The sequence below is a fragment of the Lysobacter korlensis genome (assembly GCF_042434515.1).
The window spans coordinates 389734-498108 of the sequence record NZ_JBHLTG010000002.1 but is presented as its reverse complement, the minus strand read 5'-3'; the positions used below and the strand labels follow the sequence as shown (position 1 = coordinate 498108).

General features: G+C 69.9%; 126 protein-coding genes, 2 tRNA genes, 1 pseudogene and 1 riboswitch (2 of these 130 cut by a window edge). Of the genes and pseudogenes, 62 read left to right on the top strand and 67 right to left on the bottom strand.

All coding sequences use genetic code 11. The features are described from left to right. From ACFFGH_RS11795 to ACFFGH_RS11770, 6 genes are all read right to left on the bottom strand, one after another. Nucleotides 1–1164: the 5' portion of a winged helix DNA-binding domain-containing protein gene (locus ACFFGH_RS11795; protein WP_386668454.1), read on the bottom strand. It extends 27 nt beyond the left edge of the window; the window shows 1164 of its 1191 coding nt (coding positions 1–1164); its start codon is at nucleotides 1162–1164; its stop codon lies off the left edge, out of view. A 67-nt stretch (nucleotides 1165–1231) separates the two neighbouring features. Then, entirely contained in the window at nucleotides 1232–1654 is a 423-nt protein-coding gene (locus ACFFGH_RS11790) for a VOC family protein (RefSeq protein ID WP_386668452.1), read from the bottom strand. A gap of 58 nt (nucleotides 1655–1712) precedes the next feature. Beyond that, the gene (locus ACFFGH_RS11785; RefSeq protein ID WP_386668450.1) at nucleotides 1713–2081 is read right to left on the bottom strand and encodes a VOC family protein; all 369 of its coding nucleotides are present in this window, start codon (nucleotides 2079–2081) and stop codon (nucleotides 1713–1715) included. Between the two features lie 108 nt (nucleotides 2082–2189). After that, the gene (locus ACFFGH_RS11780; RefSeq protein WP_386668448.1) at nucleotides 2190–2981 is read right to left on the bottom strand and encodes an ABC transporter permease; all 792 of its coding nucleotides are present in this window, start codon (nucleotides 2979–2981) and stop codon (nucleotides 2190–2192) included. A gap of 49 nt (nucleotides 2982–3030) precedes the next feature. Then, a complete protein-coding gene (locus tag ACFFGH_RS11775) occupies nucleotides 3031–4065 on the bottom strand; it encodes an ATP-binding cassette domain-containing protein (RefSeq protein WP_386668446.1) in 1035 nt (344 codons plus the stop codon). Nucleotides 4066–4146: 81 nt separating this feature from the next. Then, nucleotides 4147–4380, bottom strand: a complete 234-nt coding sequence (locus ACFFGH_RS11770; RefSeq protein WP_386668444.1) for a hypothetical protein — start codon at nucleotides 4378–4380, stop codon at nucleotides 4147–4149. Between ACFFGH_RS11770 and ACFFGH_RS11765 the strand changes: the two genes are divergently transcribed. The 5 genes from ACFFGH_RS11765 to ACFFGH_RS11745 all read left to right on the top strand — a co-directional run bounded on the left by ACFFGH_RS11765 (nucleotide 4360) and on the right by ACFFGH_RS11745 (nucleotide 8401). Next, a complete protein-coding gene (locus ACFFGH_RS11765) occupies nucleotides 4360–4944 on the top strand; it encodes a GNAT family N-acetyltransferase (protein ID WP_386668442.1) in 585 nt (194 codons plus the stop codon). The two genes, ACFFGH_RS11770 and ACFFGH_RS11765, sit on opposite strands and share 21 nt — an antisense overlap. Then, nucleotides 4941–5882 carry a hypothetical protein gene (locus tag ACFFGH_RS11760; RefSeq protein WP_386668441.1) on the top strand — a complete coding sequence of 314 codons (942 nt, stop codon included), beginning with the start codon at nucleotides 4941–4943 and terminating at the stop codon, nucleotides 5880–5882. Before ACFFGH_RS11765 ends, ACFFGH_RS11760 begins: the two co-directional genes overlap by 4 nt. 108 nt (nucleotides 5883–5990) lie before the next feature. After that, nucleotides 5991–6290, top strand: a complete 300-nt coding sequence (locus ACFFGH_RS11755) for a Dabb family protein (protein WP_386668439.1) — start codon at nucleotides 5991–5993, stop codon at nucleotides 6288–6290. Between the two features lie 111 nt (nucleotides 6291–6401). Beyond that, the gene (locus ACFFGH_RS11750) at nucleotides 6402–7379 is read left to right on the top strand and encodes a helix-turn-helix transcriptional regulator (RefSeq protein ID WP_386668438.1); all 978 of its coding nucleotides are present in this window, start codon (nucleotides 6402–6404) and stop codon (nucleotides 7377–7379) included. 50 nt (nucleotides 7380–7429) lie between these two features. Continuing rightward, entirely contained in the window at nucleotides 7430–8401 is a 972-nt protein-coding gene (locus ACFFGH_RS11745; protein WP_386668436.1) for a serine hydrolase domain-containing protein, read from the top strand. A 48-nt stretch (nucleotides 8402–8449) separates the two neighbouring features. On the opposite strand, the gene ACFFGH_RS11740 is transcribed toward ACFFGH_RS11745, so the two are convergent. After that, entirely contained in the window at nucleotides 8450–8971 is a 522-nt protein-coding gene (locus tag ACFFGH_RS11740) for a VOC family protein (protein WP_386668434.1), read from the bottom strand. A 68-nt stretch (nucleotides 8972–9039) separates the two neighbouring features. Here ACFFGH_RS11740 and ACFFGH_RS11735 point away from each other — a divergent pair, with 68 nt between their 5' ends. Continuing rightward, complete coding sequence (locus ACFFGH_RS11735; protein ID WP_386668432.1) at nucleotides 9040–10491, top strand: glycosyltransferase; 1452 nt, start codon at nucleotides 9040–9042, stop codon at nucleotides 10489–10491. Nucleotides 10492–10531: 40 nt separating this feature from the next. Here ACFFGH_RS11735 and ACFFGH_RS11730 read toward each other — a convergent pair whose 3' ends face one another. Continuing rightward, nucleotides 10532–11860: a hypothetical protein gene (locus ACFFGH_RS11730; protein ID WP_386668429.1), complete on the bottom strand. Its 1329-nt coding sequence runs from the start codon at nucleotides 11858–11860 to the stop codon at nucleotides 10532–10534. Between the two features lie 131 nt (nucleotides 11861–11991). Between ACFFGH_RS11730 and ACFFGH_RS11725 the strand changes: the two genes are divergently transcribed. Beyond that, a complete protein-coding gene (locus tag ACFFGH_RS11725) occupies nucleotides 11992–12381 on the top strand; it encodes a DUF1801 domain-containing protein (RefSeq protein ID WP_386668427.1) in 390 nt (129 codons plus the stop codon). 52 nt (nucleotides 12382–12433) lie between these two features. Here the strand turns inward: ACFFGH_RS11725 and ACFFGH_RS11720 are convergent, their stop codons facing one another. Together ACFFGH_RS11720 and ACFFGH_RS11715 are read right to left on the bottom strand one after the other, a co-directional pair. Beyond that, nucleotides 12434–12955: an SRPBCC family protein gene (locus ACFFGH_RS11720; RefSeq protein WP_386668425.1), complete on the bottom strand. Its 522-nt coding sequence runs from the start codon at nucleotides 12953–12955 to the stop codon at nucleotides 12434–12436. Beyond that, the gene (locus ACFFGH_RS11715) at nucleotides 12952–13290 is read right to left on the bottom strand and encodes an ArsR/SmtB family transcription factor (RefSeq protein ID WP_386668423.1); all 339 of its coding nucleotides are present in this window, start codon (nucleotides 13288–13290) and stop codon (nucleotides 12952–12954) included. The genes ACFFGH_RS11720 and ACFFGH_RS11715 overlap by 4 nt, the downstream gene beginning before the upstream one ends. A 77-nt stretch (nucleotides 13291–13367) precedes the next feature. Next, a riboswitch (guanidine-III (ykkC-III) riboswitch) is annotated at nucleotides 13368–13431 on the top strand. A 13-nt stretch (nucleotides 13432–13444) separates the two neighbouring features. On the opposite strand from ACFFGH_RS11715, the gene ACFFGH_RS11710 reads away from it, so the two are divergent. Beyond that, a complete protein-coding gene (locus tag ACFFGH_RS11710; protein ID WP_386668421.1) occupies nucleotides 13445–13768 on the top strand; it encodes a DMT family transporter in 324 nt (107 codons plus the stop codon). Here ACFFGH_RS11710 and erm read toward each other — a convergent pair. Further along, nucleotides 13743–14565: pseudogene (gene erm / locus ACFFGH_RS11705) on the bottom strand (23S ribosomal RNA methyltransferase Erm). The gene ACFFGH_RS11710 and the pseudogene erm sit on opposite strands and share 26 nt — an antisense overlap. Before the next feature lie 223 nt (nucleotides 14566–14788). Between erm and ACFFGH_RS11700 the strand changes: the two are divergent. From ACFFGH_RS11700 to ACFFGH_RS11690, 3 genes are read left to right on the top strand one after another with little or no spacing between them, the layout of a single operon-like run. Next, nucleotides 14789–15709, top strand: a complete 921-nt coding sequence (locus ACFFGH_RS11700) for a PLP-dependent cysteine synthase family protein (RefSeq protein WP_386668419.1) — start codon at nucleotides 14789–14791, stop codon at nucleotides 15707–15709. Then, nucleotides 15710–16498 carry a putative protein N(5)-glutamine methyltransferase gene (locus ACFFGH_RS11695; protein WP_386668417.1) on the top strand — a complete coding sequence of 263 codons (789 nt, stop codon included), beginning with the start codon at nucleotides 15710–15712 and terminating at the stop codon, nucleotides 16496–16498. Nucleotides 16499–16528: 30 nt separating this feature from the next. Further along, complete coding sequence (locus ACFFGH_RS11690) at nucleotides 16529–17014, top strand: DUF6157 family protein (protein ID WP_386668415.1); 486 nt, start codon at nucleotides 16529–16531, stop codon at nucleotides 17012–17014. Nucleotides 17015–17045: 31 nt separating this feature from the next. On the opposite strand, the gene ACFFGH_RS11685 is transcribed toward ACFFGH_RS11690, so the two are convergent. Next, nucleotides 17046–17828, bottom strand: a complete 783-nt coding sequence (locus ACFFGH_RS11685) for an alpha/beta fold hydrolase (RefSeq protein WP_386668413.1) — start codon at nucleotides 17826–17828, stop codon at nucleotides 17046–17048. 37 nt (nucleotides 17829–17865) lie between these two features. On the opposite strand from ACFFGH_RS11685, the gene ACFFGH_RS11680 reads away from it, so the two are divergent. From ACFFGH_RS11680 to ACFFGH_RS11665, 4 genes are all read left to right on the top strand, one after another. Further along, a complete protein-coding gene (locus tag ACFFGH_RS11680; RefSeq protein WP_386668411.1) occupies nucleotides 17866–18189 on the top strand; it encodes a putative quinol monooxygenase in 324 nt (107 codons plus the stop codon). Nucleotides 18190–18274: 85 nt separating this feature from the next. Continuing rightward, the gene (locus ACFFGH_RS11675; RefSeq protein ID WP_386668409.1) at nucleotides 18275–19126 is read left to right on the top strand and encodes an endonuclease/exonuclease/phosphatase family protein; all 852 of its coding nucleotides are present in this window, start codon (nucleotides 18275–18277) and stop codon (nucleotides 19124–19126) included. A gap of 44 nt (nucleotides 19127–19170) precedes the next feature. After that, complete coding sequence (locus ACFFGH_RS11670; protein ID WP_386668407.1) at nucleotides 19171–20181, top strand: nitrilase family protein; 1011 nt, start codon at nucleotides 19171–19173, stop codon at nucleotides 20179–20181. Continuing rightward, nucleotides 20178–20726 carry a GrpB family protein gene (locus ACFFGH_RS11665; RefSeq protein WP_386668405.1) on the top strand — a complete coding sequence of 183 codons (549 nt, stop codon included), beginning with the start codon at nucleotides 20178–20180 and terminating at the stop codon, nucleotides 20724–20726. Before ACFFGH_RS11670 ends, ACFFGH_RS11665 begins: the two co-directional genes overlap by 4 nt. A 50-nt stretch (nucleotides 20727–20776) precedes the next feature. Here the strand turns inward: ACFFGH_RS11665 and ACFFGH_RS11660 are convergent, their stop codons facing one another. Next, a complete protein-coding gene (locus ACFFGH_RS11660) occupies nucleotides 20777–22249 on the bottom strand; it encodes a beta-N-acetylhexosaminidase (RefSeq protein ID WP_386668403.1) in 1473 nt (490 codons plus the stop codon). 114 nt (nucleotides 22250–22363) lie between these two features. Continuing rightward, nucleotides 22364–22765, bottom strand: a complete 402-nt coding sequence (locus tag ACFFGH_RS11655) for a YchJ family protein (RefSeq protein ID WP_386668401.1) — start codon at nucleotides 22763–22765, stop codon at nucleotides 22364–22366. 84 nt (nucleotides 22766–22849) lie between these two features. Between ACFFGH_RS11655 and ACFFGH_RS11650 the strand changes: the two genes are divergently transcribed. Together ACFFGH_RS11650 and ACFFGH_RS11645 are read left to right on the top strand one after the other, a co-directional pair. Continuing rightward, the gene (locus ACFFGH_RS11650; RefSeq protein WP_386668399.1) at nucleotides 22850–23197 is read left to right on the top strand and encodes a PadR family transcriptional regulator; all 348 of its coding nucleotides are present in this window, start codon (nucleotides 22850–22852) and stop codon (nucleotides 23195–23197) included. After that, the gene (locus ACFFGH_RS11645; RefSeq protein WP_386668397.1) at nucleotides 23194–24147 is read left to right on the top strand and encodes a permease prefix domain 1-containing protein; all 954 of its coding nucleotides are present in this window, start codon (nucleotides 23194–23196) and stop codon (nucleotides 24145–24147) included. The genes ACFFGH_RS11650 and ACFFGH_RS11645 overlap by 4 nt, the downstream gene beginning before the upstream one ends. 3 nt (nucleotides 24148–24150) lie before the next feature. Here ACFFGH_RS11645 and ACFFGH_RS11640 read toward each other — a convergent pair whose 3' ends face one another. The 6 genes from ACFFGH_RS11640 to ACFFGH_RS11615 form a co-directional block, all read right to left on the bottom strand. Beyond that, entirely contained in the window at nucleotides 24151–25497 is a 1347-nt protein-coding gene (locus tag ACFFGH_RS11640; RefSeq protein WP_386668395.1) for an MFS transporter, read from the bottom strand. A 605-nt stretch (nucleotides 25498–26102) separates the two neighbouring features. Beyond that, nucleotides 26103–26933, bottom strand: a complete 831-nt coding sequence (locus ACFFGH_RS11635; protein WP_386668393.1) for a class II glutamine amidotransferase — start codon at nucleotides 26931–26933, stop codon at nucleotides 26103–26105. Nucleotides 26934–27024: 91 nt separating this feature from the next. Beyond that, a complete protein-coding gene (locus tag ACFFGH_RS11630) occupies nucleotides 27025–27402 on the bottom strand; it encodes a DUF8129 domain-containing protein (protein WP_386668391.1) in 378 nt (125 codons plus the stop codon). Between the two features lie 201 nt (nucleotides 27403–27603). Next, complete coding sequence (locus ACFFGH_RS11625) at nucleotides 27604–28839, bottom strand: RNA polymerase sigma factor (RefSeq protein WP_386668389.1); 1236 nt, start codon at nucleotides 28837–28839, stop codon at nucleotides 27604–27606. A gap of 10 nt (nucleotides 28840–28849) precedes the next feature. After that, on the bottom strand, nucleotides 28850–29209 hold the full coding sequence (locus ACFFGH_RS11620; RefSeq protein WP_386668387.1) for a YciI family protein: 360 nt from the start codon (nucleotides 29207–29209) through the stop codon (nucleotides 28850–28852). A 160-nt stretch (nucleotides 29210–29369) separates the two neighbouring features. After that, complete coding sequence (locus ACFFGH_RS11615; protein WP_386668385.1) at nucleotides 29370–30098, bottom strand: NAD(P)H-hydrate epimerase; 729 nt, start codon at nucleotides 30096–30098, stop codon at nucleotides 29370–29372. Nucleotides 30099–30166: 68 nt separating this feature from the next. Between ACFFGH_RS11615 and ACFFGH_RS11610 the strand changes: the two genes are divergently transcribed. Next, a complete protein-coding gene (locus ACFFGH_RS11610) occupies nucleotides 30167–30688 on the top strand; it encodes a hypothetical protein (RefSeq protein WP_386668383.1) in 522 nt (173 codons plus the stop codon). Between the two features lie 243 nt (nucleotides 30689–30931). Beyond that, complete coding sequence (locus ACFFGH_RS11605; protein ID WP_386668381.1) at nucleotides 30932–32680, top strand: CASTOR/POLLUX-related putative ion channel; 1749 nt, start codon at nucleotides 30932–30934, stop codon at nucleotides 32678–32680. 1 nt (nucleotide 32681) lies between these two features. Here ACFFGH_RS11605 and msuE read toward each other — a convergent pair whose 3' ends face one another. After that, a complete protein-coding gene (gene msuE, locus ACFFGH_RS11600; protein ID WP_386668956.1) occupies nucleotides 32682–33254 on the bottom strand; it encodes an FMN reductase in 573 nt (190 codons plus the stop codon). Nucleotides 33255–33383: 129 nt separating this feature from the next. Between msuE and ACFFGH_RS11595 the strand changes: the two genes are divergently transcribed. From ACFFGH_RS11595 to ACFFGH_RS11575, 5 genes are all read left to right on the top strand, one after another. Next, on the top strand, nucleotides 33384–34772 hold the full coding sequence (locus ACFFGH_RS11595) for an LLM class flavin-dependent oxidoreductase (RefSeq protein WP_386668379.1): 1389 nt from the start codon (nucleotides 33384–33386) through the stop codon (nucleotides 34770–34772). A gap of 152 nt (nucleotides 34773–34924) precedes the next feature. Continuing rightward, entirely contained in the window at nucleotides 34925–35440 is a 516-nt protein-coding gene (locus tag ACFFGH_RS11590; RefSeq protein ID WP_386668378.1) for a class I SAM-dependent methyltransferase, read from the top strand. Nucleotides 35441–35628: 188 nt separating this feature from the next. Continuing rightward, nucleotides 35629–37326, top strand: a complete 1698-nt coding sequence (locus ACFFGH_RS11585) for a choice-of-anchor I family protein (RefSeq protein ID WP_386668377.1) — start codon at nucleotides 35629–35631, stop codon at nucleotides 37324–37326. A 71-nt stretch (nucleotides 37327–37397) separates the two neighbouring features. Further along, a complete protein-coding gene (ddaH, locus tag ACFFGH_RS11580) occupies nucleotides 37398–38183 on the top strand; it encodes a dimethylargininase (protein ID WP_386668375.1) in 786 nt (261 codons plus the stop codon). A gap of 118 nt (nucleotides 38184–38301) precedes the next feature. Beyond that, nucleotides 38302–38976, top strand: coding sequence for a VOC family protein (locus ACFFGH_RS11575; protein ID WP_386668373.1), 675 nt, complete (start codon nucleotides 38302–38304; stop codon nucleotides 38974–38976). An 86-nt stretch (nucleotides 38977–39062) separates the two neighbouring features. On the opposite strand, the gene ACFFGH_RS11570 is transcribed toward ACFFGH_RS11575, so the two are convergent. Continuing rightward, on the bottom strand, nucleotides 39063–39731 hold the full coding sequence (locus tag ACFFGH_RS11570; protein WP_386668371.1) for a response regulator transcription factor: 669 nt from the start codon (nucleotides 39729–39731) through the stop codon (nucleotides 39063–39065). A gap of 413 nt (nucleotides 39732–40144) precedes the next feature. Here ACFFGH_RS11570 and ACFFGH_RS11565 point away from each other — a divergent pair, with 413 nt between their 5' ends. Next, the gene (locus tag ACFFGH_RS11565) at nucleotides 40145–41686 is read left to right on the top strand and encodes a fibronectin type III domain-containing protein (protein WP_386668369.1); all 1542 of its coding nucleotides are present in this window, start codon (nucleotides 40145–40147) and stop codon (nucleotides 41684–41686) included. Between the two features lie 9 nt (nucleotides 41687–41695). Here the strand turns inward: ACFFGH_RS11565 and ACFFGH_RS11560 are convergent, their stop codons facing one another. The 5 genes from ACFFGH_RS11560 to ACFFGH_RS11540 form a co-directional block, all read right to left on the bottom strand. Then, a complete protein-coding gene (locus tag ACFFGH_RS11560) occupies nucleotides 41696–42139 on the bottom strand; it encodes an SRPBCC family protein (RefSeq protein ID WP_386668367.1) in 444 nt (147 codons plus the stop codon). A gap of 322 nt (nucleotides 42140–42461) precedes the next feature. After that, a complete protein-coding gene (locus ACFFGH_RS11555; protein ID WP_386668365.1) occupies nucleotides 42462–43382 on the bottom strand; it encodes an RNA polymerase sigma-70 factor in 921 nt (306 codons plus the stop codon). Beyond that, nucleotides 43357–43929, bottom strand: coding sequence for a carboxymuconolactone decarboxylase family protein (locus ACFFGH_RS11550; protein ID WP_386668363.1), 573 nt, complete (start codon nucleotides 43927–43929; stop codon nucleotides 43357–43359). Before ACFFGH_RS11550 ends, ACFFGH_RS11555 begins: the two co-directional genes overlap by 26 nt. Before the next feature lie 190 nt (nucleotides 43930–44119). Then, nucleotides 44120–44509: an ACT domain-containing protein gene (locus tag ACFFGH_RS11545; protein WP_386668361.1), complete on the bottom strand. Its 390-nt coding sequence runs from the start codon at nucleotides 44507–44509 to the stop codon at nucleotides 44120–44122. A 30-nt stretch (nucleotides 44510–44539) separates the two neighbouring features. Continuing rightward, nucleotides 44540–46177, bottom strand: coding sequence for a hypothetical protein (locus ACFFGH_RS11540; protein WP_386668359.1), 1638 nt, complete (start codon nucleotides 46175–46177; stop codon nucleotides 44540–44542). 99 nt (nucleotides 46178–46276) lie between these two features. On the opposite strand from ACFFGH_RS11540, the gene ACFFGH_RS11535 reads away from it, so the two are divergent. The 3 genes from ACFFGH_RS11535 (at nucleotide 46277) to ACFFGH_RS11525 (ending at nucleotide 48075) form a co-directional block, all read left to right on the top strand. Further along, nucleotides 46277–46465 (top strand): PspC domain-containing protein, encoded by a 189-nt coding sequence (locus ACFFGH_RS11535; protein WP_386668357.1) that lies wholly within the window; start codon nucleotides 46277–46279, stop codon nucleotides 46463–46465. Nucleotides 46466–46527: 62 nt separating this feature from the next. Continuing rightward, nucleotides 46528–46701 carry a hypothetical protein gene (locus tag ACFFGH_RS11530; RefSeq protein ID WP_386668355.1) on the top strand — a complete coding sequence of 58 codons (174 nt, stop codon included), beginning with the start codon at nucleotides 46528–46530 and terminating at the stop codon, nucleotides 46699–46701. A gap of 18 nt (nucleotides 46702–46719) precedes the next feature. Beyond that, nucleotides 46720–48075 carry an MFS transporter gene (locus ACFFGH_RS11525; protein WP_386668353.1) on the top strand — a complete coding sequence of 452 codons (1356 nt, stop codon included), beginning with the start codon at nucleotides 46720–46722 and terminating at the stop codon, nucleotides 48073–48075. Here the strand turns inward: ACFFGH_RS11525 and ACFFGH_RS11520 are convergent, their stop codons facing one another. Together ACFFGH_RS11520 and ACFFGH_RS11515 are read right to left on the bottom strand one after the other, a co-directional pair. After that, nucleotides 48076–48567 (bottom strand): FBP domain-containing protein, encoded by a 492-nt coding sequence (locus tag ACFFGH_RS11520; RefSeq protein ID WP_386668351.1) that lies wholly within the window; start codon nucleotides 48565–48567, stop codon nucleotides 48076–48078. A 56-nt stretch (nucleotides 48568–48623) separates the two neighbouring features. Continuing rightward, the gene (locus ACFFGH_RS11515; protein WP_386668349.1) at nucleotides 48624–48917 is read right to left on the bottom strand and encodes a hypothetical protein; all 294 of its coding nucleotides are present in this window, start codon (nucleotides 48915–48917) and stop codon (nucleotides 48624–48626) included. A 57-nt stretch (nucleotides 48918–48974) separates the two neighbouring features. On the opposite strand from ACFFGH_RS11515, the gene ACFFGH_RS11510 reads away from it, so the two are divergent. Both ACFFGH_RS11510 and ACFFGH_RS11505 read left to right on the top strand, forming a co-directional pair. Beyond that, on the top strand, nucleotides 48975–50492 hold the full coding sequence (locus ACFFGH_RS11510) for a DUF7059 domain-containing protein (protein ID WP_386668347.1): 1518 nt from the start codon (nucleotides 48975–48977) through the stop codon (nucleotides 50490–50492). Nucleotides 50493–50534: 42 nt separating this feature from the next. Next, complete coding sequence (locus ACFFGH_RS11505) at nucleotides 50535–51224, top strand: DedA family protein (RefSeq protein ID WP_386668345.1); 690 nt, start codon at nucleotides 50535–50537, stop codon at nucleotides 51222–51224. Here ACFFGH_RS11505 and ACFFGH_RS11500 read toward each other — a convergent pair. Continuing rightward, nucleotides 51215–51745, bottom strand: coding sequence for a 2'-5' RNA ligase family protein (locus ACFFGH_RS11500; RefSeq protein WP_386668343.1), 531 nt, complete (start codon nucleotides 51743–51745; stop codon nucleotides 51215–51217). The genes ACFFGH_RS11505 and ACFFGH_RS11500 overlap by 10 nt on opposite strands. Nucleotides 51746–51848: 103 nt before the next feature. Here ACFFGH_RS11500 and ACFFGH_RS11495 point away from each other — a divergent pair, with 103 nt between their 5' ends. Both ACFFGH_RS11495 and ACFFGH_RS11490 read left to right on the top strand, forming a co-directional pair. Beyond that, nucleotides 51849–53051, top strand: coding sequence for an AI-2E family transporter (locus tag ACFFGH_RS11495; RefSeq protein ID WP_386668341.1), 1203 nt, complete (start codon nucleotides 51849–51851; stop codon nucleotides 53049–53051). A 9-nt stretch (nucleotides 53052–53060) separates the two neighbouring features. Further along, on the top strand, nucleotides 53061–53288 hold the full coding sequence (locus ACFFGH_RS11490) for a DUF3072 domain-containing protein (RefSeq protein WP_386668339.1): 228 nt from the start codon (nucleotides 53061–53063) through the stop codon (nucleotides 53286–53288). Between the two features lie 3 nt (nucleotides 53289–53291). Here ACFFGH_RS11490 and ACFFGH_RS11485 read toward each other — a convergent pair whose 3' ends face one another. The 3 genes from ACFFGH_RS11485 to ACFFGH_RS11475 are packed head-to-tail and all read right to left on the bottom strand — an operon-like array spanning nucleotide 53292 to nucleotide 54574. Beyond that, complete coding sequence (locus ACFFGH_RS11485; protein ID WP_386668337.1) at nucleotides 53292–53789, bottom strand: metallophosphoesterase family protein; 498 nt, start codon at nucleotides 53787–53789, stop codon at nucleotides 53292–53294. 7 nt (nucleotides 53790–53796) lie between these two features. Next, entirely contained in the window at nucleotides 53797–54006 is a 210-nt protein-coding gene (locus tag ACFFGH_RS11480) for a hypervirulence associated TUDOR domain-containing protein (RefSeq protein WP_386668335.1), read from the bottom strand. Nucleotides 54007–54022: 16 nt separating this feature from the next. Continuing rightward, complete coding sequence (locus ACFFGH_RS11475) at nucleotides 54023–54574, bottom strand: iron transporter (RefSeq protein ID WP_386668333.1); 552 nt, start codon at nucleotides 54572–54574, stop codon at nucleotides 54023–54025. A 139-nt stretch (nucleotides 54575–54713) separates the two neighbouring features. Here ACFFGH_RS11475 and ACFFGH_RS11470 point away from each other — a divergent pair, with 139 nt between their 5' ends. Both ACFFGH_RS11470 and ACFFGH_RS11465 read left to right on the top strand, forming a co-directional pair. Further along, nucleotides 54714–56165 carry a phytoene desaturase family protein gene (locus ACFFGH_RS11470; RefSeq protein ID WP_386668331.1) on the top strand — a complete coding sequence of 484 codons (1452 nt, stop codon included), beginning with the start codon at nucleotides 54714–54716 and terminating at the stop codon, nucleotides 56163–56165. A 141-nt stretch (nucleotides 56166–56306) separates the two neighbouring features. Next, nucleotides 56307–57581, top strand: a complete 1275-nt coding sequence (locus ACFFGH_RS11465; protein ID WP_386668329.1) for a serine/threonine-protein kinase — start codon at nucleotides 56307–56309, stop codon at nucleotides 57579–57581. A 28-nt stretch (nucleotides 57582–57609) separates the two neighbouring features. Here the strand turns inward: ACFFGH_RS11465 and ACFFGH_RS11460 are convergent, their stop codons facing one another. Genes ACFFGH_RS11460 through glgX form a run of 5 tightly spaced genes read right to left on the bottom strand, consistent with a single transcriptional unit; the run spans nucleotide 57610 to nucleotide 65215 of the window. Next, on the bottom strand, nucleotides 57610–57849 hold the full coding sequence (locus ACFFGH_RS11460) for a hypothetical protein (RefSeq protein WP_386668327.1): 240 nt from the start codon (nucleotides 57847–57849) through the stop codon (nucleotides 57610–57612). A 28-nt stretch (nucleotides 57850–57877) separates the two neighbouring features. Continuing rightward, entirely contained in the window at nucleotides 57878–58846 is a 969-nt protein-coding gene (locus tag ACFFGH_RS11455; RefSeq protein WP_386668325.1) for a TIGR03557 family F420-dependent LLM class oxidoreductase, read from the bottom strand. Nucleotides 58847–58895: 49 nt separating this feature from the next. Further along, nucleotides 58896–60662, bottom strand: a complete 1767-nt coding sequence (treZ, locus tag ACFFGH_RS11450; RefSeq protein WP_386668323.1) for a malto-oligosyltrehalose trehalohydrolase — start codon at nucleotides 60660–60662, stop codon at nucleotides 58896–58898. A gap of 21 nt (nucleotides 60663–60683) precedes the next feature. Further along, nucleotides 60684–62975 (bottom strand): malto-oligosyltrehalose synthase, encoded by a 2292-nt coding sequence (treY, locus tag ACFFGH_RS11445; RefSeq protein ID WP_386668321.1) that lies wholly within the window; start codon nucleotides 62973–62975, stop codon nucleotides 60684–60686. Further along, nucleotides 62972–65215: a glycogen debranching protein GlgX gene (gene glgX / locus ACFFGH_RS11440; protein ID WP_386668319.1), complete on the bottom strand. Its 2244-nt coding sequence runs from the start codon at nucleotides 65213–65215 to the stop codon at nucleotides 62972–62974. Before glgX ends, treY begins: the two co-directional genes overlap by 4 nt. Before the next feature lie 188 nt (nucleotides 65216–65403). Here glgX and ACFFGH_RS11435 point away from each other — a divergent pair, with 188 nt between their 5' ends. The 3 genes from ACFFGH_RS11435 to ACFFGH_RS11425 all read left to right on the top strand — a co-directional run bounded on the left by ACFFGH_RS11435 (nucleotide 65404) and on the right by ACFFGH_RS11425 (nucleotide 68343). Then, complete coding sequence (locus ACFFGH_RS11435; protein WP_386668317.1) at nucleotides 65404–66261, top strand: DUF3097 family protein; 858 nt, start codon at nucleotides 65404–65406, stop codon at nucleotides 66259–66261. A gap of 91 nt (nucleotides 66262–66352) precedes the next feature. Next, entirely contained in the window at nucleotides 66353–67420 is a 1068-nt protein-coding gene (locus ACFFGH_RS11430) for a VIT1/CCC1 transporter family protein (protein WP_386668315.1), read from the top strand. Between the two features lie 269 nt (nucleotides 67421–67689). Further along, nucleotides 67690–68343 (top strand): M23 family metallopeptidase, encoded by a 654-nt coding sequence (locus ACFFGH_RS11425; protein WP_386668313.1) that lies wholly within the window; start codon nucleotides 67690–67692, stop codon nucleotides 68341–68343. A gap of 36 nt (nucleotides 68344–68379) precedes the next feature. Here ACFFGH_RS11425 and ACFFGH_RS11420 read toward each other — a convergent pair whose 3' ends face one another. Together ACFFGH_RS11420 and ACFFGH_RS11415 are read right to left on the bottom strand one after the other, a co-directional pair. Beyond that, nucleotides 68380–68751 carry a hypothetical protein gene (locus tag ACFFGH_RS11420; RefSeq protein WP_386668311.1) on the bottom strand — a complete coding sequence of 124 codons (372 nt, stop codon included), beginning with the start codon at nucleotides 68749–68751 and terminating at the stop codon, nucleotides 68380–68382. 73 nt (nucleotides 68752–68824) lie between these two features. Next, nucleotides 68825–69142, bottom strand: coding sequence for a DUF7882 family protein (locus ACFFGH_RS11415; protein ID WP_386668309.1), 318 nt, complete (start codon nucleotides 69140–69142; stop codon nucleotides 68825–68827). Nucleotides 69143–69233: 91 nt separating this feature from the next. Between ACFFGH_RS11415 and ACFFGH_RS11410 the strand changes: the two genes are divergently transcribed. Continuing rightward, nucleotides 69234–69722: a GNAT family N-acetyltransferase gene (locus tag ACFFGH_RS11410; RefSeq protein WP_386668307.1), complete on the top strand. Its 489-nt coding sequence runs from the start codon at nucleotides 69234–69236 to the stop codon at nucleotides 69720–69722. Nucleotides 69723–69736: 14 nt separating this feature from the next. Here the strand turns inward: ACFFGH_RS11410 and ACFFGH_RS11405 are convergent, their stop codons facing one another. Together ACFFGH_RS11405 and ACFFGH_RS11400 are read right to left on the bottom strand one after the other, a co-directional pair. Continuing rightward, nucleotides 69737–71380, bottom strand: coding sequence for a glutamate--tRNA ligase (locus ACFFGH_RS11405; RefSeq protein ID WP_386668305.1), 1644 nt, complete (start codon nucleotides 71378–71380; stop codon nucleotides 69737–69739). Nucleotides 71381–71446: 66 nt separating this feature from the next. Continuing rightward, nucleotides 71447–72382, bottom strand: coding sequence for an LLM class F420-dependent oxidoreductase (locus tag ACFFGH_RS11400; protein ID WP_386668303.1), 936 nt, complete (start codon nucleotides 72380–72382; stop codon nucleotides 71447–71449). Nucleotides 72383–72583: 201 nt separating this feature from the next. Here ACFFGH_RS11400 and ACFFGH_RS11395 point away from each other — a divergent pair, with 201 nt between their 5' ends. From ACFFGH_RS11395 to ACFFGH_RS11380, 4 genes are read left to right on the top strand one after another with little or no spacing between them, the layout of a single operon-like run. Continuing rightward, nucleotides 72584–73207, top strand: coding sequence for an ECF transporter S component (locus ACFFGH_RS11395; RefSeq protein ID WP_386668301.1), 624 nt, complete (start codon nucleotides 72584–72586; stop codon nucleotides 73205–73207). Then, entirely contained in the window at nucleotides 73204–74670 is a 1467-nt protein-coding gene (locus ACFFGH_RS11390) for an ABC transporter ATP-binding protein (protein ID WP_386668300.1), read from the top strand. The genes ACFFGH_RS11395 and ACFFGH_RS11390 overlap by 4 nt, the downstream gene beginning before the upstream one ends. Continuing rightward, the gene (locus ACFFGH_RS11385) at nucleotides 74667–75419 is read left to right on the top strand and encodes an energy-coupling factor transporter transmembrane component T family protein (RefSeq protein ID WP_386668298.1); all 753 of its coding nucleotides are present in this window, start codon (nucleotides 74667–74669) and stop codon (nucleotides 75417–75419) included. Before ACFFGH_RS11390 ends, ACFFGH_RS11385 begins: the two co-directional genes overlap by 4 nt. After that, the gene (locus ACFFGH_RS11380) at nucleotides 75412–75945 is read left to right on the top strand and encodes a nucleoside/nucleotide kinase family protein (RefSeq protein WP_386668296.1); all 534 of its coding nucleotides are present in this window, start codon (nucleotides 75412–75414) and stop codon (nucleotides 75943–75945) included. Before ACFFGH_RS11385 ends, ACFFGH_RS11380 begins: the two co-directional genes overlap by 8 nt. A gap of 32 nt (nucleotides 75946–75977) precedes the next feature. Here ACFFGH_RS11380 and ACFFGH_RS11375 read toward each other — a convergent pair whose 3' ends face one another. Continuing rightward, nucleotides 75978–77231 (bottom strand): D-alanyl-D-alanine carboxypeptidase family protein, encoded by a 1254-nt coding sequence (locus ACFFGH_RS11375; protein WP_386668295.1) that lies wholly within the window; start codon nucleotides 77229–77231, stop codon nucleotides 75978–75980. Between the two features lie 66 nt (nucleotides 77232–77297). After that, nucleotides 77298–78029, bottom strand: a complete 732-nt coding sequence (locus tag ACFFGH_RS11370) for an HNH endonuclease signature motif containing protein (protein WP_386668293.1) — start codon at nucleotides 78027–78029, stop codon at nucleotides 77298–77300. Between the two features lie 14 nt (nucleotides 78030–78043). On the opposite strand from ACFFGH_RS11370, the gene ACFFGH_RS11365 reads away from it, so the two are divergent. Further along, the gene (locus ACFFGH_RS11365) at nucleotides 78044–78265 is read left to right on the top strand and encodes a hypothetical protein (RefSeq protein ID WP_386668291.1); all 222 of its coding nucleotides are present in this window, start codon (nucleotides 78044–78046) and stop codon (nucleotides 78263–78265) included. A gap of 297 nt (nucleotides 78266–78562) precedes the next feature. On the opposite strand, the gene ACFFGH_RS11360 is transcribed toward ACFFGH_RS11365, so the two are convergent. From ACFFGH_RS11360 to clpS, 3 genes are read right to left on the bottom strand one after another with little or no spacing between them, the layout of a single operon-like run. Continuing rightward, complete coding sequence (locus ACFFGH_RS11360; protein WP_386668289.1) at nucleotides 78563–78916, bottom strand: metallopeptidase family protein; 354 nt, start codon at nucleotides 78914–78916, stop codon at nucleotides 78563–78565. Continuing rightward, on the bottom strand, nucleotides 78913–79377 hold the full coding sequence (locus ACFFGH_RS11355; RefSeq protein WP_386668287.1) for a DUF2017 family protein: 465 nt from the start codon (nucleotides 79375–79377) through the stop codon (nucleotides 78913–78915). The genes ACFFGH_RS11360 and ACFFGH_RS11355 overlap by 4 nt, the downstream gene beginning before the upstream one ends. Beyond that, nucleotides 79374–79670, bottom strand: coding sequence for an ATP-dependent Clp protease adapter ClpS (gene clpS / locus ACFFGH_RS11350; RefSeq protein ID WP_386668285.1), 297 nt, complete (start codon nucleotides 79668–79670; stop codon nucleotides 79374–79376). Before clpS ends, ACFFGH_RS11355 begins: the two co-directional genes overlap by 4 nt. A 96-nt stretch (nucleotides 79671–79766) precedes the next feature. On the opposite strand from clpS, the gene ACFFGH_RS11345 reads away from it, so the two are divergent. Continuing rightward, complete coding sequence (locus ACFFGH_RS11345; protein ID WP_386668283.1) at nucleotides 79767–80129, top strand: VOC family protein; 363 nt, start codon at nucleotides 79767–79769, stop codon at nucleotides 80127–80129. On the opposite strand, the gene ACFFGH_RS11340 is transcribed toward ACFFGH_RS11345, so the two are convergent. Beyond that, nucleotides 80104–80763: a class I SAM-dependent methyltransferase gene (locus tag ACFFGH_RS11340; protein WP_386668281.1), complete on the bottom strand. Its 660-nt coding sequence runs from the start codon at nucleotides 80761–80763 to the stop codon at nucleotides 80104–80106. The two genes, ACFFGH_RS11345 and ACFFGH_RS11340, sit on opposite strands and share 26 nt — an antisense overlap. A gap of 144 nt (nucleotides 80764–80907) precedes the next feature. On the opposite strand from ACFFGH_RS11340, the gene ACFFGH_RS11335 reads away from it, so the two are divergent. Next, nucleotides 80908–81396, top strand: a complete 489-nt coding sequence (locus tag ACFFGH_RS11335; protein WP_386668279.1) for a hypothetical protein — start codon at nucleotides 80908–80910, stop codon at nucleotides 81394–81396. Nucleotides 81397–81543: 147 nt separating this feature from the next. Then, nucleotides 81544–82653, top strand: coding sequence for an AI-2E family transporter (locus ACFFGH_RS11330; protein ID WP_386668277.1), 1110 nt, complete (start codon nucleotides 81544–81546; stop codon nucleotides 82651–82653). Here ACFFGH_RS11330 and ACFFGH_RS11325 read toward each other — a convergent pair. The 5 genes from ACFFGH_RS11325 to orn form a co-directional block, all read right to left on the bottom strand. Next, complete coding sequence (locus ACFFGH_RS11325) at nucleotides 82650–83138, bottom strand: hypothetical protein (protein ID WP_386668275.1); 489 nt, start codon at nucleotides 83136–83138, stop codon at nucleotides 82650–82652. The genes ACFFGH_RS11330 and ACFFGH_RS11325 overlap by 4 nt on opposite strands. Before the next feature lie 78 nt (nucleotides 83139–83216). Then, nucleotides 83217–83621 carry a PRC-barrel domain-containing protein gene (locus ACFFGH_RS11320; protein ID WP_386668273.1) on the bottom strand — a complete coding sequence of 135 codons (405 nt, stop codon included), beginning with the start codon at nucleotides 83619–83621 and terminating at the stop codon, nucleotides 83217–83219. Between the two features lie 194 nt (nucleotides 83622–83815). Continuing rightward, nucleotides 83816–84100, bottom strand: a complete 285-nt coding sequence (locus tag ACFFGH_RS11315; protein WP_386668272.1) for a hypothetical protein — start codon at nucleotides 84098–84100, stop codon at nucleotides 83816–83818. A gap of 42 nt (nucleotides 84101–84142) precedes the next feature. Continuing rightward, nucleotides 84143–84218, bottom strand: a tRNA-His gene (locus tag ACFFGH_RS11310). Between the two features lie 37 nt (nucleotides 84219–84255). Then, nucleotides 84256–84906, bottom strand: coding sequence for an oligoribonuclease (gene orn, locus ACFFGH_RS11305; RefSeq protein ID WP_386668270.1), 651 nt, complete (start codon nucleotides 84904–84906; stop codon nucleotides 84256–84258). A 96-nt stretch (nucleotides 84907–85002) separates the two neighbouring features. Here orn and ACFFGH_RS11300 point away from each other — a divergent pair, with 96 nt between their 5' ends. The 5 genes from ACFFGH_RS11300 to ACFFGH_RS11280 all read left to right on the top strand — a co-directional run bounded on the left by ACFFGH_RS11300 (nucleotide 85003) and on the right by ACFFGH_RS11280 (nucleotide 86552). Further along, nucleotides 85003–85284, top strand: a complete 282-nt coding sequence (locus tag ACFFGH_RS11300) for a hypothetical protein (protein ID WP_386668269.1) — start codon at nucleotides 85003–85005, stop codon at nucleotides 85282–85284. Nucleotides 85285–85348: 64 nt separating this feature from the next. Then, nucleotides 85349–85564: a thioredoxin domain-containing protein gene (locus ACFFGH_RS11295; protein WP_386668267.1), complete on the top strand. Its 216-nt coding sequence runs from the start codon at nucleotides 85349–85351 to the stop codon at nucleotides 85562–85564. A 41-nt stretch (nucleotides 85565–85605) separates the two neighbouring features. Continuing rightward, nucleotides 85606–85678: transfer RNA gene (locus ACFFGH_RS11290), tRNA-Arg, on the top strand. 99 nt (nucleotides 85679–85777) lie between these two features. Further along, nucleotides 85778–86140 carry a hypothetical protein gene (locus tag ACFFGH_RS11285; protein ID WP_386668265.1) on the top strand — a complete coding sequence of 121 codons (363 nt, stop codon included), beginning with the start codon at nucleotides 85778–85780 and terminating at the stop codon, nucleotides 86138–86140. Between the two features lie 70 nt (nucleotides 86141–86210). After that, nucleotides 86211–86552 carry a DUF7882 family protein gene (locus ACFFGH_RS11280; protein ID WP_386668263.1) on the top strand — a complete coding sequence of 114 codons (342 nt, stop codon included), beginning with the start codon at nucleotides 86211–86213 and terminating at the stop codon, nucleotides 86550–86552. Here the strand turns inward: ACFFGH_RS11280 and ACFFGH_RS11275 are convergent. The 5 genes from ACFFGH_RS11275 to ACFFGH_RS11255 form a co-directional block, all read right to left on the bottom strand. After that, a complete protein-coding gene (locus ACFFGH_RS11275; RefSeq protein ID WP_386668261.1) occupies nucleotides 86545–87009 on the bottom strand; it encodes an NUDIX hydrolase in 465 nt (154 codons plus the stop codon). The genes ACFFGH_RS11280 and ACFFGH_RS11275 overlap by 8 nt on opposite strands. A gap of 12 nt (nucleotides 87010–87021) precedes the next feature. Continuing rightward, entirely contained in the window at nucleotides 87022–87732 is a 711-nt protein-coding gene (locus tag ACFFGH_RS11270) for a hypothetical protein (RefSeq protein WP_386668259.1), read from the bottom strand. Between the two features lie 102 nt (nucleotides 87733–87834). Then, nucleotides 87835–88110, bottom strand: a complete 276-nt coding sequence (locus ACFFGH_RS11265; protein WP_386668257.1) for a hypothetical protein — start codon at nucleotides 88108–88110, stop codon at nucleotides 87835–87837. Between the two features lie 47 nt (nucleotides 88111–88157). Continuing rightward, the gene (locus ACFFGH_RS11260; RefSeq protein ID WP_386668255.1) at nucleotides 88158–89135 is read right to left on the bottom strand and encodes a DMT family transporter; all 978 of its coding nucleotides are present in this window, start codon (nucleotides 89133–89135) and stop codon (nucleotides 88158–88160) included. Nucleotides 89136–89142: 7 nt separating this feature from the next. Further along, nucleotides 89143–90150: an aldo/keto reductase gene (locus ACFFGH_RS11255; RefSeq protein WP_386668253.1), complete on the bottom strand. Its 1008-nt coding sequence runs from the start codon at nucleotides 90148–90150 to the stop codon at nucleotides 89143–89145. A gap of 90 nt (nucleotides 90151–90240) precedes the next feature. On the opposite strand from ACFFGH_RS11255, the gene msrA reads away from it, so the two are divergent. The 6 genes from msrA to ACFFGH_RS11225 all read left to right on the top strand — a co-directional run bounded on the left by msrA (nucleotide 90241) and on the right by ACFFGH_RS11225 (nucleotide 94662). Beyond that, nucleotides 90241–90768, top strand: coding sequence for a peptide-methionine (S)-S-oxide reductase MsrA (gene msrA, locus ACFFGH_RS11250; protein WP_386668251.1), 528 nt, complete (start codon nucleotides 90241–90243; stop codon nucleotides 90766–90768). 69 nt (nucleotides 90769–90837) lie between these two features. Continuing rightward, the gene (locus tag ACFFGH_RS11245) at nucleotides 90838–91065 is read left to right on the top strand and encodes a hypothetical protein (protein WP_386668249.1); all 228 of its coding nucleotides are present in this window, start codon (nucleotides 90838–90840) and stop codon (nucleotides 91063–91065) included. Nucleotides 91066–91318: 253 nt separating this feature from the next. Beyond that, nucleotides 91319–91831: a single-stranded DNA-binding protein gene (locus ACFFGH_RS11240; protein ID WP_386668247.1), complete on the top strand. Its 513-nt coding sequence runs from the start codon at nucleotides 91319–91321 to the stop codon at nucleotides 91829–91831. Between the two features lie 122 nt (nucleotides 91832–91953). Next, on the top strand, nucleotides 91954–92439 hold the full coding sequence (locus ACFFGH_RS11235) for a DUF6993 domain-containing protein (protein WP_386668245.1): 486 nt from the start codon (nucleotides 91954–91956) through the stop codon (nucleotides 92437–92439). A 62-nt stretch (nucleotides 92440–92501) separates the two neighbouring features. Beyond that, nucleotides 92502–94184, top strand: coding sequence for an energy-dependent translational throttle protein EttA (gene ettA / locus ACFFGH_RS11230; RefSeq protein ID WP_386668243.1), 1683 nt, complete (start codon nucleotides 92502–92504; stop codon nucleotides 94182–94184). A gap of 1 nt (nucleotide 94185) precedes the next feature. Then, nucleotides 94186–94662 (top strand): acyl-CoA thioesterase, encoded by a 477-nt coding sequence (locus ACFFGH_RS11225; RefSeq protein WP_386668241.1) that lies wholly within the window; start codon nucleotides 94186–94188, stop codon nucleotides 94660–94662. Between the two features lie 49 nt (nucleotides 94663–94711). Here the strand turns inward: ACFFGH_RS11225 and ACFFGH_RS11220 are convergent, their stop codons facing one another. The 3 genes from ACFFGH_RS11220 to ACFFGH_RS11210 are packed head-to-tail and all read right to left on the bottom strand — an operon-like array spanning nucleotide 94712 to nucleotide 96615. Continuing rightward, on the bottom strand, nucleotides 94712–95218 hold the full coding sequence (locus ACFFGH_RS11220) for a DUF2231 domain-containing protein (protein ID WP_386668239.1): 507 nt from the start codon (nucleotides 95216–95218) through the stop codon (nucleotides 94712–94714). Then, nucleotides 95218–95667, bottom strand: coding sequence for a Rieske (2Fe-2S) protein (locus ACFFGH_RS11215; RefSeq protein WP_386668237.1), 450 nt, complete (start codon nucleotides 95665–95667; stop codon nucleotides 95218–95220). Before ACFFGH_RS11215 ends, ACFFGH_RS11220 begins: the two co-directional genes overlap by 1 nt. 60 nt (nucleotides 95668–95727) lie before the next feature. After that, on the bottom strand, nucleotides 95728–96615 hold the full coding sequence (locus ACFFGH_RS11210) for an acyl-CoA thioesterase (protein ID WP_386668235.1): 888 nt from the start codon (nucleotides 96613–96615) through the stop codon (nucleotides 95728–95730). Nucleotides 96616–96636: 21 nt separating this feature from the next. Here ACFFGH_RS11210 and ACFFGH_RS11205 point away from each other — a divergent pair, with 21 nt between their 5' ends. Beyond that, the gene (locus tag ACFFGH_RS11205; RefSeq protein ID WP_386668233.1) at nucleotides 96637–97311 is read left to right on the top strand and encodes a DUF8185 domain-containing protein; all 675 of its coding nucleotides are present in this window, start codon (nucleotides 96637–96639) and stop codon (nucleotides 97309–97311) included. On the opposite strand, the gene ACFFGH_RS11200 is transcribed toward ACFFGH_RS11205, so the two are convergent. The 6 genes from ACFFGH_RS11200 to ACFFGH_RS11175 all read right to left on the bottom strand — a co-directional run bounded on the left by ACFFGH_RS11200 (nucleotide 97312) and on the right by ACFFGH_RS11175 (nucleotide 105263). Then, entirely contained in the window at nucleotides 97312–98604 is a 1293-nt protein-coding gene (locus ACFFGH_RS11200) for an MFS transporter (RefSeq protein ID WP_386668231.1), read from the bottom strand. 132 nt (nucleotides 98605–98736) lie between these two features. Next, nucleotides 98737–100389 (bottom strand): FAD-binding dehydrogenase, encoded by a 1653-nt coding sequence (locus tag ACFFGH_RS11195; RefSeq protein WP_386668229.1) that lies wholly within the window; start codon nucleotides 100387–100389, stop codon nucleotides 98737–98739. Nucleotides 100390–100465: 76 nt separating this feature from the next. Beyond that, nucleotides 100466–100888 carry a globin gene (locus tag ACFFGH_RS11190; protein WP_386668227.1) on the bottom strand — a complete coding sequence of 141 codons (423 nt, stop codon included), beginning with the start codon at nucleotides 100886–100888 and terminating at the stop codon, nucleotides 100466–100468. Then, complete coding sequence (locus ACFFGH_RS11185) at nucleotides 100885–101889, bottom strand: mechanosensitive ion channel family protein (RefSeq protein ID WP_386668226.1); 1005 nt, start codon at nucleotides 101887–101889, stop codon at nucleotides 100885–100887. The genes ACFFGH_RS11190 and ACFFGH_RS11185 overlap by 4 nt, the downstream gene beginning before the upstream one ends. A gap of 29 nt (nucleotides 101890–101918) precedes the next feature. After that, nucleotides 101919–104465, bottom strand: a complete 2547-nt coding sequence (gene pepN, locus ACFFGH_RS11180; RefSeq protein ID WP_386668224.1) for an aminopeptidase N — start codon at nucleotides 104463–104465, stop codon at nucleotides 101919–101921. A gap of 99 nt (nucleotides 104466–104564) precedes the next feature. Beyond that, nucleotides 104565–105263 carry a hypothetical protein gene (locus ACFFGH_RS11175; RefSeq protein ID WP_386668223.1) on the bottom strand — a complete coding sequence of 233 codons (699 nt, stop codon included), beginning with the start codon at nucleotides 105261–105263 and terminating at the stop codon, nucleotides 104565–104567. Between the two features lie 102 nt (nucleotides 105264–105365). On the opposite strand from ACFFGH_RS11175, the gene ACFFGH_RS11170 reads away from it, so the two are divergent. The 4 genes in view from ACFFGH_RS11170 to ACFFGH_RS11155 are tightly spaced (at most 3 nt apart) and all read left to right on the top strand, a layout consistent with a single transcriptional unit that may run on beyond the window. Next, nucleotides 105366–105851, top strand: coding sequence for a ribose-5-phosphate isomerase (locus ACFFGH_RS11170; protein WP_386668221.1), 486 nt, complete (start codon nucleotides 105366–105368; stop codon nucleotides 105849–105851). 3 nt (nucleotides 105852–105854) lie between these two features. Further along, a complete protein-coding gene (locus ACFFGH_RS11165) occupies nucleotides 105855–106814 on the top strand; it encodes an Fpg/Nei family DNA glycosylase (RefSeq protein ID WP_386668219.1) in 960 nt (319 codons plus the stop codon). 1 nt (nucleotide 106815) lies between these two features. Continuing rightward, nucleotides 106816–107439 (top strand): FMN-binding negative transcriptional regulator, encoded by a 624-nt coding sequence (locus tag ACFFGH_RS11160; RefSeq protein ID WP_386668217.1) that lies wholly within the window; start codon nucleotides 106816–106818, stop codon nucleotides 107437–107439. Continuing rightward, a protein-coding gene (locus ACFFGH_RS11155; protein WP_386668215.1) for an amidohydrolase crosses the window boundary here: on the top strand, nucleotides 107426–108375 show its 5' portion. It continues 490 nt past the right edge of the window; only the first 950 of its 1440 coding nucleotides appear in the window; the start codon lies at nucleotides 107426–107428; the stop codon falls past the right edge of the window. The genes ACFFGH_RS11160 and ACFFGH_RS11155 overlap by 14 nt, the downstream gene beginning before the upstream one ends.

The window sequence follows — 108375 nt, the reverse complement described above, 5'->3', positions numbered from 1 at the left end:
GGCCGCGAACAGCGGAGCCGGGTACCGCATCAGCACCCGCGTTCCGCCGAGCCACGCAGCAAGCCTCGCGGCCTCATCGTCCAGGGCACGGCGCGCATCCGACCCGACGTCCTCAAGCAGCTGCAGCACCACCTCGCCGTCCTCGCCCTGCCGCCAGCCGCCGACGATGCGGCCGTCCCACCAGACGGTGGGTCCGGCGTTGCCGGCCGTGTCGAACAGCTGCGACTTGTAAGGCCCGAGGTACCAGGAACGGTCGATCCAGCCCATCGTGGTCGGATCGAGCGCGGGGAGCAGCGCGGCCCAGGGCTCGACGGGGTCGGTCGTCTCCAGATCGTCGGGCAGGAGGTGGCCGGTCCGCCCGTCGAGGTCGACCTCGATCGCCCCGACCTCCGCCAGCGCGCGCCGCACCGCGGTGAGCGTCGATCCGAGCCACCACTTGAGGTCGGCCTCCGTGCCCGGGCCGAACGCGCGGAGCCACTGCCGCACCAGCTCGGCGGTTCCCGCCGCGTCGGAGAGCGGCTGCAGCGGCTCGCCGATCCAGGCTTCCGTCGTCGACCAGCGCGGCCGGGACGTCGACCAGCTTCCGTCGTTCCTCGCGCGCAGGATGCGGCCCGACGTCGACAGCACGGTCAGCACGCGCGGCGCGACCGCCGCCCGGCCGCCCCAGCGTTTGCCGACCCCGAACTCGATGGAGCCCTCGAGCAGCGGGATTTCCTTGCGCAGCTGCGCCATCGTGGCCTCGCGACCGTCGGAGAGGATCTCCAGAACCGCCGCCGACGCGTCGTCGAGCCATCGGGACCCGTCGCTGTGCAGGCCGGCGGCCTCGACGTCGCGGATCAGCCGGGGACGCTCCGCGACGGCCACGCGTTCGCTGGCGCCCGCCTGCGCGAAGGGAAGCGTCTCGCGCGGGAAGGCGAAGAGAGTGCGGCGCATCGCCAGGTGCTTCACCAGCGTCCGGTCCTCGTACAGCGCCCGCTCCATGTCCGCCATGGCGAAGCCGTCGACCCGCGCCCACGCCGACAGGTACACCGTCACCGGCTCGGTCGCGTGCAGGCACACCATGCTGCGAGTCGCCTCGAGCACGTCTCCGGCGCGGGCCGCGGGTGCGAGGCGGTGCCGGCGGGCGAGGCGGGCGCGCCGCTCCTCGACTCCGATCCTCAGCATCGCGCTGGCCCGGTGTCGCTGCCGGATGCCGTTCGCGGGTCCGAGCGGAGCGCGCGGGCACCCACCGTCATGCGTCGCGGAGGTGCATCGCGAAGGTCCACAGATGGCCCTCCGGATCGGCCGCCCGATACACCCGATCGCCGTACGGCTCGTCCGTCGGCTCCGCGACGATGACGGCGCCGGCCGCCCGGGCGCGCTCGCAATGCGCATCCAGGTCCTCGGTGAGCAGCACGTGCACCGTCTGCGTGTTCACACCCTCGACGGATGCGGGGCTGCGAACCGTTGCGTTCCACTCGCCGCCGGCCATGACCCGGCCCCGCCCGCCGACCCCCAGCTCGTAATGGCTCATCGTCTGGTTCCCGCCGGGGCCGTCGATCGCCTCCGTGATCTCGAAGCCGAACGCCCGCTCCAGCCAGGCGACGGCCGCCTTCGGCTCTTGGTAGTGCACCGCCGGGGTGAACGTCGGGTCGGTGCTGGATGTGTCGGTCATGGCGACTCCTTCGCGACGGTCCGGGGATCCGTGCCGCCAGGCTAGCCCGCACGGTATCTCAGGAGTAGGCCGGCAGCTGCTGCAGCGCCCAGCCGTTGCCGTCCGGGTCGGAGAAGTACACGAAGCGGCCCCACTGCTGCTCGTCGACGTCGCTCGCCTGCACGCCCTTCGCGCGAAGGTCGGCGAGCGCCGCGTCCGCGTCGGCGACGACGCACTGGATGCCCTGCAGGCTCCCCGGCTTCATCTCCGTGAAGTTGTAGTCGAGCACGATCGAGCAGGCGGAGCCGGGCGGGGTGAGCTGCACGAAGCGGATGTTCTCATCGACCCGGTGGTCGTGGTCCGCGGAAAAGCCGATGCGCGTGTAGAAGTCCTTCGCGCGGTCGATGTCGGAGACGGGGACGGCGAGGAGTTCGATCTTCATGTCCATTTGGAGTGGTCCTTTCTGGTCTTGGTCCCTTCGACGGGCTCAGGGACCGTGGATTCGGTGAGTGGTTTCGAGACGGCCGCGGGCGGCCTCCTCAACCACCGGGTGGGGTTATGCGCTCCTGCGGATCATCCGGATGCCGACCACCAGGCCGAGGAGGGCGAGCAGCGCGGCGCTGAGAACGCCCCAGCCGATGGCCGCGTTGGCGAAGTCGCCGGCGAAGAGCGCACGCTCTGCCTGCACCACGTGGTTGATCGGGTTCACGGTCGCGACGGCGCGCATCCAGTCGGGTGCTGCGTCGAGGGGGAGCAGCATGCCGCTGAGGATCATCAGCGGGAAGATCAGTGTCTGCTGCACGCCCCAGAACAGCCAGTCCCGGTTGCGGCTTGCGAGCGCCAGCGCGTAGCTGAGTGAGCCGAGCCCGACACCGAAGATCGCCAGCAGGATCAGGCCGGCGACCATCCCCATCCAGTTGACGCGGAAGCCGAACGGGATGGTCACGAGGGTGATGATCGTCGCCTGCACGATGATCGGCGCCATCTCCTTCAGCGCCCGGCCGATCAGCAGCGACGACCGGGCGATCGGCGCGACGAGGGTGCGCTCGTGGGATCCGGTCTGCATCTCCCACAGCAGGTTCGCGCCGGTCGAGCCGGTGCCGAACAGCACGATCATCACCAGGATGCCGGGCACGAACCAGGTCAGCGTCTCGCTCACCGGGGCTCCGGAGTTGCCGACCAGGAGCGGACCGAACAGGCCGAGGAAGACCAGCGGCTGCAGGAGGCTGAAGATCAGGGAGAACGGGTCGCGGAGCACCGGGCGGAGTTCGCGGACGAAGACGTTGACGCTGTCGCGGGCGACATTGGGGCGGGCGGGGAGCTTTGCGGATGCCGTGGTGGCGGTCATTTCTGGAGTCCTTCGGATGTGTGGGCTTGTCGCAGGGACCGGGGTTGGGTCAGCGGGTGGCGGGCGCTCCGGCAGGCTCAGCGACCGCCGATTCCTCCTCGTCGGAGGCTGGGGCGTCGCCGGCGTCGCGGAGGGAGCGGCCGGTGAGGGCGAGGAACACGTCGTCGAGGGTGGGCTGGCGGAGGGTCGCAGAGGAGACCGGGATGCCGGCCGCATCCAGCGCGCGGAGGAGCGCCGGGAGGATCAGCTCGCCGCGGTCCACCGTGAGCTCGATGCCTGCGGGCGACGGGGAGACCAGGGACGGCCGCGCCACCTCGTCGATCACCGTCCGGGCCCGCTCCTCGTCCGTCTGATCGCGGACGCCGATCCCGATCACGTCGCCGGCGAGGTTCGACTTCAGGGCGGGTGCGGTGTCGTCCGCGATGACGCGGCCCTTGTCCATCACCAGCACCCGCTCTGCGTGCCGGTCGGCCTCCTCGAGATAGTGGGTGGTGACGAAGATCGTGGTGCCGTGCGTCTGCCGCAGCTCGTGGATGTGCTTCCACAGGTTCGCGCGGCTCTGCGGGTCGAGCCCGGTGGACGGCTCGTCGAGGAACAGCAGCTCGGGGGAGTGGATCAGGCCCAACGCGATGTCCAGCCGCCGCTTCTGCCCGCCGGAGAGCTTCAGGATGGTGCGGGTCGCGAGCCCCGCGAGGTCGAGGGATTCGAGCAGCTCATCCGTCCGCTTCACCGTGGCGGCCCGGCTCATCCCGTAGAACGCGCCCTGCGTGAGCATCTCGTCGCGCACCCGCTGCGAGTGCCCGCCGCTCGTCCCCTGCCCGATGTAGCCGATTCGCCGGCGGACCGCGGCGGGATCCTTGCGGATGTCGAAGCCGACCACCGTGGCGGTGCCGGAGGTCGGAGGCAGGAGGGTGGTGAGCATGCGCAGGCTGGTCGACTTGCCGGCGCCGTTCGGTCCGAGGAAGGCGACCAGCTCGCCGCGGCCGACGTCGAGATTGAGGTCGACGACCGCGTGCACGGGCGACTTCTTGACGGTGAAGGTCTTGCTGAGGCCGCGAGAGGAGAGGATCGGTTCTGCTGTCATGCGAGCACGGTAGAACCGGATGCGGACAGGTACTGTCCTCATCCGGAAACCGGCTCGATGGACGTGTGCTTGAAGCCCTACTCAGTCATCGGCGCCGGTCGACTGTCGCCGACGCCGGACTGTGCTCCGCACCAGGGTCACGGCGAGGAAGACGAACGCCATCAGGATGGCCAGGGTGACGATCCACCACAGATTCAGCAGGAGCCACCACACGACGTAGTCCACGCGGTCAGCATGGCACGCCTTCCGGTATGCGCCGTTGTGGCTGTCGGGGGTGACGGACAGGATGAAGGCATGGCGGAGCTCGAAGTGCACCCGGCCATCGGCCGGTTCGACGACGTGGCCGCCATTCTGGCGCCGCGGGGCGTCGATGCACCCGCGTGCTGGTGCCTCAGCTACCGGGTGACCTCGGGTGAGAACAACCGGCTGCGCGGCGCCGAGCGACCCGAGTTCGTGCGGAAGCTGACCGAACGGGAGCCGTCCCCGGGGATGGTGGCGTACGTCGACGGCGAGCCGGCCGGATGGTGCGGCTCCGGTCTCCGCTCCCAGATGGGACGGCTGGTGCGTTCGCGCACGATCCCGATGGTCGATGAGCGGGCGGTGTGGAGCATCGTGTGCTTCGTCGTGAAAACACCCTACCGACGTCAGGGCGTGGCACGGGCGCTGCTCGACGCCACCGTCGAGTACGCCCGCGGGCAGCATGTCGCCGCTGTGGAGGCATATCCGGTCGACACCGAAGGCGACAAGATCAGCAGCACCTTCGCCTACATGGGCACCACATCGTTCTACGAGAAGGCCGGCTTCGAGCGCGTGCTGCGAACCGAAGCCAGAAGCGGCGGCCGTCCGCGATGGATCATGAGAAAGGACCTGTCAGCGTGAACCCGGTGCTGGAGAAGAACGTTCTGGACTGGCTGCTCGACTCGGACCCGTCAATCCGATGGCAGGTGATGCGCGATGTGACCGACGCACCGCCGGATGAGGTTGCGGCCGAGCGCGCTCGCGTCGCCCGCGAGGGCTGGGGCGCCCGGCTGCTCGAGCTGCAGGACGAGAGCGGCACCTGGGCGGGCGACGTGTACAACCCGCCGTACCGCGGCGTCACCTTCACCCTGGATCTGCTGCAGCGACTCGGCATCGACCCGGCCGCGGACGAGACCCGACGAGCGATCGCGAAGGTCCACGACCTCCGCGCGGACGACTGGGGCGGCGACCCGTTCTTCGCCGGGGAGACCGAGCCATGTGTCAACGGGCGGATCCTCGGCGAGGCCGCCTACTTCGGCGAACTGGACTACGCCGACCGGATTCTCGAGCGGCTGCTCGCCGACGAGCTCGGCGACGGCGGCTGGAACTGCGAAGCGCCCGGCAACTCGAACGTCTCCTCCTTCGACACGACCATCTGCGTGCTGGAGGGCTACCTCGACTACGAGAACGCGGTCGGCGCGACGCCTGCGATCACCGAGGCCCGGCGTCGCGGCGAGGAGTACATGCTGGAGCGGCGGCTGTTCCGGCGGAAGTCCACCGGCGAGATCATCGACAAGCAGTTCGTGAACTTCGGATTCCCGCCGCAGTACTTCTACGACGTGCTCCGCGGTCTGGAATACTTCCGCGCGTCCGGCCGCCAGCCGGAGGAGCGGATGCGGGAGGCGATCGACCTCGTACGCGACAAGCGGCAGGAGGACGGCCGGTGGCTGCTCGACACCCGGTACCGCGAATGGGGCGGGCTGTTCTTCACCCTCGACGAGGAGGTGGGGGAGCCGAGCCGGTGGAACACGCTCCGCGCGCTGCGGGTGCTGCGCTGGGCGGAGCGCGGCGGGTTCTGAGGTTGCCGGGCCCTTCGACAAGCTCGAGTGCGGGGCCCTTCGACAGGCTCAGGGACCGGGTTTCCCGGGTGCTCCGATACAGTTCCGGAGGACCCCCGAAGGAGCACCATGATCCGTCACATCGTCGCCTGGAACCTCGTTGCCACCGACCCGGCAGAGCGCACCACCGCCTTCGAGCAGGTGAAGGCCCAGCTCGAGGGGCTCGGCGGGGTGGTGCCGGGCCTGCGCAGCATAAGCGTCTCGCGTGATGTCGGAGCCACCGCCGGCAACTGGGACATCGTGCTCGTCTCCGAGCATGACGACGAGGAAGCCTTGGCGGTCTATCAGCAGCACCCGGACCACGTGGTCGCCGCCGGATTCACACGGTCGGTGACGAAAGACCGGGTCAGCGTCGACGTCGAGGTCTAGTTCGCCGCCCTGGCACCCGTGGGTGATTTCGAGACGGCCGCTTCGCGGGCTCCTCAACCACCGTGGTCATCGCGGACAACAGCTGTCCGCGATGAGGGGCACAATGGCATCATGACCGAGTCCACCACCTCGCGGGTGCTGTCGCTGCTGAACCTGCTGCAGACGCATCGGCACTGGACCGGCACGGAGCTCGCCGACCGGCTTCGCGTCACCACGCGCACGCTCCGCCGTGATGTCGAGCGGCTCCGCGACCTGGGATACCGGGTGGAGTCGCTGCCCGGCGCCGCCGGCGGGTACCGCCTCGAGGCCGGTTCCGCCCTGCCGCCGCTGCTTCTGACCGACGACGAGGCGGTCACCATGGCGATCGGCCTCCGGGTCGCCGCCACGCAGGGTCTCACTCACGGCGCCGACACCACCCTCACCGCGCTCGCGAAGCTCGAGCAGGTGCTGCCGTCAGGCCTCCGCCAGCGGGTCAACGCCCTGGCCGTGACGGTGCAGCCGCTGCGGCCGCTGTACGGATCCCCGAATCCGCCGGTCTCCGCCGAGCTGCTCGGCCAGCTCGCGCTCGCCTGCCGCGACCACGAGCGCATCCGGTTCGGATACGTGTCCGGAAGCGGGGACGAGACCAGGCGGCTCGTCGAGCCCCACGCCCTCGTCTCCTCCGACCGGGCGTGGTTCCTGGTCTGCTGGGACGTGCACCGGAACGACTGGCGCACGTTCCGCGCCGACCGGATGAGCGACCTGTTCCTCACCCGGGCCCACTTCACGCCGCGCGAGCTGCCCGCAGAGGACGCCGCCGAGTTCGTGGCGGCGGCCGCCACCTCTGTGCCGCTACCGCGCAACGCGGAAGTGGTGATGCGGATGCCGATCGGTGAGATGCGTGCCCACTTCGGGCCCTGGGCGCGTGGCGCGGAGCCGGTCGGGACGGACCGGACCCGCTGGCCGATCGGCGGCCGAAGCAACGAGGAGCTGCTCTCTGCGCTGGCCTGGGTGCCGGCCGGCGTGGAGTACGAGGTGCGCGGCGACGAGGAGTTCACCCGGTTCCTGCGCGACACCGCCGATCGGATGGTGCACGCGCTTCCAGCCTGAGCGGGACGACCGCGCCGCTTGCTGACGCCGGTGCCGGTAGCGTGACGGTCGTGACGTTCTCCCCGGATGAGGTGCTGGCCGATGCCCTGAGGAGACGCATCGGGTCGCGCCATCCGGTGGCTGCAGCGGCGACCGTGTCCGCCGGTCGCATCGGCGTCAGCGCTCTCGGTGCCACCCTCGACGCCGACTTCGAGCTTGGGTCCATCTCGAAGGGGATCACCGGCCTGCTCTACGCCGACGCCATCGAACGGGGAGAGGTCCGCCCGGAATCGACACTGGGCGAGCTGCTCCCGCTGCACGGAAGCGCCGCGGCCGGTGTGACGCTCGCTGCGCTGAGCACGCATACCTCGGGTCTGCCCAGCATCCCGCCCGCAGCTCAGCCGCTGCGGCGATCACTCCGGCTCTGGACGCGCGGCAGCAACCCGTACGGCCAGACCCTCGACCAGGTGCTGAAGCAGACACGAACCGTCACGCTGAGCACACCGCGGCCGCGGTACTCGAACCTGGGCTTCCAGCTGCTCGGCCACGCCGTCGCCAGCGCAGCCGGTCGCAGCTACACCGAGCTGCTCCGGGACCGGCTCACCGAGCCGCTCGGGCTGACCACGATGTACGCGCCGTCGCGGCCGGCCGACCTGAGACCTGCGGCGATCCTCGGCCGGGATCGACGCGGCCGGGCCGCTGAGGCGTGGACGGGCGAGGCGCTTGCACCGGCAGGGGGCATCCGTTCGTCCATCGCTGACGCGGCGGGGCTGGCGCGGGCACTGTTGGACGGGTCGGCACCCGGAACGGCTGCACTCGATCCGGTTCGGAACTACACCGGGCCCGCCGTGCGGATCGGCGCCGGCTGGATCACGCTCGAGACGAGAGGCCGGCAGATCACGTGGCACAACGGGGGGACCGGTGGCTTCCGGACGTGGATCGGGCTGGACCGCGCCGCGGCCACGGCCGTAGTGCTGCTGAGCGCCACCGCCGTTTCGGTGGATCGGCATGGGATGGCGATGCTGCGGGAGCTGGGGGAGTAGACACCGGGTTCCCAAGACGGGGGCTTCACCGCTCCGCGACCAGCGATGTCACTCGGGCGGTGGCGGGCTGATGGGCAGCGGGATCGGTCCGGAGCGCTCAGGGCGTTTGCGGCGGGACAGCCGGTGGCGGCCGTGGCGGTCGCCCAGCTCCACGGTGCCATCGTCCCGAATGAGCCAGCCGGGGTTGTGCGCGACCTCCCAGACGATGCCGTTCGGGTCGCGCACGTACGCGTGGTAGACCCCGCCGAACATGCCGATCTCCGGGAGCTTGAGCACGTGGGCTCCGGCTCCCACCAGTCGCAGCAGCGTCGCGTCGACCTCGTCCATGCTGCCGACACTGCATGTCAGCGTCACCCCGCTGATGCCCGCGGTGATGAGCTCACCGTTCAGATCCCGGTCGAACTTCAGCGCATCGAAGAGGCCGAGCACGCGGCCCGGCGCCACCTGGAAATAGAGGATCACGCCGGTGACATCGGCGATCGGCTCCCAGCCGAGACCGCGCTTGTAGAAGTCCCGGGCGGCGTCGAGATCCGCCGTGGCGAAGGTCAGGAAATGCACCTCGGGGTTCATACGACCGTCTCCTCGCTGAGGGTGCCGATTGCGCCATATTCACCGTATCGACCGCCTAGCCTGTCCGCATGTCCGACGCTCGGCTTCCCGAAGGACGGCACTTCGCACTGACCTGGACCGTTCCCGAGACCTACGGCGGGCAGACGAGCTCCATGCTGCACCGGTCCCGCGCCTTCGTGCAGGTCGGCGGCGTGCCGGTCGACGTGCTGACGTTCGACCCGCGCGCCGACTATCCCGCGTTCGGACAGCGGCTCCGCGAGCGCCGGGAGCTCATCGACGGCATGCGCCTGCTCAATGTGTGGGATTGGCTGCGGGACGCGAAGGTGGCGCGGCGTCCCGAGCCGCTCGGCTCGCCGCAGCGGGTGTTCACCCCACTCGGCGCCGACCCGGCATACCGCTCGGAGCGCCGCGACGGCGTCGAGGTGCTCCGCACCCGGTATGCCGCCGACGGGAAGACGGAGCTGCAGGTCGACCACTTCCGGACGGATGGGTCCCTGCTGCTGAGCGACCGCAGGGACGGCCACCAGGAGGGTGTGGTCGGCGGCCGGTCCCTGGTCCTCTGCGACCGCTCTGGCGAGCCGATCCGGTCGTGGGGAAAGAGCTGGTCTCTCTACAGCTGGTGGCTCGACCGGCTGACCAAGGGCGCCGACGCGTTCCTGATCGTGGACAGCCGGCCGATGGCCGAATACCTGCGGACGTACCGCAAGCCGGGCCGCGCAACCGTGCACGTGGTGCACGGCTCGCACCTGTTGCGGGGCAGGGTCGGACCGTGGGGCAGGCTCGTGCCGAGCCGCGCGGCGGTGTTCCGCGACCTGGACGCCTTCGACTCCGTCGTGTTCCTCACGCACCGACAGCGGCGCGATGCTGAGCTGCTGAGCGGGCGGCACAGGAACCTCGCGGTCATCCCGAACAGCCGTCCGCTGCCTCCGCTCGAGAAGCAGCGCACCGATCGCGCACGGAACGCGGGGGCGATGCTCTCCGCCCTCAGCGAGCTGAAGCGCGTGGACCATGGGATCCGCGCGGTGCTGCTCGCCCGCCGGCTCACCGGCACCGACCTGCACCTCGACATCTACGGCGAGGGCCACCTGCGGCGTGCGCTTCAGCGGCAGATCGCCGAAGCGCACGCCGAGGAGTTCATCCGCCTGCACGGCTATCAGCCAGACGCCCGCGACCGGCTTGCCGAGGTCTCGTTCCTCTTGATGACCTCTCGCACCGAAGGGTTCGCGCTCGTGCTGCTCGAGGCGATGGCCGCCGGCTGCATCCCGATCTCCTACGACATCCGGTACGGGCCCGCGGAGCTCATCGAGCACGGCGAGAACGGCTTCCTCGTGAGCAAGGGAGGCGCCGGTGCCCTCGCGCACGCGATCCTCCAGCTGCAGCGGATGCCGCCAGAGCAGGTGGACCGGATGCGCCGAAACGCCCGCCGCACCGCCGAGCGCTACACGGATGAGGCGGTGCTGCCGCTGTGGACTGCGGAGCTGACCGCGGCGCTGGCGCGGAATCGCGCTTCGCTGCCCTAGACACGGCGACGGACACCGCCCGGACCGATTCCGCCAGGCGTCACTTGTCCGACTGGCGCGGCCCACCTTCGTCGTCGGTGTCCGGGAAGAGATCGGCGGCGAACATCCGGCGCGGGATCGAGTAGTCCGCCAGCGCCAAGAAGAGGCCGACGGCCGGAGCCCAGAGCGAACCGTCCTCCTGCAGCCGGACCACCAGCAGCGTGCCGAAGATCCCGATCGCGCCGAGCGCGAGCAGGTGGTACCACCACGGCCGGGTGCAGGTCACGCGCAGCCACCAGACCGTCAGCGCCGGGAGCTTCGCGGGCGGCCTCGACGGCTTCGGCTCGTTCCGCTCGGCAGCGACGTTGCGCACGTCCCGACGGATCGCCTCCCAGACGCCCCGCAGGAAGCCGGCCGGCCGCACCACCTCGGCGCCCGGCAGCGACATCGGATCGAGGTCGTGGTCGAGCAGATCCACCACGACCGCGGGAAGCCCGAGCGCGTCGGCGAATCGCGGGAATGTCTGTTCGTCGCTGTCCGGGCGCCGCAACGCCAAGCGGAGCCGCTGGGCCGAGTCATCGTCGAGGGCGGCGACCTTCGCCCACGGCTCCCACTCGGGCGGCTCCGGGCGGGTCGCCTCCAGCCACTCGGCGACCGTCTTGCCGGTGTGGTCGCGATGCCACGGGTTCGACGGGTCGAGGAACTCCGCCTCGAAGCCCCACGCGTGTCCGTGCTGGTCGCCCCTCCGGAAGGTGGAGGTGCCGCGCTCGTCGCCCTGTCGCCACAGCACGATCACATCCGGCATGCCCCAAACGCTGGACGCCTCCACAGCCCTGGGCTCGCCGAATGGCGAGATGATCATCCAGTCCCCGAACCGGTTGAGCACCACCGGCGCCTTCGCCTCCCGGGCGATCAGATCCGCTGTCACGGATGATTCCCGTGCGCACATGACCATGGCGTCGACGAGGCGCCGTACGCCCGTCGGCGTCGCAGCGAGGGGCTCGGCCGGCTCACGTTCGAGGTCACCCAGCTGCACCGTCACCCCGAGGGAGTCGACGACAGCGTTGACCTCCTCGACCGACATCGGCGCCCATTCCCGCCCAGGAACGCCGCTCCAGCGGAGCAGTTCGCCTCCGCGGCCGAACATGATCCGCGCGTCGATCCGCAGCCAGTCACCGAGTCCGGTGCGCCAGAAGACGGCCGGGATGCCGTGGTTGGTGAAGATCGTCCGGAAGCGCTCGACCGCGTCCTCCCGCGGGTGCTCGAACGAGATGTCGACCCAGCCCTCAGGCTCCTCCGGCTCCAGCTCCTCCTCGCCTGGTTCGCTCTCGACGACCCGTGCCGTGCCCTCGTCCACGCCATCAGCCGATGAGGCCCCCACGCCGTTCATGTGCCGGAGACTATCGGGCACCGCCCGGAGCGGGGGACATGCCGCGCGGCGGAGAAAACGCCGCGGGGTGTCGAAATGCGGCGCCGCCGTTCGTCTGCAAGGTGAGAGCAGAGTCGTGGGGAGGAGACAGCATGACCTATGCGAAGGACGCGAGGGTCGACGCGTACATCGACGCGCTGCCCGACTGGCAGCAGCAGATCTGCCGTCAGGTGCGCGACCTGGTGCACGCCGCGGACCCCGAGGTGGACGAGACGATCAAGCGCACCGTGCAGCCATACTTCGTGCTCCAGGGCAATGTGTGCGCGCTGCTCTCCGCCAAGGACCACGTGACGGTGTTCCTGTACGACGGCGGCATCGTTCCGGACCCGCACGGCATCGTCACGGGAGGTCACGGCAACCGGACCGGCCGGATGATCGCGATCCACAAGGACGAGCCGGTCAATGCCACTGCACTCGTCGACTACTTCCGGCAGATCATCGCGAACAACCGTGCCGGAGGATGGCGGAAGCTCACGCGGTGACGAGCCGTCGTCCCGTCGGGGCGGCGATGCACCGTCGCCCCGGTCGGCAGCATCAGCTGCGCAGTGACCCGAACCGCTTCTCCCAGACGCCCCGAAGCTCGGTGTAGCGGGCGTCCCACGCGATGCCCGCCGTGCGGGACGGGTCGACCTCCGATGACGGCGCCGCGCCGAGGTGCTCGTCCAGCTGCTCGAGATAGCTCTGCCAACCGGGACCGTAGTAGATCGACTGCGCACCCTCGTGGCGCAGCAGCAGGCGGGCGCCGTCGGCGGCCGGCTCGACGCTGATCCGGAGCGTGGTGGGCTGCTCCTCGATCGCGTGCCACGTGGTCACGAAGCTTCGCGGCGGATCGCATTCGGTCACTGTGCCCGTGCAGTAGACCGAACCGTCGTCGAGCAGCGCCTGCCAGGTGCCGCCCAGTCGCAGCTCGCCGGTGTAGACGTTCATCCACCGCGCGAGCCGGTCGGCATCCGTGATCGCCGACCAGAGGTCGTCCACGTCGGTGGCGAGCACCCGCTCGAATTCCAGGTCGTAGCCTGCGCCGACCTTCGCGACGCTGCCGAAGAGTGAGGTCATTGCTCCGCTTCCTTCCGTTCACGCTTGCCGCGCGTGATCTCTGTCTCGAGCGCGTCCAGCCGCTGGGACCAGAGGGCTCGATAGCGCGCCACCTGCTCCTCGAGCTGCTCCACCACCGCGGGCTCGAGCCGGTAGATGCGGCGCGGTCCCTCTGGCCGCACCGCAACGAACCCGGCCTCGCGCAGCACCCGGAGGTGCTTCGCGACGGCGGGCTGGCTGATGCCGAACTCCTGCTCGACGACCCGCGAGACGGCGCCCGCAGGGGCGTCATCGGCGGCGAGCAGCTCCACGAGCCGCCGCCGCACCGGATCGCCCAGAACGTCGAACGCATGCACAAGCCGAGCATATAACCGGGCGGTTATATACACAAGCGTGCCCAGGCGATGGCCACGCGGTCCGGCTAGCGTGATGTGCAGAGCGCGTGGCGCGCTCCCGGACGAGGGACCAGTACCCGGAACGCGACAAGACTGGCCAGCAGGAGTGCTCGTCGTGTTCTGGTTCCTTCTCGTTGTGTCCGGTGTGCTGGAAGCGGTCTGGGCGACCGCGCTCGGCAAGTCGGAGGGCTTCACGAAGATCGGCCCCACCATCGTGTTCGGGATCGCGCTCGTGCTCAGCATGGGCGGGCTCGCCCTGGCGATGCGCGAGATCCCCACCGGGACCGCCTACGCCGTGTGGGTGGGGATCGGCGCGTCGCTGACCGTTCTCTACGCCATGATCTCCGGCAGCGAGCCGGCATCGGTGATCAAGCTGCTGCTGATCCTCGGGATCGTGGCCTGCGTCGTCGGTCTCAAGCTGGTCGACGCCGCGCACTAGCGCCGGGCCGAACGTCTCGAGGCGCCGGCGCGGAGGTCGCGAACGCAGGCCCAGAGGCTCGCCCACTGGTCAGCGTCCAGGTGCTTCGGAAGCGTCGCCGCCGTCACGCCGTTGGCGCGGAGCCAGCTGTCAACCCCTGGCGCCGGCGACGTGCGGCGCAGGATCGCGGGAAGCCCCCGCCCGGGACCGGTGAACACATCGCCGACGAACCGCTGGTACCGGCGTCGCTCGGCGAGGTCCACCAGCGGCTCCGGCCGTCGCGTGATCCGCAGCAGCCCGCCGTCGACGCTCGGCACCGGCCGGAACGCCCGCGCGGGCACGCGCCTCAGCAGGCGGAAGTCGAACCACGGCCATTCCTGCGCGGTGAGCAGCGTGGCGCCGCCCACGCCGGCCCGGCGGCGGGCGACCTCCCACTGCAGCATCAGCACCGCATCCGTCCACTCGCGCTCGGCGAACAGTCGCCGGAGGATGGCTGTGGTCAGGTGGAAGGGCAGGTTGCCGACGACCACGTGCGGCTGGTCGGGGAACGGCGTCCGGAGGACGTCACCCGCGACGACCCGCACGTGTGCGGGCGTCCGGGCATCGAGCCGCTGCGCGCGACGGGCATCGACCTCGAGGGCGAGGATCGGGCGCGACAGCCTGGCGAGCGGGCGGGTGAGCGCACCGTCGCCGGCGCCGATCTCCAGGACCGGCCCACGCGTATGGGCGACCTGCGTCGTGATCTCCGCGATCACCGACGCATCGGAAAGGAAGTTCTGGCCGGTCTCGTGCCGGCCGTGGGTGGAAACCCGTGACATGAAGAAGCTCCGCGGAAGAGGGCGAAGCCGGGCGGTGCAGAAGAAGAGCCGCTCCGGCGATGGGCCAGGAGAGCGGCGGAGCCTGCAGAATCGACAGACCCGCCGCTAGGAGCGGCGAATCCGGATGAAAGCGGCCATGCGGACGAGGCTACCAGCGCATCGTGTGCGCTGTCGATGTGCCGCCGCTTGCGGGCGGACGACGACGGGTGGCACGCTGACCGGCATGGGTGCGCTGGACGGGATCGGGAACACGCCACTGGTCGAGCTCGAGCGGATCCATCCGTCGAACTGCGCGCGCATCGTGGCGAAGCTCGAGTGGGCGAACCCGACCGGCAGCATGAAGGACCGGATGGCTCGCTCAGCCATCCAAGCGGCCGTCACCAGCGGCCGGCTCGAGCCGGGAGGGACCGTCGTCGAATACACGGCGGGCACCACTGGGATCTCGCTCGCGTTCGTGTGCGCTGCGCTCGGCTATCGGCTTCATGTCGTCTTCTCCGACGCGTTCAGCGATGAGAAACGGCGGACGATGCAGGCCTTCGGGGCCACCGTCGAGGATGTGCCGAGTGGCGGCCTCGGCATCACCGAGCAACTCATCAAGGGGATGATCACCCGCGCCGGGGAGGTCGCGGCGGCGCCCGGCTCCTGGTGGTGCGATCAGCTCAACAACGCCGACGCGGTCACCGGGTACCTGCCGATGGGTGAGGAGATCTGGGAGCAGACGGCCGGCCGCGTCGACGCGTTCGTCCACGCCGTCGGCACGGCTCACTCCATCCACGGCGTCGGCCGTGCGCTTCGCGGCCACGGGCCGGATGTCCGGATCGTCGCCGTGGAGCCGGCCGAATCTGCCGTGCTCTCCGGTGGGCCATCGGGCTCCAACCGGATCGAGGGCATCGGCATCGGCTTCGTCCCGCCGCTCTGGGAGCCCGAGCAGGTGGACGCGATCGAGCAGGTCAGCGCGGATGACGCCATTGCGATGGCGCGCCGGCTCGCCCGGGAGGAGGGCCTGTTCGCCGGGACGTCGTCCGGAGCCAACGTCGTTGCGGCCCTGCGGGTCGCCGAGAAGCTCGGTCCTGGTGCCACCGTGGCGACCATCCTGTGCGACTCCGGCCTGCGCTACCTGTCGACCATCTACCGCGGGGTCTGAGTGGCGCAGATCACGCCGCCCAACGCGCCGGTGGAACGGCTCCGTGCCGCCGGATGCGTCTTCGCCGAGGACGAGGCAAGGCTGCTCACCGCCGCGGCCCGCGATGTTGAGCACCTGGAGGTCATGCTCGGGCGGCGGATCGCGGGGGAGCCGCTCGAATACGTCCTGGGCTGGGCGGAGTTCGCGGGGCTCCGCATCGCTGTGTCGCCCGGCGTATTCGTGCCCCGGCCGCGATCCGAGTTCCTGGTGACCGAGGCGGCGGGGCTGCTGCCACCCGCGGTGGTCGTGCTCGACCTGTGCTGCGGGTCCGGTGCGATCGGCGCGGCGCTGCTCACCGCTCGGCCGGGGCTGACGCTGGTCGCCGCGGATGTCGACCCCGCGGCCGTCGAATGCGCGCGACGGAACCTGCCGCCGGGCACGGCGGTGGTCGAGGGCGATCTCTTCGACCCGGTTCCGGCGGAGTTGCGCGGGGGGCTGGCCATGATCATCGCGAACGCACCGTATGTTCCGACCGCGGAGATCCCGCTGCTGCCCGCCGAGGCGCGGATGCACGAGGCGCTCAGGGCGCTGGACGGCGGGACGGACGGGCTGGAGCTGCATCGCCGGATCGCCGCCGAGGCGCGGGCCTGGCTCGCCCCCGGTGGTCGGCTGCTGATCGAGACGAGCGAGCGGCAGGCGCCGATCGCGGCCGCGATCTTCGCCTGTCATGGGCTGACGCCCGAAATCCGCCGGTCGGAGGAGCTGGACGCCACCGTCGTCATCGGCGTGCGCTCCGCGCCGTCCGGCTGACGGGCGCCGTCGATGTCGGCGGCGGGCGCGATGATGGGAAGAGTCGCGGTCCGCGAAGAGGAAGGGAACGTGCACGGAATGGCGAGCCTGCATACGACGAACTACTTCGACACCTTCATCGAGGTGGCCGAGGACTGCACCGCCGCGGAAGGCGCCGTTCCGCCGTCCCGGGCGACGCCGAGCACCGCCGAGCTCACACATCGGATGATCGCTGAGCACCCGTACCGGTACACCTCAGACGATGTGATCTTCACCGTGTGGGCGGACCGGAACGGCGTCGCCGAGGCGGACCGTCCGGCCGCCAGGGCTCAGTTCTTCAGCAAGGGGCAGCCGTGCCTGCGGTCGAGCGACCTCGGCAAGCGGTACGGATGGGGTGTGCACGCGGACGGGGACGGACGGGTCGCGATCTTCCCCGTGGAGTCGGAGGAATACGCGCGTCTGGCCGCGGGCACGGCGCCCGATGGTGGTCCGGTCACCGTCAAGCGCGCGATGCGGTCCACCCGCTCACCGCGCTGACGACGACGGGCAGAGGATCGCCGGGCCGCGGTCAGCGAGCGAGGAACTCGAGCGCCCGGGTCCGGAAGTCTCGGGACGTCGGGGCGTTGAAGTGGTTGCGGCCGGGGATCTCGTAGAACTCGCCGGCCTGACAGGCGGCCGCGAGGGCCTTGGACGCGTCCAGGATGCGGTCCTCGCTCCCGGTCGCGAACAGCAGCGGCTGGGTCGGGGGCTTGGCCGGATCGGGCTGGGCGCCGCCCCGCATCCCCTCCACGAGGCTCACCAGCGCCTCGAGATCGTTGCCGCGGATGCCCGACGCCAGTTTCAGGTACGCCTGGGTCAGCCGGTCATCGACCGGCGTGCCGGATGCCAGGAACGCCCTCGCCTCGTCGACCCTGAAGCGGGTGAGCGGATCGCCGTCCGGGATGGCGCCGAGCACCGCCCGGGTGATGCGGTGCGGCAGCTCCATCGCGGCATGCCAGCCGACGCGAGCACCGAGCGAGTAGCCGACCCAGGTCACTTCGTCGAGCAGGTAGGTCTCGATGACCGCCTCCGCGTCGGCGACGAGCGCCTCCATCGTGTAGGCGCCGGGGTCGTGCGGCTTGTCACTCGCGCCATGCCCGCGCTGGTCGAAGCTGATCACGCGGTAACCGGCCCGGGCGAGCTCGCGGACCCACCCGGTCGCCTGCCAGTTCGCATATGCGCTGGACGAGAACCCATGCACCGCCAGCACCACTGGCGCGTCCGGCTCGGCCGGATGATCGTAGGTGGCGATGCGGTACCCCTCGGCCGACATGACGACGGTCGCGGGCGGCGCTTTCGGCAAGAGAGGCATCGGGGGAACGTTAGCGCAGCCGCTCTAGGCTGGGCGGATGCCAGCAGCCGAACCAGTCGTCGTCACCGCGGTCTTCACTCCCGTCGAGGGGATGCGCGACGAGCTCGTCCGCCGCCTCGAGCCGGCCATCGCGGAGGTGCACCAGGAGGACGGCTGCATCCTGTACGCCATCCACGACGCGCCCGACGGCACAATCGTGATGATCGAGAGGTGGGCCTCGGAGGACCTGCTCGACGCCCACTCCCAGGGTCAGGCGGTCGGACGGCTGAGCGCCGCCATCGCCGACGTGATCGCGTCCCCGGTCGTCGTCACGCGGCTCAGGCCCATCCCGGCGGGCACGCCGGAGCAGGGCGTCCTCTGACGCCCTGACTGTCGCCGGAACCGGCGCACCTGAACAGTTGCGGAACTTCGTTGCGCCGAGAAGATGGCCGTCGGAGGATGGCGTGGTGCGCGCCGACGACGAGCTTCGAGTGATGACCTGGAATGTCTGGTGGCGTTTCGGCGGCAACTGGCGGGAGCGTGAGCCCGGCATCCTGAGCGTGCTGCGAGACGAGGCCCCGGACATCGTCGGCCTGCAGGAGGCCTGGGCCACCGACGAGACGAGCCAGCCGGACGAGTTCGGGCGTGCGCTCGGCATGCACGCGGCGTTCGCGCCCATGTCGCTGCCGCCGGAGCCCGACCCGGTCGAGACGGAGGATCAGCGCGGCGTCCGGATGGGCATCGGCCTGCTCAGCCGCTGGCCGGTCCTGCACGTTGACGCGGTTCCGATGCCGTCGCCCGACACCACCGTCGTCGCGCTGTCGGTCACGGTCGCGCATCCGCTCGGCCCGCTGCACGTCATTGTGGCCGGCACCGATTGGGAACCCGAGCGGCTGCCGATCCGCGCCGCTCAGCTCGCCGAGCTCGGAGAGCTCGCGCTGATGCCGGCGCTCGACGGCCCGCTGCCGGTGCTCGTCGTCGGCGATCTGAACGCCGGGCCAGAGGCGGATGACTTCCGGAAGCTCACGGAGATTCTGACCGACTGCTGGGCGGTCGCCGCCGACCGCGACGACGATGAGCGGACGCTCAGCGACGAGAACCGGTTCGCACCGGCGGAGGCGACCCTGCAGTACAACCGGCGGATCGACCATGTGCTCGCCCGCCCCGGGCATCCAGGTGCCCGGATCGAGGTGCGCCAGGCGCGTATCCTGCGGGATGAGTTCGACGGGATGCCGCCCTCCGACCACTATCCGGTCGTTGTCGACCTAGCCTTGACCGTCGCGGCTGGGGCGCAGGACCCCGACGTGGCGTCCGCTTGAGGCGTCGCCAGGACGGTGCCCGCATGCAGCTGGAGGGAACAGCGGTGTCCGAGGATTCCGACGCGGAGCGGGGCGCGATCCGCGCCTCGGTGATCCAGTTCGAGCCTGTGCCGCAGGATGCGGACACGAACCTGCGGACGGTGCGCCGGCTCGCCGAGCAGGCGGCAGCCGAGGGTGCGCAGCTGGTGGTCTTCCCGGAGATGTGCCTGATCGGGTACTGGTATCTTCGACGTCGCTCGGCGGACGAGCTGCGGGCGCTCTCGGAACCCGCCGGCGGTCCGCACATCGGTGCGGTCCGGGAGCTCGCGCAGCGGCTCGGGGTCGGCATCGGCGTCGGCTTCCTGGAGCAGGACGGTCAACGGCTCTACAACTCGTACGCGGTGTGCCTGCCCGACGGTGCGGTGCACGTGCACCGGAAGCTGCACGCGTTCGAGCACGAGGCGGTCTCCAGCGGCGACACGTACACGGTGTTCGACACCCCGTGGGGCGTGCGGATGGGCGTCCTCATCTGCTGGGACAACAACCTCGTCGAAAACGTTCGCGCGACGGCGCTGCTCGGCGCGACGGTGCTCATCGCGCCGCATCAGACCGGCGGCACCAACTCACGGAGCCCGCACGGCATGAAGCCGATCCCGCTCGACGTCTGGGACCGCCGGGAGAGCGACCCGTCCGCGATCGAGGCGGCGATCCGCGGATCCAGCGGACGCGAGTGGCTGCTGCGCTGGCTGCCGGCGCGCGCGCACGACAACGGCCTGTTCGTGCTGTTCAGCAACGGCATCGGCCGGGACGACGACGAGGTCCGCACCGGCAACTCGATGATCCTCGACCCTTACGGCCGCATCGTGGCGGAGACCTGGGCGGCGGGCGAGGCGATCGTCACCGCAGACCTCGACCTCGAGCTGGTGCCGCTGTCGACCGGTCGCCGCTGGATCCGCGGCCGCCGGCCGGAGCTCTACGGCATCCTCACGAAGCGCATGGGCGACGAGCTAGACCCGCGCGCGGCTCGCTTCTCCGAGGAGCCGGTGAAGCTGGACCGAGCCCCGACGGGCCAGTGAACGAGGGGCGCGGCACCGGGAACGAGCCGGACCAGGCGGTCGCGTCAAGCGTCGTCGTGGAGTACGACCCGCGCTGGGAGAGCGATTTCGCGGTGCTGCACGCGTTCCTCGCCGAGCTGCTCGCGGGGCTGCCGTACCGCATCGAGCACGTCGGCAGCACCGCGGTGCCCGGACTCGCGGCGAAGCCGATCATCGATCTCGACATCGTCGTGCCGGCCGAGCATGGGGTCGCCGGCGTGACGCGCATGCTTGCGATGGCAGGCTTCGAGCCCGAGGGCGACTTGGGAGTCGCGGGTCGCTCGGCGTTCCGGCCAGCGCCAAGCCTGCCCTACCACCACCTGTATGTCGTCGTGGAGGGGAGTCGAGCCCTCCGGGACCACCTCGACTTCCGGGACCTTCTGCGAAGAGACCCGCTGGCCCGCGCCGAATACGCCCGGGTCAAGTTCGAGCTTGCAGGGCTGCTCCGGGACGACCGTCGCGCGTACACCGAGGGAAAGGGGCGGGTGATCGAGCGGCTCCTTCGCCGCTCGCAGGAACCGCGGTAGCGCTCGCCCTCGTCAGAACGTTGTTGCCCGCAGCGAGCGGCGGGGCGGGACTACTCGGTGTCGCCGTCGAGCGGGCGGTACCGGATGCCCGCCTCATGGAGACGCGGCAGGTGCTGCTCGACCCGCTCCAGGAACCCGTCGAGATCCCGGGACTCGCCCTCCTCCAGTCGCGGGCGCCAGGCGACCTCCGCGAACGCCAGGAGCCGGGGGAACGTCATGTACTCGGCGGACTCCGTCGTGGGCACGTACTCGGTCCAGAGGTTCGCCTGGGTGCCGATCACCCGCCCGTCGCCGTCCTGCGCGTCCCCGAGCCCGTCGGGAAGCGGCTCGAACCGGAACACGTCCGCGAGGGTGGTCGGCGCCTCCGGGAAGCTCACCGGCTCCTCCGGGCTCTCCGACTGGCGGAAGTCGAAGTACAGCGGCGGACGCGGCGTGACGACCACGTCGTAGCCCGCGCGCACGGCGTTCACCCCGTGCTGCACACCGCGCCAGGCCATGACCAGCGTGTCCTTCGGGGCGCCGCCGTCGACCACCTCGTCCCAGGCGACCGGGCGGCGTCCGGCGGCGCGAACGTGCTCGCCGACTCGACCGACGAACCATCCGAGCAGCTGCTCGACATCCGGGAGGCCCGCCTCGCTCATCCGCTGCTGCGCCGTGGCGGATTCGCGCCATTCCCGCCGCGGCACCTCGTCGCCGCCGATGTGCACGTACCCGCCAGGGAAGATGTCGAGCACCTCGTCGAGCACCTCGGTCACGAAGTCGAGGGTGTAGTCCTCGAGGTTCAGGATGCGGCTGCTGATACCCCAGCGGGTGCGCACCTCGGTCGGCTCGCCGCTGCCGAGGTGCGGGTACGCGGCGATCGCCGCCTGCGCGTGACCGGGGAGGTCCACCTCTGGCACGACGGTGATGTGGCGCTCGGCCGCGTACCGCACGATGTGCTGCAGCTCCGCGCGGGTGTATGCACCCTCGTGCGGAGTTCCGTCGTATTCGACATCGTCGGTCTGATTGTCGTACCCGACGATCGACTCGCGTCGCTTGGAGCCGACCTCGGTGAGCCGCGGATACCCCGGCACCGGCAGTCGCCAGCCCTGGTCGTCGGTGAGGTGGAGATGCAGCCGGTTGAGCTTCAGTGTCGCGAGCTGGTCGATCACCTTCAGCACGAACCCGGCCGGCAGGAAATGCCGGGCGACGTCGAGCATGAAGCCGCGCCACGGGTACTCGGGCCGATCCTCGATATGCACATGGGGGAGGTCGACGCCCCGCGCGTCGATCGGGTCTAGGGGTCCCGATGCGGTCGGCGGCAGCAGCTGGCGAAGCGTCTGCCGGGCATAGAAGACTCCGGCGTCGTCGCCGCCGGAGATCGCCACACCGTTGCCGTCGATCGTCAGCATGTACTCCTCGGCGCCGAGCTGCGGGTCGATCCCCGACCGGATGTCCGACTCGCCTTCGAAGCGGAAGGTCCCTGGGAAGAGGTGGAGCTGTCGCGGCTGGGGGATGAGCGCGGGCGCGGGCTGGTTCGACATCGAACTCCGAAAGAGAGGGGGCGGAATCGTTGCCACCGTATCCCACCCGGCGGGGTGGTGGCCTGCGGTCGCTGAGGTCGTAGAAGTACCGGCACTCGGCACCCCTCGGTCGGCTCAGCGTTCGAGCACGTCTCCGTCGACGTAGCGCCATCGGCCGTCGACGCGGGCGAAGCGGCTGCGCTCGTGGAGGATCTGGCTGCCCCCGGGGGAGCGGAACGAGGCGCGGAACTCGACGATCCCGGTCTCATCCTCGGCCCTGCCCGCGACGGTGTCGACGATCTGCAGCCGACGCCAGACGATGCCGTCGTCGAGGCCGACCGACGCCGGACGGGTCTCGGGGTGCCAGCTCTCGAGCAGATATGCCGGCAGACCGAGCGCGAAGGCGCTGAACCTGGACCGCATCAACGCCTCCGCCGAGTCCGCCGGCTTTCCGGCGTGGACTGGCGCGCAGCACTCGGTGTACCGCAGCCGACTGCCGCAAGGGCACGGGGCGTCGCGGGCAGCCGGATTCTCCATCGGACCAGTCTTCCGCAGCCGACGCGTCGGCCCACCGTTATAGTGCGCTTGACGATGGTGTGTGTTACACAGTAGCGTGTGGGCGTGCTCGAAAACGACATCGTCGCAACCCACCTGCAAGAGCTCCGCCGCGGAACCGTGGTGCTCGCTTGCCTGGTCACTCTTCGGCGTCCGGGCTACGGCTACGCGCTGCTGGAAACCCTGAACGCGGCGGGCTTCGCGGTCGACGCCAACACGCTCTACCCGCTGCTGCGCAGGCTCGAGAAGCAGGGGCTGCTCGACAGCGCCTGGAACACCGACGAAACGCGGCCGCGCAAGTTCTACCGCACTACAGCCGACGGCGAGCAGCTCGCCGGCGTGCTGCTCGCCGACTGGAACGCCCTCCACTCGTCGATCACCGACCTCGATTCCACCGAAGGAGACCCTCGATGACCACCCTCACCGACCGTTACGTCGCCGCAGTACTGCGCGGTGTGCCCGAGAAGCAGCGCACAGACGTGGAGCAGGAGCTTCGCGCCTCGGTCGCGGACGCGGTCGACGGGATGCTGGAGCAGGGTGCGGAGCCGGCAGCCGCCGAGCGGTCCGTCCTGACCGGACTGGGTGACCCCGACCGGCTCGCCGCGGACTACTCCGATCGCCCCCTGTACCTGATCGGACCGTCGCTGTTCCTGCACTACTGGCGGTTGCTCAAGGTGCTGCTGGCCGTCGTCGTGCCGGTGTCGATGATCGCCGTGGCCCTCGCGCAGACGCTCGCGGGCAGCTCGGTGGGCACGGTCTTCGCGGGTGCATTCACCACCGGGTTCAACCTGGTCGTACACCTCGGCTTCTGGGTCACGGTGGTCTTCGTGATCCTGGAGCGCTCCGGGCCGGAGGCCCGCAAGTCGCTCGGAGACTGGACGCTCGACCGGCTGCCCGAGCTGCCGGCCCGACGCCAGACACTCCTCGACGCCGTCGGCGCCATCACCTGGATTGCGGTGCTGATCGCCCTCCTCTTCGTGCAGCAGTTCTTCGTGTTCGTGGAAGGACGAAGCATGCCGGTGCTGAACCCGGAGCTCTGGTCCTTCTGGTTCCCCGTACTGGTGCTGCTGCTCGCCGCAGAGATCGTGCTGGAGGTCGTGCGCTACCGCGTCGGGCGCTGGACCGTGCCGCTGGCCGTCGTCAACGCCGCGCTGAATGTCGCGGTCGCAGCCATCGTGATCGGGCTGCTCCGAGCCGGGAGCCTGCTCAACGACCGATTCTTCGCCGCGGTCGGCTGGCCCGAGGGCGGCGGGGCGGACGGTGCCATCGCCGTCGTCGGCACCGTCGCGATGGTGGTCGTCGCCGGCTTCAGCATCGTCGACGCGTTCATCCGCGCGTATCGCGGCCGCTCGCAGACCCGGTAGGAATCAGTCGAGCGGGCGGCCCTTCAGCTCCGGGAGCGCGAAGGCAGCGGCGGCCGCGATCAAGAACACCGCGGAGAAGACGGCGAACACCACAGGCGGCCCGCCGAGGGCCACCAGCGGCGGAACCGACAGCGGCGCGATGATCGAAGCAAGACGGCCCACTCCGGCCGCCCAGCCCGCACCGGTGGCGCGCAACGGCGTCGGATACAGTTCCGGGGTGACGGCGTACAACGCGCCCCACGCGCCGAGGTTGAAGAACGACATCAGCGCCCCGAACGCCAGGATCTGCGCTTCGACGCCGCTCACCGCCCCGAAGCCGAAGAAGACCGCGGCGACGGCGGATCCCAGCAGAAACACCGCGAGTGTCACCCGGCGGCCCCACTTCTCCACGAGGTAGGCGGCGGCGGCGTAGCCCGGCAGCTGCGCCAGCGTGATGAGCAGGGTGTACTCGAACGACCGCACCAGCGAATACCCCGCCTCCACCAGCAGGCTCGGCAGCCAGATGAAGGCGCCGTAGTAGGAGAAGTTCACGGTGATCCACACCACCCAGATCGCGACGGTCCTCGGGCGCAGCGTCGGTGCGAACAGATGGCCGAGCCGGGTCTGAGCGGGTGGGGGTCCGGCCGGTGGCGCCACCGCGGAGTAGTTCGCCCGCTCGGTGTCGCCGGCGCTCTCCTCGAATCGCCGCACGATGCGCTCCGCCTCCGCGTGGCGGCCCTTCGACTCCAGGAACCGCACGGATTCGGGCATCCGCCATCGGATGACCACCGCCCAGAGCGCGGGCAGCGCGCCGGCGAGCAGCGCCCACCGCCAGCCGTCGGCGCTTGCAGGAATGACGAGGTAGCCGAGCAGCGCAGCGGCGATCCAGCCGACCGCCCAGAACGCCTCGAGGATCACGACGACGCGTCCCCGGATGCGCTTGGGCGCGAACTCGCTGACCAGCGTCGAGGCGACCGGCAGCTCGGCACCGAGCCCGAGCCCGACGACGAACCTCAGCACGATGAGCACCGCGACCGACCAGGCCAATGCCGACAGCCCGCTCGCCACCCCATAGAGAAGCAGCGTGACGGCGAAGACATTGCGGCGACCGAACCGGTCCGCCAGCAGGCCACCGAGCGCGGCGCCGATGGCCATCCCGGCGAAGCCGGCGGATGCGACCCAGGACAGTGCTGCGGCGTCTGCGCTCCAGGTGATCGAGAGCTGCGCGATGACGAAGGAGATCAGTCCGATTTCCATGGCATCCAGCGCCCAGCCGATGCCCGAGCCGCCGAGCAGGGTCAGATGCCGTCTGGTGAACGGCAGCCGGTCGAGCCGCTCCGCGCGGCTGAGGGAGGTCGTGTTCGACGTCATAGCCCGCCCTTCCGGATCGCGGGCCATTGTTCCGCATCCGGCTGGAGCGCACGTGCAGGGTGTCGTCCCGACGGGGCCCCGCGGGACGCGGGAGTAGCCGGGTGCCGCTGGTTCGGGCCCAGCAGCACCCGGCTGTGTTCACGTCGGCCGGAGCATCCGGCCGACGTGGATCAGACGAGCAAGACGGTCTTCGCGTCCTCCGTCTCGCTCTTGCCGAACACCGACACCGCAGTGCCGTTCGCGGTGAACGGCGCGACCACATCGGCGATCAGCTGATTGCCGCCGAGGACGCCGCAGCGGCCGGCCCTCCAGTCAGCAGCAGACCCAGAAGAAGTCCGCCGAGGAGGACCGGCAGCCCACGCAGAAGGCCGTGGAGTACCCGGAGGTCGTCGGTGGAGACGTCGCATTCGTCCACCGCAATCACCCCCACTACGTCGGCGGGTCAGGGCGCGGAACTCAAGGTCACGGTATGCGGCGGTGCTGCTGAGCGAGCGGAATTCGCACCCTGCCCGAAGCATGACTGCGGCTCACGTTCAGGTTCGCGCCTGTTCCCGTCCGTTCGGAGGCGTGAGCGGCGGGGCGCACAGGCCCTCAGCACTGCCACGTCAGGCGGTCAGCGACTCCGCCGACTCGAGGGCGATGACTTCGAGTTGCAGCGTCCGGAGGTCGACGGTCGTCACACTCTCCTGCGGCAGCTCGTGCCAGCCCGCCATGTCGATGCCGACCGAGCTGAACGCGATCGATCCGTTCGCGGACCGGTAGTAGCCCATCCGGTAGTAGTCGGTCGCATGCTCCAGCGGAAGCTCGTGGTGCGGCAGGCCGCTGTCGGCGAACTCCTCGTGCGGGATCGGCGTGTGCCGGCTGGCGTGCACTGCGATCAGCTGGTCCGCGCTGAGCAGCAGCGCGTTCAAGCTGGCGCTCGGGTACCGGCTGCGGATCTCGGCCACCGCATCCACGGTGGCGCTGCTGAGCGAACCGCCCCTGCGGAGGTTCTGCCGGATGAGGGCGAAATAGAGCTCGCTGTCGGTGTCGCCCTGAACTTCGGCGAGGTACTTCTCGGTGAGGAGGGAGCGCAACGCGGCCGTCGGGATGATGCCGCCGTTGTGCGCGAACCCGAGGTTGCCGGCGAGATACGGGTGAGTGTTCTCCGGCCGGATCGGCATTCCCTTCGATGCCAGCCGCAGGTGTGCCACGCGAGCCCGCGACGGTTGCGAAATCAGGCTGGACCGCAGGTCGACGTCGCTGAGGCCGCTGGCCACGGAGCGCACGGCGGCCACGGTGGGGCTTCCTGGGGTCCTCTCGTCATCGAGCCACATCGTGCCCCAGCCGTCGCGGTGCAGGCGCGACATGTCCTGGAACATGTCGCACTGCTGCTCGCCGATGACGTCACCGATGGATTCGGATGCGAGCGAGGCGAATCCGATCAGACGACACACGAGCTCGGGGCCCTTTCCGGTGCGGGGACAGGCCCACCAGGATACGTCGACGTGGCGGCGTGCGCGCTGAGCCCGCGCGCCACCCACGCCGCTACTGCGGCTGGGAGGGCAGCATCGGGCTGCTCTTCGCGGGCTCCGGCACGTGGTCGCGCGCCGTCGCCTGCGTCACCGGAGATCCGCCCTGGGTGGTTGTCATCTCGGGCATCTCCTTCGGGATGGACCCGGACGGTTCGGCGCCGTTCCGCAGCTGCTCGATTCTGGACTCCAGCACCCGGGTGACCGGCAGACGGTTCCCGTGCGCGCGCTCCCAGCCGAGCAGCTGCGTGAGTGCGCGCTCGTCGAGGGAGTGGATGCGGCTCGGGAGTGTGCCGAGCGGGATGTGATCGAAGTCGGGCAGCGGCAGCTGGTCGCGGTCCTGGGTGCCGCCCTCCGGCACCACGTTCTCGGATCCTGAGGTGTTCGCGCTCATGTCGTCTCTCCCGTCTGGACGTTGGCCCCGCTGCGTCGTTCCGCCGCGTCGCGCGGCGACCGATTCAGGGATCGTTTTCCACGCTAATCCGGTCACTCGTGTGCGGCTCCGTCGCGGACGGCCTGCTGAGCCTCTTGTCAGGCTGCGGCGAGGAAAGGCCAAGCCGCGGCCGGCCGCTGGGGTGGTCGACCGGCGCGCGGATCAGCGGCGCAGTTCCGCCCGCCGGCGTTCCAGATGGCGCCGCTCGGCGGCATTCTCGACCAGGCCGAGCGCCTCGTCGAACGCGGCCACCGCATCGTCGCTCCGTCCGAGCCGGCGGAGGAACTCGGCACGGATGGCGGGGGCGAGGTGCGTGCGGGGAAGCTCCAACTCGTCCAGCAGGGCGAGCGCCGCCTGCGGCCCGCGCAGCTCGCCCACAGCGACCGCCCGGTGCATCGCGGTGACCGGATTCGGGGACACGGCCAGGAGCTGGTCGTACAGCGCGACGATCTGTCGCCAATCAGTGCCGCCCGCTGACCCTGCGTCGGAATGCACCGCCTGGATGGCCGCCTGCAGCTGATACGGGCCCGGCCGGTTCCGGCGGAGGCACGCGCGGACCAGCCGGAGACCCTCATCGATGAGGGTCCGGTCCCACCGGGAGCGGTCCTGGTCGGCGAGCGGCACCAGATCGCCGTGCCGGGTGGTCCGCGCATCCCGCCTCGCCTGGATGAGCAGCATCAGCGCGAGCAGCCCCAGCGCCTCCGGCTCGTCGGGCATCAGCTGTGCGAGAAGCCGGGCGAGGCGGATGGCGTCGCGGCACAGTTCGTCTCGCACCAGCCGGTCGCCGGAGGTCGCGGAGTAGCCCTCGTTGAAGATCAGGTAGAGCACCGCGAGCACGCCACGCACCCGGTCCGGCAGCTCGGACTCATCCGGCACCCGGTACGGGATCCCGGCGTCGCGGATCTTCGCCTTCGCCCGCACGATGCGCTGCGCCATGGTGGGCTCCGGCACCAGGAACGCGTGGGCGATCTCTGCGGTGGTGAGGCCGCCGAGCACCTTCAGGGTCAGGGACACGCGCGCCGGCAGCGCGAGCGCCGGGTGGCAGCAGGTGAAGAGCAGCCGCAGCTGGTCGTCGCGCACGGCGTCCTCCTCGGGTTCGGTGTCGTCCGGCTGCAGCAGCGCCGCCTCCAGGTGCCGATGCTCGCGGGTCGACTCGCGGCGTATCCGGTCGATCGCCCGGTTGCGTGCGGTGGTGAGGATCCAGCCGGCCGGACTCGGCGGGATGCCCTGCGACGGCCAGCGGCGGACCGCCTCGAGGAAGGCGTCCTGCACCGCATCCTCGGCGAGCTCCAGATCCCGGAAGGACCGCACGAGCACGGCGACGGCGCGGCCGTGCTCCTCCCGGAAGATCGCGGCGATCGCGTCGTGCCGCGGTGCGGACGCCTCCCCGGACGTCATCGTGCCCGGCTCAGGCCGGGGTCAGCGAGGTGAACTGGAACGGCAGCACCTCGACCGGCAGCCCGGTCGCCTCGGTGATGCGACGCGCCCAGCCCAGGGCGCCGTCCAGGTCCGCGGTCTGGATGATCCAGAATCCGCCGACGAACTCCTTGCCCTCGGAGTATGGTCCGTCGGTGATGAGCGGCTCGTTCTCGCCGGGCCGCACGACGGTCGCGGTGTCCGGCTGGTGCAGGCCACCGGTGAACACCCACGATCCCGCCGCCTCGATGTCGCGGTTGATCCGCGCCAGGTTCTCCATCACGGGCCCCAGGAACTCGGGGTCGGGAACCTCGCCGACCGGCTGGTACAGGCTGAGCAGGTACTGCTTCATCGTTCTCTCCTCGCATCACGGCCGGCTCCGTGCCAGCCTCTCACCTGCTATACGAACGAGAACAGCGGTTTTCGACACCTCGATCCGGGAACGCATCGAGATCGGTCGCTGAGCCGGTCGAAGCGCTGTGGCAACCTTCTGGTCGGTCCCTTCGACAGGCTCAGGGACCGTGGTCCCGTGTCCGCACCAGCGGCTCGACGCGCTCCAGGTGCGGACCGAGGCCGATGTCGATGACCCGCACCTCACCGGCGAGGCGGCGGGCCGGCTCGAGCAGCAGCCCCGCCTTCACCGCGCCGAAGGTGACCGTCAGGTCGGCGGGCAGCACCACGGGATCCGGCACCGAGCCGTCGTCGGGATCGATGCCGCTCGGCAGGTCGACGGCGACGACGTCGGGGCGGATGGGGTGGTCGAGCACCGGGAGGATCGCGGCGACGAGTTCGCGGGCGCGCCCGCGGAGCGCCGGGTTCTCGGCGCTGGTGCCCGTGCCGAGGATGCCGTCGACCACGATGTCGGCGCCGGACGCGAGGCGGGACACCATGTCCGCATCCGCGTCCGCCTTCAGCCGCGCACCCGCCCGGAGCGCGGCGGCGAGCGATTCCTCATGCATCCGTGAGCCGGTCGGCACGATCGACACCGATGTGCCCCCCGCCGCGAGTTCGGCGCCCGCGAACATGGTGTCGCCGCCGTTGTTCCCTGGACCGACGAGCAGCAGCAGCCGACGCTGGACGGCGCCGTCGACGCGCCGGTGCCTGGTGTTCAGCACGCGCCGGAGCTCCTCGGCGAGTCCCCCGGCAGCCCGCCGCATGAGCGGCTCGCCTGCTGCCAGCAGCGGTGCTTCGGCCGCGCGGACCTGCTCCGCCGAGTAGCCGAGAACCATGACGAACAGCATGCCGCAGCCGCCGGGGGCGCTCAGACGGTATCCAGCAATTGCCAGGCTTCGGTTCTAGCGTGAGGCGCATGAGCGATTCCGATCTCACCCCCTCCTTCGACGAAGTCAGCAAGACGGACGCGGTCACCGGCACCAACGCCGGGAGCGCCCTTGATGGCCCGAGCCGGACGGAGGACAGCCGCGCCGTCGGTGACGCCGACGCCGCCGTCGATCGGGAGATGAGCAACGCCGAGCTGATCAATTCGGATCCGGCCGGCGATGTCGCCGCCGACGACTCGAGCGAGACGGAGGAGGCGGATGACGTCGGAATGTCGGCGGAGGAGTCGCCGGGCGTCGGGGTGAGCGAGGTCGACCTCGACGAGGCGGACGCCCGCGCCGACACGGCCGCGGACGGCAACGACGACGACACCGGGGGCGGTGCGCTCGCCGGTGACCGTGAGGAGATGTTCCGGCTGCAGAACGACGTGGCGACGAACGACGCGGTCGCGGGGGAGACGGTGCTCGGCGAGAGCGCGCCCGTCGACGAGACGCCGTACCAGGGTGGAAACGAGCTCGGCGACGTCGACCTCGGGGAGACCGAGGACCGCTGACCGTCGACGGCCCGGAATCCCGGCCACAACACGCCGCAACGCGCCGCACGCGCAACCGTCAGCGGCGGGCTCGTCCGTCAATAGGATGACCGCCATGCCCGCCGAACGCACCCTGCCGAGAACCAGCGCCCGCGAGAGGGGCCGTTACTGGTTCGACAACGTGATGGCGAAGGGCACCATCGCGCTGATGGGCTGCTCGCCCTGGCGAGCCTGGCGTTCATCTCACTCGTCGCGCTGGCGGTCGTGCTGTTCGGACTGCACCCGCACGCCGAGAACAAGCCGCAGCCGATCGACTTCTGGGAGGCGCTCTGGGGCAACCTGATGCGCACCCTCGACAGCGGGACGATGGGCGGGGACGCCGGACCAGGGTTCCGGGCCGCGATGCTCGTGGTGACGATCGGCGGCGTCATCATCGTCGCCAGCCTGATCGGCATCATCTCTAGTGCCTTCGACAGCAAGGTCGAGGACCTCCGCAAGGGCCGCTCCCGCGTGCTGGAGCAGGACCACACCCTGATCCTGGGCTGGAGCAGCAAGATCTTCGCGATCGTCGCTGAGATCTGCGTGGCCAACGAATCCAGGCGGAAGCCGGCCATCGTCATCCTCGCAGACCGCGACAAGGTCGAGATGGAGGACGACCTGCGCATGCAGGTGCCGAGTCCCGGCAAGACCCGGATCATCGTCCGCAGCGGCGACCCGATGAACCTCGCCGACCTCGAGGTCGGCAACCCGCACGGCGCCCGCAGCATCGTGATCCTCGCGCCTGAAGACAACCCGGATCCCGACTCGGTGGTCATCAAGACCGCGCTGGCCATCACGAACAACCCGCACCGCAAACGAGCCGAGCACCACATCGTCGGGGAGATCGAGGACCCCTCGAACCTGGAGGCGGCACACCTCGTCGGCCGCGGTGAGGCGCATTGGGTGCTTCCGCACGAGACGATCAGCCGGATCACGGTGCAGAGCTGCCGGCAGAGCGGGCTGAGCGTCGTGTACACCGAGCTGCTCGACTTCGGCGGCGACGAGATCTACTTCACCGTTCAGCCGGACCTCGTCGGCAGGACCTATCTGGACGCACAGTTCGCCTTCGCCGACTCCACCGTGATCGGCATCGGCTCCGCTGGGGGCGTTCGGCTGAACCCGTCGGCGGACACCGTGATCGGCACAGGGGATCAGCTCATCGTCATCGCCGAGGACGACAGCACCATCAAGCTCGGCACGCGCGGCGCCGTCGACGAGTCGGCCATCAGCCACCTGGCAGCGGCGCCGTCCCGGCCGGAGCGCACCCTGGTCCTCGGCTTCAACAGCGGTCTGCGGACCATTCTCCGTGAGTTGGACGAGTACGTCGCGCCCGGCTCCACGGTGACCATCGTCGCCGACGTGGAGACGCCGCCGCTTCCGGAATGCGCGAACGCCGAGGTCACGTACCGCCGGGGCGACACGACCAGCCGCGCCGTGCTCGAATCGCTCGACGTGGCGGCCTTCGACCACGTCATCGTGCTGGCGTACACGAACCTCGGCGCGCAACGGGCCGACGCGAAGACCCTCATCACGCTGCTGCACCTCCGTGAGATGGCAGACCGGAAGGGCATCGACCTCAACGTCGTCAGCGAGATGCTCGACGACGGCAATCGGGAGCTCGCCGAGGTCACCCAAGCCGACGACTTCATCGTCAGCGACAAGCTGAGCAGCCTGATGCTCTCCCAGATCTCCGAGAACCGGCAGCTGACGGAGGTGTTCGACATTCTCTTCTCGAGCACCGGCAGCGAGGTGTACCTGCGTCCGTCGGACGAGTACGTGCGCCCGGGCGCGACCGTCGACTTCTACACGGTTGTCGAGGCGGCCCGCCGTCGCGGCGAGACCGCCATCGGCTACCGGATCGCCGCCGACTCGCACAACGGCGAACGGGACTACGGCGTGACCGTGAACCCGCGGAAGGACGATCGCATCGCGTTTGCGCCCGGCGACCGGGTCATCGTGCTCGCGGAGGACTGACTCACCACCACGCGGGACGGGGCACCTCGAGCTCGCGCCCGAGCAGCGGACGGGCGCGCGCGACTGCGAGCCCGATCCGCTCCTGCAGGTCGGTGCTGGAGATCTCGTAGTTCGTGAAGTCGGCGTCGCTGGCGTAGACACCGATCGGCAGGGTGATCGCCTGGAAGAACCCGAACAGCGGCCGGAGCTGGTGCTCCAGCATCAGTGCATGACGGTCGCTTCCGCCGGTCGCGGCGAGGAGCACCGGCGTGTCGATGAGGGCGTACTGACCGACGAAGTCGAAGAGGTGCTTGAAGAGGCCGGTGAAGGACGCGCGGTAGACGGGGCTGGCGACCACCAGGAGGTCAGCCGCCTCGATGGCGCGCAGCTCCCTCTCGGCGCTCGCCGGGAGCTGGTCGCGGCGGAGCGCGCCGGCCAGCTGCGGCCCGAGCTCGTGGAGCTCGACCAGGTGCGTGTCGGTCTCCCGCTCGCGCGCCACCTCGTCGAGGATGCCCTGCACGAGCACGGTCGTCTTCGAAGGGGTCTGGAGGCTCCCGGAGACGCCGACGACGTTCAGGGGGCGGTCGGGTGAGATTGCGGCCATGCCCCGACGGTAGGCGCACATATTCCGGATGGCTCCCGCGGGCGTAAGAAACCGTCATGTATATGACCTCATGTTTCGCTTCGGGATGACGGCTCGCCGGCCTGCCGCGACGATGGGTCCATGCCTCGACAGATCCGCTTCAACGCATTCGACATGAACTGTGTCGCGCACCAGTCCTCGGGACTGTGGCGGCACCCGCAGGACCGCTCCCGCAACTACAAGGACCTCAGCTACTGGACGCACCTCGCCCAGCTCCTCGAGAAGGGCACGTTCGACGGCATCTTCATCGCCGATGTGCTGGGGACGTACGACGTGTACGGCGGCAACAACGAGGCCGCCATCCGCAACGGCGCGCAGGTTCCGGTGAACGACCCGGTGCTGCTCATCTCGGCCATGGCGGCCGTGACTGAGAATCTCGGCTTCGGTGTCACGGCCGGCACGGCGTACGAGCATCCGTACCCGTTCGCGCGCCGGATGTCGACGCTGGACCACCTCACGAAGGGGCGGGTCGGCTGGAACGTCGTCACCGGATACCTGCCGTCGGCCGCCAGGAACATGGGGCATGACGACCAGATGGAGCACGACGACCGGTACGACCACGCCGACGAGTACCTGGAGGTGCTCTACAAGCTGTGGGAGGGCTCCTGGGAGGACGACGCCGTCGTCGTCGACCGCGAGAACGGCATCTTCACCGACCCGAGCAAGGTTCACGAGATCGGCCACAAGGGCAAGCACTTCACGGTGCCCGGCATCCACATCTCCGAGCCGTCCCCGCAGCGCACCCCGGTGATCTACCAGGCCGGCGCCTCACCGCGCGGCATCGCGTTCGCGGCCGGCAACGCGGAGGCGATCTTCGTCGCAGCTCCCACCAAGGAGGTGCTGAAGGGCACCGTTCAGCGCATCCGCGACGCCCTCGAGGCCGCCGGTCGCGACCGGTACTCCGCGAAGATCTATACGCTGCTCACCGTCATCACCGACGAGACCCCGGAGAAGGCGCAGGCGAAGTACGAGGACTACCTCTCCTACGCCAGCGAGGAGGGCGCCCTCGTGTTCATGTCCGGCTGGATGGGCGTGGATCTGTCGCAGTACGACCTCGACGAGCCGGTCGGCAACGTGAAGAGCAACGCCATCCAGTCCGCCGTGTCGAACTTCGCGGAGTCGGCCAAGCATGGCAAGGAGTTCACCGTGCGCGACATCGCCCGACACGGTGCCATCGGCGGTCTCGGTCCCAGCATTGTGGGCTCGGGGTCGGAGATCGCCGATCAGCTCATCGAGTGGGTCGAGGAGACCGACGTCGACGGCTTCAACCTCGCCTACGCGATCACGCCGGGCACCTGGGAGGACGTCATCCAGTTCGTCATCCCGGAGCTCCGCAAGCGCGGCGCGTACCCGGAGGAGTACGCGCCCGGCACGCTCCGCAACAAGCTGCACGGGCGCGGTGACAAGCTGCCCGAGGAGCACCACGGCGCGCAGTACCGCATCGGGGCGAGCGTCGGCGCCGGCGCCTGACGGTTCTCGCCTCAGGCATCGGAGGGCCGTGCTCGCATCCCGCGAGTGCGGCCCTCCGGCTTTGCGCGCCCGCACCTGCTGCATCCTCCCGGGTGATCTCCGGGGCGTTCGGGGGCTCATCAGGGCGCTGACTGCGCCGGTACGATCCCGGGATGGGTTCGAGAGGGGTGCCCGCCCGGATCCGGTGGGCGGTCGAGCGGCTTCCGGTCGAACTGCTCTCTAGCGTCCTCGAGATCGGATGCGGGTCCGGCGCGGCGGCGCAACTGGTGTGCGACCTGCTCGACCCCGGAACCCTCACGGCGCTGGACCGGTCCGAGACGGCGATCCGTCGCACCGCTGAGCGGAATCCGGACCACCTCGCCAGCGGCCGGCTCCGATTGGTGACCGGTGAGCTCGCGAGCCTCGACGCCGACGTGGGCGCATTCGATCTGGCATTCGCGGTCAATGTGAACCTGTTCTGGACCCGCGACCCCGCGGCCGAACTGGCGGTTCTCGACCACGTGATCCGGCCCGGCGGCACGCTGCACCTGTTCTATGACGCCGGACCCGCGGGCACCGCCGACAAGGTGCTCTCCCCGATCCGCCTGGCGTTCGACGGGACGCCGTTCGAGCAGACGAGGGCGATCATGGACGACACCGGTTACGCGATCTCCTTCCGGAGGCTCTGACAACTCCTGATGAGCGCGCTCCAGTCGAATGAACGCGCAGTTGCGCGATCATCCGCACGAATCGCGATCATCTCGGAGGCGCGGGATGGCTTGCCGAGCTTCGCCGCCCCAAGCGGACACTCGCCGTTCACCTGGGTGATGCGCGGCGTCACTACACAGAGGACGTTCACGTCGCCTCTGGAGGAACCATGACGCCATCCCGACCCACCCCCGGCGGAGCAGCCGCCCGCCTCGCCGCCGGCGCACTCGCCGTCGCGGTGCCATTCTCGTTCGCATTGCCGGCTTCGACGGCCGCCGTGGTCGACGAGCCGATCTCGTACTCCGCTCCGGGCGCAGCCCTCGCCCTCAGCCCGCTCGGCAGCTACGACACAGGACAGTTCGACGAGTCGGCCGCCGAGATCGTCGCCTACTTCGACAACCGCGTTTTCGTGGTGAACGCGCAGGCCGGATCGGTCGACGTGCTGGACATCTCCGAGCCGGCGACACCCGAGAAGCTGTACACCCTGACGAGCGACGGCGTGGCGAACTCGGTGGCCATCCGCGACGACGGACTCGGCGTGATCGCCGTGGAGTCGGAGACGAAGACCGATCCCGGTTCCCTGGTCTTCTTCGATGCGAGGACACCGCGCGCCGCAGCCGTGCTGGGGACCGTCCAGGTCGGGGCGCTGCCCGACATGGTGACGATCTCGGAGGACGGACGGTACGCCGTCGTCGCGAACGAGGGCGAGCCTGACGACGACTACACCGTGGACCCCGAAGGCTCCGTGAGTGTCGTTGCGCTGCCGAAGAACCTGACCGCAGCCACGCAGTCGGCAGTTCGCACCGCCGACTTCCATGCCTTCGAGGACGACGGCAGCACGCCGCTCGACGAGCAGGTCCGCATCTTCGCCGGCATCGACGGGGTCGATCACCCGGTGTCGCGGAACCTCGAACCGGAGTACATCGCGGTCGAGGGCGACACCGCGTACGTCACGCTCCAGGAGGCCAACGCGGTCGCCGAGGTCAGCCTGCAGCAGGCGCAGGTGACGGACATCTGGCCGCTCGGGTTCAAGGACCACAGTGTCGAGGGCGCCGGCATCGACCCCTCCGACCGTGACCCGCGCAACGCGCCCACGTTCGACATCCGCACCTACGAGGGACTCTTCGGCGTCTACATGCCCGACGGGATCAGCGCCTACACCGCCCGGGGGGCGACGTATCTCGTCACCGCGAATGAGGGCGACGCCCGCGAGTGGGGCGACTATGCCGAAGGCGAGCGGGTCGCCGACCTCGAGGTGTGCGATTCGAGCCCGCTCGCCGCTTACGCCGGCGCCGGCGAACTCGGCAGGCTGAACGTGACGCGCGAGAACGGCTACAACGCCGAGGAAGAGTGCTACGACGAGCTCTACGCATTCGGCGCTCGCTCCTTCTCCATCTGGACGACCGACGGCACCCAGGTTTTCGACTCGGGCGACAGCTTCGAGCGGATCACCCACGCGGCGCTGCCCGAGTTCTTCAACTCGAATCACTCCGAGTCGAACCTCGAAGGACGCAGCGACGACAAGGGTCCGGAGCCCGAAAGCCTCACGATCGGCCAGATCCGCGGGCACGTGTACGCATTCATCGGCTTCGAGCGGGTGGGCGGCGTCGCCGTCTACGACATCACCGAGCCGGAGCGGACCGCGTTCGTGACGTATCTCAATAACCGGGACTTCTCCGTGTCGGTGGAGGACGCGGGCGACCAGGATGCCGCGCTCGCAGTCGCCGGTGACCTCGGCCCCGAGGGACTGACGTTCATCCCCGCGAAGGACTCGCCGACCCGGGAGCCACTGCTCGCCGTCGCCAACGAGGTCTCGGGAACGACGACGCTGCTCTCGATCGACGTGCAGAAGCGGAAGCAGCGTTAGCGAGCTGAGAAGTGACGGCCCGGCGAGGCGAGTGCCGCCTCACCGGGCCGTCCCTTTGCGAGGATGGAACGATGACCGACGCACCTCCGACCTATCCCGCCCGCACCCTGCTCGTCCGGCGGCCGTCGCCGCTGCTGGAGAACGGTGAGCTGACGCACTTCGAGCGGCAGGCGGTGGACGCCGACCTGGCGCTGGAACAATGGCGGTCGTACACCGACGCCTACCGTGAGCGGGGCTGGTCTGTGGTGGAGGTGGCACCCGCCGACCAGCATCCGGATGGCGTCTTCGTCGAGGATGCGGTGGTCGTGTTCGGCGGCACCGCGGTGCTCACCTCGCCCGGCGCGGCGTCGCGACGCGGTGAGATCGAGACGATCGCCCAGGCGGTCGAGGGGCTCGGTCTGACTGTGCGGCGGATCGAGGAGCCCGGCACCCTCGAGGGCGGCGACGTGCTGAAGGTCGGCTCCACCGTTTACGCCGGCCGGAGTTCCCGCACCAACGAGGACGGCATCCGGCAGCTCACCGAGATCGTCGAACCGCTCGGGTACACGGTGGTCGCGGTGCCGGTCACCAAGGTGCTCCACCTCAAGTCAGCGCTGACCGCCCTGCCCGACGGAACCGTGATCGGCTACGAGCCGCTCGTCGACGATCCTGCGCTCTTCGAGGGCTTCCTGCCGGTGCCGGAAGAGACCGGATGCGCCGTGGTCGTGCTCGACGACGACACCGTGGTGATGTCGGCAGCGGCCCCCGGAACGGCGGAGCTGCTGCGCGCGCGTGGGCTGAGGGTGGTGCAGGTGCCGGTCACCGAGTTCGAGAAGCTCGAGGGCTGCGTCACCTGCCTCTCGGTCCGCGTCCGCTGACGAAGCCGGCGCTCCCGGCGTCCGGCCCGGGAGCCGACCAGGGACTCCGACCGGCGCTGTCGCTCACGCGAAGGCGCATTGTCGTCCTGACAGAGCAACACTGATCAGGAAGGCAGAAATGAGTACAACCGAAATCGCCACCGACCCGGCCACCAGCGACACGAACGCCGGGCACGTCGACACGAAGCTCGAGGTGGTCGTCATCCCCGTCTCCGACGTGGACCGCGCTGCGGAGTTCTACGTCGGCAAGCTGGGCTGGAGGGTGGATGTGGATCTCGCGACCGGGACCGGCCGCGTTCTCCACGTCACTCCTCCCGGGTCCGCGACGTCCGTCATGTTCGGCACCGGACTGACCCCCTCCGCGCCCGGGTCGACCCAGTTCCTGCACCTCGTCGTCTCCGACATCGAGGCGGCGCACGCGGAGCTCGTCGCCGCGGGCGTCGAGTCGAGCGGCGTGTTCCACGACCCCACCGGCAATTTCAACCGCTTCGACCCGCGCGTGCGGGCGGCCGGCCCGGACCCGGAGCGTCGCACCTACGCGTCATTCGTGGCGTTCAGCGACCCTGACGGCAACGGCTGGGTGCTCCAGGAGGTGACCACGCGCTTCCCGGGCAGGATCGACTCGGCAGCGACGTCCTTCGCCTCAGCGCAGGATCTGAGCAGCGCGCTCCGACGTGCCGAAGCAGCGTACGACGAGCACGCTGAGCGCACCGGCGGACGCATCACGGAGCGGCCGGAGTGGTTCGCGAAGTACCTGGTCGCAGAGCAGGCGGGGGAGCAGCTGCCGCTGTAATGCGCTGGCGCCGCACCGCGTGCCGGCTGCGCAACGCGTGGAGCCCCACTTCGCAGAGCGTGGGGCTCCTCGCGCGCAACGGCCGGCTACGGCCCGCCGCGCCAGTGGTCGATCCGGTGATGGTCCGGTGTGAAGCCATGGTCGACACCCCAGAGCACCGCCTGCGTGCGGCTGTCCACGCCGATCTTCCGGTAGACGCTCCGGATGTACGACTTCACCGTGTTCGGGCTCAGATAGGTGAGCATCGCGACCTCCGCATTGCTCTTGCCCTGGGTGATGAGGGCGAGGATCTCCGACTCCCGGTCGGTGATGCCCTCGCGGCGTCCTGGCCAATCGAGGCCGTTCGCGCTGCTCGCGCGACGCGGGGGCGCATCCATGAAGATCTTCTCGCCCGCGTGGATGCGCTCGAGCGCGGCCACGAGATCCCGGGCCGCCAGGGTCTTCGAGAGATACCCGTCGACGCCGAGGGCGCGGGCGCTCTCCACCAGCTCGGGGTGGAAGTTCCAGGTGTAGACGACGACCCTGCTCGCGTTCGGATTCCTCACGAGCTCCGCTATGTGGTCCTGATCCGACTCGGGCTGTGCGAAGGAGTCGTACAGCACGATGTCGACCGCATCATTGGTCGCCTGGTTGGCGTCGATCTCGGCCACCACGATCCGGTCCCGGTACCGGTCGAACATGTGCGCGAGGCCGATGAGCACGACGTCGTAGTCGTCGACGAGGGCGACGCAGATCGGCGTGCTGATGTCTGCCATGGTGCGCCAACACTAAACCCCCTTAGGGGTGTACCGGCACACCTCCAGGGGTGGTCGACTTGAGCCATCAGCCACGGACCGTCGATCGGCCGCTCGCCGCAGAAGCGGCCCTCGACCGCGCCTCGGCCGTCTTCAGGGTAGACGGCCGAGGCGTTCTGCTGCGAGGGGGACACCCGGGGGAGGGCTGGGCAATCCCGCCGCGATCGACCGTGCTGCGGCCCTCGATCTGGGGATGGAGCGCGCCACCCGAGTCGAATAGCCTCGCCCCAACGCCACCCGAAAGCGGCGTCAGCTTACCCATCACTCGGCCGCGAAATCCGACGCGACGAGTCCCGATCGCCGACCCAGCGACCGGGTCGCGCCGCAACCCCGTTGCCCGCGTCCGCTTGGTGTACCCGAACACCGAAGGAACCATGTACCAGTCCGCCCGAACGGCACTGGCGCTGCTCGCAGCCGCCGCGATGGCCCTCGGCCTCGCGCAACCCGCGCTCGCCGCCGAGCCCTCCCACTTCCACTTCGTGCGGGGATCCGCCACCACCACGCCGGGCTCCGTGTGCGTCGACTCCTACGTCGAGCCGGCCTGGGGTGTGGCTGCAGTCACGCTCGACATCGCCCTGAACGGTGCGGTTCGGGACTCCGTCACGTCGAAACTCACCACCTCGAAGCGAGGGTCCTTCGCGGATTCGATCAAGTACCACCGTTGCTTCGACATCGCCGCCGGGCCGGTCGCCGTGACGGCGGTTGCCACCGCGAATCCCGACTCAGCGGCCGGCCGGCCGGTCACCGTGGCGGTGCTGGATCAGCTGCTCCAGGTGGCGGCGGTGCGGCCGCCGACCGTTCCCGCCGCCCCCGGCAAGCCGTCCGTCCGGGCCACGGGCGCGACGTCGATCAAGGTCGCCTGGGGCCAAGCTGATGACGGCGGGAGCCGCGTCACCGGCTACGAAGTGCGGGTCTCGAAGGGCAGCACCGTCCGTACCGTCCACACCACGGGGACGTCCGTGACCGTTCCAGGGCTGAAGCTGCACTCGGCGTACTCCGTGACGGTGCGCGCCCGGAACTCGGTCGGCTCCTCTGCCGCTTCCCCGGCGGCCGGCATCCGACTCGAACCGCCAGGCAGGCCGGCAAAGCCGGCCGCAAGCGCGGGAAGCGCCACATCGGCGAGGCTGGTCTGGACTGCACCGAAGAGTGCCGGCGGACCGCCGGTGACCGGCTATCAGATCCGGGTTCTCCACGGAAGCACGCTGGTCAGAACGGTGGCCGTCGCAGCCGACAAGCGCTCGGTGACCCTTGCCGGGCTCGAGGGCGCCACCCGCTACAGCGTCGATGTCCGCGCGAAGAACGCAGTCGGCTACTCGATGCGGTCGTCGAAGGCCTCGTTCACCACCAAGGGCTGGACTGGCGCCGCGAAGTGGGCCGCGAAGAAATACGGCACGTTCTCGACCGTCACCATCCGCGGCACCGGGAACGACCTGATCGAACTTCCCCGTGGCGCCAAGGCGGGCCTGCTCAGCGCTCAGCACAGCGGAGCCGCGGGCTTCAGCGTCAAGGTCCAGGACAGCACCCGGAACACGACCGACTGGCCGGTGAACACGATCGGCGCCTACGCCGGCACCACGGTGTTCGGGATGGACTCGTGGCGCGGCACGCCCCGTCACCTCGAGATCAGAACGTCGGGGGACTGGACGATCCGGATCAGCGCCGTCCGCACCGCCGCCAGCCTGCCAGGAACGGGCAGAGGCGACGGGGTGTATCTCTACGACGGCGGCACGAGTCGGCTCGCCGTGACCCACAATGGCCATCGCAACTTCGTCGTGTACACCTACGCCGGGGGCCTCTACGGTCGCGACCACGTGGTGAATGCGTACGGCGCATTCCGCGGAACCGCGCCATTCAAGAAGGGCCCCGCAGTGGTCGAGGTCCTGGCTGACGGGTCGTGGACCACCAGACTGGGGTAGGCAGCTGCGTCAGAGGGTGCCAGGCCGGCCCTCTGCGACGAACGCCAGCCGGCGGAGCGTCTCGACGTTGCGCTGGTGCAGCATTGCATCCAGCAGCCACGACGGAACCATGGTCGCGGGCCCCGCCACGGGCTTCTCGGTGAGCCGCACCACGCATCCCTCGCCTCGAGGCTTCACGTCGAGCGAGACGATCGCCTCTCCGATGGGCCAGCCCTTCGGCTTCAGCGCGGCGTGCCGGGGCGGATCCCACTCGAGCATCGTGGTCTCGTCGTTGACGAGCAGCGGCCAGGTGCCGAACGAGTGGTGCAGCTTCGAGCCAGGCCTCGGCCACTCATCGTCCACGTTCCGCATCCGGGAGGCGCCGACCACCCAGGTCGGGAAGAGCCAGCCGTCGGCCAGCACGTCGAACACGTCGCCGGGGGAGCAGGAGATCAGGCGGTAGTTGGTTGCCACTGCGCGATTCTGCCCGAGCCGGCTGACTGTTGCGCGAGTCCGTCGCCACACTGGCAACGAAGAAGGAGCCGGGCGTTCGCCCGGCTCCCGTCTGCGTCAGCGGCCGCTCAGTCGTTCTTCTTGGAGGCCGACTTCGCTTTCTTGTCGGCTCGCTTCTCCTTCAAAGACTTGCCTGCGGCGGTCTTCGCGCTCGACTTCTTCGGTGACTTGTCTGCCATAGCGACCACCCCTCAGCGGAGCTCGAACGTCTCCGGTAGAGCGACCATACGCCATGACGCCCGAATATGGGTACCGCTTCTCGGAACATGTTGATGATGCCGCGTCAGCGCGCGTCCGGAAGGCGCACGCGGGTCAGCTTGTCCGGGTTCCGGACGAGGTAGATCTCGGTGATGGCGTCGCCGTCCATCCGCATCGTCGCGAGGGTGTCGAGACCGGATGAGGTGAACGCACCGACGGCCGGCTCGCCGTTGACCTCGAGCATCCGGAACTCCATCGGCCCCGTCTGCTTCCCCAGCACGCCGAGCAGGAAGCGGAGCACCTTCTCCGGTGTGCGGATCGGGCGGAGTGCGGCCTTCTTCTTTCCGCCGCCGTCCGTCGTCAGCACCACGTCGGGGGAGAGGAGGGCGAGCAGCTCCTCGACGGAGCCGCCCTGCATGGCCGCCAACACCCGCTCGGCGACTTTCCGGTGCGTCGTCGGATCGACGGTGTTGCGCGGGGAGCGTGCGGCGACATGCTCCCGTGCCCGGTGCACCAGCTGCCGCACCGCCGCGGGGGTGCGATCCAGTGTCGTTGCGATGTCGTCGAAGTCCTCGCCGAAGACCTCACGGAGGATGAACGCGGCCCGCTCGAGCGGCGACAGGGATTCCAGCACGACCAGCATCGCGAGCGACACCGACTCCGCCACCTCAGCCGACGCATCAGTGGCCGGGAGGTCGCTCACCGGCTCGGGAAGCCACGGGCCGAGGTACTCCTCGCGGCGGCGCTGGCGCGTGCGAAGCTCGTTCAGGGCGAGGCGTGTGACGGTTCTCACGAGGTACCCGCGGGGTTCCCGCACCGCGCTGCGGTCGGCGGCGCTCCAGCGAAGCCACGCCTCCTGCACCACGTCCTCCGCCGTCGACATCGATCCGAGCACCCGGTACGCGGCGCCGAGAAGCGCGCCCCGGTGCGTCTCGAACTCGCGCGCCGCATCCTCCAGGCTGTCTGGTTCGGACGCGGGATCACCCGGCTGCGGAGGCTGCGTCATGAGGCCGATACTCGCACAGCTCGCGGAATCCCTGGCTCGTCAGCCCCATCGCCAGATTCACCCGCGACCGCTGGTTCTCCAGCGCGATCATGAATGTCAGCTCGACGAGCTGCTCGTCGGTGAGCCGCTCGCGGAGCGCCGCGACCTGGTCGTCCGTCACCTCGACCGGCGTCCGCGTCATCGCGACGGCGTAGTCCATCACGAGCCGCTCCAGCGGGCTGAAGGCGTCGGTCGGTGTGCGGTCCGTGACGGCGCGCAGTTTCGCCTCCGGCATCCCGCCCGACCACGCCTCCCAGTACCCGAAATCCATGCACCACGAGCAGCCCAGCTCTGCGGCAGCGGCCATCACCGCGAGCTGCTTCAGCTGCCGGTCGACGGTGTTCCACTTCGCGGCTCCCAGCTCCGCCCGGAGGTAGGTGCGCAGCACTCTGCGGTTGTTGAAAGCCACCAGCCCTGGCTCGAGCACGCCACCGTACTTGCGGCGGCTGTACGACTCCAGGAGCCGCACCGTCAACGTGCGGGGGTGGTCGATGCGGACGCGTGCCATGGTTCTCCTCCAAGGTCGGGACTGCCGTCATCAGGACGACACCGGCCGCCCGGAGGCTGTGACATCGGGGCCGAAACCCCGCCGATTGCGGCCGTGATCGGACCTGGCGCCGCCGACGTGGACCCTCGTCGAGCGGACAGTGCTGCGGCGGGTGCTCGCGCAGAAGTGACGCCGCTCGGGCCCGGGGGTGCTAGCCGGAGAGGCCGGCGAGCACTTCCAGGGCTGCGTCGAGCCGGTCCTCCGGCACGAGAAGGTGGTCGTGGTGGAAACCGGCGAGGATGTTGCAGCTGATCCCGGCCTCGGCGAGCGCGCTGCTGACCACGGCCGTGAGCCCCACAGCGGAAAGCGCCGAGTACACCTCCAGGGTGATCCATCCCGCGACGTAGTCGTAGCCGAGGCCCAGGGCGTCCGCCTCAGCCTGCGGGATGACGAGGGTGGTGCCCTCGTCCTCCACGATCGAGGCGGCGGCGCCGATGGTCTCCGCATCCTCGTGCGACACGGTCACGTAGACGTAGCGCTCGTCGCGCGCGGTCGCGGAGAGGGAGGCGAGCAGGGTGGCGAGGTCGCCCTCAGCGGTCACTGGCAAGTCCTTCCGTGGGTCCGCCGGGCCTCACTGATACGTGATCAGGTCCGGCACCGGTTCCACCATCATGGTCTGCTCCGGGTCGAGCATGGGTGCGTCCTCGTCGTAGAAGTTCTTCCAGCCCCACGCGACGTCGGGCGCGTCGGTGCGCAGCCGCTGCCAGGTGGCCTGCTTCTCCGGCTGGCTGCCTTGGCCGTCCGCGTGGATCAGCACCGTCACCTCTGGCCGGTCCGTCTCGATGCCGGCGCGGTCCTCGATCATGTCGTTCCGGAACTGGTGCAGCACGAGCAGCTTCGGCGGCAGATCGTGCGCCCGGACGAGTTCGGTCAGATAGTCCTGCACCGCGTTCACCTCGGCGCTGCCGACGCTGCCGATGTGCACCATGTGCTTCTCGCCCGGCCCCAGCCGCCACTCCGGGTCCAGGGCGAGCCCCACCCACGGCAGCCGCAGCGATTCCTCGTACAGCTTCGCCTGGCTCACGAAGTCGGTGTGGCCCGGCTGCAGATCGAGGATGGCGTACATGCCGGCCTCGCCGGCCGCCTCCGCCCACTCCAGCATCCCCGCCGGATCGAGCTCGTTCGAGTAGTTCTTGTCAGAGCCGGCGCTGCTGGATGCGACGGTGGCGATGAGCTCGAAGGCGGGGAGCACGGTCTTGTCGGTCAGCTCGTCGAAGGCCGCCGCGTGCCGGCGGGCGCGCTCGATGCTGGCGGGCAGATCCTGCTCGCCGAGCACCCCGAGCACCGGTGCGCCGGGGGTGCCGTAGATGGCGACCATCATGTGCGCCGGGAACAGCAGCTGCCCGCCGCCGGGCAGCTGCAGCCCGCTCCGCGCGGACGCGATCTTCCAGTCGAGACTCGGCTCCGCGCCGAGCTCCGGCCCGAGCGCCACGACGCGCGCGTCGGCGTGCTGCGCCAGGAACTCGATCGCCTCGGGCGACGCCTGCGGATTCGGACGATCCGCCGGCAGGATCAGCACCTCTGCGCCGGCGGCGCGGGCCGTCGCGAGGCCCGCGATGCCCGCCGAGTCGTCGACGGCGAGTGCGACGAGTCCGCTCGCGCGCTCAGCCGGCTCGAGCTCGGGCAGCGGCTCGGACACTGGGGCGTCGGTCGGGCTCGCCGGGGATCCGCTCTCGGCGACGAGCAGCTCCGGCGACGCCGGGTCCAGTCCGCTCACCGCTTCCGCTGCGGACGCATCGGCGGCCACGGTCCGCTCCGTGAAGCGGACGCCCAGCGCGGCTTCGAGCGCCGGACCGGTCGGCTCCACGTGGAGCGCCGTCCGTCCCTCGAGCACGGTCTCCGCGGGCCCTTCGCCCAGAAGAACGACGTGGTCGGCGCCGAGCCGGTCGAGCTCGGTGCTCAGCACGTCAGGATCCGCGTCCGCCGGAAGTGCCGGCACGCCGAGCGCCACGGCGACCGACGCCGCGGACAGCTCGAACCCGCTTCCCGCCAGCACGACGACCGGGGACGCTTCGAAGAGCGCGGCACTCGCATCGACCGCGCCGGCCGCGGGATCCGCATCCCCGAGCATCGTCAGCCCGTCAGCGGGCGGACGTGCGACCGGAGCGGAGAGGTTCTGGGGTGGGCCGGGTTCGGGCGCGGCGCATCCGGCCGCGGAGAGCACCAGCGCCACTCCGAGACCGACACCGCACATCCGCTTCGATCGCATTCCCTCCACGGTAACCGGGTGTCGGCGAATCCCCGGGTGGCGTGCGGGCCTGTCGCGATAGGGTCGGCGGGAACGAAGTTCTTCGAGAGGAAACGCACCGTGGCAGAGCTCAGCAGACCTATCGACAACCGGATCATCGGCGGGGTGTGCGCCGGCCTCGCGAGGCGCTTCGGCTGGTCGGTCGGCCTCGTCCGGCTGCTGACCGTGCTGTCGATCTTCATCCCCGGACCGCAGGTCATCGCCTACATCGTGCTGTGGATCGTCATTCCGGCGGAGCGCCGCGCCTGACCTCGCGATGCCGTGCCGGGTCGCCCGGCGGCAATAGAGTGGAGCCCTAAGGAGCTGCCCACATGAACATCCTCGCCTATGTCGTCTTCGCGATCCTCTTCTTCGGATCCTGGCTGCTGTTCGGCTACGCATTCGTGCTGCCCTACCCGCTGAACCTCGGCATGTTCCTCGGCGGCATCGTGCTGGCGTCTGCGTCGCTCATGATCCCCTTCCACGTGCTGGGCAAGCTCGACTAGCAGCGCCCTGAGGCCTCAGTGAGCGCAGCAGACGGGCCGCGCACGTCCCGGCTGCCGCGCGCGCTCCGGCCCCTCGGATTCGGGCAGTTCCGTCTGCTCGCGACCGCGGTGACGATGTCCCTCTTCGGGGCGGGCGTCTGGCTGGTCGCTCTCGTCTGGAAGGTGATCGAGCTGGGCGGCGGTCCTGTCGACCTGTCGATCGTCGCGACCGCGGCGTCGCTCGGTCTGCTCGGGGCGGTGCTCATCGGCGGGGTGGTCGCGGACCGGGTGCCGCAGCGCAGGATCCTGATCGGCACGGAGGCGGCGAAGACGCTCACCATCGGTGTGGCGGCGGTGCTCGGCCTCACCGGTGGCCTCGAACTGTGGCACCTCGCCGCCGTCTCACTGGTGCTCGGCGTCGCGGACGGCTTCTTCTATCCGGCGTACTCCGCCTGGCTCCCGAGCATCCTCCCGGCGGATCAGCTGCTCGCGGCGAACGGCATCGAGGGGGTGCTGCGGCCCACCATCATGCAGGCGGCCGGCCCGGCCGCCGCCAGCGCGATGATCGCGCTGCTCTCCCCGGACGCGGCCTTCCTGCTCGTCGCGGTGTCGCAGGCGTTCGCGGTCGTGGTGCTGTTCGGGATGCACACCACCCCGGTGCGGCGGGTGGCCGACGCGGAGCAGCGGTCGCGACTGCGCGGGGTGATCGCAGACCTGCGCGGCGGATTCGGCTACATGCGGCGCACCCCGTGGTTCCTCGCGACGCTCATCTTCGCGGTGGCGCTCGTGCTGGTCATCATGGGTCCGATCGAGGTGCTGCTGCCGTTCGCGGTGCGGGATCAAACCGGGGGCGGCGCGGGCGCGTTCGCCCTGACCTTGGCGGCATTCGGGATCGGAGGGGCGGTCGGCTCCATGGTGACGGCATCCTTCCGGCTGCCCCGGCGCTATCTGACGATCATGAACCTGCTGTGGGGGGCCGGGTGCATCCCGCTCGCGATCATCGGCTTCACCGACCAGCTCTGGCTGATGGTGGCTGCCCTGCTCGTGGTCGGGTACACCTTCGGCTGCGGTCAGGTGCTGTGGGGCACGCTCCTGCAGCGCCGCGTGCCGCCGGAGCTGCTCGGCCGGGTGTCGAGCCTCGACTTCTTCGTGTCACTCGCGTTGATGCCGGTGTCGATGGCGCTCGCAGGTCCGGTCGGCGAGGCGGTCGGCATCCCGCTGGTGTTCCTCGTCGCGGGCCTCGCGCCGCCGCTCTTCGCCGTCGCGGCGATCCTGATCTGGCGCCTGCCGCAGGATGAGATCGCCCACCCGCTCGACACGGCGGAGGGGCAGCAGTCACAGGCGGCCGAGGGCACGCGCACGTCGGGCACGGCGGAGCCGGAGCCGACCGGGTAGTCAGTCGCCGAGCACCTGCGCGGTGAACGCCGCGAGCCTGGAGGTGAGCCCGGCCGCCCGGGAGGCGATGATCTCCTCGGGTGCAGGCTGCATATCTGAGGCCGGCGGTGCGATCCGGATGAGGATGGAACAGGCGAGGTCGGCGCAGATGTAGGTGCCCACCGTGTTGCCGTTCCGGCCCGCCTCGCCGGCGCGCGGTGCGGTGAAGAGGGACACCTGGTCTGCCGGCTGCGCCGTGCGGCAGAGGGAGCACATCGCGGAGATCCCGCGCGACATCCGGCTCTCCGCCGCGCGGAGCGCGATCCCCACCGGCTGCCCGCCGCGCCAGTGCACGATGTAGCCGCGCTGGATGGCGCGGGGATCGCGCCAGCCCAGGTACTCCCGGTCTTCCCACACCGTCTCGTGCAGGCCGGGGATCGTCATCCGGGCGGCGTCGCCGCTCGTCGCGTTCACCAGCGACGCGCGGATGTCGGATTCGGTCAAAGGCTCCATGCAGCGACCAGCCTACGGCGTGTCACGGCGCTGAGGATGCCCGCGAGCCCTGCGCGTCAGACGGGACGGGAGCCGGGCGCGTCGGAACGCGGCATGTGGATCTCGCCGGGATCCGGCTCGACGATGCCGTAGTCGTCCGGACCGCCGGTTCCGGGCAGCAGATCGACGTCGTCGGTGTCGACACCTTGTGCGTGCGTCGACTGGTCGTTCTGCTTGACCTCGGTCTCACGCTCGCTCCCCGGCGCGTACGCCCGATCCTTGGTCGTCAGTTCCTCGTCGGTCAGCGGGGCCTCGGCGTCGCCGACCGTCTTCCGGCCCGGGTCACCCGCCATGTCGGTGTCGTTCGCCATCCCTCGACGCTACGCCGCACGAAAAGCCGGGGCGTTCAGGCACAGGAGAATGGCAGGGTGCTCACCCCGACTCTCCATGCGCCGCTGATCGCGCGGCTGCGCACCGATCTCGCGGGCGCCGGCTTCACGGTTGAGGCGCTGACCACGCTGTGGGGCGCGGAGGCGGCGGAGGCGCTGGCCCGCGGCTTCCGGGTACCGGCGCGGCGGGCGATCCGCGGCGCCACACGTCCGTCCGCCGTGCTTGCGGCAGTGTTCGTGCTCGGCGACGAGCGTCCGGTGGAGGAGCTCGACGCGGCGCTGCCCGGCTGCGGCGCGGCCGGCGCGGAGGAGCTCGGACTGGTGGCGCTGGACGGGGACCGGGTGCGCACCCGTGTCGACCTCCGGCCGTACAGCTTCGTCGACGGCGACGGAGTCGGCAACTGGTGGATCGCCTCCGACCCGGGTGAGCTCACCTCGGGCGGGCCGCTCCGGGAGGATCACGTGCTCGGGGTCGGCGGTGCGTCGCTCACGCTGAGCGGGCTGATCCTTCCGATTCCTGTGGGCACCGCGCTCGACCTCGGCACCGGCTGCGGCATCCAGGCGCTGCACGCCGCACGGTACGCCGACCACGTCGTGGCGACCGACATCTCGGAGCGGGCGCTCGCCTTCGCCGCGTTCAATGCCGCGCTGAACGCCGTCGACACGATCGAGTTCCGGCTGGGCAGCCTCTTCGAGCCGGTCGCGGGGGAGCGGTTCGACCTCATCGTGTCGAACCCGCCGTTCGTCATCACACCGCGGGCGCCCGGCGTGCCGGAGTACGAGTACCGCGACGGCGGGCGGGCCGGCGACGAGCTGATCCAGGCGGTGATCGGGGGCCTGCGGGACCACCTGGCGCCCGGCGGAACGGCGCAGCTGCTCGGCAACTGGGAATACCGGGCGGGCGTCGACGCCTTCGACCGCGTCCGGGCGTGGACCGATGGTCTCGACGCCTGGGTCATCGAACGCGACACCCTCGACCCGGCGCTGTACGCGGAGACGTGGATTCGCGACGGCGGCCTGAAGCCCGGGAGCGACGACTTCGACCGGCTCTACGAGCTGTGGCTCGACGACTTCCGGTCCCGCGCAGTGGACCGGATCGGGTTCGGATACCTCATGCTCCGTCGCCCGGCCGGCACGCCGACGCTGGCGCGGTTCGAACGGCTGTCCGGCGAGCTCGGCGAGCACGGCGCCGGGCTCGGCGGCGCCATCGCGGGCATGCTCCGGACCCACGACCGCCTCCAGGCGCTCGACGACGTTGCACTGCTGTCGCAGGCACTGACCGTCGCGCCGGACGTCACGGAGGAGCGGCACCACTGGCCGGGCGAGGAGCACCCCAGGGTGATCGCATTGCGCCAGGGCGGCGGCTTTGCGCGGTCGGTGCCGGCCGACACGGCGCTCGCCGGATTCGTCGGTGCCTGCGACGGCACCCTGTCTGGCGCCGCGCTGATGTCGGCGCTCGCCGAGGTGCTGGGGGCCGACGCCGCCGAGCTCCGCACGGCGCTGCTGCCAGATGTGCGCCGGCTCCTGGTCGAAGGATTCCTCCGCTTCGCGGACTGACCGGCTGGGCTCCCGCACAGGGGCGCTTCCTAGGGTCGGGGCATGATCCTGGAACTGCTGGTGGCCGCCGGCAGCGAAGAGAAGCAGCTGCCGGGCATCCTCGGATTCGCGACGAGGATCATCCAGGCACTCAGCGAGTGGGGCGTCGGGCTGCTCACCCTGATCGAGACGGTCTTCCCGCCCATCCCGAGCGAGGTGATCCTGCCGCTCGCAGGCTTCCTGTCGAATCGGGGCGACATGAACATCGTTCTGGTGTTCGTCACGGCGACCGTCGGCGGGTACCTCGGTGCGCTGCTGCTCTACTGGTTGGGCAGCGTCTACGGCGAAGAGCGCACCATCGACACGCTCTCGCGAATCCCGCTGCTCGACCGCAACGACTTCCAGCGCGCCGCGGGCTGGCTCCACCGGCACGGGCGCCGGGCGGTGTTCTTCGGGCGGCTGATCCCGGGGGTCCGAAGCCTCATCTCCCTGCCGGCCGGCGCCACCCGGATGCCCCTCGGCACCTTCACGGTGTTCACCCTCGCCGGGACCGCGCTCTGGAACGCGCTGCTGATCGGCCTCGGGGCCGCGCTTGGGTCGCAATACGAGCAGATCGACCGGTACTCCGGCATCCTCGATGCGATCATCATGGGCGTCCTCGTGGTCCTGTTCGGGATGCTGGTGGTCCGCCGCATCAAGCGGGGCCGCGCCGCGAAGGCGGGCGCTCGGCGGGAGGACCCGCCTCAGACCTGACCGCTGCCGACCGCCGGCGTCACCGTCTTGGTCTCGCTGTCCCAGAGTCGCAGACCGACGACCGTCGCGGCGCTGCCCCAGCGCGGCAGGTGTGCGATTGCGGCGCCCAGCTGCTCCGCGGAGAGTCGCCGCGCGATCGTCGCGTGCGGAGTCCAGGCGTCGACCCGCGCCGTCTCCAGCACGAGCGCATGGGGGGTGACCGCCCGGTTCACCCGAGCGTGCAGCTCGAGCAGCGCGCGGGAGACGACGATCGAGCGGCAGAGCACCACGCCGCGAGGCGACGGGAAGACCAGGTAGCCACCGATGGTGATGGGCATTGGCAGCAGCTCTCCGACGGCTGCGCGAAGTGCGTGAAGCGAGCGGTCGAGTCCTTCCGGGGCGACGGCGACGGTGACGTGCGGGCGGTTGCTCGGGCTGGTGTTGCGCGCAGAGCTGGGCAGTCCGGCATCCTGCAGGGACGTCCACTCCGCGCGGAGCTGCGCCTCGGTGGCAGGGTCGAACAGCAACTCGAGGCTCTGCATGGCGCCATTGTGCCGGGCTCGGTGGTGAAGCGGCGGGTAGCGGTGGCTGGGAATCCCCGTGGCCTGGAGAAGACATTCAGCAAGGATTCGGCATCATGTCAGGATGTTCCGCATCCCCCGACGCCGTCCCCAGGACCAGGCGCAGCCGGATCCCGGATCCGGTGAGGTGGCGCCGGTCGCCGGTCCTCCGCAGTCGCCGACCGTCGTGGTCGCTGAACCCTCGGCGGAGACTCGTCCGCCGGCAAGCCTGTGGACCGACGGCTTCGGCCGAACGGCGGTGCGGAGCGCCCAGGTGCTGCTCGTGCTGGCGGTGAGCGTCGCCGTCGTCTACGCGCTCATCCAACTGCGCATCGCCGTGATCCCGGTGCTCATCGCGCTGCTGCTGGCGGCGGCCATCGGGCCCCTGGTGAATTTCCTCCGCCGGCGCAACCTCCCCTCAGCGCTCGCCACCTGGATCGCACTGCTCGCCGTGCTGATCGTCGTCGGCGGCATCGTCACGACGGTGGTGTTCGCCGTCCGGCGGGAGTGGGGGACGCTGGTCGAGCAGGCGTCCGAGGGGCTCGGCGAGCTGCAGACCTGGCTTACCGAGAGCAGCCCGATCCCCATCGACGACGAGCAGATCGAGGAGGCGCGGACCGCCGCGATCGACTTCTTCACCAGCAGCCAGTTCGCCAGTGGTGCCGTCAGCGGCGCCGTGGCGGTCGGCGAGGTGATCGCCGGGCTGCTGCTGACGATCGTGGTGCTGTTCTTCTTCCTCAAGGACGGCGGCAAGATCTGGACCTTCCTGGTCGAGCGGCTCGGCGGATCCCACAAGCCGCGGATGCGGCGCGCGGGCGCCCGTGCGATGGAGGTGCTCGGCGGCTACGTCCGCGGAACCGCGATCATCGCCGCGGTCGACACCGTCGTGATCGGCGGGACGCTGCTGATCCTGCAGGTGCCGCTCGCGCTGCCGCTCGCGCTCATCGTCTTCGTCGGCGCCTTCATCCCGCTGGTCGGCGCGACGCTGTCCGGCATCCTCGCTGCCCTCGTCGCGCTGGTCGCCAACGGACCCGTCGCGGCCCTCGTCGTCATCATCGTGGTCATCCTGGTGAACCAGCTCGAGGGCGACCTGCTCGCCCCCTTCGTGCTCGGCAAGTCGCTGAACCTCCACGCCCTGGTCGTGCTGCTCGCGCTCGCGGCCGGAACGATCCTTGGCGGCATCACCGGCGCCATCCTCTCGGTGCCGATCGCCGCCGTCGCGTGGGCGGTGATCAAGACCTGGAAGGGTGAGGAAGCTCCACAGGGAACGATGGGAAAGCCTGCGTAGCGTCGGAGCATGTCTGATTCCAACGAGACCATCGGTGCGGCGAGCCCCGGCGCCGACCCGGCCGCCAAGGACCCGTCCGACTGGGTCACCGGCGACGAGCCGATGACCGCCTCGCAGAAGAGCTACCTCGACACACTTGCACGGGAAGCAGGCGAACAGCTCCCCGCCGACCTCACGAAGGCGCAGGCGTCCGAGCACATCGAGCGGCTGCAGCAGCAGACCGGCCGCGGCGCCTAGAGTTCACAGGCGCCGGAGGGTCACATCACGCAGGCTGCCGGAGTCGGCGACCGCGGTGAGGTAGGTGCGGTGCGGCTGGCGTCGGCGGTCGGTGGGGGAGCCGGGGTTCAGCAGGCGCAGCCCGCGCGGGCTGACGCTGTCCCACGGGATGTGGCTGTGACCGAAGACGAGCACGTCCGTGTCCGGGAACGCGTCGTCCGCGCGGCGCTCGCGGCCGGCCGCGGGTCCTGTCTCGTGGGTCATCGCGAACCGCAGCCCGTCGAGCTCCAGCCGGGTGGTCTCCGGCAGCCGCGCCCGGAGCTCCCGGCCGTCGTTGTTGCCCCAGACCCCGATCACCCGTGCGGCTCGCTGCTCCAGGACATCCAGAAGCGCGAGGTCGACCCAGTCGCCGGCATGGAACACCACGTCGGCCTCGTCGACGGCGCGCCACACCTCGTCCGGCAGCACGCGCGCCCGCTTCGGCACGTGGGTGTCGGCGATCAGCAGCAGCCGCGTCGGCATCCGCTCGTCACTCGACGGTCAGCGCGGTGCCCTTGTGCGCCGCGCGCTTGCCGCTCTTCTCGCTCTCCACGACGAACGCCGGCTCGTCCTCGCTCGCGGTGAAGTGCTGCCCCTCGAACTGGAAGTCCTTCGTCTTCCTCTCCAGCACTTTGCCGCGGGTCTGCCCCTGCGACGTGTTCCAGGTCACCGTGTCCCCGACGGAGGGTGTCTTCGCCATCAGCGCCTCTCCCTGCTCATCCCTGGCCCCGCTCGATCTGCACGTTCTTGAACTCCACTTCCTCCTCCTTCAGGAACCGCTTCCCGTTCACCTCGTCGTGGCGCATGATCGTCGGCGGCTCGACCCGTACCCGCAGCGTGTACTTGCCGTCGGCCGGGACGGTCCAATTGCGGCCGTAGTGGTAGATCATCGGATGCCACAGCAGCGGCTGCTCGTGCGTTCCGACCTCCTTGCCGTCGGGATCGATCACGGTGACGAAGACCTTCACGGCGGGCACGAACCGTCCGTCGGACGCGTCCCGGACCGAGACCTCGATGTGCACGTTCTCGTCGTCCGGCTCCTCCCAGTGCAGCTCGCCGTCGTGCCACATGTACATCCCCTCGGCCTCTTCGACCGCGTAGCCGATCCGGTAGTGCCCGGCCGGCTTCTCCGCGCCGCCGTGCGCGACGCTTTCGATCATGTGCTCGAGGGCTGCGCCGTAGGCGTCGCCTTGCGCCTTCGCCAGCTTGAGCTGAGTGGCGTCGGCCTCGTCGGTGTTCGGGTCCATCGGCGGCTTCTTGTCGGCCATGTGCGGTCCTTCCTGCGGTTTCCTCCACGCTCGCAAACCCCGTCCGGACCGGCAACGGCACCCGGGCAACCGGCGGAAACCTGCCAGCTAGCCGCGGGCAGTCGGGGACGATCCAGCGGGGGGTGGGATACTGACCGCAATGGATGCGATCATCGTCGGATCCGGCCCGAACGGCCTGGCAGCCGCCGTCACTCTGGCGCGAGCGGGTCTGTCGGTGCGCGTCTACGAGGGCGCAGACACCATCGGCGGCGGTGCACGCACGGCGGAGCTGACGCTGCCGGGGTTCGCCCACGACGTGTGCTCCGCCGTGCATCCCATGGCGTTCAGCTCGCCGTTCTTCCGCGAGTTCGGGCTGATCGACCGTGTGCAGCTGGTCGCGCCCGAGATCTCCTACGCGCAGCCCCTCGACGGAGGCCGGGCGGCGATCGCCTACCGGGACCTCGACCGGACCGCGGAGGAGCTCGGCCGGGACGGACCGGCGTGGAGGCGGCTCTTCGGCCCGCTGGTGGAGCACGTCGAGCGCGTGTCCGAGTTCAGCGGGGCATCGATGCTGCGCATTCCCCGGTCGCCGATCACGGCGGTGCGGTTCGGTCTTCGCGTGCTGGAGCAGGGAAGCCCTGCCTGGAATCTCCGCTGGCGGGAGGACGCGGCCCCTGCGCTCCTCACGGGGGTGTTCTCGCACACGATCCAGCGCATGCCGAGCCTCGGGTCGGCGGCCGCGGGGCTGGTCCTCGCCACCCATGCGCACGCCGCCGGGTGGCCGATTCCCGTCGGCGGGAGCCAGGCGATCGTGGACGCGATGGCGGACGAGGTGACCGCCCTGGGCGGAGAGATCGTGACCGGCACCATGGTGACGTCCCTGGACGAGCTGCCTCCCGCCCGCGCTGTGCTGCTCGACACCAGCACCCGAGCGTTCCTGGAGCTTGCAGGGGAGCGGGTGCCGAAACGCTACGCGAGGCGGCTGAACCGGTTCCGGTTCGGCAATGCGGCGGCCAAGGTGGACTTCGCCCTTTCCGGGCCGGTGCCCTGGGCCGTCCCGGAGCTCGCCGCGGCCGGGACCGTGCACGTCGGCGGCACCCGGGCGGAGCTGGCCAGGGCGGAGGCCGACGTTGCCGACGGCAGGCATCCGGAGCGCCCATACGTGCTCGTGTCGCAGCCCGGAGTCGTCGATCCCGGTCGCGCGCCGGGGGCGCAGCAGACCCTGTGGACCTACACCCACGTGCCGCGGGGGTCGACGGCGGACGTGACGGAGGCGATCACGGCGCAGCTGGAGCGGTTCGCGCCCGGCTTCCGCGACGTGGTGCTTGCGAGCACGATCACCAGCGCCGCCGAGCTGGAGCGGTACAACCCGAACTACGTCGGCGGGGACATCGCCAGCGGCGACGTGGACGTCATCCAGCTGCTCGCCCGGCCGGTGCTTTCCCGCCACCCGTGGCGGACGCCCGTCGAGGGCGTGTACCTGTGCTCGGCGGCGACACCGCCGGGGCCAGGCGTGCACGGGATGGCCGGGTTCCACGCGGCGCAGCTGGCCCTCCGGGACCGGTTCGGCGTCCGTGAGGACGCCCGCGAGAAAATCGGCGCAGTACTTTAGCCAAGCGGGTCCTCCGAAGCAAGACCTGAGCCGCAAATGCCCCGAAATTCGAGGCCGACCCTAAACTTGTCTCACGCGCGCGACCACGAGTCGTGCGTCAGCTGGCGAGACGGAACAGTCTTCGAGTCGGGAAGCAGTGGGATGCCGCATCGCGTGAACCACCTGGTCGGGGGCCGGTATCGCATCCACACGCCCCTCGGCTCAGGCGGCATGGGTTCGGTCTATCAAGCCACCGACGAGACGCTCGGCCGTGAGGTCGCGGTCAAGGTCTTCCGTGAGGTGCCGTCCTCCGAGGTCGAGTGGATGCGCCAGGAGCGCGAGATCCAGCTGCTCGCGACGCTGAACCATCCCGGACTGATCAGCCTCCACGATGCCGGCGTGCACGTCTTCGGCGACGAGACTCGGCTCTATCTCGTCATGGAGCTCATGTCGGACCCGACGCTCGACGTCCGCATGGCGGAGGGGCCGATGCCGCCGCACGACGTCGCATCGATCGGTGCGCAGGTCGCCGAGGCATTGGCCTACATCCACTCGCGCGGCGTGGTGCACCGGGACGTGAAGCCCGCCAACATCCTGATCAACGACGTCGCCGGGATGGCGTTCCACCGGGTCGCGAAGCTGACCGACTTCGGCATCGCCAGCTTCTCGGGCGGTCAGAACTACACCGCCGAGGGCGTGCTGCTCGGCACCGCCAGCTACATGAGCACGGAGCAGGTCAACCGCGGTCCGATCACCCCCGCCACCGACATCTACTCGCTCGGTCTGGTGCTCCTCGAGGCGCTCACGGGCGAGCGGCCGTTCCCCGGCACCGCGGTCGAGAGTCTCGCCGCGCGGATCAACGGCGACCCATACATCCCCGACACCCTGGCTCCGCAGTGGCGGGACCTCATCCGGCGGATGACGGACCGCGACCCGGAGAAGCGTCCGAAGGCCGCCACGATCTCACGGGTGCTGCGCGGCGCCTCCGAGATGATGTCGGGCGAAGACCGGTTCGGTGCGACCGCCGCCGCGCGTGACGAGTCGGCGGCGGCGCAAGAGCGCCCCGTCACGGCGAGCGCCCGTCGCCGGTCGCTGAGCGGCGTCGAGGTCGGCGTGCTCGTCATCGCCGTCGGGATCATCTCGTGGATCGCCGGGGTCAACGCCGGCACCATGATCGCCTCCAGCCCGCCCACGATGGCGGAGACACCTGCGGCTGTGGTCGATCTGACCGGCGACGAGTCCGCGGATCTCGCGGCATTCCGCTCCAGCCTGGACGTCATCGTCGATCAGGGCGGCAGCGGCGACGACGTGCTCGGGTATCTCGACGCGCTGGAGCTCAACGCCGAGCAGGCGGAGCGGCAGGGTCAGATCACGCAGGACGAGCTCGACCTCTTCCGCGGCGAGCTCGACGACGCACGCGCCGGCATCGCCGGCTGACGCATCGCGCGAAGCGATCCCGTCCGGCTCAAGGCGCGTCCGGGTTGCCTTCCGGGGTGTCCTGCAGCGACGGGTCCGTGGCGGCGGGATCCTCGGCCGCCGCGCCGGGTCCGGAGCGCGAGACGTCCTGGTCGTCGTCCCTGCCCCAGGCGTTTTCTCCTATCGCGTCGATCGAGCGGATCGCGTCCTGAAGCTCCGGTGATGCGTTCGGGTGCGACTGGGAGCCGCTGCTCCCCTCCGCGTCGGGCTGCTCGGTGTCGGTCGTCATCGTCCGTTCTCCCTTCTTCCGTGGGCGCTCACAGCGCCTGAAGCTTCTCCAGCAGCGGGCCGGCCGCATTCTCGAGGAACTCGTCCTGCTTCTCGTCGCCGATCTGCACGATCGCGAGGTCGGTGAAGCCCGCCTCGAGGTATGGCCGGAGACTCTCGGCCAGCTCGTCCAGATCCGGCCCGCATGGAATGGCCTCGGCGATGTCGTCCGGACGCACCAGCTCGCCCACGGCACTGAAGCCGGCGGGTGTGGGCAGGTCGGCGTTCACGGCGAAGCCGGTCAGCGACCAGCGGAACTGATCATGGGCGCGGGCGACCGCGGCCTCTCGATCGGGATCCCAGCAGATCGGCACCTGGCCGATCACGCGCGAGCCCGAATCGCCCTTCATCCCGCGCCACTGCTCGACGACGTCCGGGTCCGGCTCGATGGCGATGAGGTGATCGCCGTGCGGCGCGAGACGCTCCATCGATTTCTCCCCGGACACGGCCATCCCGATCGGCACGCCGCCCTCCGGAACATCCCACAGGCGTGCGGAGTCGACCCGGAAGTAGTTCCCCTCCCAGGTGACGAGGTCGCCGGTGAAGAGCTCGCGGATGATCTGCACCGCCTCCTCGAGCATGTCCTGGCGCTGGTCGACGGGGGGCCAGCCCTCGCCGGTGATGTGCTCGTTGAGGTTCTCGCCGGAGCCGAGCCCGAGCAGGAACCTGCCATCGGACAGCAGGCTCATCGTCGCCGCCTTCTGCGCGACCACCGCGGGGTGGTAGCGGATGGTCGGGCAGGTGATGTACGTGGCGAGGTCCACCCGCTCGGTCGCCTGCGCGACGGCGCCGAGGACACTCCAGGCGTACGGCGCGTGCCCTTGTGACATCAGCCAGGGGGAGTAGTGGTCGCTCATCAGCTCGAAGTCGTAGCCGAGGCGCTCCGCCTGGACCGCGTAGCGGACGAGGTCCTTCGGGCCGCTCTGCTCGGTCATGAGGGTGTAGCCGAATCGGGTCATCGCTCCTCCTGCTCAAGTGCTTCCGACGGTGTGGCGAGTGGCCACGATCTCACGGGCGCAGTATCACTCCGCTGTGCGGCGCGAGCACGAGCCCGGCCGCGGTCTCGCGTACCGAGACGGTCTCGAAGAGCACCGCCTGTGGCGCGGTCAGGGACATCTCCTCGTCGGAGAGGTTCACGACGATCTCGAGATCGCCGCGGCGCAGCCGGAACCAGCGCGGGTCCTCGCCCGCCTGGGCCGACAGCCGGTCGAACCGCGGGTCGGTGAGCTCCGGATGTGACTTCCGCAGCCGGGCCAGCTCGCGGTACACGTCGAGGATCCGGGTGTGCCGGCTGTCCTCGCCCCCGCTCGACGGGTACGGCTCGTCCCAGTTCAGCTTCGACCGGGTGAAGGTCGCCGGATCCTGTGGGTCCGGCACGACGTCCGGGTCCCAGCCCATCTCCTCGAACTCGGCGATGCGTCCCTCGGCGGTCGCCTTGCCGAGCTCCGGCTCCGGATGCGAGGTGAAGAACTGCCAGGGGGTGGACGCTGCCCACTCCTCGCCCATGAACAGCATCGGCGTGAAGGGCGCCGCCAGGGTGAGCAGCGCGGCCAGCGCGAGCCGCCCCTCGTCCAGCGTGGCGGTCAGCCGGTCGCCGGTCGCCCGGTTGCCGATCTGGTCGTGGTCCTGCGCGAAGGTGACGAGCCGCCAGGTGGGGATGCGCGGGTCGATCGGGACGCCGTGATTCCGCTTCCGGAACGACGAGTAGGTGCCGTCGTGGAAAAACCCCTTCGTGGAGGTCTTGACCAGCGCCTCCAGCGGCTCGAAGTCCGCGTAATATCCCGCGGTCTCCCGGGTGAGCGCCACGTGCAGGGCATGGTGGTAGTCGTCGCTCCACTGCGCGGTGAGGCCGTACCCGCCCGCTTCCCGTGCGGTGATGAGCTTCGGGTCGTTCATGTCCGACTCCGCGATCAGGGTGAGCGGGCGGCCGAGATGCGCACTCAGCGCGTCCACCTCCTCGCTGAGCTCCTGCAGGATGTGCTTCTCGCTCGTGTCGACGAGTGCGTGCACCGCGTCGAGCCGCAGTCCATCCACGTGGTAGTCCCGCAGCCACATCAGCGCGTTGTCGAGGATGAAGCGCCGCACCGCCGGCTCGTCGAGGTTGACCGACGAGCCCCAGGTGTTCTTGCTCTCCTCGTGCAGGTAGGGACCGAACTTCGGCAGGTAGTTGCCGCTCGGGCCGAGGTGGTTGTAGACGACATCCTGGATCACCGCGATGCCGCGGGCATGGCACGCCTCGACGAACCGCTGGTACGCCTGCGGGCCGCCGTAGCCCTCGCTGACCGTGTACCAGAGCACACCGTCGTAGCCCCAGTTGTAGGTGCCGTTGAAGCCGTTGACCGGCAGGAGCTCGACGAAGTCGACTCCGATGGACACCAGGTGGTCGAGGCGCTCGATCGCGGAGTCGAGGGTCCCCTCCGGCGTGAAGGTGCCGATGTGCAGCTCGTAGATCAGCCCGCCGGCGAGCTGCCGACCCGTCCACGTGGTGTCCGTCCACGCGTACGCGGAGAGGTCGACCGTGCGGCTCAGCATGTGCACGCCCTCCGGCTGCCGCCGCGAGCGCGGGTCGGGCGTCGGCGTGTCCTCGTCGTCGAGAAGGTAGCCGTAGTCCTGCTCCGCGCTCATCAGCAGCGCGTCGTCCTCCGGCGTCCACCAGCCGTCGTTCAGCCGCTGCATCGGATAGCGCTCGCCGTCCAGCAGCAGGGTCAGGCGCTTCGCCTTCGGCGCCCACACGTCGAAGGTGGTGCGGTCGAGGCCGCTGGCCACGAAAGTCATGTTCTCCTCCTTCAGTTCGGCTTACGGCTCGGTGGGCGCGAGCAGCGCCACCGGGTATGTGTCGAGGATGTCGCCCACGCGGAGCAGCCCGCCGGGGAACCGCCGGCCGGTGATCACGTCGGTCATCGGGCGTCCGGGGACGGCCACCGCGGTGTCGCCCCATCCGCCGTGGCGCTCGAGGCCCACCGGCAGGCGGGTCGCCAGGGTGATCGCGCCTCCGCGGTCGAAGGCGACGAGGTGGTCGGCCGCCTCGCCGACGACCGGGACCGCCGTGTACCTGGTGAACAGCTCCGTCCGGTCGCGACGCAGCCGCAGCGCGCGCGAGGTCACGAGCAGCTTCGCCGCGGCGCCCGCATCCACCGGGGGAAGGGCACCGCCGGCGTCGAGGTCGGCCAGGATGCGGCGGCGCTCCTCGAAGTCGACCGGGCGTCGGTTGTCGGGGTCGACGAGTGAGGTCTCCCACAGCTCGCTGCCCTGGTACACGTCCGGCACGCCGGGCGCGGTCAGCTGGATCAGCTTCGCCGACAGCGAGTTGGACCAGCCGTAGCCCGCGATCTCGTCGGCGAAGCCGCCGAGCAGCCCGGCGACCTCGCGGTTGTCGAATGCGGCGTCGACCATGGCGTGCATGCGCGCCTCGAACTCCTCGTTCGGGGCGGTCCACGTCGTCGATGAGCCGGCCTCGCGCGACGCCTTCTCGGCGTAGGCGTGGAGGCGCTCACGTGATGCCGGCCAGGCTCCGACGAAGCTCGACCAGAGCAGGTTCTCCAGCACACCGTCGCCCACCGGTGCGAGCCGCCGCAGCTCACCGAGCACCTCGGCCCAGCGCTCCGGGAGCTCTGCGAGCACGTCGATCCGAGCGCGGGTGTCCTCGCCGCGCTTGGTGTCGTGCGTCGAGAGGGCGGTCATCGAGAGCGGGAAACCGGCGTGCCGCGCCGCCTGTCTGCGGTGGAACTCGTCCGGGCCGATGGCGAACTCCGACGGGTCGCCGCCCACCTCGGTCAGCGAGCTGAGGCGGCTGAACCGGTAGAACGCGGTGTCCTCCACGCCTTTGGCCATCACCATGCCGGAGGTCTGCTGGAACCGGATCGCCGCGGGATGCGCGGGGTCACCGAGGATGGGCAGCAGGGCATGGATCGTGTCGCTGAGGTCCGGCCGGAAGCGGAGGGCGAGCTCCGCCGCGTGCTGCAGGTGTTCCGCGCCGACGGGGAGGTAGGAGCGGTAGACGGGGAAGCAGGCGAGCAGCTCTGCGAGGGCGTCCGCCGCGTCGAGCTCCGGGATGAGCCGGTCGAGGCGCAGCACCTCGGAGCGGAGGATGCCGTCGGCGATCCCGCGTTTGGTCCCATGGATCAGCACTTCCCACTCCACCGGCGCCGGCGTGCCGCGCAGCTCCGAGTCGAGTGCGTCGAGGCGCTCGCGGCCGGCCGGATCGATCAGCACCCGGTCGATGTCGGCGAGCGCGTCGTAGCCGGTGGTGCCGGCCGTCTGCCAGTGGGCTGGGAGCGTCTCGCCGTGCTCGAGGATCTTCTCGACCAGCACGTACGTGCCGCCGGTGGCTTCGGCGAGCCGGTCGAGGTAGCCGCCGGGATCCTGCAGGCCGTCCGGGTGGTCGACCCGGAGTCCGTCGGCGAGGCCCTCGTGGATCCAGCGCAGGATCTCGGCGTGCGACTCATCGAAGACCCAGGGCTCCTCGACCCGGATGGCCGCGAGGGTGTTGACCGCGAAGAAACGGCGGTAGTTGAGCTCGGCGTCGGCGCGCGTCCAGTGCACCAGCTCGTAGTTCTGGCGGGAGTGCACCTCCTCGGCCGAGGCGCCGTCGTCCGCGGTCCCCGGGGCGATGGGGTACTTGGTGTCGTAGTACCAGAGGCAGCCGTCCCTGACCTCGAGGGGCGGGCTCTCCGTCTCGCCGAGCACCGGAATCCGGATCTTGCCGCCGCCGAACTCCCAGTCGACGTCGAACGCCTCGGCGTACCGGGATGCGCGGCCGTGGGTCAGCAGGTCCCACCACCACGGGTTCTGCGCTGGCGTCGCGACGCCGACGTGGTTCGGGACGATGTCGATCAGGATTCCCAGGCCCCGGTCGCGCGCGGCCGCGCACAGCGCTTCCAACCCTGCAGAACCGCCGCGGGCCGAGTCGATGGAGGAATGGTCGGTCACGTCGTAGCCGTGATCCGAGCCCTGCTCAGCGGTCAGCAGGGGGGAGAGGTAGACCCAGTCCGCACCGAGGGCGGCCAGGTAGTCGAGCACCTCGGCCGCGCGCTGCAGGTCGAAGCTCTGCCGGATCTGCAGCCGATAGGTGGAGATCGGTGCGCTCACGCTTCCGCCTTCCGCTTGGCGGTGGTCTTCTCGGCGGCCGCGGCGACGTCCTCGTTGGTCGGTGCATGGCTGCTCCCGGCCCGTTGGAGCTGCAGCGCCACGGAGGCGGCGGGCGACGGATCCGGCATGATGGCGGGCGCACGGTACTCGCGCAGCACGACGGTGCTGCGGCCCGAGACGATGAACTTCGATCCCGCCGGCCGCTCGTTCGGGTCTGGGGCGTTCGCGGTGTCGACCACGATCTCCCACGAGGCTCCGTATTCCTCAGACGGAAGGGTGAACTCGACGCCCTCGTCGTGGGCGTTGAAGATGACGAGGAAGTTGAGGTCGACGATCCGCTCCCCGCGGATGTCGACGGCGCGGATGCCCTGGCCGTTGAGATACATGCCGACCGACTTGATGTAACCGGTGTCCCAGTCCTCCTCCGTCATCTCCTGCGCCTCGCTGGTGAGCCACACGATGTCGGCGACCGGCTCACCGGCACCCCGTCGCACGGGTCTGCCGTTGAAGAACCGCGGGCGGCGGAACGTCGGGTGCCGGTGCCGCAGTGCCGCGACGCTGGCGGTGAACTCGATGAGCGGGTGGTCGGCGCGGTCCCAGTGCACCCAGCTGAGCTCATTGTCCTGGGCGTAGACGTTGTTGTTGCCGTTCTGGGTGCGGCCGAGCTCGTCGCCGTGCAGGATCATCGGCACGCCCTGCGACAGCAGCAGGGTGGTGAGGAAGTTCCGCTGCTGGCGGGCGCGCTGCTCGAGGATCCCCGGGTCGTCGGTCGGTCCCTCAACGCCGAGGTTGTACGAGCGGTTGTGGGATTCGCCGTCATTGTTGTTCTCGCCGTTGGCCTCGTTGTGCTTCTCGTTGTACGACACCAGGTCGCTCATCGTGAAGCCGTCGTGTGCGGTGACGAAGTTGATCGACGCCGTCGGACGGCGGCCCTCCCACTCGTAGAGGTCCGCCGAGCCGGTGATCCGGGAGGCGAACTCGCCGAGCGTCGCGGGCTCGCCGCGCCAGAAGTCGCGGACCGTGTCGCGGTACTTGCCGTTCCACTCCGACCACTGCGGAGGGAAGTTGCCGACCTGATACCCGCCGGGTCCGATGTCCCAGGGCTCCGCGATCAGCTTCACCTGCGAGACCACCGGGTCCTGCTGCACCAGCTCGAAGAAGGTGGCGAGCCGGTCCACCTCCTCGAACTCGCGCGCGAGGGTGGACGCGAGGTCGAAGCGGAACCCGTCGACGTGCATGTCGAGCACCCAGTAGCGCAGCGAGTCCATGAGCAGCTGCAGCGCGTGCGGGTGCCCGGCGTTCAGGCTGTTGCCGGTGCCGGTGTAGTCCATGTAGAACTTCTGGTCGTCCTCGACGAGCCGGTAGTACGCCCTGTTGTCGATGCCCTTGAACGACAGGGTCGGTCCGAGGTGGTTGCCCTCGGCGGTGTGGTTGTAGACCACGTCGAGGATCACCTCGATGCCGGCCTCGTGCAGGGTCTGCACCATGCCCTTGAACTCCTGCACCTGCGTGCCGAGCTCGCCGGATGCCGAGTAGGCGCTGTGCGGAGCCAGGAACGCGATGGAGTTGTAGCCCCAGTAGTTGCGCTGCCCTCGCTCGAGCAGGTGGCTGTCCTGCACGAACTGATGCACCGGCATGAGCTCCAGCGTGGTGACCCCCAGCCGCTTCAGGTGCTCGATCACCCTCGGGTGGGCGATGCCGGCGTAGGTGCCCCGCAGCTCCTCCGGGATGTCGGGGTGCAGTTGGGTGAGGCCCTTGACGTGCGCCTCGTAGATGATCGTCTCCGCGGCGGGGATGGCGAGCGGGTGGTCGCCCGCCCAGTCGAAGAACGGATTCACCACCACGCCGAGCATCATGTGTGGCGCGGAGTCGTCGTCGTTGCGCGAGTCCTCGTCGCCGAAGTTGTAGCTGAACAGCGACTGGTCCCAGTCGATCTCGCCCGCGGTGGCCTTCGCGTACGGGTCGAGCAGGAGCTTGTTCGGGTTGAAGCGCAGCCCGTTCGCCGGGTCCCACGGTCCGTACAGGCGGTAGCCGTAGCGCTGTCCGGGATGCACGTCGGGCAGGTACACGTGCCAGATGAAGGCGTCCACCTCTCGGACATCGACGCGGCTCTCCACGCCCTCGTCATCGAACAGACAGAGCTCGACTCGCTCCGCGCACTCGCTGAAGATCGCGAAGTTGGTGCCGTTGCCGTCGTAGGTCGCGCCCAGCGGGTATGCCGAGCCTGGCCATGTGTTCACGTAAAGGGTCCTCCTGAAGCCGTCGGCACAACGGTATCCGCCGTTGACTGAACTCTCGCCGTACGTCCAGCAAGCGTCGAGAGAACCTTCAACCGATGGTTGCGGGTGCGGGGCTTGCGCTCCCGCTCCGGCCCGCGGCCTTGGCGTGTCAGCAGGCACGGCCGCGCGCCGCGGGTTAGCGTCGAGCGGTGACTCGCGACTTCTCCGGCTACGACCGCTACGGCTCCGACGTGCTCGCGACAGGTCGCCGGGACGCCCGTCCCGCTCGCCCGAAACCGCGTGAGGTTCGGGTGGAGAAGGGCCTTGTGCTCGAGGAGGAGTACAGCGGCTTCGTCGGTGCCGTGGTCAGAGTCGGCTCCGGTCAAGTTGAGCTCGAGGACCGCCGCGGCAAGGTCCGGGTCTTCCCGCTCGATTCGCCGTTCCTGGTCGACGGGCAGTCCGTGCTCCTGAAGGTCGCTCCGGCGGCGCCCGCCGGACGAGCCCGGACCGCGAGCGGCTCCTTCACCGCGCCCGAGGCGCGGGCCCGCGTCGCGCGGGCCAGCCGCATCCTGGTCGAGGGCCGGCACGACGCCGAGCTGGTGGAGAAGGTGTGGGGCGCGGACCTCCGGGTCGAGGGTGTCGTCGTGGAGTACCTCTCGGGCCTCGACAACCTCGAAGCGGTGCTGGCCGAGGTGAAGCCGACGGCGGAACGACGGCTCGGTGTGCTGGCGGACCACCTGGTGCGCGGGTCGAAGGAGTCGCGGATCGCCGAGGCGGTCGCGCGTGGGCCGTACGGGAAGCACGTGCTGGTGGTCGGGCATCCGTATGTGGACGTCTGGCAGTCGGTGAAGCCGTCTCGGCTGGGGCTGAAGGCGTGGCCCGTCATTCCGCGGTCGGTGGAGTGGAAGGTCGGCATCTGCGAGGCCCTCGGCTGGCCGCACGCCGACAAGGCCGACATCGGCATGGCGTGGCAGCGGATCCTCGGAACGGTCCGGACGTTCGCGGACCTGGAGCCGGAGCTGCTCGGTCGCGTGGAGGAGCTCATCGACTTCGTCACCGCCGATTAGTCCGCCTCTCTGGCGGCACACGCCGACGAGCCCGCGATCTCGGGCGGCGAACCGGCTGACGCCTCGTCGAGGGCGATGGAAGAATCCTCTGGTGACGAACTCGAAGCCGGAGCCCACGCCGCGTGACATCCGACGCTGGCGGCGGTATCTCGCCGCCGAGCGGGCAGAGGCGGCGGTGTACCGGGACCTCGCAGCGAAACGCAGCGGCGAGGAGCGGGAGATTCTGCTCGCGCTCGCGGATGCGGAGGGGCGTCACGAGGAGCATTGGCTGGCGCTGCTCGGCGACCGCGCCCCCGCTTCGCTGAAGGGCGACGTCCGCACACGGGCGCTGGGCTTCCTCGCCCGCCGCTTCGGCGGGGTGTTCGTCCTGGCGCTCGCCCAACGGGCGGAGTCCCGCTCGCCGTACGAGGGTGACAACGACGCCACGGCCCGGATGGCCGCAGACGAGCGGATCCACGAGGAGGTCATCCGCGGGCTCGCCGGGCGGGGACGCCTCCGGCTCTCCGGATCGTTCCGGGCCGCGGTGTTCGGCGCGAACGACGGCTTGGTCAGCAACCTCGCGCTGATCCTCGGTGTCAGCGGCGCAGGTGTCGGCGGCCCGACGATTCTGCTCACCGGCGTCGCCGGCCTGCTGGCCGGCGCCCTGTCCATGGCGGCGGGGGAGTACGTGTCGGTCCGGTCGCAGCGCGAGCTGCTGGCGGCATCGATCCCCAACCCGGAGGCGGCCGCGGCGGTCCCGGCGCTCGACGTGGACGTCAACGAGCTCGCGCTCGTCTACCGGGCTCGCGGGGAGTCGGAGGCGGCGGCGAGGGCGCACGCGGACCGCATCCTCCGTGGCGGCCAGACGGTCACCGCCAGCGTGCCCGCCCAGCACGAGGCCGTGGGCAGTGCGACGAGTGCCGCGATCTCGAGCTTCCTGTTCTTCGCGTCGGGGGCGTTGCTCCCAGTGATCCCGTATCTCTTCGGCATGGACGGTGTCGCTGCGGTGGCGCTGGCCGCGGCGCTCGTCGGCGTGGCACTGCTGCTCACCGGAGCGACCGTGGGTGTCTTGTCCGGTGCATCCCCGTTGAGGCGCGCGCTGCGCCAGCTGGCGATCGGGTACGGCGCGGCGGCCGTGACCTACCTGATCGGTGCGCTGTTCGGAGCGACGGTACTCTGAATGCTGTTTCTGCCGATCTGGACGGCGGCTCCATGCAGCCTGAAGTCTGCTCCGTGGTCTTGGAGCGTTGCCTCCGCGTCGCCTTAGCGCAATCAGAGTTGCGGCTATGAACCGACGCGCCGCCCATCAGGATCTTCACAGGTTGGATCGTTCACACTGGTGAACCGGTCTGCCCGCAGCGTGAACCCGAAGCGTCCACATCCACGGCGCTCGCGCGATAACCCCGGAAGTTCCCCCGCTTGCTATTCCCTCCCTTCTCCTCTGCCCGTGTGCCTGCGCACAACCGCCCGGCACTCGGCTTCCTCACGATCCGCCGACGCTCTCTCGCGCTCGCCTCGCTCGCCGTGAGCACGAGCCTGCTGTACCTCGGCGCACTCCCTGCGACCGCCACCACCATCGAGGTGGAGCGGTTCGAACAGCAGTCACAGGACTTCGAGGTGACCGCCGACGTCGAGGAGGCGCCCGCAGAGCGCGACGACTTCAGCGTGGTCGAATTCACGCCGGTCCAGTGGCCGGTGGACCGAGACGAGAAGGTCAGCAGTCACTTCGGCTATCGCGCCGCGCCGTGTGGCGCCTGCTCGAGTGACCACCAGGGGGTCGACTGGACCCCGGGCGACGGAACGGCCATCCCCGCGATCGCGCCAGGCACCGTCGTCGAGGTCGGCAATCCCTCGGGCGCCCTCGGCGTGTACGCGATCGTGGAGCACGTCGTCGACGGCGACCGGTATCGCAGCGTCTACGGTCACATGCAGCACGGTTCGCTGACGGTCGCCGTCGGCGACACGGTGGAGCTCGGCGATCAGCTCGGACGAGTCGGCAACACCGGCACCAGCACGGGCGTGCACCTGCACTTCGGCATCCTGGGTGCCGACAACAGGCCGGTCGATCCGATCACCTGGCTCGAGAAGCACGCCACCGAGTGACGTCGGCTGAGCCGTGCGGGCTCTGGCACCTGGGGTTCAGCTGCTGACGGAGTCAGCTAGGGGCGCGTCCTTGCCATCGACCGCGGAGGCGTCCTCGAACTCGTCGTCATCCGCGGCGTCCGGGTCCACCTCGGGCAGCGACTTCGGCATCTCCTCGATGAAGGTGTGCGGCCGCAGGAACTGCTGCGCGGCTTCCTCGAGGGTGGAGCAGTAGTGCCGGATGAACGGCTGGCCCATTCGGACGACCTCGAAGAGCTCACCGGACCGCTGGACGAAGCCGAGCAGCCCGCGCAGGTCGTTGCCTGGGATCCGCCCGTCGGCCACCCGCCATTCGGTGCTGGACAGCGGGTGGAACACGATGTCGCGCCGAGTGGGGCGACTCCGCTTCGGGGCGATAGGGCCGGACATGGTTCGAGTGTATCGACGCCCTATAGTCGCTGAGGCGTTCTTGCGCCTCGGCGTGTTTCGTGCTAGGCGCCGCCTATTTCGCGGGGGCGGAGGAGCGCGGCTCCTCCATCAGCTGCAGACCGAGCGAGCTGTTCGATGACTGCGTCAGCAGCTCCAGCCACTCGCGGTTGATCTCCGGCATCTTGCCGCCGAAGTACTTGAAGTAGAGGGGGATGCCGGCGTCGAGCCAGATGCTGCTGCGCCCGTCGCCGATGCTCGGGTCGTCCTTCCAGCTGAGGAAGAAGCTCTCATGGCGTCGCAGCTTCGCACCGATGACGATCTGCAGGTGCGCCAGGGACCGGTCGTCGAACTGGATCTCGACTTGGGAGTCTCCGTAGAGCAGCTTTCCCAATTCCGCTCCCTTCATTCTCGCCGGCCGTTGCCCGTGTTGTCTGAAACATACCGGGTTTGCGGGGGTCGTGGGGCCTGCGATACTTCCTACCGTGCTGCTCCGACCCGCCCGTCGTGCCGACCTGCCCCGCATCGTGGAACTGAACGATGCAGCGTCGCCCGCGGTGCCCGTGACCGCTCCATCCGACATGGAGGCGCTGCTCGAGCTGTCGTCGCTGGCGCTCGTGGTCGTCGGTCCGGACGACGTGGTGCACGGATTCGTCGTGGCGGTCGATCCCGGCTCGGACTATGCAAGTGAGAACTACCGCTTCTTCGAGGACCGCGGGACGCCGCACGTCTACGTGGATCGCATCGTGGTGGACGGGGCCGCCCGGGGGAGCGGGGTCGGGCGGCGGCTCTACGACGCCGTGTTCGATCGCGCGCGGAGCACCGGAAGGGACGAGGTCACCTGTGAGGTGAACCTCGAGCCGCCGAACCCCGACTCGCTCGCCTTCCACGAGCGTCTCGGCTTCGCCAGGGTGGCGGAGCAGTCGACGAAGGGCGGCAGCGTCCGGGTGGCGCTCCTCGCGGCCCGCGTCTGAGCGTCCGAGGCGGCTCAGCCGGCGAGGGCGGCAAGACGCCGGCGGACCTCGTCGGCGCCGAGCACCAGGGCGACCTCCCACAGGTCCGGGCTCTTCGATGACCCGGTTAGCGCCACCCGCACGACGTTCGCGACGACCCGCAGCGGGCCGCGGTACCTCTCCGGCTCCGCCTTCAGCTCCGCGGGGCCGGGGGCGTAGCCGTGCCGCACGGCGAGCTCCCGGATCTGCGCGAACCAGGCGTCGCGATCCCGGTCCTCCCGATACTGCTCCACAAGGTCGGCGGCGATCAGCCGGACGAGCTCGGGCTGGATCTTGCCGAGCCGTTCGTCGGCGAGGTCCGTGACCAGCTCGAACAGCTGCGGGAACAGGAAGCCGTACGCGTCGCGGGCGTCGGCCCACTTCGCCAGGTCCTTCCGCACGTTCTCGCTGCCGCTGCGCTCCACGTCGAAGACGCGCTCCGCGTACTCCGGATCCGCCTGGAGCACACCGGCGAACTCGGCGTCGTGCTCCTTCGCCCAGGCCAGCACGGACTCCCGGACCTCCCGGGCGCTCAGACCGCCGATGACGTCTTTCGCGATGTGCTCGAGCTTCGGGGTGTCGACGAGCGCACCGGCGAGGTTCATGTCCTCGAGCCTCAGCTCGGCATCGAGCGCCTCGGCGATCGGCAGCTCGGCGAGCCGCCCGTTTGCGAGTCCGCGGAGGTAGTACAGGACGGCGTCGCGGGGGTAGCCGGCCTCGAGATAGAAGTCGACCGACGCTTCCGGGTCCTTTCGCTTGGAGAGCTTGCGCTTCGACTTGCCCTCCTGCTTCAGCAGCGGTGCCACGTGTGCGTAGTCGATGCGGTCGAACCCGAGGGCGTCGAACAGCTGGTGGTGCACCGGCACGGACGACATCCACTCCTCGCCGCGGATCACCGGGTTCACCCGCATCAGGTGATCGTCGACCACGTGCGCCAGGTGGTAGGTCGGCAGCCACGGGTCACGGTCGGAGCTCTTCAGCAGCACGAAGTTGTTGCGGTTGTCGTCCTGCTCGATGCGGCCGCGGATGAGGTCGGTGAACACCGACCGCGCGCCGGTGAAGTCGGGAGCGCGGAACCGCACGACGAACGGGACGTTCGCCTCGAGCTTCGCCTGCACGTCGTCGGCGCCCGCGTTCCGCCACGGCGCCCACCGCCCGTAGTAGCCGGGCTGCGCCTTCGCCGCCCGCTGGCTCTCGGTGAGGGCCGTCAGCTCCTCGACGGTGTCGAAGGCGAGGAACGCCTTGTCGTTCCGCAGCAGCTCGCGCACATAGGTGTGGTAGATCCGCTCCCGGTCGGACTGCAGGTACGGCCCGTACGGGCCGTCCGGGTCGCCCTCGTCGGGCTCGATGCCGAAGTAGCCGAACGCACGGGCGAACTGCGCGGCGGAGTCCTCGACCTCCCGCGCCTTGTCGGTGTCCTCGACCCGGACGAAGAACGAGCCGCCCGACCGGTGGGCGACGTCCTGCGCGATCATCGCGGTGTAGATGCCGCCGATGTGCACGAACCCCGTCGGACTCGGTGCGAAGCGGGTGACGCGGGCACCGTCCGGCAGCGAACGCTGCGGGTACCGCTCTTCCCAGTGCGCCGGGTCCGGCAGGTCGGCGGGGAACAGGGAGTCGATTACGGCGCGGTCCAACATCGCCTCACATCCTATGCCGCGGCTCCTCCGGGCCCGGCTGTGCCGGACCACACGGCCGGGAGGCGGTCAGGCGAGCTGCGGCAGCACCTCACGCGCGAGCAGGTCGAGGTGATCGAGGTCCGCGACGTCGACGGTCTGCAGATACACCCGGTCCGCGCCGAGCTCGCGGTAGGCGCCCAGCCGGTCCACAACCTCGGACACGGTCCCGGCCAGGGCGCTCTCCCGGAGCTTCGCCGGGTCGGCCCCCACCGCGGCAGCCCGGCGGCGGAACTCCGCCTCGTCCGTCCCGACGACGGCAGGCTGCGCCACCGAGTACCGCAGCGCGTCCCGTCCTCGGCCGTTCGCATCGGCCGCCGCGCGGACGCGCTCGAGTGCCTCCGCGACGACGGGCACCGGCTGGAACCCGATGTTGAACTCGGTCGCGAAGCGGGCGGCGAGCTCCGGCGTGCGCTTGGGCCCGTTGCCGCCGACGATCACGGGCACCGGCGACTGCTCCGGCTTCGGCAGTGCGGGGGACTCCACGAGCCGGTAGTGCTCGCCATCGAAGGAGAAGGTCTCACCCGGCGGCGTGGACCAGAGCCCGGTGATCACCGCGAGCTGCTCTTCCAGCAGGCCGAAGCGCCGCTCCGGGAACGGGATGCCGTACGCCTCGTGCTCTTGCCGGTACCAGCCGGTACCGAGCCCCAGTTCCGCCCGGCCGCCGGACATCGCGTCGACCTGCGCCACCTGGATCGCCAGGATCGCCGGCACCCGGTACGTCACCGAAGAGACGAGCGTGCCGAGGCGGATCCGTGTCGTCTCCCGGGCGAGCCCCGCCAGCGTCGTCCACGCATCCGTCGGCCCGGGCAGCCCATCGAAGTGCGTGCCCATCCGCAGATAGTGGTCGCTCCGGAACCAGCCGGTAAATCCGAGCGCCTCGGTCGCTTGTGCGTGCGCGAGCAGCGCGTCGTAGGTCGCGCCCTGCTGCGGCTCCGTGAACGTGCAGAACTCCATCGTGGTCATCCCGTCAGGCTATTGAAGCCTCGCCGCGCATCCCTGACAGCCCGCTCGGGGCGTAAGATCTGATGCGAACACGGGAGTCCGGTGAGCCGGGCTGAGAGGAAGCTGCTCGAAGCTTCGACCGTCGAACCTGATCTGGATCATGCCAGCGCAGGGAGGCATCTCTTCGAACCCGTGCCGTTTCTTCCTGGAAAGGCACGCATTATGACCAAGACCACCGCACGGTCTCGCACCCCCCACACCACCCGCTCCCGCTGGCGCGTGATCGACATCGTCATCGCCAGTGTGCTCGGCGTTGCAAGCGGCGTGGTCTTCTGGGCCTGGGGGCTGGCCTGGTCGCCGCTCAGCGCCGTCCTCTCGTTCGCGCCGGGGCTCGCCGGGCTGCTCGCAGGCGGGTGGCTGTTCGCGGCGGTGCTCGGCGGGATCGTGATCCGCAAGCCAGGCGCTGCCGTCTTCACGGAGCTCGTCGCCGCGATGGTGTCGGCGCTGCTCGGGACCCAGTGGGGGTTCGAGACGCTGATCTGGGGACTGGTCGAGGGACTCGGAGCGGAGCTCGTCTTCGCGATCTTCCTCTACCGCACCTGGAACCTCGGTGTGGCAGTCCTCGCGGGCATGGGAGCCGGACTCGCCGTGGGACTGCTCGACACGACCTTCACCAGCTACGCGGCCACTGACGCGCTGTTCCGCGGCGTCTACGTGACGAGTGCGGTGGTGTCCGGTGCGGTGCTCGCCGGGGTCCTCAGCTGGTTCGCGATGCGTGGGCTCGCCCGGGCGGGGGCGCTGAATCGCTTCGCGGCCGGGCGCGAGGCGTCCGCCGGCCGGGCGTGATCGGCACCTCGCCCCGGGTCCAGCCAGTCGGCGTCCGCGCCGACGGATGGGGCTGGCGGTACGCCGGCCGACGCGCCCAAGCGGTGCAGAACGTCGACCTGCGGATCGAGCCGGGGGAGAAGGTGCTGCTGCTCGGCCCGTCGGGGTCGGGTAAGTCGACGCTGATGGCCGCGCTCGCCGGAGTGCTCGGCGGGGACGACGAGGGCGAGGCGACTGGGTCGCTGCGGCTCGACGGCCGGTCGCCCGGCGAGATCCGCGGCCGTGCCGGGCTGGTGCTCCAGGACCCGGACTCGCAGGTTGTGCTCGCCCGGGTGGGCGACGACGTCGCGTTCGGCTGCGAGAACCTCGGAGTTCCCCGCGACGAGATCTGGCGGAGAGTGGCGGAGGCGCTCGGCGCAGTGGGATTGCGGCTGCCCCTCGACGCCCCGACCGCCGCACTCAGCGGCGGCCAGAAGCAGCGGCTGGCGCTCGCTGGTGTGCTGGCCATGCGTCCTGGACTCGTGCTGCTCGACGAGCCGACGGCGAACCTCGACCCGGCCGGGGTGCGTGAGGTGCGCGACGCCGTCGAGCATGTGATCCTCGCCACCGGCGCCACGCTCGTGGTGATCGAACACCGGGTGGAGGTGTGGACCGACGTCGTCGACCGCGTGGTGGTGCTCGCTCCCTCGGATGCGGGCGGCGGTGTCCTCGCGGACGGACCGGTCGGCCCCGTTCTGGCCCGGCACGGCGACGCACTGGCGGAACGGGGGGTGTGGGTTCCCGCGCACCGGCCACCGACGCCAGCCCGGTCGGGAGCGACGGCCGCCAGGCCGCTCCTCGCAGCGGAGTCGCTCGCGGTCGGGCGGAACGGCGCGGTCGCCGCCGACGGGATCGATGCGACCGTGTCGGCCGGCCGGCTGCTCGGTGTGAGCGGCCCGAACGGCAGCGGCAAGTCGACCCTCGCGCTCACACTCGCAGGGCTGCTGGCGCCGCTCGGGGGAACGCTGACGAGCACGCAGGCGCTGGCGGCCGGTGCGCGACCGGAACCCATCCGCTGGACATCGGGTCAGCTGCTCAGCCGGATCGGCACCGTCTTCCAGGATCCGGAGCACCAGTTCCTCGCATCCACCGTCCGAGCGGAGCTGGAGATCGGACCGCGCGCCCAGGGGCTCCGCGGTGGGGATCTGGCGCGCCGCGTCGAGCCGCTGCTCGAGCGCCTGCACCTTGCGGGTGTGGCCGCCGCGAATCCGTTCACACTCTCGGGCGGAGAGAAACGCCGGCTGTCGGTGGCGACGGTGCTCGCCGCCGAGCCGCAGGTGCTGGTGCTCGATGAGCCGACGTTCGGCCAGGATGCCCGCACCTGGGCGCAACTTGTCGGTCTGCTCGCGGGTCTGTTGGACCGTGGCCTGGCTGCGGTCGCGGTCAGCCACGATGAGCACTTCCTCGAAGCGCTCGCCGACGAGAGCCTTGTCCTCGGACGATGACGATCACGAGTGTGAACCCGGTCGCCAAGTTCGGTGCGGCGGTAGTGCTCGCGCTGGTGCTCCTGGCGTCGCTCGACCTGGTGACGGCGACGGTGGCGCTCGTCGCGGAGCTGCTGCTGATGCCGCTCCTGGGGCTCGACTGGCGGATGTTCTGGCGTCGCACCGCGGCCATCTGGATCGCTGCGCCGCTGGCGGGCGTCACCACCGTGCTGTACGGGCAGGACTCAGGTCGCGTGCTGCTCGAGGCCTGGTTCATCACCGTCACGGAGGGGTCCGTCGACTTCGGCCTCGTCATCACGGTGCGCGTGCTCGCGGCAGGGCTGCCCGCCGTCGCCCTCTTCGTGACGGTGGATCCGACGGATCTCGCCGACGGTCTGGCGCAGGTGCTGCGGCTGCCGGCCCGCTTCGTGCTCGGAGGCCTCGCAGGACTCCGCCTGGTCGGCCTGTTCCTCGACGACTGGCGTGCGCTGGGGCTGGCCCGGCGTGCACGCGGGGTCGCGGACCGGGGCCGCATCCGCCGCTTCGTGAACCAATCGTTCGCACTGCTCGTGCTCAGCGTCCGCCGGGGGAGCAAGCTTGCGACGGCCATGGAAGCACGCGGTTTCGGTTCCGAGATCGAGCGCACCTGGGCCCGGCCGTCACCCTTCGGCCGCAGGGAGTGGGCCCTCATGGCCGGCGCGGCAGCCGTGGCTGCGCTTGCAGTCGTCGTGTCGGTGTCCGTCGGCAGCTGGCGGAGTGTCCTTGGTTGAGCGTGGGCTCCGGCTGCTGATCGACGGTCGATCAGGTTCCGGGAAAACAGAGCTCGCCGGGCTGCTGGGGGAGCGCTGGCCACAGGCGCAGGTGGTCCATCTCGACGACGTCTACCCCGGGTGGGACGGACTCGATGCCGGCAGCCGGCACGTCCACGAGTGGGTGCTCGGCGAGCGTCCGCGGTGGCGGCGGTGGGACTGGGCGGCGGAGACCACGGCGGAATGGCACATGCTCGACCCCGCGCGCCCGATCCTCGTGGAAGGCTGCGGCGCGCTGAGCCGCGCCAGTCGTGCGCTCGCGGATCTCGGCGTCTGGGTGGAGCTCGACGACGAGCACCGCAAGGTCAGAGCCCTGGCGCGCGACGGGGTGGCCTACGAGCCGCACTGGGATCGATGGGCGGCGCAGGAGGAAGCAATCCTCGCCCGTGAAGATCCGCGGTCGCTCGCCGATGTGATCGTCGACGGCAGCTCCATCCCGGCGCTTGAGGCCGCGGCCGGGACCTTGCTCGCCCGATTCGTCCGATAGGCCCGGTAACCGGGCGCTGCCCGTCCGACGGTTCAGCGGGCGAAGAGGTTCTCGAGCAGCTCGCCAGGGTGGGTAACGCGCCACACGAGGCCGGGATCCCGGATGCTGCCCTCCGTGCGGAGGCCAACCCGCTCCGTCTCGCCGCGGATCTCGAGCAGCAGATTGCCTGCGGGTCGGCCGTCACGGACGGAATTCATCGGGGGCACGTCGAGCTCGCCCGCGGGGAGCTCGCCGGCGAACCCCAGCACCGTGACCGTGCGCGCGGCGACGAGCGACGCACTCTGTCCCCAGGCGGACTCGATGCGGGCCACCTCGTCACCCTCCTCGATGAGCGTCACCGGCACGACCGACGTCGCGGCCTCCGGCACGAAGGCGTCGAGACTGTCGGAGAGGCTCGAGTAGTCCGGCTGCCCGAGGAACGCGGCGAAGACCGCGGGCCCGGCGTCCTCCTCTCCGGCGAGCGGCAGCGCGAAGAGCAGACATACCCCCGCCGCGTCGGTGTACCCGCGGGAGATCGCCGTGACGCCGAGGTCTGTGCGGTAGCTGAGGTTGTCGGTGATGAAGTTCGCGCCGGTCCCGCCTGCCTGTCCGCCTGCGCCAGCGCGGAGGATCGACGGCAGTGCGGCGGATTGACCGGTGAGCCAGGCGAGGCGCGCGAGATCGGCGGCGGTCGCCCTGTTCTCCGCGGGGAGGCCGGTCGCATCGACAACCGTCGTCCCGGACAGGCCGTTGTCTGCGACCCAACCGTTCGCCGCGGCGACGTAATCCTCCTCCGAGCCGAACGCCCACCGGGCGAGTGTGCGGGCATGGTTGTTGCTGCCGCCGACGAGCACCGCACGGAGGAGCTGCCGTTGAGTCCAGGTGCTGCCCGCGGTGACTCTGCTGACCCTGGCGCCGGTTCCGGCCAGCTCCTGGAAGAACCGAACGTCGGCCGAGGTGATCGCGATGAGCTCGCCTTCCTCGCCCTGCTCGAGCGGCCGCTGCTCGAGCGAGGCGAGGACGAGCACCGTCTTCGCTGCCCCGGCCATCGGAGCGGGGTCGGGCGAGCCTGCCGAGGCGAGGAGCGTCCCGTCCGGTCCCACCACAGCCGACGCGCCGCGCTCCGGCAGCGGGATCTGAGGCGACTCGAAGGTCTGCGGTTCCGTGAACCCGGTCTGGACCGTCCGGGTCGCTGGCAGCGGCGAGACCAGGGTGAGCACGCCGTAGAGCACGGGCGCCACGATGAGCACCACCCCGAGCGGAATCACAATCCACCGTGCCCGGCGGCGCTCCCCGTATGCGCTCACGCGCCCAGGCTAGGCCGTATTCGGCCTCGAACGGAGCCCAACCGCACCCCGGCGTGCCGTGGGCTTTCAGCCGGCGTGGTTCTGAGGGAGTGGTTCGCGTCCGCCGCGACGTGGGGTCTGGGCTGGGTCGACCCATGGTGGTGGGAGAAGCCAGGGGATCCTGTTCCGGATCTCGAGCCGCCACCCGTCGTTGTCGAGTCGCCGGTGGTGGTAGGGGCAGAGCAGCGCCCCATTGTCCAGCCCGGTTCTGCCGCCGGCGTGCCATGGGTTGCGGGTGTGTGCGGCTTCCCACCAGCCGGATGGGGCTTCGCAGCCGGGCCACGTACAGCCGCGGTCGCGGACGGCCATGGCGAGGCGCTGACCGCGTGTGAACAGTGGTTTGGCGCGGCCGACGTCGAGCACCTCGCAGTCGCCGCCGAGCACGATCGGGAGAATGTTCGCCGAGCAGGCCAGCCGGCGGGCGGTGGCGGCGCTGATCGGGGTGTCGATTCCGGCGATGGATTCAGCGCCGGTGCCGGTCTGTAGGGTCTCGAGCGGGACGGTGACCGGGATCCCCGCGATCTCGCCGTCGTCGCGGGCGAGGGAGTCACGGGCCGTGCCGACCAGCGCGTCGAGCTGCCGCTGGGAGAGCGTTCGGTCGTCGGCGGTCGCCGGATCGACGGCCGGCTCGTCCGGATCGCCGAAGTGGACCAGGCGGCGCGGTGCGGTTCGGGCGTCGATGGCGGCCTTGAGGAACCCTTCTGACTCGGGGCCCAGGTCGAGAATCCAGCGGCTGCTGCCGTCGCGGTTGCGTACCATGCGGATCCTGGCCCGTGCCCGCAGCCGGCCCCTTGCTGACCAGCGCCGCGGCCTCGATGGTCGGCACCCCCTCGTCGAGCGCCGCCGAGACCTTGGTTCTCCGGGCAGGAAGCGTCTCACCCACCAGGCTGGTGCGGGTGGTCACCGCCGCGCCGACCGTGCACCACTGCTGCGCGGTCGAGAACCACAGCCCGGTGACACGGGACACGGTGTCGGCGAGCGTCCGGTCACCCTGACGCATCGCCACCGACCCGTCCGACGCTTCCCGGCGGTCCAGACCGGTCAGCCGCGCACCGACCGCATCCGTCAGCCGCAGCTCACCGACCAATGCCAGCTGCGCCAGCCGATCACCCTCATGACCCGCCCGCAGCGCCAGGTCGAGCTCCGCACCCGACGGCAACGACACCGCCAGCGCGATCGCCACCTGGACCAGCCGTTCTGCGAGCATCGCCATGCCGAGAGTTCCTCTCTCCGGCACACTTCAAACGTAGAACCAGCCACCGACATTGCATCCCGGACCGCAGGAGGGCCGCTCAGTCCCAGCCCAGCTCGTGCAGATGCTCGTCGTCGATGCCGTAGTAGTGGGCGATCTCGTGGACGAGGGTGACGTGGATCTGGTCCTTGAGCTCCTCGATGTTCTCGCAGATCGCGAGCAGCGGCTCCCGGAAGAGCACGATGCGGTCGGGCAGCTCGCCGAAGCCGTATTGTCCGCGCTCGGTGAGCGCGACGCCCTCGTAGATCCCAAGGAGGTCGAGGCTGCCGTCCTCAGGCCGGTTCTCCGTGACGAAGACGACGTTGTCCAGTCCCTCCACCATCTCGTCGGGAAGCGCATCCAGCTCGTCCACGACGAGCCGCTCGAACTCGCGCTCGTCGAGCTCGAGCGTCACGGGGTGCCCTCGAGCACCGCGAGCAGGCAGTCCTGCAGGTAGGCGAGCCAGTCGTACACCGCGCGCAGCAGCTCGTCGGGGGCGCCATCGTCGCCGTCCTCCTCGATGCCCAGCCGCGTGGCGAGCACGAGCCGCAGGTCGGTGAGCGTTCGGAGCCACGCCTGCGCGTCCTCCGGGGTCAGCTCCGTGGTGCCAGACTCGTCCGGCAGCGTCGCCGCCACCCGGCCGGCATTCGTGAGCTTGCGCTCCACCAGCCCGGAGCGGGTGAATGCGCGGAACTCCGCCGCAGCATCGGCGTCGTCCGGGTAGGCGGTCGGCAGCAGCCGATCGACGGCCGGGTCCGCTTCGGCGCCGGTCAGCACCACGGGAAGCTGTCGCGCGAGGTCGCGGAGCAGCCGGCACTCCTCGGCGGTGAGGTGCAGCAGGATGGTCCCGTCCGGGCCCGGCGCGAACGGCCTCACGCGTCCTCCCGCTGGAGTGTGGCCCAGAGACCGTAGTCGTGCATCGCCTCCACGTGGCGTTCCATCTCCTCGCGATTGCCCGTTGCCACGACCGCGCGACCCTCATGGTGCACGGCGAGCATCAGCCGCTCGGCCTCCGGTTTCGGGTACCCGAAATAGGACCGGAACACGTATGTGACATACGACATGAGATTGACCGGGTCGTTCCAGACGATCGTCACCCACGGGCGGGTGGGGTCGATCCGTGTGTCGACATCCGTCCGCGACTCGAGGTCTTCGGCGGCGAGTGGCACGCATCAAGCCTAGGTCGACCGCGAGGTCCCGGTTGAGCGCCCGGACAGCGCCGCCGGGTCCTTGTCGTGCCACGCATCCCGAACTAGCGTGAAGGGATGCTGCGAGTCGGCTCGATCGTGATCCGGGTCGACGACCTGACGCGGCAGATGACGTTCTGGATGGCGGCCCTCGACTACGAGCCGGCGTACGAGCCCGACGACGACTTCGTGCTGCTGAAACCCCGGCACGGCGGCGGGCCGAACGTGTCCCTCGACGCGCATTTCTCGGAGGCGAACATCCCGCCCCGCATCCACCTCGACCTGTACGCAGACGACCAGGCCGCGGAGGTCCGGCGCCTGCGGGCCCTCGGGGCGACGGACGTGCACTGGGACAACCGGCCGCCGGACGCGGACTACGTCATCCTCGCCGACCCGGAGGGCAATCGTTTCTGCGTCATCGACGCCGGTCCTCGGGCCTGACACTCGGGCGGGCACTTCCGAGGACATGTGCCAGGGAAGGGTTCAGCGGCAACGGCGCGAAACCGAACCGGTCCACCTGCACGATCTCGAACCCGCCCGCCTCCAGCATGGCCACCGTGTCGCGGTTCGGATGGCAGCCGCCGGTGAGCCGGCTCCAAAGCGGGGTGACCAGGTCTTCGGCGAGCGCGACCAGGCGGTGCGACGAGCGGACGTGCTCATAGAAGAGGAGCAGCCCATCCGGCCGGAGGATCCGTCGGCACTCCCGGATCGCGGCACGCTGGTCGGTCACACTGCAGAGCACCAGACTGACCACCACGGTGTCGGCGCCGGCGTCGGCAACCGGCAGCGCCTCAGCCACACCATCCAGCACGGTGACCGGCACCGGAGCGCGGCGTGCCGCGCCGGCCGAGAGCTCCCGCAGCTCCGGCTCGGGTTCGACGGCGATCACTCGGTCGACGGCGCCGGGATAGTGGGCGAAGTTCGCGCCAGTGCCCGAGCCGACCTCGACCACCGTGCCGTGTGCGGTGCTCACCAGCCTTCGACGGTGCTCCGCCGCTCCACGCCGGTCCATCGTGCCGACCGCGCCGGCGAACGCGCGAGCGAAACGGGGATTCGGGGTCGTCCCGTCAGCCATGGCGCGATTCTGCCACCGACCTCGCGACCGCTGCGACCTGGGACGCGGCTGACAGTCCGGTGACGGCCTCCCGCGCGCCGTGAACGCCATCGACGCCTGCGCCTAACGTGGTGGCCATACGGACCGGCTGAGATCGGAGGGTGGATGGCACGCGGACGCGAGCTCGGACGCGCGGCGCTGGTGGGCGTCGCCTGCGGCCTGATCGGTGTGGCGGTGATGACGGTCGGTGAGAAGGCGGAGCAGGCAATCACCAAGCGGCCCAACTCGTACATCCCTGCCCGGACGCTCCTGACCCTGCTCGGCCGGCATCCCGGTGAGGGCAAGCAGTCGCCCGTCTGGAATCATGTGATGCACTGGGGCACCGGGGCCGCGCTGGGTGCACTGCGTGGCGTCTGGGCTGTCACCGGCATCCGGGGTCCGATGGCCCACCTGAAGCATTCCGGCGTCCGCTTGGCGTTCGACCAGACGCTCGAGAACGCCACCGGCGCCGGGGCGCCGCCGATGACCTGGCCGGCTCGAGAGCAGGTCGTCGACTACGGCCACAAGGCGGTGTATGCGCTCGTCACCGGCCTGGTGGCGGACCGGCTGATCCCGCCTGTCATCGAGTCGCATCGCGGGCGGGTCAGCCACTGAGCAGGCGCCCGCTCCGCGACAGACCGCCGAGCGGGCGGCCACGGAGCGGGCAGGTGGTCCCGAGGTTCGCCGGCGGAATGTGACAGCGCGCCGGTTCCTCGGCCGTGTCGCCGCGCCGCCCGCCGAGTCGGCACCTATCGTGAAGAAATGCGGGCACTCGACCACGCTCGGCCTAATCCATCGGGCGTCTTCGCTGACCGCCTGGGTCGGCTCGGCATCCGCTCCGGGCTCATCCTGCTGGTGGTGCTGCTCGCGGCGGCCATCGTCTGGGGTCTGGTCCAGCTCAAGCTCATCGTCGTCCCACTGCTCATCGCGTTGATCCTCGCGGCCGCGATCGGCCCCATGGTCAACTGGATGGTGCGCCGTGGTGTCCCGGCGACCCTCGCGACCTGGATCGCGTTCCTGGGTGGACTTCTTCTTCTCGGCGGAACGGGAGTGCTGCTCACGATGGCGATCCGCGCTCAGTGGGATCGGCTGGTCGGTGCCTTCGATGAGGGGGTGGAGGAACTCCAGGCGCTGCTGCTCGAAGGCCCCATCCCGATCACCAGCGAGCAGATCGCGGCTGCGCGTGAGTCCGTCGCCGATTTCCTCGCGAGCAGCCAGTTCGGCAGCGGGGCGCTCGCCGGCGTCTCGATCGCGATTCAGGCGTTCACGGGAATCCTGCTGGTGCTGGTGATCCTGTTCTTCCTGCTGAAGGACGGCGGACGGATCTGGGAGTTCCTCCTGCGCCCGCTCCAGGGGGAGCGCCTCGAGCGGGGGCGCAGGATCGGGCGCACAGGTCTGGCGGTGCTCGGCGGCTACGCGCGCGGCACCGCGCTCGTCGCCCTGGTCGATGCGGTTGCCATCGGCGTGGCGCTGGCCATCCTGCAGGTGCCCCTCGCGGTGCCGCTGGCGGTCGTCATGTTCCTGGCCGGATTCGTCCCGGTGGTCGGGCCGACCATCGGCGGTGGGGTGGCGGCGATCGTCGCGCTGGTCGCCAACGGGCCCACGGTCGCCCTCATCGTGGCGATCGTCGTGTTCGTGATCGTCCAGCTGGAGCAGAACCTGCTCCGCCCGATCGTGATGGGACAGTCGGTGAATCTCCACCCGCTCGCGATCATCGTCGCGCTGGTCGCCGGTGCGGCGGTCGCCGGCATCGCCGGCGCGATCCTCGCGGTTCCCGTGGTTGCCACGGCGTGGGCGGCCGTCAAAGCGTGGAATGAGCCGGCGAGCCCGCCGCAGCGGCGGGCAGCCGCCGATGCGGAAATCAGGACCTAGCCCTCGGGAACGAAGGGCCGGTAGCGTTCGAGGCTCCCGTCCAGCACGGGAATCCGCAGTTCCTCCGACTCGCCCTCGACCGAGACGGTGATCTCCGCGAGCGCCCCGGGCGGCGCCTCGGAGGTCCGGAAGATGTGCTCGTTCTCCTCGAAGCTGTAGCCGTCAGGTGCTTCCGCGTCTGAAGGATCCACCGTCACGGTGATCTCCTCGTCGGCGTCTGCGAACGTCACCTCGACCGGCTCGCCCGAGGTGGTGGTCAGCAGGCCGAGAAGCCGCCCGGGCTCCTCCTCCGCCGTGGAGATCAGCAGCAGGTTGTCGGCGCTCACGACGCCGACCTCTGCGTTCCTGCCGGCGTTGATCGCGTCTTTCTCCTCCGGAGGCAGATCAGCGGTCTCTGCGCATCCCGCCACGGTGATCGCGGCGAGCACTCCGATCAGACCGGCCGACGCGCGCCGCCTGCGTCTTCGATGTGTGTTGCTCGTCACGGGATGCTGCCTTCCTTTGGGTGAACATCCCCGCCCGGAGCTCCATTGCTCACGAACGAGGACGGCCGGGGGACCCGGTCAGGGCCAGGGCCGGAACGGCGGAGTGAACCCCGACACCCAGTACGGGGTGAAGCCGTAGTACCCGTACAGCTGGTCGTAATAGACCCGGTCCGGGACCAGGTCGGGGTCGTACCCAGGGGCCCCGGCGAGCTGCTCGCGGCTGAGGTCGACGAGCACCTCGTCTCCGACCTCGCGAACCGCCTCGACCGGAACGAAGGACTTCTCCTTGCCGATCCCGAGAAAGCCGCCCGACGCGACGATCAGGAATCGGACCTCGTCCGCCTCCGGGTCGATCAGGAGGTCTTCGACGGTGCCGACCTCCTCCCCGTCGGGGTTCTTGACGGTGCGATCGCGGATGTCGCTCCCTCCGGCCACGCGGAGGTCGCTGTCGCTGAGTTTGACCAGCTTGCCCTCGTCAGTCATCGCCCTCTCCTTCCGCCTTGGCGGCCGCAATCTGCTGCCGCTGTTCTCTGGTTCGGGATGTACTGCATCCTCGACGCTAGAAAGCGCTTCTGCGGGATGGCAAGACGAATCGCCCATTGCCGGCCGGATGTTACGGGCTTGTGACGCGGCTGTGACCCGGCCGTTATCGCCGGCCCGGACCGAGGGCTGAAGGCTCAGTCACGCTTCGGCAGGCCTGGCCAGAGGTCCGCCTCCAGTCCACGCTCCAGTCGCGCGATGGTGACGAGATCGGGCCACGAGCGCCCCCGCAGGAGCCCGAGGAGTGTCGTGTGGTCGACCTGCGCCGACTCGGCGACCGATCGCACGCTGCGCCCCCCGATCTCCCGCTCGACGTTCAGCACCAGACGCCGCGCGACCTCAGCAACCGGGTCGTCGGAGGGTCTCGCAGGCCACGGCTCGGGTGACAGTTCGGCCGGGGAGGGGCGGGCGGGCCTTGGCACGGCTCCAGCGTACGGCTGGTCCCGCGACGCGAGAAGAAGAACTGGGGTGGACGACGGGACTTGAACCCGCGACATCCGGCACCACAAGCCAGCGCTCTACCAACTGAGCTACGCCCACCATGTCCCCGCCGAAGCGAGGCAACCGCTTGATTCTATTACAGACCGGACGCCTCCTGGATCGCAGGCTGGTCGAGCCGGTGCGCCCACTGGTCGACGATGCCGGCGGCGACCGCCTGGACGTCCTCGGAGGTGGGTCCGGGATCCGGCACGAACGCAGCCCTGCGATAGAAGTCGAGCTCGCGGATCGACTCGAGGATGTCGGCGAGCGCTCGATGGCCGCCGTTCTTCGGAGGAGCGTTGAAGTAGATCCGCGGGAACCAGCGGCGGCACAACTCCTTGATGGACGACACGTCGATGTTGCGATAGTGCAGATGCGCATCGACGCGCGGCATGTACTTGGCGAGGAACGCCCGGTCGGTGCCGATGGAGTTGCCGGCGAGCGGGGCCTGCTGCCCGGCCGGCACGTGCTTGAGGATGTACTCGACCACCTCGTACTCGGCTTCGGCGAGGCTGACCCCGTTCGGGATCTCTTCGAGCAGGCCGCTCTCGCGGTGCATGGCGGTGACGAATTCGCCCATGTTGTCGAGGGCAGACTGATCGGGCTTGATGACGATCGTGAAGCCGTCGTCCACCGGCGCCAGGTCGAAGTCCGTGACCACGACGGCGACCTCGACGAGTTCATCGACACCGACGTCGAGTCCCGTCATCTCGCAGTCGATCCACACGAGACGATCGGGTGCACTCATGCGGCGAGTCTAGCCGCGGGCGCCGACGCGGATGCCCGGAGCGGACGGCCTGGGAACTCCGGGAGAGCGCGGAACCTCGGCTCGTACACTGTGGCCATGGCTGACAACGCACCCACCATGCAGCACGGCGACGAGTACGTGATGATCTTCCAGGGCGGACCGTTCGACGGTCAGACCGACCGGCGGATCAGCACCGACGGAAGCTGGGACACCGAGGTCACTGAGATCGTGAACCAGAACGGCATGGACACCATGCTCGTCTACAGGGCGACCGGCGTGCGCCAGCGGGGCGGCCAGGTGCAGGTGCTCTACGTCTGGGATCAGCACGACAGCGAGCCGCTGCAGGACCCGGAGGACCGCTGGGAATTCGACATCTGATCCCGGCCGGCGGGATGCCGACGTGCGCGTGACGCTGTACACGTCCGCCTTCTGCGAGCCATGCATGCAGACTCGCAGGGTGCTCGCGGAGGCGGCGAAGCTGGTGCCGGCCATGGAGTTGACAGAGCTCGACATCGTGCGCGATGCGAGCGATGCGGAGCGGGAGCGGGTTCGCTCCACGCCCACCGTTGTGGTCCATGGGAACGCCGAAGAGGTGTTCCGGGCCGAGGGCGTCCCCTCCCTCAACCAAGTGCTCGTGGCGCTCGCGAAGGCGGTGTGACGCCCGGATCCGAGCGCGGCGCTGGGGTATCGTGAGTGCGCGCCCTCGTAGCTCAGCGGATAGAGCAGGAGCCTTCTAATCTCTTGGTCGCAGGTTCGATTCCTGCCGAGGGCACCGAAGCCGGACCAGCACAAGCCGAATGCCAGCGGGGAGTTCCCTGTGAGGCGGGGTCCGGCGTCCGCCGTCCTCAGCGTCGTCGTGAACGCTAGAGGGGTGAAACGCATCACCTACGTCGGCACGGCAGTGCTGGTCGACGACGATTTCGGCGCGCTCCTGCTGGAGTACGCGGCCGCGCTGGCACGCGACGGCACGTCGGAGACCATCGCGTTCCGCGGTGTGAACGAACACGATCTGCGGGAGCACGAAGTGTCGTTCATCGTCGGGCCGGCCAGCGAGATCGTGGTGGAGCAGCTGCCGGAGGACACGCCCGCGGTCGACCCAGACAACGCCGACATGATCGGCCACATGAAGGAGCGGATCGCCGCGCTGGAGGGCCGGCGCAGCCCGGGACGGCATTCGATCACTCCCGAGCCCTCGTCGGATCCGAGTCCGCTCGTGGACGGGCTGGACATCTAGGGGGCCATCGGCCGCTATCCTTGCGCGGAAGGGGTGTTGAGAACCCCGGCGGCGATTCGAGGATTCACCAGTGGGAAGCTTCATCTACGGGACGGCACCGGCTGTCTCCATCGAGGACCGCACGCTCAAGCACCTGCAGGCGGTCATCGTCGCGAAGCTGCGTCGTCGTGAGAACTTCGCGTTCAGCTGGGATGAGGAACCCGGTGTGGGGGAGGACGAGTCGCACGTCGGGGGCGCCCACGGCTCCGTGTGGGTGAACGAAAGCGCCTCGCTCTATTTCAAGTACGACGGACCGCGTGGGGGCAGGCTCAATCAGGCGTGGCTCGAGGTGCTGATGCAGGCGGCGAACACGAGCACCGGTCTGCGTGCCGTTCCGGAGCCGGGCGCCGAGCAGGCGGACGACGTCACCTAGGCAGCGCATCGCCGAGGCGGTCGAGGAACACACCCTGCGCGGGATTGAGACGCGTCCGCGCCTCGTCGAGGAAGAACCACTCCACGCGGTCGATCTCCGGGAAGCGGCCGGTCCTGCCGCTCTTCGGCGGCCATTCCATCTCGAATTCGCCGGGCGCGATCGCCGCCGGGTCGAGCTCACCCTCGACGGCGAAGGCGCGGATGAGCTTGCCGCTCTTCAGCCGCGTCGTGCCGAGGTCGAGCACGGGGGAGTCCGGTGGTGCAACGCCCAGCTCTTCCTGAAACTCACGTCGTGCCGCGTCGAGCGGGGTCTCGTCGGGGCCGTGCTCACCTTTCGGGATGGACCAGGCACCTGCGTCCCGCTTGGCCCAGAATGGTCCGCCCGGATGCCCGAGCAGCACCTGCACGGCTGACGCCTCCAGGCGGTAGACGAGGAGCCCCGCGCTGGTCGCCGCCATCGATGGGAGCCGTCAGCGGTCGTCGTCGGTCTGTGGCGCGATGCGGGCGCGCACCGCGGAGGCGGTCACCGGAGGGTGCGCGAACTCGCTGTCGCCCGAGGGGTCCACCGTCGACGGCCGGATGAACTCGATCGTGTCATCGCGAGGTTCTCCGGGCGCCGGCGGCTGCACCCGCGACGCCGCCCATTCCTGCTGCCGCGTGACCGCGGGGTCAGGGGTGTGCGACTGCTCGTACCGCCACTGCTCCAGGTCGTCCTTGAACAGCCGCTTCGCACGGCTCGGCCGCTGCTGCCACTCGATCAGGCGGTCGCGGTACTCCTCGAGCGTCTGCTCCGCCTGGAAGCTGAAGTTCGCCGAGTTCGTCTTCATCCCCCGAAGCTGGTGCACCGCCCAGTCGGCTGCGAGCGTGGTGCCCGGCAGCGGCAGCAGCCGCACTCGCACTTCGGCCTCGCCGGCTTGGGCGTCGACGTGCTCCTTCTCGTTCGCCGGCAGGCTGCTCCACACCGCGGCCTTCCGACCGGCGCCGATCAGCGCCGACACCGCGGATGCCTGCAGCTCGCGGTTCTGCTGCCGGAGCATCCGCTTCACCGCCGAGCGGGCGATGAGCGCCGCCACGATCCCGGCCACCAGGATCGCCACGAACGGGAAGACGGTCGCGGAGAGGATCCGGAACCCCTCATCCGAGGCGACCCAACCGACGAGACTGTTCCACCACTGCTGCATGGGGGCACCTTACGACGGTGCCGCCGGATCGCCGGGAGAATCGCGCGTGTTCGGGACATCGCCTCGCGACCGGCGGTTTTCCGCCTGGGGGCGTCGGAGGCGTCAGCCGAACCGCAGTGCGTCGGTCGCGTCGTCGATGCGCCAGAACTCGCCGAGCACATCGAAGCGGCGCGCGCGGAGGATGTAGCGCTTCGCGCGGTACCGGTCGCCGGCCGGCGAGTCGAACGACTCCACGTAGCCGAGGATCTCACCGGTCTGCCGGGTGACCCGCCACAGCCGGTCGTTGACCTGCACGAGGCGGGGCGCCGACCGGCTTCCGGTGGTCGCCACGGCCGGCTGGGCGGTCGTGCGCGGCGAGGTCATGCTTCGCTTGGTCATGGTTGCCTCCTCCGCCGCCGGCCCGGCCTGTTCGATCACCTCCGACGTTAGGCGGCACCACCGACATCGCTGCGCCGCGGGACCGCGACCGGACCGGGAATGTCCAGGGCGAGGTCAGCGTCGACCACCTTCCCGGCCCGCGCCGTCTGTGCCAGCACGATGCCGGCCAGCACCACTGCGGCGCCGACGAGCTGCACCGTGCCGAGTTCCTCGCCGAGCCACAGCCATGCGACGAGGAACGCGAAGATCACCTCGCTCGCCGCGACCACCCCGGCGGCCGTGGCGCTGAGGTGCCGCAGCGCAAGGAACGAGAGGAAGAACGGCGCGAAGGACCCCAGCACGACGTTCCAGGCCAGCGGCACCCACAGCGGCACGGAGACATCCGCAAGGGCGCCGCCCAGCGAGCTGACGGTGAGGAAGTCGGACGGCTGAAGGGTCCACCACCCGCTGAGGAACGCCCAGAAGACGCTGGCGGCCGTCATCGTCCAGAACGCCACCGCCAGCGGTGAGGTGGCCTGCACCTGCCGTTCGCCGACCAGGAAGTAGATCGTCAGCGCGGCGGCGGCGGTGAGCGCCAGGATGACGCCGAGCGGGTCCAGGCGGCTTGCCCAGACCTCCGCCACCAGCGCCAGTCCCGCGAGCACGCAGCCGATCGCGACCCACAGCCGGCTGCGCACCCGCTCCTTGAGGAAGAAGAAGGCGATCACTGCGACCATGAGCACGGCCAGGTACTCCAGCAGCAGCGCGATCCCGACCGGAAGCAACTGCACCGCGGCTGCGTAGGCTGCTTGCAGGAGAGCGACGCCGAGCACGCCGAGGATCGCCATCACGATCAGCTGCCGTCGGTTCAGGCGGAACGCGGAACGGTCGAGCACCAGCAGCAGGAGGCCCGAGATCACCGCGGTCCCGAGCACGCGGAACTGGGTCAGCTGGGTGGCACTCAGCCCCGCTTCCATCACGACCTTCGTGACGCTGCCGTTCGCGCCGAAGAGGAGCGCCGCGAGCAGCGCGTAGACGTAGCCCACAGGCCGGTCAGGTGCCGGTGCCGTGGACCGCGAACTCCTCGATCGCGTCGATCTCCTCCGGCGTGAGCGGGGGAGCCGAGAGCGCGTCGAGGTTGTCGTCGAGCTGTGCGACGCTGCTTGCACCGATCAGGGCGCTCGTCATCTGCGGCTGGCGGAGCACCCACAGCAGCGCGAGCTGCGCGAGACTCTGCCTCCGTGCCTCCGCGATCGCGCTCAGCCCGCGCGCCCGTTCGAGGTACGTCTCCGAGATGTTGCGCTCGCTGATCCAGCGGCCCTCTGCCGCGCGGGAGTCGGCGGGCACGCCGTTGAGGTAGCGGCCGGTGAGCAGACCCTGGGCGAGCGGGGAGAAGGCGATGCTGCCGACGCCGAGTTCGCCGAGGGCGTCGAGCAGACCGGACTCTTCGATGTGGCGGTCGAACATGTTGTAGCGCGGCTGGTGGATGAGCAGCGGAACCTTGTGCTCGGCGAGCGCCGCCACCGCGGCGCGCAGCTGCTCCGGGCGGTCGTAGTTGGAGATGCCGACGTAGAGCGCCTTGCCCTGCTGCACCGCGCTCGCGAGCGCGCCCATCGTCTCCTCGATCGGTGTCTCGGGGTCCGGGCGGTGGGAGTAGAAGATGTCGACATATTCCACGCCCATGCGCTTCAGGCTCGCATCGAGGGAGGAGAGCAGGTACTTGCGGGAACCCCACTCACCGTACGGCCCCTCGTGCATGAAGTAGCCGGCCTTCGTGGCGAGGACCAGCTCGTCGCGGTACGGCACGAGATCAGCGGCGTAGATCTGCCCGAAGTTCGACTCCGCGGAGCCCGCCGGCGGACCGTAATTGTTGGCCAGATCGAAGTGGGTGACGCCACGGTCGAAGGCCCGGCGGAGGATCGCCCGCTGCGTCTCGAGGGGACGGTCGGCGCCGAAGTTGTTCCACAGGCCCAGCGACACCGGCGGCAGCTTCAGGCCGCTGCGCCCAACGCGCATGTACTCGAGGTGCTCGTACCTGGCCGGATCCGCGTCGTATGGCATGCCGAACAGCCTAGGACCGCGACGGAATGAACTCCGGCCAGTCCCGGTTGCACCGAGTGTCCCCCAACCCATGGAAAGTAGGGTTCGACCATGCACACTTTCGTTCTCGCCGGCGGCTGCTTCTGGTGTCTCGACGCCGTCTACCGCACGCTGAAGGGCGTCACCGACGTCGTCTCGGGATACACCGGTGGTCAGGTCCCGGACCCGGGCTACGAGCTCGTCTGCACCGGGAGCACCGGCCACGCGGAGGCCGTGGCGGTCACCTTCGACCCCGAGATCATCCCGGACGAGGTCATCCTCGACGTCTTCTTCACCCTGCACGACCCCCGCCAGCTGAATCGCCAGGGCAACGACATCGGCACCCAGTACCGCTCGGCGATGTTCTACGCGGACGAAGAGCAGAAGGCGCTGTTCGAGACCGCGCGAGACCGCGCGGCGGAGCTCTGGGACGGCGGCATCGTCACGGAGATCAGCCCGCTCGGCGACTACTACCGGGCGGAGGAGTACCACCAGGACTTCTTCGCGAAGAACCCCAACCAGGGCTACTGCCTCGCAGTCGCCCTGCCCAAGGTCAACAAGGTGCGGAAGTCCTACGCGAGCTACGTGCTCGCCAGCTGAGCGCCCTCGACACCGCGTCGCCCTCGGCGTAGCGTCGAAGTGATCCCGTCGAACGCAAAGGAGCGATGTATGAACGAGGCAACCGGAGTGCAGAACGAGACGTCCCACGGCACCTGGGTGGCGATCGGGAGCGTCGGCGCCGTCGGCTCAATCCACCGTGTGGCGGACGGCTTCGAGGTCAAGCTGCTTCCTGACGGCACATCGCGAGGCACGTATCCCTCGCTCGACGTGGCGAAGAACGCGCTGCACGCTGCGCTCCCGCTGGGAACCGAACGGCCGGAGTTCAGCGAGCACTGAGCTCGGCACGCACTGGTCTGCTGTGCCTGATCGGGCCGGCCACCCCTCACGGGTGGCCGGCCCGTTCTCGTTCATCCGCCCGGGTGCCCCGCATGTCCGGTCGCTCACAGGCCTCTTCGGGCGGACGAAGGGCACCAGGGGTCACGCCACCCCCTTCCCGCGGTCCCGCACCGGCAGGCTCGTCTGCACCGGGCTCCGGGGCCGCTTCCCGGCACGAGCGCAGCCCCGGAGCCCGCGACCCGAAGGAGCAGCCATGCAGGACACCATCACCATTCTCGGACGCGTCGCAACCAGCCCGCGGCACATCGTCAGCGCCACCGGACTCCCTGTCACGAGCTTCCGGCTCGCCTCGTCGAACCGCTGGTTCGACCGGGCACAATCGCGCTGGGTGGACGGCGACACAAACTGGTACTCGGTGTCGGCGTTCCGGCAGCTCGCGCTCAACTGCGCCGCATCACTGCAGCAGGGCGACCCCGTGGTCGTCGTGGGGAAACTGAAGATCAAGAATTGGGAGAACGGCGCCCGAAGCGGCCTCCATGTCGATGTGGAGGCCGACGCAATCGGACCCGACCTCAGCTGGGGCACCGCGCGCTACACCAAGACCGGAGGACTCCGCGGCTCGTCGCAGGATGACGCGGCACTGGAGCGGGAGCAGGCCGACCCGGACTCCTCCTTCGCGGACGTCGCCGAGCCGGCTCCAGAATCGACGTCGCCTCCCGAGTCGACGTCACCTCCCGAGAACGCCGCGCTTGTGACGCCGTTCTGAGACCTGCGCAGGAACCGCCGGTTCGGCGGGCCGCGGGTCCCCGGCTCTACAATCGGAGGGCTCCGAGGGGCCGGAGCTGGGAATGGGGAACCGTGGGCCGTCCTGGCCGTACTCGCAGGCGCGTGCTTGCATCGACGGCGGGCATCGCCACCCTGGCGGCCGTGGTCAGCGGATGCAGCGCGTGGGGCCCGGCGGGCCCGGGACCCGACACGACCCCGACCGATGCGAACGCCGCCCCATCGGCGGAGCCGACGCCCGTTCCGGAGACGACGCGCCCTGCACCGACGCTCGATCCTGACGGCAGCGCACTGCAGAACCGCGACTACTTCGACTACGCGAATGAGCGGCTCGTGGAGGAGCAGGACGCCCCCGACGGCCGCGCCTTCATCGACAACCTGATCGCGGCCGGATTCGCCCGCGAGGCGATGGAGGTCACGCCGGACCGGACCGCGGCGGATCTGGCCGCGGACAGCATCCAGTTCGCCGTGCGGATCGGTGACGCATGCCTGCTCGGGCAGTACGGCGACATCGGCTACGTCAGCCATGTCACCGACGCGCTGAGCACCGGCAAGTGCCTCGTCGGCCGCACCCGCCCGATCGACTGGTAGCGGCCGGCTCCGCCCCCTCGGGGGGCGTCGGGTCGGTCCGGCACGGTCCGTAGACTTGAGGCATGGCCGAATTCATTTACTCGATGGTCCGCGCCCGCAAGGCGGTCGGTGACAAGCTCATCCTCGACGATGTGACGATGAGCTTCCTGCCGGGGGCGAAGATCGGGATGGTCGGCCCGAACGGCGCCGGCAAGTCCACGATCCTGAAAATCATGGCCGGCCTCGACCAGCCGAGCAACGGGGAGGCCAAGCTCAGCCCCGGATACTCGGTCGGCATCCTCATGCAGGAGCCGGTGCTCGACGAGACGAAGACGGTGCTCGAGAACGTGCAGGAGGGGCTTGGCGAGATCAAGGCCAAGCTCGACCGGTTCAACGAGATCTCCGCCGCGATGGCAGACCCGGACGCCGACTTCGACACACTGCTGGCCGAGATGGGCACCCTGCAGGAAGCCATCGACGCAGCCGACGCCTGGGATCTCGACTCGCAGCTCGAGCAGGCGATGGATGCGCTGCGGACACCGCCGGGCGACGAGCCGGTGGTCAACCTCTCCGGAGGTGAGAAGCGCCGCGTCGCGCTCGCCCGCCTGCTGCTGCAGAAGCCGGACCTGCTGCTGCTCGACGAGCCCACCAACCACCTCGACGCCGAGAGCGTGCTGTGGCTCGAGCAGCACCTCTCGAAGTACGCGGGCGCGGTGATCGCGGTCACCCACGACCGGTACTTCCTCGACCACGTGGCCGGCTGGATCGCCGAGGTCGACCGCGGTCGTCTCTACCCGTACGAGGGCAACTACTCGACCTATCTCGAGAAGAAGGCGGAGCGCCTCAACATCCAGGGCAAGAAGGACGCGAAGCTCGCCAAGCGCCTGGCGGGCGAGTTGGAGTGGGTGCGCAGCAACGCGAAGGGCCGCCAGGCGAAGTCCAAGGCGCGGCTGGCGCGCTACGAGGAGATGGCCGCGGAGGCAGACCGCACACGGAAGCTCGACTTCGAGGAGATCCAGATCCCGCCGGGTCCGCGGCTCGGTCAGGTCGTGATCGAGGCGAAGAACCTGTCGAAAGGCTTCGGCGACCGCACGCTGATCGACGGACTCAGCTTCAGCCTGCCCCGGAACGGCATCGTCGGCGTGATCGGCCCGAACGGTGTCGGCAAGACGACGCTGTTCAAGACCATCGTCGGCATGGAGCCGCTGGATGGGGGAGAGCTGAAGATCGGCGAGACCGTGCAGCTGTCCTACGTCGACCAGTCGCGCGCCGGCATCGACCCGAACAAGACGCTATGGGAGGTCGTGTCCGAAGGGCTGGACATCATCCAGGTCGGCAAGGTCGAGATCCCGTCGCGGGCCTACGTCTCGCAGTTTGGCTTCAAGGGCCCGGACCAGCAGAAGCGGGCCGGCATCCTCTCCGGCGGTGAGCGCAACCGGCTGAACCTGGCGCTGACGCTGAAGCAGGGCGGCAACCTGCTGCTGCTCGACGAGCCCACGAACGACCTCGACGTCGAGACGCTCGGCAGCCTGGAGAACGCACTGCTCGAGTTCCCCGGCTGCGCCGTCGTCATCACGCACGACCGGTGGTTCCTCGACCGGATCGCCACGCACATCCTCGCCTACGAGGGCACGGAGGAGAACCCGTCCCACTGGCACTGGTTCGAGGGCAACTTCGAGGCGTATGAGCAGAACAAGATCGAGCGCCTCGGTCCGGATGCTGCGAACCCGCACCGGTCCACCTACCGCAAGCTCACCCGGAGCTGACGTGACGCGGCTGCACGTGCCGATCCGGCTGCGCTGGAGCGACCTGGACGCATACGGGCACGTGAACAACGCGGAGATGCTGCGGCTTCTCGAGGAAGCGCGCATCCAGGCCTTCTGGGTGACGGATGAGAGCAGCCAGATCGAGGGCAGCACCGCGGTGCTCGAGGGCCTGCCCGGCTCGGACACGCTCACGCTGATCGCCCGGCAGGAGATCGAGTATCTGGCGCCGATCCCGTACCTTCGCGCACCGCTCGACGTGCAGCTGTGGCTGGGAAGGCTGGGCGGCGCGAGCCTCGAGGTCTGCTACGAGGTGTGCTCGCCGATCGGCGCGGACCCGTTCGTGCAGTTCGCCAAGGCGTCCACCACGATCGTGCTGGTCGACGCGGCCACTGGCAAGCCGCGTCGGATCAGCGACGACGAGCGGGCGGCCTGGACGCCCTTCACGGAAGACCCCATCGTCTTCGCCAACCGCCGCTGAACCCTTCGCGGGCCTTCGACAGGGTCATGACGACGCTTGGGGGCAGGGGTCAGCGGGGGAGCGGGTCGGGGCTGTATGTGCCCTGCCAGACGGCGCGGGCGCCGGACTCGCCGATCACCACGACGGTGATCAGTGAGCCGACGGCCGCGGCGAAGGCGAGCACGAGGAGCACCCACGGGACCGCGCGCACGACGCCCGGCGGCATCCGCTCGGCGAGCCGCGGCCGGAAGCGGTCGTACAGCCACAGCAGCACCGCCACCACGAAGACGGCGATGCTCCACGGCAGCAGATCGTCGCCGAGCGCGGCGTGCTGCTCGATCAGCGGTGCACTCGGAAGCCGTGCCTTCAGCCACTCACCGGCCGCCGTGGTGACCGGCACCAGTGCGAGCGCGACGGTGGCGAGCGCGGCCGGCAGCAGGCCGAGTCGGCGGCGTGCGGCCGGCCACGCCGCCGCCAGCAGCACGCTGACGGCCGCGAGGGGCACGAACACCACGACGGCGTGCACGACCAGGATGTGCAGCGGCAGCCCGTTGACCTCGTAATCGAAGGCGGGCATCACGCGGAGACCAGGATGGTGTCGCCGTCGAGGGTCACCTGGTACTCCGGAAGAGGCTGCATCGCCGGTCCCTCGGTGGGCTCACCCGTCGACGCGTCGAAGGTGGAGCCGTGGCACGGGCATCCGAAATCGGCTGACACCACGCACTGCTGATGGGTGCAGATGGCGCTGAACGCCTTCACCTCGCCCTCTGCGGGCCGCGACAGCAGGATGGGCGTGGAACCGAGCTCTGCGGACGCCGTGCCGCCCACCGGGAGGTCCGCCAGCGATCCCACCGCCGTCGGCTCCGCGGGCGGCGCCTCCGCGGCGGGTGGGGTGGAGGCACCCGGTGCGCACGCCGCGAGCGCGACGACGGAGGCCGTCGCGCCGCCGAGCGTGAGCGCGGTCCTGCGGCTCACGGCAGCGGATGCCGATGCGCGGTCGGCAAGGGTGCGGTCGGAAGCGGTCACGGGGGTCCTCTCTCGTCTGCCGGCGCTGTGCTGTGTCGGCGGGCTCGGGCGAAAACCGGCTCAGCCGGTGCTGGGCCGCGCGTCACGTGGCACCCGGACCATGCCCTCCTGCGCCACGCTGGCGAGCAGAGCGCCGTCGCGGGCGTAGATCCTCCCCATCGACAGGCCGCGGCCGCCGATCGCGTTGGGTGATTCCTGAGCGTAGAGGAACCACTCGTCCACGCGGCCGAACCGGTGCCACCACATCGCGTGGTCGAGGCTCGCGACCTTCAGCCCCGGCTGCGCCCACGCGACGCCGTGCCGACGCAGGATCGGCTCCAGGATCGTGTAGTCACTGGCGTAGGCGAGCGCGGCCTGATGCAGCTTCGGGTCATCCGGCAGCGGCCCGATCGCGCGCATCCACACCGCCTGATGCGCCTGCTTGCCGTCGTCGACGGCGAGGTAGATGGGGGAGGGGACGTGCCGCATGTCGAACGGACGCTCGCGTGCCCAGTACTCCGCCACCGGATGCGGCACCCCGTGCAGCGACTCGGCTGCACTCGGAAGCGACTCCGGGTCGGGCAGGTCGTCCGGCATGGCGATCGAGTGCTCGAGCCCCTCGTCGCGGGTCTGGAATGACGCGATCATCGACAGGATCGGCGCGCCCGCCTGATACGCCTGCGTGCGCCTGGTGGAGAACGAGCGACCGTCGTGGATGCGGTCGACGGCCAGCGTGATCGGTTCGGCAACGTCGCCCGGACGCAGGAAGTAGGCGTGCATCGAGTGGACCGGCCGGTCCTCCTCGAGCGTGCGCATCGCCGCGAGGAGCGACTGGGCGAGCACCTGGCCGCCGAACACGCGGCCGTGCGGCACCCACTGGCTCTGAGCGGTGAAGATGTCCTCGCTGGTGCGGGCTCCCGTGTCCGACAGATCCAGTGCCGCCAGCAGTCCGGCCAGAGGGTCGCCCATGGCTGTAGTTTAGAGGGGCCGATGAATCGCTCCCTCACCCTCACGGACTCGCTCGCCATGAGCGACCTGCAGACATTCCTCTCCCGGGCAGCACGGGTGGAGGAGGGCAGCGTCCGGCTGATCGCCGACGGCGGCGTCCTCGCGGTGTACACCGCGATCCTCTATCCGGTCGGCCTCCTGGACGAGACGCCGACCGTGCTGGGTCTGCGCACGTACGCCGTGCAGGAGAAGGACCCCATCGACGTCGTGGTGCCGATCCGCTCGCTGCTGCAGCGGGTCGAGCGATCCGTGCTGGAGAGCGAAGAGGGCGCCGACGGCCCGTCCGTCACCGTGCCGATGGAGGTCAACACGGTGACGTGGGCCGGCATCTCGCCCCCGCGCGGAGGGTGGACGCCGCAGCAGACCGTCGACCCGGTCGTCCTGCAGCGTGCCGCAGAGGCGGGAATCGCCGAGGTGAAGGAGGCGGTGCCGGGGGGAACCGGCGCCCAGCTGGTGCAGCGCGTGCGCTCGGAGGTGTGGAGTCGGCCGGTCGAGGGGCTGGAGCACATCCCAGCCGGTGCCGCGTTCGCCGCGCTCAGCCTCGGCTTCCTCGGCGTGGACCCGGTCGCCATCTTGGAGACGGGGGCATGGTCCAGGCTCACCACCGAGCGCGGCCACGTGCTCATCAAGCGACGCGCCTGGACCCTGTCCCGCTGATCACCTCGGCCGCGGGCCGTCCGGCTCCTCAGCCACCGCGCCGGGCTCCGGAGCGGACTGCCACTCGGGGATCTCGTCGACGTCGCGCGTGCCGCGGAGTGCGAGGTAGAGCGGGATCGGCACGAGGATCGCGACGCCGGCCACGAAGAGCAGCGTGCCGCGGATGCTGAGCTCACCGAGCACCCCGCCGAGGAGCGCACCGGCGGGGAAGGTCCCCATGATCAGGAATCGCATCGTGGCCGTGACCCGGCTCAGCATCCGGTCCGGCGTCAGTCGCTGGCGCAGGCTCACGTTGGTGATGGCGTAGACGATCTGGCCGAACTCGGCCGCCGCGATGCTCACGATCAGCAGCACGACGCCCCACCCGGGCTGGGCCAGCGGCGCGAGGATCGTGAACGGGCCCGTGACGGCCAGCGAGAGCCAGATGATCCGTGCGGTGCCGACGGCGCGGCCCATCCGCGGCGTGATCGCCGCAGCGATCATCACCGTGACGGATCCGCCGGCGATGATCAGCCCGATCGCGGTCGCGGAGAGGTCGAGCGAGCGGGACATGAAGATGAAGTTGACCGACGACGCGACCGCGAACGAGAAGTTCGATGCGGCACTCGCGAGCGCAGTGGCACGCAGGATCCGATTGCGCGCCACGAAGGCCAGCCCCTCCCGGATCTGCGGCCACAGACGAGGCCGCTCCTGCCGGACCGGCAGGGCCTCTTCACGGGTTCGGATCAGCAGCAGGCACACCGCGGAGACCGCGAAGGTGACCGCCTGCACCAGCACGACCGCCGCCGCGCCCAGGAGCGTGACCAGGAAGCCTCCGACCCCTGGGCCGACGACCTGTCCGGAGGCCCGGATGGTCTCCATCGCCGAGTTGCCGGCGAGGAGCCTTCCCTTGCCGATCACCGTGGGGATGTAACTGGAGTAGCCGACATCGAAGAACACCCGCGCGAAGCCCGCCAGCAGCGACACGACCACGAGGTGCGCGATGGTGAGGATGCCGAGCACGGCCGCCAGCGGGATCGTGGCGAGCAGCACGGCCCGCACGACATCGCTGGCGATCAGCACGGGCCGGCGGTGCATCGAGTCGAGCCAAGCGCCGGCGGGCAGGCCGATGAGCGCGAATGCGAGGGTCGAGGACGCCGAGACGAGCCCCACCTCGAACGGGGAGGCGTCGAGGGCCAGCACGGCCAGCAGGGGGATGGCGACACCGCTGACCTGGGTGCCGAACTGACTGGTCGTCTGACCGAGCAGCAGCAGGCGGAAGTCGCGATGCGCGAAGAGCGAGGAACCGGACACGGGATGGTCTCCATTGCGTTGATCGATGGGCAGGATCCCGCCCACCCGGCAATGGAATTCGTCGCTAGGGGGGGTTAACGCTAGTCGCGACCTGGAGCAGGGGCAAATCGCCGGCTGCGACTCGCGCGGGCCTCACACCTGGTGCGCGATTGCACGGCCCGCTTGGCGGCCGCTGAAGAGGCAGCCGCCCAGGAACGTGCCCTCCAGGGACCGGTAGCCGTGCATCCCGCCGCCGCCGAAGCCGCTCGCCTCACCGGCCGCGAAGAGTCCCGGCACCGCGTTGCCGGTCCCGTCGAGCACGCGGCCCTCGAGGTCCGTCTCGATGCCCCCGAGGGTTTTCCGGGTGAGCACATGCAGCTTCACCGCGATGAGCGGGAAGTGCGCCGGGTCGAGGATGCGGTGCGGGCGCGCCACCCGGATGAGCCGGTCCCCCCGGTAGCCTCGGGCGCCACGGATCGCGGTGAGCTGCGCATCCTTGCCGAAGGCGTTGTCGAGCTCCCGGTCGCGGGATTCCAGCTCCAGCCGCACCCGCGCACTGTCGAGCGGCACGAGCGGGGCGAGCCGCTGCATGCCGGCGAGCAGCTCGTCGAGGGTGTCGGCGACGACGAAGTCGGCACCGGAGGTCTTGAACGCCTCCACCGGCCGTGGAGCGCCCGGACCCAGCCGCCGCAGCAGCTGCGCGATGCTCTTGCCGGTCAGATCAGGGTTCTGCTCGCTGCCGGAGAGGGCGAACTCCTTCTCGAGGATGCTCTGGGTCAGCACGAACCAGCTGTGATCGTAGCCGGTGGAGACGATGTGCTCGAGCGTGCCGAGAGTGTCGAAGCCGGGGAACAGCGGCACCGGCAGGCGTGCGCCGGTGGCGTCGAGCCAGATGCTCGATGGGCCGGGCAGGATCCGGATGCCGTGCCGGTTCCAGACCGGCGCGTAGTTGTCGACGCCCTCCGGGTAGTGCCACATCCGGTCCCGGTTGATCAGCCGGGCGCCGGACTGTTCCGCGATCTCGAGCATCCGGCCGTCGACGTGCGCGGGAACACCGCTCAGCATGGCCTGCGGGGGCTCGCCGAGCCGTGCCGGCCAGTGCTTTCGCACGAGGTCGTGGTTGCCGCCGATTCCGCCACTCGCGAGGAGCACGGCCCCGGCCTGCAGCTGGAACGGGCCGATGGGGCGACGGCTGCTCTCCGCACCGCGCGGTGCGGCATCCGGCGCCAGCGTCGTGCCGTGCACGCCGACCACCGCGTCCCCGGACCGCACCAGGCCGTCGACTCGATGCCGGAAGCGGAGGCTTGCCGTGCCATTGCGGATGCCGTCGCGCACCGTCCTGGCGAACGGCTCGAGGAGCGCCGGCCCCGTGCCCCAGACGATGTGGAACCGGGGCACGGAGTTGCCGTGCCCGTTGGCGCCGTAGCCGCCCCGCTCGGCCCAACCCACGACCGGGAAGAGGCGCACGCCCCGCGAATGCAGCCACGACCGCTTCTCACCGGCGGCGAACGCCAGGTATGCCTCGGCCCAGCGTCTCGGCCAGGCGTCCTCCGGCCGGTCGAACGCTGCGGAGGCCAGCCAGTCCTGCCGGGCGAGCTCGTGGCTGTCCCGCACGCCCATCCGGCGCTGCTCGGGGGAGTCGACGAGGAACAGGCCGCCGAACGCCCACCACGCCTGCCCGCCGAAGCTCGCGGCCGGCTCCTGCTCCAGGATGATCACCCGCTTGCCGGCGTCGAGCAGCTCGGCCGCGGCGACCAAGCCGGCGAGCCCGGCGCCGACGATGATCGCATCGGCCTGCTGAACCATGAGAGGAACCTTCGATAGTGGCGGCGGATGGACGTCGCAGACCCCATCCTCCCGCGCATCCCGCCGCGGCGGGCGCTCAGTCGTCGAACGTGTTGACCATTGCGTGCGCCGCGCGCTCGAGATAGCCCCACAGCATGCCCTCATGCAGCGGATCCAGCTTCAGCTCGTCGACGGCCGCGCGCATGTGCTTGAGCCATCGGTCGCGGGCGTCGGGATTGACCTTGAACGGCAGGTGCCGCATCCTCAGCCGAGGGTGGCCGCGCTCGTCGCTGTAGGCGGCCGGACCGCCCCAGTACTGCTCCAGGAACCCGGTGAGCCGCTGGATCGCGGGCTCCAAGTCCATGTCGGGATACATCGGCAGCAGCACGGGGTCGTGCCGGACGCCGTCGTAGAACGTGCGCACCAGCTTCTCGAACGTGGGCCGTCCGCCCACTTGCTGCCAGAAGTTGCCGTCGACCGATTCGCCGCCATTCGAGCGGCGCAGGGTGAGATCGCTCATTGCCGCCCTCGCTTCGTCGTGGCCTTGCCGGCGGCGACCGCCGGTTGCGCCGGTGTCGGCGCTGTCCTCGGCTCGCGTGCGCCCTTCACCGAGGATGCACCCTCGAACCCGCTCAGCACCACCGTGTTGAGCGCGGGGAGGTGCACGCCCATGTCGTCGAGCGCCGCCTTCAGCCGCGCGCGCAGCTCCCGGGCGACGTTGTCCTTCTCGCCGGACCGGGTCTTCATCACGATCCGGACGATCACCGCTTCCGCGGAGATCGACTCGATGCCCCAGATCTCCGGCCGGTCCAGGACCAGCGGCTTCCACTTCGGGCTCTCCGCGAGCTGCGTCGCCGTGCGGAGCATCCGCTCCTGCACCGCGTCGACGTCGGCGTCGTAGGGCACGGCGAGGTCCAGGATCACCCGGGACCAGCCGAGCGACATGTTGCCCACCCGGAGTATCTCCCCGTTTCGCACGAACCACAGCGTGCCGTTCACGTCGCGGATCTGCGTGACCCGGATTCCGACGTTCTCCACGACGCCCGTCGCCGGGCCGAGGTCGACGACGTCGCCCACCCCGAGCTGGTCTTCGACCACCATGAACAGGCCGTTGAGCACGTCCTTGATGATGTTCTGTGCACCGAAGCCGAGACCCGCGCCGAGCGCTGCGGTGATGAGCGCGAACGCGCCGGTCACGTCCGGCACCAGCGTGGTGAGGATCATCAGCAGCGACAGCACCACGATCACCGTGGTGACGATGTTGCTGAGCACCAGGCCCAGTGTGCGGGTGCGCTGCACGATCCGCGCCGCGGCGAGGGGTGAGGCGTGGAGCGACTGGGTGTCCTCGACGTTCTGACGTCGCTTGAAGCCGCTCACGATGCGGTTCACCACTCGCCGGATGACGAAGTGCAGGATCAGGCGGACGAGGATCGCTCCGACGATGATGCCGGCCACCGTGATCGGAATGTCCCAGATGCGCCAGAAGGCGTCGACCGCGGATTCAACTTGGCTTTGAGTCATCCCCACCAGTCTACGAAGCGCGAGGGGTGTCAGCCCTCGGCGTCGCGCCGTTGAGCCGCCAGCGCCCGCTCGACGCCGGCGAGGTTCTCCACCACGAGGCGGCGGAGGGCGGGGATGTCCGCGTTCGCCGCGAGCCATTCGCGGGTGGCCTCGGCGAGCTCCTCCGAGGCCAACGGTGCCGGGTACAGGCCGGTGACGATGTACTCGGCGATCTTGTAGCTGCGCAAATTCCAGATGCCGGTGAGCATCGCGAAATACGGGTCGACGAGGTCCGCGAGGGGTGCCGGGTCGTTGACCCGCTGGAAGCCCAGGGTGACATTCCGCACGATCGCGTTCGGCAGGTCGTCCTTCGCGACGAGCGAGTCGAACGCGGCCCGCTTCGCCTCCGCAGTCGCGAACGACGCGCGGGCTCGCGCCGCCGCCTGCTGGCCGTTCGAGGTGTTGTCCGCGGCGAGTGCCGCGTCGATCTCGGCTTCACCGGCAGCACCGAGGGACACAAGGCCCTCCAGCAGCTCCCAGCGCAGGTCGGTGTCGATGGGCAGCCCCGGCAGTTCGAGTGTGCCGCTCTTCAACCCCGCCAGTGTTTCGGCGTGCTCCGGAGTCGACGACAGGTTCGCGAAGAACTTCACGAACTGGAACTGCGCGTCGGAGCCGGCCTCCGCCTCCTGTGCCAGCCGCCACAGCGCGTCGCCGACCTCGCGGAGCACCTCGCCGCGACGGGCCGGCTCAACGTAGAAGCGGGCCACCGTCCCGAGCTGCGTCAGGGTGGTCCGGAGCGTGGTCGACTCCGTCTCGCTGGCGATGTTGTTGAGGACCAGGCGCACGTAGTCGGTGGGCCGCGTCTCGGCATCGCGGGTGGCGTCCCACGCCGAGCCCCAGACGAGCGACCGCGCGAGCGGGTTCTCGATGTCCGCGAGGTGTTCGATCGCGATCAGCAGGGAATCGTCGTCCAGGCGGATCTTGGCGTAGGCGAGATCGTCGTCGTTCAGCAGCACCAGGGCGGGCTTGGTCTTGCCCACCAGCTCCGGTACCTCGGTGCGCTCGCCGTCGACGTCGAGCTCCACACGATCGGTGCGGACCAGCTTGCCGCTCTCGAGTTCATAGAAGCCGATCGCCATGCGGTGGGGGCGGATGGTGGGGTAGTCGGGGTGCGCCGATTGCAGCACCGCGAACGAGGAGATCGTTCCGCCGTCAGACGTCTCGATCTCCGGACGCAGCGTGTTCACGCCGGCCGTCTCCAGCCACAGCTTCGACCACGAGGCGAGGTCTCGACCGCTGGTCGTCTCCAGCTCCGCCAGCAGGTCGGTGAGCTCGGTGTTGCCGTACTCGTGCTTGCGGAAGTACGCGCCCACCCCGGAAAGGAACGCGTCCCGCCCCACCCAGGCCGAAAGCTGCTTCAGCACGGAGCCGCCCTTGGCGTACGTGATGCCGTCGAAGTTGACCTGCACGTCCTCGAGGTCATTGATCGTGGCGACGACCGGGTGGGTCGATGGCAGCTGGTCCTGCCGGTACGCCCAGCTCTTCTCCATGGCCTGGAACGTCGTCCACGCCTCATGCCACTCGGTGGCCTCCGCCGTGGCGAGGGTCGAGATGTACTCGGCGAACGATTCGTTCAGCCAGAGGTCGTTCCACCACTTCATCGTCACCAGGTCGCCGAACCACATGTGCGCCAGCTCATGCAGGATGGTGACGACCCGCCGCTCCTTGATCGCGTCGGTGACCTTGCTGCGGAAGACATACGTCTCGGTGAACGTGATGGCCCCGGCGTTCTCCATCGCACCGGCGTTGAACTCCGGGACGAAGAGCTGGTCGTACTTCTCGAACGGGTAGGGGTAATCGAAGATGGACTCGTAGAACGCGAAGCCCTGGCGGGTCTTCTCGAAGATGTAGTCCGCGTCGAGGTACTCGAACAGCGACTTGCGGGCGTAGATGCCGAGCGGGATGACCCGGCCGCTGGAGCTGGTGAGCTCGCTGTGCACCGACTGGTACGGACCCGCGACGAGTGCGGTGACATAGCTCGACAGGATCGGCGTCGGGTCGAAGCGCCACACCGCCTTGTCGGCCGGCAGCATTTCCGGCTCAGGGGTGGGGGAGTTGCTCACCACCTTCCACGCCGCCGGGGCGGTCACCGTGAAGGTGAAGGTGGCCTTCAGGTCGGGCTGCTCGAACACGGCGAACACCCGGCGGCTGTCGGGCACCTCGAACTGGGTGTAGAGGTAGACCTCCGAGTCGACCGGGTCGACGAAGCGGTGCAGCCCCTCCCCGGTGTTGGTGTACTCGGCATCCGCGACGACCTCGAGCACGTTCTGCTCGGCGAGGTCGTCGAGCCGGATGCGGACGTTGTCGCTGACGGCAGCGGGATCCAGTTCCCGGCCGTTGAGCGTCACGGAGTGCACGGTGCGAGTGAGCGCGTCGATGAACGTCGACGATCCGGTCTGCGCGCGGAAGGTCACGACGGTGGTCGACCGGAACGTCTCCTCGGACGTGGTGAGATCGAGCGAGACGTCGTAGCTCGACACATCGACGATCGACTTGCGCTCAATCGCTTCGGACCGGGTGAGGTTCTCTCCGGGCACGTGCACACTCCAGCTGTCGGAACGGATGGGCCGGCCCGTCCGTTGGTGGAGAGCCGGTCCAACCCTATCGACGTGCCGCAGTGCGTTCTGAGGAGGCGATCAGGATGCGGACACCCGAAGGGGCTCCATGCGCATCTGCTCGACCCGCTCGCCGCGTGTGGCCCGCTTCGGCGGCTCCGGGTGAAGCAGCTGCCTGGAATCCTCGATGCAGCGCTCCAGCAGCCCGACGAGGCGCTCACCCCGGTCCGGTGCACCCGACTCCGCGATGCCGAGCACCGCCAGCTCGATGAGCTTGGCGTTGCTGCGACCGGCCGCCGTCAGCCGGTGATCCGACGTGAACTGCTGCCGGAACCGACTCGCCCAGCGCTCCGCCAGCGGGGCGAAGTCGAGGGTGGCCCGGATGTCTTCGCGGATGCGTGGCGCCCGCAGCCCCTGCGCGTCGAGCAGCTCCTCGCATCCCAGCAGCCCCGCGGCCATCGCGCGCTGCCGCGCCTCACTCGCCACCGGCATCGCTGCGGCGCACGCTGCCACGGCGATGCTCATGCCCACCAGCGGGTGCGAGCCGTTGAGGCCGATCACCGACGGGATCATGGGGACGAGCCGCGATCGCTCCCCGGAGGTCGTGACGTCGTTGACCAGCCGGGCAAGGTGAGCGAGGAGCGGGTGGGTGCACTGCGGGCTGTCGGACCAGCGCTCGCCGGCGAGATATGAGGCGAACTCCATGAAGCAGGCGCCTTTGCGTGGGTTGCGGTGCCGTCCGGGACTGAGCACGGGCACACCGTCGGGAAGCTGAACCATCATTCCCTCCGTATTCGATACTTCTTACGGCAAGTCTGCTCCTGTTCCGGCGGGAAAACACGGGGAAGTTTGCCGGGCGGTGGCGAATCTAGACTGATTCCCATGCGCGTGCACATTGCGACCGACCACGCAGGCCTCGAGTTCAGCGCGGAGCTGCAGGAGCATCTGACGCGCGAGGGGCACGAAGTCCTCGATCACGGGCCGGCGACGTTCGATCCGCTCGACGACTACCCGTCGTTCTGCATCAACGCCGCGCTCGCTGTGGTGGCCGACCAGAAGGCCGGCGTCGATGCGCTCGGTGTCGTCTTCGGAGGCTCCGGCAACGGTGAGCAGATCGCGGCGAACAAGGTGGCCGGCGTCCGCGCTGCGCTGGTCTGGAACCGCGACACCGCCCGGCTCGCCCGCGAGCACAATGACGCCAATGTCATCTCCATCGGAGCCCGACAGCACTCGATCGACGAGGCGGTGCTCTTCATCGACACATTCCTCGCCACGCCGTTCTCCGGCGAGGAGCGCCATGCGCGACGCATCGCGCAGCTCGCCGAGTACGAGACGACGGGCGCAATCGCCGGTCGCGAGATCGGCTGAGCGGTGCCCGAGGGTCACTCCGTCCACCGGATCGCGCGACAGTTCGCGCTGCACTTCGTCGGGAAGCAGGTGCAGGCATCGTCGCCGCAGGGCCGCTTCGCGGAAGGCGCAGCGCAGCTCGACGGCCGGACGATGATCGCGGCCCGCGCGGTCGGCAAGCAGATGTTCCTCGAGTTCGACAGCGCACGCTTCCTGCGGGTCCATCTCGGCATGTACGGGGCGTGGGATTTCGCGGGCGACATCACCGCGGACGCTTCGAGCGCTCGCATCGGACAGGCCAACCAGCGCGGCACGGTCGTCGGGGAGTTCGAGGATTCCCTGGGAAGCATCGGTGCGCCGAGGCGGACCCGACTTCGGATGTCCGAGCAGGAGACCCTCGCGCCTGAGATCACGGAGTTCCCGCCCGCACCCATCGGCGCTGTGCGGGTGCGGCTGCTCACGGACGCGTCGGTCGCGGACCTCCGCGGACCGACCGCATGTGAGGTGATCGATCCGCCGCAGGTGGAAGCGGTGCTCGCGAAGCTCGGTCCCGATCCGCTCGTCGACGACCCCGGTGAGGGTGAGCGGCGGTTCGTCCAGACCGTCCGTTCGAAGTCGACCCCGATCGCGCTGCTCCTGATGGACCAGTCGGTGGTGAGCGGAATCGGGAACGTGTTCCGCGCCGAGCTGCTCTTCCGCAACCGCATCGAGCCGCACACCCCCGGCAAGCAGCTGACCGAGGAGCAGGCCGTCGCGCTGTGGAGGGACTGGACCCACCTGCTCGCCACGGCGGTCGAGCACGGTCAGATGCTCACGATGGAGGGCCTCGACGAGGAGGCGTTCCGGCGCGCGCTCTCCAGCCAGGCGGACCGGCACTGGGTGTACAAGCGCACCGGGCTGCCGTGCCGGATCTGCGGCACGGGCATCGTCATGGAGGAGATCGGCGGACGAAAGCTCTACTGGTGCCCGAAGGACCAGGCCTGAGGTGCGCCGGACACCGCACTTCCTGCTGGAGGACGTCGCCGAGGTCAAGCGACTGATCAGGGAGAACCCGTGGGGCACCTTCGTGTCGTCGACATCGGACGGGCTCGTCGCGTCCCATTACCCGGTCCTGCTCGAGCCGGGCGAGGAAGGGATCACCATCGTCAGCCACGTCGGGCGGCCGGATGAGGTCGCCCACGAGCTCGGGCGGCACGAGCTGCTCCTGATCGTTCAGGGACCCCACGGCTACATCTCGCCCGGCTGGTACGACGAGGGCGACATCATCCCCACCTGGAATCACGTCACCGCCCATCTCTACGGGGTGCCGGAGGTGCTCGGCGAGCAGGAGAACCTCGCCGTGCTCTCCCGGCTGGTGGACGAGTTCGAGTCCCGGATGCCCGAGCCGAGAAGCCTGAATCTGGATCCCGAGTACTCCGCCCGGGTGGCGAAGGGAACGGTCGGCATCCGGCTTCGCGTCACCCGGTTCGACGCCCGGCTGAAGCTCAGCCAGAACAAAGCGCCCCACGTCCGGGAGCGGATCCTCGCGGGACTGGAGGGTGACGGACCGTACGCGAGTCAGGCGCTCGCCGGGGAGATGCGCCGGCTGGACGCCGATGCGGCTCCGTAACGCGAGGCTCGGCGGCGCGTTCGCCGACGTCACGCTCGATGGCGAACGGATCGCGTCGGTCGCACCTGCTGGGACGACGACCGTCGACGGGGAGACCGTCGATCTCGACGGCCGGTGGCTGCTCCCCGGCCTCTGGGACTCGCACGTGCACCTGACCCAGTGGGCGCTCACCCGGCAGCGGGTCGACCTCAGCTCGGCGACCTCAGCCGCCGAAGCGGCGGCGCTGGTGCGCGCGGCCGCGACGCAACGGGCCGAGCGTGCGGACACGGATGTCCTGGTGGGACGGGGGTTCCGCGACGGGCTCTGGCCGGACACGCCTACCCGGGAGCTCCTTGACGAGGCCGCACCTGGGTTGCTGGTGGTGCTGGTGAGCGCGGACATCCATGCCTGCTGGCTGAGCAGCGCCGCGCTCGAGCGGTTCGGGCATCCGGGTTCGACTGGACTCCTGCGCGAGGATGACTGCTTCGCCGTCGTGCGAGATCTGGACCGTGCCGGCGAGCACCTCCACGACGACTGGGTCCGCGAGGCGGCGGAGGCGGCCGCCCGCCGCGGGGTCGTCGGGATCACGGACCTCGAGATGACGTGGAACCGCGACGTCTGGCTGCGACGGATGTCCGCGGGATTCGACGCGCTCCGCGTGCGTTTCGGGATCTACCCGCAGCACCTTGATCGCGCGCTCGGCGAGGGGATGCGCACCGGGCAGCGGCTCGCCCCGCTCCTCGAGGTCGGCCCGTTCAAGATCATCACCGACGGCTCCCTCAACACGCGCACCGCGTTCTGTGCAGACCCGTACCCGGGGGTGCACGACCACCCGTACGGGCTGCTCACGGTGCCGCCCGACGACCTGGCGGAGTGGCTCCGGCGGGCAGCCGGCGGCGGGCTCGTTCCGGCTGTGCACGCGATCGGGGATGAGGCGAACCGGTTCGCTCTGGACGC

Coding starts and splice junctions, on each gene's coding strand:
- ACFFGH_RS11790 (WP_386668452.1), bottom strand. CDS start 1,654: ATGACCGACACATCCAGCACCGACCCGACGTTCACCCCGGCGGTGCAC.
- ACFFGH_RS11785 (WP_386668450.1), bottom strand. CDS start 2,081: ATGGACATGAAGATCGAACTCCTCGCCGTCCCCGTCTCCGACATCGAC.
- ACFFGH_RS11780 (WP_386668448.1), bottom strand. CDS start 2,981: ATGACCGCCACCACGGCATCCGCAAAGCTCCCCGCCCGCCCCAATGTC.
- ACFFGH_RS11775 (WP_386668446.1), bottom strand. CDS start 4,065: ATGACAGCAGAACCGATCCTCTCCTCTCGCGGCCTCAGCAAGACCTTC.
- ACFFGH_RS11765 (WP_386668442.1), top strand. CDS start 4,360: ATGGCGGAGCTCGAAGTGCACCCGGCCATCGGCCGGTTCGACGACGTG.
- ACFFGH_RS11755 (WP_386668439.1), top strand. CDS start 5,991: ATGATCCGTCACATCGTCGCCTGGAACCTCGTTGCCACCGACCCGGCA.
- ACFFGH_RS11750 (WP_386668438.1), top strand. CDS start 6,402: ATGACCGAGTCCACCACCTCGCGGGTGCTGTCGCTGCTGAACCTGCTG.
- ACFFGH_RS11740 (WP_386668434.1), bottom strand. CDS start 8,971: ATGAACCCCGAGGTGCATTTCCTGACCTTCGCCACGGCGGATCTCGAC.
- ACFFGH_RS11735 (WP_386668432.1), top strand. CDS start 9,040: ATGTCCGACGCTCGGCTTCCCGAAGGACGGCACTTCGCACTGACCTGG.
- ACFFGH_RS11730 (WP_386668429.1), bottom strand. CDS start 11,860: ATGAACGGCGTGGGGGCCTCATCGGCTGATGGCGTGGACGAGGGCACG.
- ACFFGH_RS11725 (WP_386668427.1), top strand. CDS start 11,992: ATGACCTATGCGAAGGACGCGAGGGTCGACGCGTACATCGACGCGCTG.
- ACFFGH_RS11720 (WP_386668425.1), bottom strand. CDS start 12,955: ATGACCTCACTCTTCGGCAGCGTCGCGAAGGTCGGCGCAGGCTACGAC.
- ACFFGH_RS11700 (WP_386668419.1), top strand. CDS start 14,789: ATGGGTGCGCTGGACGGGATCGGGAACACGCCACTGGTCGAGCTCGAG.
- ACFFGH_RS11690 (WP_386668415.1), top strand. CDS start 16,529: ATGATGGGAAGAGTCGCGGTCCGCGAAGAGGAAGGGAACGTGCACGGA.
- ACFFGH_RS11685 (WP_386668413.1), bottom strand. CDS start 17,828: ATGCCTCTCTTGCCGAAAGCGCCGCCCGCGACCGTCGTCATGTCGGCC.
- ACFFGH_RS11680 (WP_386668411.1), top strand. CDS start 17,866: ATGCCAGCAGCCGAACCAGTCGTCGTCACCGCGGTCTTCACTCCCGTC.
- ACFFGH_RS11660 (WP_386668403.1), bottom strand. CDS start 22,249: ATGTCGAACCAGCCCGCGCCCGCGCTCATCCCCCAGCCGCGACAGCTC.
- ACFFGH_RS11655 (WP_386668401.1), bottom strand. CDS start 22,765: ATGGAGAATCCGGCTGCCCGCGACGCCCCGTGCCCTTGCGGCAGTCGG.
- ACFFGH_RS11645 (WP_386668397.1), top strand. CDS start 23,194: ATGACCACCCTCACCGACCGTTACGTCGCCGCAGTACTGCGCGGTGTG.
- ACFFGH_RS11640 (WP_386668395.1), bottom strand. CDS start 25,497: ATGACGTCGAACACGACCTCCCTCAGCCGCGCGGAGCGGCTCGACCGG.
- ACFFGH_RS11630 (WP_386668391.1), bottom strand. CDS start 27,402: ATGAGCGCGAACACCTCAGGATCCGAGAACGTGGTGCCGGAGGGCGGC.
- ACFFGH_RS11625 (WP_386668389.1), bottom strand. CDS start 28,839: ATGACGTCCGGGGAGGCGTCCGCACCGCGGCACGACGCGATCGCCGCG.
- ACFFGH_RS11620 (WP_386668387.1), bottom strand. CDS start 29,209: ATGAAGCAGTACCTGCTCAGCCTGTACCAGCCGGTCGGCGAGGTTCCC.
- ACFFGH_RS11615 (WP_386668385.1), bottom strand. CDS start 30,098: ATGCTGTTCGTCATGGTTCTCGGCTACTCGGCGGAGCAGGTCCGCGCG.
- ACFFGH_RS11610 (WP_386668383.1), top strand. CDS start 30,167: ATGAGCGATTCCGATCTCACCCCCTCCTTCGACGAAGTCAGCAAGACG.
- ACFFGH_RS11595 (WP_386668379.1), top strand. CDS start 33,384: ATGCCTCGACAGATCCGCTTCAACGCATTCGACATGAACTGTGTCGCG.
- ACFFGH_RS11590 (WP_386668378.1), top strand. CDS start 34,925: ATGGGTTCGAGAGGGGTGCCCGCCCGGATCCGGTGGGCGGTCGAGCGG.
- ACFFGH_RS11585 (WP_386668377.1), top strand. CDS start 35,629: ATGACGCCATCCCGACCCACCCCCGGCGGAGCAGCCGCCCGCCTCGCC.
- ddaH (WP_386668375.1), top strand. CDS start 37,398: ATGACCGACGCACCTCCGACCTATCCCGCCCGCACCCTGCTCGTCCGG.
- ACFFGH_RS11575 (WP_386668373.1), top strand. CDS start 38,302: ATGAGTACAACCGAAATCGCCACCGACCCGGCCACCAGCGACACGAAC.
- ACFFGH_RS11570 (WP_386668371.1), bottom strand. CDS start 39,731: ATGGCAGACATCAGCACGCCGATCTGCGTCGCCCTCGTCGACGACTAC.
- ACFFGH_RS11565 (WP_386668369.1), top strand. CDS start 40,145: ATGTACCAGTCCGCCCGAACGGCACTGGCGCTGCTCGCAGCCGCCGCG.
- ACFFGH_RS11555 (WP_386668365.1), bottom strand. CDS start 43,382: ATGACGCAGCCTCCGCAGCCGGGTGATCCCGCGTCCGAACCAGACAGC.
- ACFFGH_RS11550 (WP_386668363.1), bottom strand. CDS start 43,929: ATGGCACGCGTCCGCATCGACCACCCCCGCACGTTGACGGTGCGGCTC.
- ACFFGH_RS11540 (WP_386668359.1), bottom strand. CDS start 46,177: ATGCGATCGAAGCGGATGTGCGGTGTCGGTCTCGGAGTGGCGCTGGTG.
- ACFFGH_RS11530 (WP_386668355.1), top strand. CDS start 46,528: ATGAACATCCTCGCCTATGTCGTCTTCGCGATCCTCTTCTTCGGATCC.
- ACFFGH_RS11520 (WP_386668351.1), bottom strand. CDS start 48,567: ATGGAGCCTTTGACCGAATCCGACATCCGCGCGTCGCTGGTGAACGCG.
- ACFFGH_RS11515 (WP_386668349.1), bottom strand. CDS start 48,917: ATGGCGAACGACACCGACATGGCGGGTGACCCGGGCCGGAAGACGGTC.
- ACFFGH_RS11505 (WP_386668345.1), top strand. CDS start 50,535: ATGATCCTGGAACTGCTGGTGGCCGCCGGCAGCGAAGAGAAGCAGCTG.
- ACFFGH_RS11500 (WP_386668343.1), bottom strand. CDS start 51,745: ATGCAGAGCCTCGAGTTGCTGTTCGACCCTGCCACCGAGGCGCAGCTC.
- ACFFGH_RS11495 (WP_386668341.1), top strand. CDS start 51,849: ATGTTCCGCATCCCCCGACGCCGTCCCCAGGACCAGGCGCAGCCGGAT.
- ACFFGH_RS11490 (WP_386668339.1), top strand. CDS start 53,061: ATGTCTGATTCCAACGAGACCATCGGTGCGGCGAGCCCCGGCGCCGAC.
- ACFFGH_RS11485 (WP_386668337.1), bottom strand. CDS start 53,789: ATGCCGACGCGGCTGCTGCTGATCGCCGACACCCACGTGCCGAAGCGG.
- ACFFGH_RS11480 (WP_386668335.1), bottom strand. CDS start 54,006: ATGGCGAAGACACCCTCCGTCGGGGACACGGTGACCTGGAACACGTCG.
- ACFFGH_RS11475 (WP_386668333.1), bottom strand. CDS start 54,574: ATGGCCGACAAGAAGCCGCCGATGGACCCGAACACCGACGAGGCCGAC.
- ACFFGH_RS11470 (WP_386668331.1), top strand. CDS start 54,714: ATGGATGCGATCATCGTCGGATCCGGCCCGAACGGCCTGGCAGCCGCC.
- ACFFGH_RS11465 (WP_386668329.1), top strand. CDS start 56,307: ATGCCGCATCGCGTGAACCACCTGGTCGGGGGCCGGTATCGCATCCAC.
- ACFFGH_RS11460 (WP_386668327.1), bottom strand. CDS start 57,849: ATGACGACCGACACCGAGCAGCCCGACGCGGAGGGGAGCAGCGGCTCC.
- ACFFGH_RS11455 (WP_386668325.1), bottom strand. CDS start 58,846: ATGACCCGATTCGGCTACACCCTCATGACCGAGCAGAGCGGCCCGAAG.
- treZ (WP_386668323.1), bottom strand. CDS start 60,662: ATGACTTTCGTGGCCAGCGGCCTCGACCGCACCACCTTCGACGTGTGG.
- ACFFGH_RS11420 (WP_386668311.1), bottom strand. CDS start 68,751: ATGTCCGGCCCTATCGCCCCGAAGCGGAGTCGCCCCACTCGGCGCGAC.
- ACFFGH_RS11405 (WP_386668305.1), bottom strand. CDS start 71,380: ATGTTGGACCGCGCCGTAATCGACTCCCTGTTCCCCGCCGACCTGCCG.
- ACFFGH_RS11400 (WP_386668303.1), bottom strand. CDS start 72,382: ATGACCACGATGGAGTTCTGCACGTTCACGGAGCCGCAGCAGGGCGCG.
- ACFFGH_RS11395 (WP_386668301.1), top strand. CDS start 72,584: ATGACCAAGACCACCGCACGGTCTCGCACCCCCCACACCACCCGCTCC.
- ACFFGH_RS11385 (WP_386668298.1), top strand. CDS start 74,667: ATGACGATCACGAGTGTGAACCCGGTCGCCAAGTTCGGTGCGGCGGTA.
- ACFFGH_RS11370 (WP_386668293.1), bottom strand. CDS start 78,029: ATGGTACGCAACCGCGACGGCAGCAGCCGCTGGATTCTCGACCTGGGC.
- ACFFGH_RS11345 (WP_386668283.1), top strand. CDS start 79,767: ATGCTGCGAGTCGGCTCGATCGTGATCCGGGTCGACGACCTGACGCGG.
- ACFFGH_RS11340 (WP_386668281.1), bottom strand. CDS start 80,763: ATGGCTGACGGGACGACCCCGAATCCCCGTTTCGCTCGCGCGTTCGCC.
- ACFFGH_RS11335 (WP_386668279.1), top strand. CDS start 80,908: ATGGCACGCGGACGCGAGCTCGGACGCGCGGCGCTGGTGGGCGTCGCC.
- ACFFGH_RS11330 (WP_386668277.1), top strand. CDS start 81,544: ATGCGGGCACTCGACCACGCTCGGCCTAATCCATCGGGCGTCTTCGCT.
- ACFFGH_RS11320 (WP_386668273.1), bottom strand. CDS start 83,621: ATGACTGACGAGGGCAAGCTGGTCAAACTCAGCGACAGCGACCTCCGC.
- orn (WP_386668270.1), bottom strand. CDS start 84,906: ATGAGTGCACCCGATCGTCTCGTGTGGATCGACTGCGAGATGACGGGA.
- ACFFGH_RS11300 (WP_386668269.1), top strand. CDS start 85,003: ATGGCTGACAACGCACCCACCATGCAGCACGGCGACGAGTACGTGATG.
- ACFFGH_RS11295 (WP_386668267.1), top strand. CDS start 85,349: ATGCAGACTCGCAGGGTGCTCGCGGAGGCGGCGAAGCTGGTGCCGGCC.
- ACFFGH_RS11275 (WP_386668261.1), bottom strand. CDS start 87,009: ATGGCGGCGACCAGCGCGGGGCTCCTCGTCTACCGCCTGGAGGCGTCA.
- ACFFGH_RS11270 (WP_386668259.1), bottom strand. CDS start 87,732: ATGCAGCAGTGGTGGAACAGTCTCGTCGGTTGGGTCGCCTCGGATGAG.
- ACFFGH_RS11265 (WP_386668257.1), bottom strand. CDS start 88,110: ATGACCAAGCGAAGCATGACCTCGCCGCGCACGACCGCCCAGCCGGCC.
- ACFFGH_RS11255 (WP_386668253.1), bottom strand. CDS start 90,150: ATGCCATACGACGCGGATCCGGCCAGGTACGAGCACCTCGAGTACATG.
- msrA (WP_386668251.1), top strand. CDS start 90,241: ATGCACACTTTCGTTCTCGCCGGCGGCTGCTTCTGGTGTCTCGACGCC.
- ACFFGH_RS11245 (WP_386668249.1), top strand. CDS start 90,838: ATGAACGAGGCAACCGGAGTGCAGAACGAGACGTCCCACGGCACCTGG.
- ACFFGH_RS11240 (WP_386668247.1), top strand. CDS start 91,319: ATGCAGGACACCATCACCATTCTCGGACGCGTCGCAACCAGCCCGCGG.
- ettA (WP_386668243.1), top strand. CDS start 92,502: ATGGCCGAATTCATTTACTCGATGGTCCGCGCCCGCAAGGCGGTCGGT.
- ACFFGH_RS11220 (WP_386668239.1), bottom strand. CDS start 95,218: ATGCCCGCCTTCGATTACGAGGTCAACGGGCTGCCGCTGCACATCCTG.
- ACFFGH_RS11210 (WP_386668235.1), bottom strand. CDS start 96,615: ATGGGCGACCCTCTGGCCGGACTGCTGGCGGCACTGGATCTGTCGGAC.
- ACFFGH_RS11205 (WP_386668233.1), top strand. CDS start 96,637: ATGAATCGCTCCCTCACCCTCACGGACTCGCTCGCCATGAGCGACCTG.
- ACFFGH_RS11195 (WP_386668229.1), bottom strand. CDS start 100,389: ATGGTTCAGCAGGCCGATGCGATCATCGTCGGCGCCGGGCTCGCCGGC.
- ACFFGH_RS11190 (WP_386668227.1), bottom strand. CDS start 100,888: ATGAGCGATCTCACCCTGCGCCGCTCGAATGGCGGCGAATCGGTCGAC.
- ACFFGH_RS11185 (WP_386668226.1), bottom strand. CDS start 101,889: ATGACTCAAAGCCAAGTTGAATCCGCGGTCGACGCCTTCTGGCGCATC.
- ACFFGH_RS11175 (WP_386668223.1), bottom strand. CDS start 105,263: ATGGTTCAGCTTCCCGACGGTGTGCCCGTGCTCAGTCCCGGACGGCAC.
- ACFFGH_RS11170 (WP_386668221.1), top strand. CDS start 105,366: ATGCGCGTGCACATTGCGACCGACCACGCAGGCCTCGAGTTCAGCGCG.